The sequence below is a fragment of the Neotamlana sargassicola genome, assembly GCF_020523965.1.
GTDB classification, from domain to species: domain Bacteria; phylum Bacteroidota; class Bacteroidia; order Flavobacteriales; family Flavobacteriaceae; genus Neotamlana; species Neotamlana sargassicola.
The window spans coordinates 1-115343 of sequence record NZ_JAJAPX010000004.1; the positions used below are offsets into that span (position 1 = coordinate 1).

Genomic DNA, 115343 nt, shown 5'->3' on the forward strand with positions numbered 1-115343 from the left:
TGATTTGATCTGGACCATTGTAATCTGCATTTGGCGTGTAATCTATCGTATCATCCGTTGGATCGTTTGGTGTGCCCCCATCGTTTACTGTTGCTGTACCATTGCTTGCACCACTAGTGATAGTGATCGTTCCTGTGCTTGCTCCATCGCCACCAAAACTATCGTCGTCTAATACTACAATGTTTACTGTATCGTCTTCATCTACACTTGCCGTATCGTCTACTGTTGTTGGTACATCATTTACCGAGTTTACTGTAATATCTACCACTGCCGTTTCACAATCGCCATCCGCATCACAGATCTGATACGTGATTTGATCTGGACCATTATAATCTGCATTTGGCGTGTAATCTATCGTATCATCCGTTGGGTCGTTTGGTGTGCCGCCATCGTTTACCGTAGCGGTACCATTGCTTGCACCACTAGTGATAGTGATCGTTCCTGTGCTTGCTCCATCGCCACCAAAACTATCGTCGTCTAATACTACAATGTTTACTGTATCGTCTTCATTTACACTTGCCGTATCGTCTACTGCTGTTGGTACACATGCAGAAACACTAGCATCTGTAGAACTACCAACTCCTTGACCAGCACCACTATTTACTGCAGTAGGTACTCCAGTTCCTGTTACGCCTCCTGTAACTCTTCCGTTTGCATCTACATCTGAAGACATTATATTCTCGGTTCCTTCAACAGCATCTGAACAACCGTCGCCATCACTATCACTATCTAAATAATCTGGTGTATTATCTCCATCTGTATCTAAAGATGGTGTTGAAAAAGTTACCCCATCAATTCCCATATATTCTCCTGCTGCACAAGTTGAAGGAGGTACTTGACTACCACCGCCTGTTTCAACTTCTAAAATTATATTAGTTAATGTAGATAAAACATTTTCTAAATCTGTATCTGTTATAGGACTTCCGTCACTATTATTCACCCAAGAAGAAGCATCTAAGTCTATTTGAATTAATTGCCAACCTGCATTGTAAATACCTGTTGCATCAAAAGTGTGTCTTACACTTAAAGTACTTCCTTGTAAAACAACTTGTTGTATATTTTGAGTACCATCTTGAACTCCAGAACCATCATATGTTCCGTTTATCCAATAATAAGATAAAGACCCGTTTAATAACTCTGTAGAAGAAAATGAAGAGGCGTCACCATTAAAATATGTTGGCCCACCAGCAGGATCTGTTACTAAAATATACTCACCGTCTGGTCCAGATGGAATTGATGAAAAATCACATCCTTGATTTGTTGAAGCATCTGTAGAATGATTAACATCTCCTTGATTATCTCCATCTGAATTCGTTCCATATGTCCATGATCCGGAAGCAGGCACTGTTTCAAATTCTTCTGAAACTGAAGTTGAAGCCCCTTCATCGGTATCTAAAATTCCATCATTATCATTATCTAAATCACACCCATCAGGAACACCATCTGAATCATTATCGGCAGTATCATCAAAACCGTTACAAACATCATTAGCATCTAAAACGCCATCATTATCTTGGTCGCATTGGCCAAAACTATCATATTGGGTGTTATCTGCCGATGTTCCAACAGATTGCCCGTTATTTACATCAACATCGTTTGGTACTCCTGTTGTACCGTTAACTGTTCCGGTTAACATACCGCTGCCATCTACAGAGCTTACTGGTATATTATCCCCTCCTTCTAATGCATCGTAACATCCATCGTTATCGCTGTCTGTATCAAATTGATCTGGAATTGTATCTCCATCGGTATCGCAAATTACATTTGGAGGGTATGAATTAGCAAAAGGAACATCCTGCCAACTACTTCCTCCATCTAAACTCCATTGCAATACAGTTCCTGACATTGCTCGACCATCCTGGTTTGTTAATAAAACTTTAATGTAACTATTTGTTGATGAAGGAATAAAAATAGGTGTTGCAGTTCCATTTCCTACAGCTTGACCTACAAATCTATAATCTGATGCATTTAAAGTTGGATTATTTGAACCATCATGAGCTACATAAAGCTGTTGAAGCGTGAAACGACTACCTAAAACCCTAAGTTGCGGTAAGGAACTTGGACCTGTTGTTGAAGGCACCTTAATTAATGCCTCTGTTATAATATAGTTTCCTGTAGGGTATGATGTACTAACAGATCTATAATCTGGATCTGAAGATTCATCATCTACACTTAAGCCTTGATCGAAACTTAAAACCGTACCCCCATCTGTAGAATTTACTTGAGTTGCTAAATTTGTAACTACAAAATCATCATCAGGTGCATAATCTGGCTGTAAAACAACATTATTAAAACCTCCATAAGGTTCTGTTATTTCTACTCTCCAATCTGGCCCTACTGACCCTCCTGAAGCAGCAACCCAAGGATTTTCTGCAGTTTCGCTATAACTATATAGAGACCAATGTTTAACTGCAAAACCATTTGTTGTTAAACAAGATAAATTTTCTTCCGTATCTAAAATACCATCGTTATCATCATCTAAATCACATCCGTCTGGTATACCATCAGAGTCATTATCGGCAGTATCATCAAAACCAGGACATATATCTGAAGCGTCCGGTACTCCATCACCATCGGTATCTGGTGGTGTTACTGATAAAGTTGCACTATTTTGAATGTTAATACAAACATTATCTGGATGTGTAACAACTAAATTATATACTTTACCGTCTAGACCTGTTACATCTGATATTGTTAATTCGTCGGTATTTACTCCACTGTAAACACCTGTATTACTTAAATCTATGCCATCTTCTTGCCATTGATAAATTAAAGCACTAGTTACATCGGTTTGACCCGAAGAATAATTGGGAGATCCTGAGGCAAATGTTTCGGTACTTGTAGCAGAGCTACTAGTTATGGTAAATGTTGTACTATTACCCTGAAAAACAGATTGATTTTGTAAAGCCGTAGCGTCTACTACTACTCTAGTTGCAATTTGAAAAGCATCTCCTGGCGGATTTGTTAATGTTGCCGGAGATGTATTGTAAGTATTACCAGTAACACCTGCGGCTGTCACTAAACCATTAGCATCAACATCTGTACTAGTTATCACTCCTCCGTAGGTTCCGTCGCTATTACTATCCGTGCCTGAAACCCCGTAGGCTTCATCTGCATCGTAGCAACCATCATTATCACTATCTATATCTAAATGATCTGGAGTTCCATCATCATCTGTGTCTATAGAAGTAAAAGTAGCACCTGTAGCTACTAAAGTAAAATTATCGATTAAAACTCCTTCATGAGAACCAGACGTAGGTGTTAATAAAATTCTATCTATGTTAGAAGATGCTGTAAAAGTAAAAGTTGCTGAACTCCAACCAACAACGTCGTAAAGACCTGCTGAACCCATTTTAGCTTGATAAATGATTCCTGGGTTTCCGGTAGCTAAATCACCTTCTATATTTCCATCTTGATAAAGATCGGTTAGGTCAATATAGTCAATATCGGAATAATTCGGAGTACCATCACTATCATGATCACCTTCCGTTGCTATATCGTCGTTAACTGTATAAAACTCAATCTCAACTGGAGGTGTGTTGTTTAAGTTATTATCAAAATCGTAAGCTGCCAAATCGAAAGAAAGCGTATACTGAACTCCGGCTTGTAAAGGATTTGCTAAATTCTGTATTAAAACTTCCCGTGTGTTCGCACTATCTTGATCGTAAGATGCGTCATTATTTCCATCACCGGAATGAAAACCAACATAATAACTCCCATCCGAAGCATTAAAATCGCTTCTTGTAGCGTTTTCATATAAATCTCCTGTTCCCCATACAAGATCCCAACTATCTACGGCAATACCTACATTTCCAGTTCCTGGCCCTAAATAAGAGCCGCCACGTTGATTACCTATATTAGGATTATTACTTTCGAAACTAGCGTTCGACAGATAATTTGTTACTGTTGCTGAATATCCTTCATCTGTATCTAATATACCATCATTGTCATCGTCTAAATCTATCGAATCTGCTACATTATCACCATCGGTATCTTGAGCTAGTGTTATTTGAGGTACGAAAGTTAGAAACACAAGTATTAAAAAAATCTTAATACTTGAAGCCATACTAAATTGATTAAAGATTGTTTCAAATCTCTTTAAATTATATGTTAAGAAAGGTTTCATTGGGGTAGTTGTTTTATTCATATTGCTAACAATTAATTTGAAGGAAAAAACTTTTTGTAAATGTACTATTTTACATCTATTCCTAAGTATTTATTAATTAAATTTTAGAAACATTATTGAGTTAGAAACTTTTTTTTCAAATAAGTCACAAAAAATAAAGGAAGTATTAAATTCTTTAAAAAATACTTCATACTTTAATTGTAATGCCTTGGGAGTAATTTTTTTTGTCATAAAGCTGGTATATTGCAAATTGATTGAAATCACATTAAATAAAATCTACTTCCGGTTTTAATCAGGTTATTTCATTCTAAAACTCTTATTATTGAAACAACTTGAACTTGAATTACAGAAATACATGCTTATACTTTAGGAATTAAAATTATTTCATTAAACACAATTTAAAACCTAAAATACCACGAGAAGAAAACATGTATCGATAAACGACACGCATGTATCGATAAAGTGTTTTTATTTATTAAAAAAACTCTTTTAATATTCTAAGCTACTAGTTTATTTCTGCAAGAGTTCTCTTAATTGATATTGTATAAAACTGTTAGAAAACTTAGGTAAACCCCTTTATAAATAGTTAACTCGTTTCATAAAAAATGCAAATGAATTCGTTTAAAACTAATTGTAATTTCTATTTTTGTACTCTTAAATAAAATAATGAGTTTTTTAAAAGAAATACAGCGCAGACGAACCTTTGGTATCATTTCGCATCCCGATGCAGGTAAAACTACTTTAACCGAAAAGTTATTACTTTTTGGAGGTGCCATACAAGAAGCAGGAGCCGTTAAAAGCAATAAGATAAAAAAAGGAGCCACCAGTGATTTTATGGAAATTGAACGCCAGCGTGGTATATCGGTTGCAACATCGGTTTTGGCATTCGAATATAATGGCACAAAAATTAACATTCTCGATACTCCAGGTCATAAAGATTTTGCAGAAGATACATTTAGAACTCTTACCGCAGTTGATAGTGTAATAGTTGTTATTGATGTTGCCAAAGGTGTAGAGGAGCAAACAGAAAAACTAGTTGAAGTTTGTCGCATGAGAAACATCCCTATGATTGTTTTTATAAACAAATTAGACCGTGAAGGTAAAGATGCTTTTGATTTGTTAGATGAAGTTGAGCAAAAACTAGGTTTAAAAGTATCTCCGTTAAGTTTCCCTATTGGCATGGGTTACGAATTTAAAGGTATTTACAACATTTGGGAGAAAAATGTAAATTTATTTAGTGGAGATAGCCGTAAAAATATTGAAGAAACTATTGAAATTTCAGATCTATCTTCACCTGAATTAGATAAACTTATTGGCGAAAATTCGGCAAATACATTAAGAGAAGAAATAGAGTTAGTTGAAGGCATATACCCAGAATTTAATAAAACGGATTACTTAGAAGGCAAACAACAACCCGTATTTTTTGGTTCGGCCTTAAATAATTTTGGAGTTCGTGAATTGCTCGATTGTTTTGTTGAAATAGCACCTAAACCACGTGCTAAACAAAGTGAAGAACGTTTGGTTAAACCTGATGAAAATAAGTTTAGTGGTTTTGTTTTTAAAATTCATGCCAACATGGATCCCAACCATCGTAACCGTTTGGCATTTGTTAAAATTGTTTCTGGAGAGTTTAAGCGAAACACGCCTTACCTTCATGTAAGAAATAATAAAAAATTAAAATTCTCGAGTCCGAATGCCTTTTTTGCAGAGAAAAAAGAAATTGTAGACATCTCGTACCCTGGAGATATTGTTGGTTTACAAGATACTGGAAGTTTTAAAATTGGTGACACTTTAACCGAAGGAGAAATATTAAACTATAAAGGTATTCCAAGCTTTTCACCAGAGCATTTTCGCTACATTAACAATGCCGACCCAATGAAGTCTAAACAGCTTTTTAAAGGGATAGATCAATTAATGGACGAAGGTGTAGCGCAACTTTTTACGCTGGAACTTAATGGAAGAAAAGTTATTGGTACGGTTGGTGCTTTACAATACGAGGTTATTCAATATAGATTAGAACATGAATATGGTGCAAAATGTACTTACGAAAATCTTAACGTACATAAAGCCTGCTGGGTAGATCCAGATGATCCAAAATCTGATGAATATAAAGAGTTTTTAAGAGTTAAACAGCGCTTTTTAGCAAAAGATAAGCAAGGGCAATTGGTATTTTTATCAGACTCTCCCTTTTCATTGCAAATGACACAGCAAAAATACCCGAGTGTAAAATTACATTTTACATCGGAGTTTGAATAAACTTAATTTCAATAAAAAAGCCTTTAAAAAATTAATTTTAAAGGCTTCTTTTTATGCTTGACCTGTTGGACCAAAGTTTAATGGAATTGGTGGTTGCTCTCCATAAAAATTTCGAGTAACAACAAATACTATTAGCTTATGCTTGTCCTGTAGGCCCAAAATTTAAGGGCATTGGTGGTTGCTCGTAATCTTTAATTTCACCATGTGCTTGCTCAAAGCGTAGCACATTGTCGTTTAACGCTTTTAATAATCGTTTAGCGTGTTGCGGTGTTAATATAATTCTCGATTTTACCTTACTTTTAGGGACACCAGGCATTATATTTACAAAATCTACTACAAATTCGGATACCGAATGGTTTATTATAGCTAAGTTAGAATATGTACCTTCCGCTACTTTTTCATCTAACTCTATATTTATTTGCCCTTGTTTTGGTTTACTTTTCTCGTCTGCCATTTTATATTTTTTTACACTTTCATAAAACGAAAGTTAAATTTTCTATGTATTTATTAAAAAAGCCTTCACGTGTTTACATGAAGGCTTTTGTTTTATAGATTCCCACATTCCTGTCTGCCGACGAGGCAGGCGCGGGATAAACAAAAATTATTAATTATAATTTAATTCTTGTTTTACTTGCATCATTTGGTCGAATTCTTCTTTCGAGCCTACAATAATATCGTTATACTTACGCATACCTGTACCTGCTGGAATTCTATGTCCAACAATTACATTTTCCTTTAAGCCTTCTAAAGTATCAACTTTACCAGCTACAGCTGCTTCGTTAAGTACTTTTGTAGTTTCCTGGAAGGATGCTGCAGAAATAAACGATTTAGTTTGAAGCGATGCTCTTGTAATACCTTGAAGAATTGGTGTTGCTGTTGCCGGTTGTGCATCACGAGCTACAACAAGATTCTTATCTTCACGACGTAAAATTGAGTTTTCATCACGTAATTGACGAGGCGTTACAATTTGACCTTCCTTAAGGTTAGCCGAATCTCCAGCATCTTCAATAACCTTCATACCGAAAATATCATCGTTTTCCTTAATAAAGTCTGCTTTATGAGCTAATTGATCTTCTAAGAATAAAGTATCTCCCGAATCAATAATTCTAACTTTACGCATCATTTGTCTTACAACAACTTCAAAATGCTTATCGTTAATTTTCACACCTTGTAAACGGTAAACTTCCTGTACTTCATTTACTAAGTATTGTTGTACCGCTGAAGGCCCTTTAATGTTTAATATGTCGTTTGGCGTAACAGAACCATCAGAAAGTGGCATACCAGCTTTTACAAAATCGTTTTCTTGTACAAGAATTTGATTCGATAACTTTACTAAGTATTTTTTAACCTCACCTAATTTAGATTCTACGATAATTTCACGGTTACCACGTTTAATTTTACCAAAAGATACCACACCATCAATCTCTGAAACAACAGCTGGGTTAGATGGGTTACGTGCCTCGAATAATTCGGTTACACGAGGTAAACCTCCCGTAATATCTCCCGCTTTTGCAGATTTACGTGGTATTTTAACTAAAATTTTACCAACGCTAATCTTCTCTCCATCATCAATCATTAAATGCGCCCCAACAGGTAAGTTGTACGAACGTATGGTTTCACCACTACTATCTTCAATGTGAAGTGTAGGAATTAGCTTTTTATTTCTAGATTCTGAAATTACTTTTTCTTGGAAACCGGTTTGTTCATCAATCTCAACTTGGTAAGTTATACCTTGTTCAATGTTTTCATATTTTACTTTACCAGCAAACTCAGAAATAATTACACCGTTATATGGATCCCAACTACAAACCACATCACCTTTAGTTAAGTTCGCTCCATTTTTAATATTAAGCGTAGAACCATAAGGAATGTTATTGGTACTTAAAACAATACCTGTTTTCTTATCGATAAGTTTAAGTTCAGATGTTCTAGAAATAACAATATCAATATCGTTACCTTCGTTATCTTGACCTTTAACTGTTTTTAAATCTTCTATTTCAGCTACACCATCAAACTTAACAATAAGTTTATTTTCTTCCGAGATGTTACCAGCAATACCTCCCACGTGGAATGTACGAAGTGTTAACTGCGTACCTGGTTCACCAATAGATTGTGCTGCTACAACACCAACGGCTTCACCTTGCTGAACCATTTTACCTGTTGCTAAGTTACGTCCGTAACATTTAGCACAAATACCGCGAGTGGCTTCACAAGATAAAGGAGAACGAACTTCAACTGTTTCAACTGGCGAATCTCCAATAGTTTTTGCTATTTGGTCGTCTATTAACTGTCCAGAAGATACTAATAACTCATCTGTTAATGGGTTATATATATCGTTTAATGAAACTCTACCTACTATTCTAGCAGCTAATGTTTCAACGATTTCATCATTTTTCTTAAGTGCTTCAACTTCTACACCTCTTAATGTTCCACAATCTACAGAGTTAATAATAACATCTTGAGAAACATCTACTAAACGACGTGTTAAGTAACCTGCATCAGCTGTTTTTAATGCGGTATCTGCAAGACCTTTACGAGCACCGTGAGTAGAGATAAAGTATTCTAAAATTGAAAGACCTTCTTTAAAGTTAGAAAGAATTGGGTTTTCAATAATTTCACCACCACCGGCATTCGATTTTTTAGGTTTTGCCATTAAACCACGCATACCTGTTAACTGACGAATCTGTTCTTTAGAACCACGAGCCCCAGAATCAAGCATCATAAACACAGAGTTAAACCCTTGTTGATCTTCGCGAATACGCTTCATAGATAACTCGGTTAATTCGGCGTTAGTTGATGTCCAAATATCAATAACTTGGTTATAACGTTCGTTATTGGTAATAAGACCCATATTATAGTTCCCCATAATACCATCAACTTGTTTATTGGCAGCATCAATCATACCTTGCTTTTCAGCAGGAATAATAATATCACCTAAACTAAATGATAAACCTCCTTTAAATGCGAAATTGAAACCTAATGTTCTAATCGCATCTAAGAAATCTGCCGTTTCAGGAACCGAAGTTGCTTTTAAAATATCACCAATAATATCTCTTAACGACTTTTTAGTAAGTACTTTGTTTATGAAACCAGCTGCTTGTGGTACGTGTTGATTAAATAACACACGCCCAACAGTTGTTTCAATAATCATTCTGTCTAACTTACCTTCTTCATTAATATCAATTGTACGAACTTTTATTGATGCATTTAAATCAACACGTTTTTCGTTAAAAGCGATTTCTACTTCTTCTGGAGAATAGAATGTTAATCCTTCACCTTTAATTGCTAAATCTGGTGTAGATTTGCGCTCTTTGGTCATATAATATAAACCAAGTACCATATCTTGAGATGGTACTGCTACTGGCGAACCATTTGCAGGGTTTAAAATATTATGTGATGCCAACATTAATAATTGACACTCTAAGATTGCCTCTGGTCCTAAAGGTAAATGCACCGCCATTTGGTCACCATCGAAATCGGCGTTAAATGCCGTACAAACTAATGGGTGTAATTGTATTGCTTTACCTTCAATTAACTTAGGTTGGAAAGCTTGAATACCCAAACGGTGTAATGTAGGAGCACGGTTTAGTAATACTGGGTGTCCTTTAAGAACATTTTCCAAGATATCCCAAACCACAGGCTCTCTTTTATCTATAATTTTCTTTGCAGATTTTACAGTTTTAACAATACCTCTTTCAATTAACTTTCTAATTACAAAAGGCTTGTAAAGTTCTGCCGCCATATTTTTTGGCAATCCACATTCAAATAATTTTAATTCTGGACCTACAACAATTACTGAACGCGCCGAGTAATCTACACGTTTACCAAGTAAGTTTTGACGGAAACGCCCTTGCTTACCTTTTAAACTATCTGACAAAGATTTTAACGGACGGTTAGAATCGGTTTTTACTGCTGAAGATTTACGTGTGTTATCAAATAATGAATCTACAGATTCTTGTAACATACGCTTTTCGTTACGTAAAATTACTTCAGGTGCTTTAATTTCAACTAAACGCTTTAAACGGTTGTTACGGATAATAACACGACGGTATAAATCATTTAAATCTGAAGTTGCGAAACGACCACCATCTAACGGTACTAACGGACGTAATTCTGGCGGAATGATTGGAATAACCTTCATAATCATCCACTCTGGTCTGTTTTCGCGGTTATTGTTAGATTCACGTAAAGCTTCAACCACTTGTAAACGTTTTAAAGCTTCTGTTTTACGTTGTTTAGACGTTTCAGTGTTTGCTTTATGACGTAATTCGTATGATAAAGTCTCTAAATCTATTCTAGCTAATAACTCGATTAAGCACTCTGCCCCCATTTTAGCGATAAACTTATTAGGGTCGGTGTCATCTAAATATTGATTGTCTTGTGGAAGTGTATCTAATATGTTTAAATATTCTTCTTCCGTAAGGAAATCTAATTTTTGTAAAGGTTCGCCTTCTTCATTTTTAGCATTACCTGGTTGAATTACTACGTAACGTTCGTAGTAAATAATCATATCTAATTTCTTAGATGGTAAACCAAGTAAATAACCAATTTTGTTAGGTAAAGAACGGAAATACCAAATATGTGCTACTGGCACCACTAAATTAATATGCCCTACTCTATCACGACGTACTTTCTTCTCTGTTACTTCAACACCACAACGGTCGCAAACAATACCTTTATAACGGATTCTTTTATATTTACCACAAGCACACTCGTAATCCTTTACAGGACCAAAAATACGCTCACAGAACAAACCATCTCTTTCTGGTTTGTGAGTTCGATAATTGATAGTTTCTGGTTTTAAAACCTCGCCACGAGATTCTGCTAAAATAGACTCTGGTGATGCTAAACCAATTGAGATTTTATTAAATCTCTTTACTGTATTCTTATCTTGTTTTCTTGCCATTTCTTTTGAATTAGTTGTAGGCTGTTGGTTGTTGGTTGCTGGTTCTAACAACTACCAACAAACAACTAACAACCGTTAAAAATTTTACTCCTCTAATCTGATATCTAATCCTAAACCTTTCAATTCATGCATTAATACATTGAATGATTCTGGTAAACCAGGATCTGGCATTGGCTCTCCTTTAACTATACTTTCGTAAGTTTTTGCTCTACCAATTACGTCATCAGATTTTACAGTTAATATTTCTCGTAAAGTACTTGATGCTCCATATGCTTCAAGTGCCCAAACTTCCATCTCACCAAAACGCTGACCACCAAATTGTGCTTTACCACCAAGAGGTTGTTGCGTAATTAATGAGTAAGGTCCTATAGAACGTGCGTGCATTTTATCATCTACCATGTGTCCTAACTTTAACATGTAAATTACACCTACCGTTGCTGGCTGATCGAAGCGCTCTCCTGTACCACCATCGTACAAATACGTATGACCGTAACGTGGAATTCCAGCCTCGTCTGTTAATGCATTAATCTGATCGATAGTTGCTCCATCAAAAATTGGTGTAGCATATTTTCTATCTAATTTTTGTCCAGCCCATCCAAGAACAGTTTCATAAATCTGACCAATGTTCATACGAGATGGTACACCTAGTGGGTTAAGTACGATATCAACAGGAGTTCCGTCTTCTAAGAATGGCATATCTTCTTGACGAACAATACGTGCTACGATACCTTTGTTACCGTGACGACCTGCCATTTTATCACCAACTTTAAGTTTACGTTTTTTAGCAATGTAAACTTTAGCAAGTTTAATAATTCCTGATGGTAACTCGTCTCCTACAGAAATAGTAAACTTTTCACGACGTAACGCACCTTGTAAATCGTTTTCTTTGATTTTGTAATTGTGAATTAAATCAGCAACTAATTGGTTTGTATGCTCATCGGTAGTCCATTTACCTGAAACTAAATGTGCATAATCATCAACAGCATTTAACATTTTTAAAGTGAATTTTTTACCTTTTGGTAATACTTCTTCACCTAAATCATTAAAAATTCCTTGAGCTGTTTTACCGTTTACAATTGCAAAAAGTTTTTCAACTAAAATCTCTTTTAAATCGTCGAACTTTCTATCGTATTGCGCTTCAAGAGCTAAAATATCATCTTTATCTTGAGCTCTCTTACGCTTATCTTTTACTGCTCTAGCAAATAATTTCTTCTCGATTACTACACCATTTAATGATGGAGAAGCTTTTAAAGATGCATCTTTAACATCACCTGCTTTATCACCAAAAATAGCACGTAATAATTTTTCTTCTGGAGTAGGATCGCTTTCACCTTTTGGAGTAATTTTTCCAATTAAGATGTCGCCAGGTTTAACCTCGGCACCTACGCGAATCATACCGTTTTCATCTAGATCTTTAGTAGCTTCTTCTGAAACGTTAGGGATATCATTAGTTAACTCTTCGTTACCTAATTTAGTATCTCTAACCTCTAAAGAGTACTCATCAATGTGAATAGATGTAAATATATCTTCACGAACAACTTTTTCTGAAATTACAATCGCATCCTCAAAATTATAACCTTTCCAAGGCATAAAGGCTACTTTCATGTTTCTTCCTAAGGCTAATTCACCTTGTTGAGTCGCATAACCTTCACATAAAACTTGACCTTTGGTTACAGTATCACCTTTAACAACAATTGGCTTAAGGTTGATTGACGTACCTTGGTTCGTTTTTCTAAACTTAATTAATGGATACGTTTTAATATCAGAATCGAAGCTTACTTTAGCCTCATCTTCTGTTCGGTCGTATCTAATTTTAATTTCGTTAGCATCAACATATAAAACTTCACCTGTTCCTTCTGCATTTATTAATACTCTAGAATCTTTAGCAACTTGACGCTCAAGACCAGTTCCAACAATTGGAGAATCTACTCTTAATAATGGTACTGCTTGACGCATCATGTTTGATCCCATTAATGCACGGTTTGCATCATCATGTTCTAAGAATGGAATTAATGAAGCCGAGATAGACGAAATTTGGTTTGGTGCTACATCGGTATAATGTAAATCAGTTGGTTCAATTACAGGGAAATCACCTTCCATACGTGCGATTACCTTATCATGTAATATCTTACCATCCTCATCAACATTTACAGTTGCTTGAGCGATTAACTTTTCTTCTTCCTCTTCTGCACTTAAATATGTTGGTGCATTTTTAATATCGACTACACCGTTTTCAACTGGACGATAAGGTGTTTCAATGAATCCCATTGAGTTAACTTTCGCATAAACTGAAAGTGAAGAAATAAGACCAATGTTTGGTCCTTCTGGTGTTTCAATAGGACAAAGTCTTCCGTAATGCGTATAGTGAACATCACGAACCTCGAAACCGGCTCTTTCACGAGAAAGACCACCAGGACCTAATGCTGACAAACGACGTTTGTGAGTGATCTCTGCTAATGGATTCGTTTGGTCCATGAACTGAGATAACTGGTTTGTACCAAAGAATGAATTAATTACAGAAGATAATGTCTTTGCATTAATTAAATCAATTGGAGTAAACACCTCGTTATCACGTACATTCATACGCTCACGAATAGTACGCGCCATACGTGCTAAACCAACTCCAAATTGTTGAGATAATTGCTCACCCACTGTACGTACACGACGGTTAGATAAGTGATCGATATCATCAATCTCTGCTTTAGAGTTAATAAGCTCAATTAAATATTTTATAATAGTTATAATATCTTCTTTGGTAAGTACTTGCTTATCCATTCCAATATCTAACTGTAATTTTTTGTTCATTCTATAACGACCAACTTCTCCAAGTGAATAACGTTGATCTGAGAAGAATAACTTGTCAATTATACCACGAGCCGTTTCCTCATCTGGCGGTTCTGCATTACGTAATTGACGGTATATATGTTCTACAGCCTCTTTTTCGGAGTTTGTAGGATCTTTTTGAAGCGTGTTATGAATAATGGCATAATCACCTTGTTCATTAGATTCTTTATGAAGTAGAATCGTTTTAACATCAGCTTCAATAATTTCTTCAATATTATCTTTATCTAAAATAGTATCACGATCAAGTACAATTTCGTTACGCTCGATTGATACTACTTCACCTGTATCTTCATCTACAAAATCTTCATGCCATGTATTAAGTACACGTGCAGCTAATTTGCGACCTAAATATTTTTTAAGACCTGTTTTAGATACTTTAGCTTCTTCAGCTAAATCAAAAATTTCCAAAATATCTTTATCACGCTCAAAACCAATAGCACGGAAAAGCGTAGTAACAGGTAATTTTTTCTTTCTATCGATATAAGCATACATTACTTGGTTTATATCGGTAGCGAATTCTATCCATGATCCTTTAAAAGGAATAACTCTAGCTGAATATAATTTAGTACCATTAGCATGGAATGACTGCCCGAAGAATACCCCTGGCGAACGGTGTAATTGCGATACAACAACACGCTCTGCACCATTAATAACAAAGGTACCACTAGGTGTCATGTAAGGAATGGTTCCTAAATAAACATCTTGAACAATGGTTTCGAAATCTTCATGTTCCGGATCGGTACAGTATAATTTTAACCTAGCTTTTAGCGGCACGCTATAAGTAAGTCCTCTTTCTATACACTCTTCGATAGTATACCTGGGCGGATCTACGAAGTAATCTAAAAACTCTAATACAAATTGATTACGCGAATCTGTAATTGGAAAGTTTTCCATGAAGGTATTATAAAGACCTTCATCTCCTCGCTCCTCAGACTTAGTTTCTAGTTGGAAAAAATCTTGAAACGACTTAATTTGAATATCCAAAAAATCTGGATATTCCGTTCTATTAACAATAGAGGAGAAATTTAATCTTTCAGCTTGTGTTGACAACATCAATGGACGGAATTTTGATTAAAAAAATAATTAAAGTGTTCTTTAAACACTTGAAAAAACGGCACATTACAGTACCAAAAAATATATTTTATTTGCTATACTTTTATATACGCAAAATGGTCTAGGTGATATCCCGCCCTTCAGCGGGATAAACCTAAACCTTTGTTTTTAAGAGTAGTTAAGCTTATTTAAGCTCAACCTCTGCTCCTGCTTCTTCTAAAGAAGATTTTAAAGCTTCTGCTTCATCCTTAGCAACACCTTCTTTTATTGGAGATGGAGCATCGTCAACTAATCCTTTAGCTTCTTTTAATCCTAAACCAGTTAATTCCTTAACTAATTTTACAACAGCTAATTTAGAACCACCTGCCGCTTTTAAGATTACATCAAATTCAGTTTTTTCTTCAGCAGCGTCACCACCACCTGCAGCAGGACCAGCAACAGCAACTGCAGCAGCAGCAGCAGGCTCAATACCATACTCATCTTTTAATATAGTAGCTAACTCGTTTACTTCTTTAACTGTTAAGTTAACTAATTGTTCTGCGAAATCTTTTAAATCTGCCATTTTTCTATCGTTTTAATAGTGTTTTTAATAATATAATTGTAATAAAGTGCGTACTCGCTAATACTATCCTTCTTTCTCAGATAGTGTTTTAATAATACCTGCAATTTTCCCGCCGCTTGACTTAAGTGCTGAAACAACGTTTTTAGCAGGCGATTGTAATAATCCTACAATCTCTCCTAATAATTCGTCTTTAGACTTAATATCAACTAATGCGTCTAACTGCTCATCGCCAATATAAATTGCTTCTTCAATAAAAGCTCCTTTTAATAAAGGTTTCTCTGCTTTCTTACGGAAGTTTTTAATTAATTTTGCTGGCGCGTTACCTGCTTCGGCATACATCACAGATGTATTTCCTTTTAATACTGATGGTAAGTCTCCAAATTCTTTATCTGAAGCCTCCATTGCTTTAGCAAGTAAGGTATTTTTAACAACTGCCATTTTTACGTTTGCCTTAAAAGCCGCACGACGTAAATCTGATGTTGCTCCTGCGTTTAACCCAGAAATATCAGCTAAATAGATATTTGCATTATTGGCTAATTCTGCAGTTAACTCCTCAATAACTTGTGATTTTTCTTCTCTTGTCATAATAAAAGTTTTAACTTAATTAACCAATTTTAGGATCAACAGCAATACTAGGACTCATTGTAGAAGAAATAAAAATACTCTTTACGTAAGTACCTTTTGCAGTTGTTGGTTTTAATTTTATTAATGTTTGTAATAATTCATTTGCATTTCCTGCAATTTTATCAGCACTAAATGATGCCTTTCCAATAGCCGCGTGTACAATACCCGTTTTATCAACTTTAAAATCGATTTTACCAGCTTTTACTTCGCTTACTGCTTTTGAAATATCCATGGTTACTGTACCTGTTTTAGGGTTAGGCATTAAACCACGAGGACCTAATACACGTCCTAAAGGACCTAATTTACCCATAACACTTGGCATAGTAATAATCACATCTACATCGGTCCAGCCCCCTTTAATTTTATCAAGGTACTCATCTAAACCAACATAATCTGCCCCAGCTTCTTTAGCTTCTGCTTCTTTATCTGGGGTTACTAATGCTAATACTTTCATGTCTTTACCAGTACCGTGAGGTAACGAAACCACACCACGCACCATTTGATTTGCTTTACGCGGATCTACTCCTAAACGCACTGCGATATCTACTGATGCATCAAATTTTGTATTGGTAACTTCTTTAACTAAGGCCGATGCTTCGTTTAACGAATACACTCTACCTTTTTCAATTTTCGCTAAAGCTTCTTTTTGCTTTCTTGTTAATCTTGCCATTTTGTAATGTCTTTAATAGATTAAGATGGAAACTGACCAGTTACAGTTATTCCCATTGATCTTGCTGTACCAGCTACCATACGCATTGCAGATTCAATTTCGAATGCATTTAAATCTTGCATTTTATCTTCTGCAATAGCTTTAACTTGGTCCCAAGATACTTTAGCTACTTTTTTTCGGTTAGGTTCACCAGAACCTTTTTTCACCTTGGCCGCTTCTAATAATTGTACTGCAGCTGGAGGAGTTTTAATAACGAAGTCGAAAGACTTGTCTTTATAAACAGAGATAACAACAGGTAATACTTTACCAGCTTTATCTTGAGTTCTAGCATTAAATTGCTTACAGAACTCCATAATGTTAACTCCAGCAGCACCTAAAGCGGGTCCAACCGGTGGCGACGGATTCGCAGCACCTCCCCGAACTTGTAACTTAACTACTTTACCTAATTCTTTTGCCATTTTTAATAATTTAGTTTGATACGTTTTTAATTGGAAGCAAAAAACGAATCATTTTATATAGTGTAACAATTATTATACTTTTTCTACCTGCATATAACTTAATTCTAACGGTGTTTTTCTTCCAAAAATCTTCACCATTACTTCAAGCTTACGCTTTTCTTCGTTAATGTTTTCAATGGTACCATCAAATCCATTAAAAGGACCATCAATAACTTTCACAGTTTCGCCTTTTGTATAAGGAATGGCAACATTAGCTGTTTCCTCTACAGCAAGTTCATCAACCTTACCTAACATCCTATTCACTTCAGATTGTCTTAACGGCACAGGATCTCCTCCTTTTGTCTCACCTAAGAAACCAATTACATTTGTTACCGAACGAATGATGTGTGGTACTTCGCCCGTTAAATTAACTTGTACCATAATATACCCTGGAAAAAATACTTTCTCTTTATGTATTTTTTTTCCATTGCGAATTTGAACAACACGTTCTGTAGGAACCAAAACTTGATCTACATAATCCTGCATTCCTAATCGTGCTATCTCGTTCTCTATGTATGTTTTTATTTTGTTCTCTTGCCCACTAACTGCACGAACTACATACCATTTTTTCTCACTTACTTCAGACATAATCTTTTTCTTTAACTTTTAAATGTTAACCAATCCATTGAAAGTAAGCCGTAATAACTTTACTAAAAACTGTATCGACACCCCAAATAGCAAGTGAAAATATAATAGAAAACACAGCCACTAAAACCGTTAAACTTTGTGCTTCTGCCCAACTTGGCCACGTCACATTATTTTTAAGTTCTGCAAATGATTCCTTTATATAATTTACAATTCCCATATTGTTATTTTTTTAATAAAACAAGACGAATTAAAAACCCACTTGTTAAACCCATTTTTATTGCACGGGAGGAGAGACTCGAACTCCCGACACCTGGTTTTGGAGACCAGTGCTCTACCAACTGAGCTACACCCGTATTTATACTTAAAGGTATTCCGACGAACGGAACACCCTTAGTATAAAATTTATATTATTCTAATTAATCTAGAATTTCAGTTACCTGACCAGCACCTACTGTTCTACCACCTTCACGAATTGCGAAACGTAAACCAACGTTCATTGCAATTGGTTGAATTAATTCAACAGTAATAGTTAAGTTATCACCAGGCATTACCATTTCAACTCCATCAGGTAAAGCAATATTACCAGTTACGTCAGTTGTACGTACGTAGAACTGTGGACGGTAGTTGTTATGGAATGGAGTGTGACGTCCACCTTCTTCTTTTTTAAGGATATAAACCTCAGCTTTAAAGTTTTTGTGTGGAGTTACAGATCCAGGCTTAGTAATTACCATACCTCTAGAGATTTGAGTTTTCTCAATACCTCTTAATAAGATACCAGCATTATCACCAGCTTCACCTCTATCTAATATTTGACGGAACATTTCGATACCTGTGATAGTAGAAGTTAATTTCTCTGCACCCATACCAATAATTTCTACAGGATCACCTGTGTTAGCTACACCAGTTTCAATACGACCAGTTGCAACAGTACCACGACCAGTAATAGAGAATACGTCTTCGATAGGCATTAAGAAAGGCTTATCCATATCACGTACTGGCTCTTCGATCCAATCGTCACAAGCTTGCATTAATTCTAATACTGTATCAACCCACTTTTGCTCTCCGTTAAGCGCACCTAAAGCAGAACCAGAAATTACAGGTCCGTTATCACCGTCGTACTCATAGAAGTTTAATAAATCTCTAACTTCCATATCTACTAACTCTAATAACTCCTCATCATCAACCATATCTACTTTGTTTAAGAAAACAACGATACGAGGAATACCTACTTGACGACCTAATAAGATGTGCTCGCGAGTTTGTGGCATAGGACCATCAGTAGCAGCAACAACTAAAATAGCTCCATCCATCTGAGCAGCACCAGTTACCATGTTTTTTACGTAATCGGCGTGACCAGGACAATCTACGTGCGCGTAGTGACGATTTGCTGTTTGATACTCAACGTGAGACGTATTAATTGTAATACCTCTTTCTTTTTCTTCTGGAGCGTTATCAATTTGATCGAAATCTCTCGCTTCTGATAAACCTGCATCAGCTAATACTTTAGTAATAGCAGCAGTTAAAGTTGTTTTACCGTGATCTACGTGTCCAATTGTACCAATATTTAAGTGTGGTTTTGAACGATCGAAAGTTGCCTTTGCCATGTTTTTAAATAAATTTAATCTTAGTTATATAATAATATTAGTGTAATCTAATAATTTTTTATTCTATTTTTTAGAGCCAATGACGGGATTTGAACCCGTGACCTCTTCCTTACCAAGGAAACGCTCTACCCCTGAGCTACACCGGCAATTTTTGTTTAAAGTTTCTAGTTTAAAGTTTAAAGTTTTTCAAACATTACACTTTACCCAAAACCGATAACTCTTTTGAGCGGGAGACCGGGTTCGAACCGGCGACATTCAGCTTGGAAGGCTGACGCTCTACCAACTGAGCTACTCCCGCGTTTTGCAAACTTCAAAAACCAACTATTAAAAACAACAATTGACCTTTATTTGAAATTTAATACGCTTAATGCATTTGTGGGGAGAGCAGGATTCGAACCTGCGAAGACATAGTCAGCAGATTTACAGTCTGCCCTCGTTGGCCGCTTGAGTATCTCCCCAATGGTATTCAATATTTTAAAGACCTTCCTCGAAAATTCGAGCCTTATTATTTAAGGTTTTTTGAGCCGATGGAGGGACTCGAACCCACGACCTGCTGATTACAAATCAGCTGCTCTAGCCAGCTGAGCTACATCGGCGTTTTTTATACTTTTTCCCATATAAAAAAAGCCCGTTATTTCTAACGGACTGCAAATGTAGAGATTTATTTTTGTATTCAAAACATTTTTTAAAAAATTTTACTATAAATATGCTCTTAATTTTTCTTTTCGCTTTTTTAACTGTCTCTCTAACGACGCAATTGCTGTATCTGCACCTTCTTCGAAGGTTTTACATTGCTTTTTCACCACAAGACTATCACCTGGAACACTTACTCTGGCTTCAAATATTTTATTGGCTTTTTCACTGGTGTTTTCAACTTTTAAAAAAACATCAGACTTAATGACCTTGTCATAAAATAAATCTAATTTATCCATTCGTTTTTGAATAAATTGAATTAATTTTTGATCTGCATTAAAATTTACGGATTGCGTGTTTACTTTCATGTTAAACAAAAGGTTTAGTTAGACAATAATTTAATACTATTTTTTACTTCTAGGATGCGCTTTAACATGCACTTTTTTTAATTCAGCTATACTATTATGGGTATAAACTTGCGTAGCAGCTAAACTGGAATGTCCTAAAAGTTCTTTAACAGCATTTAAGTTCGCACCTTGATTTAATAAATGCGTTGCAAAAGAGTGCCTAAGTATATGCGGACTCTTTTTTACTTTTGTAGATGCTTTACTAAAATAGTCATTTATTATTCTGTAAACAAGTGTTTCGTATATTTTAACTCCTTTCTTTGTTAAAAACAACTTATTTTTATCGACTAAAATTTGTAGCTCGCTTCTTGCTTTAAGGTACTCCTTAGCTGTTTGTATTACTGTATTTAATAACGGAATAATGCGCTCCTTATTTCGTTTACCCAAAACCTTTAACGTTTTATTATGTAAATCGATGCTCGATATGTTTAATTGAACGAGCTCTATACGGCGTATACCTGTTGAATAGAATAATTCAATTATAAATTTGTCGCGCAAACTTTCAAAATCATTTTCTGTATTAAAAAGGTTTAATACTTGGCTTACCTCAATTTCTGAAAATGGAATTTGTACTTTCTTACTTGTTTTTAAAGCTTTATGCTTTGCTAAAGGGTTTATTTGAATGGCTTCGATTTTTAATAGAAACTTATAATACGAATTTAAAGCAGACACTTTGCGATTTACGCTACGATTGCTTAAACCAGCTTCGACCAAGGAAACTATCCAGCTTCTTATTTGCTGATAATTTATTGTGTTAATGGAATCTATTTTGTATTCCAGCTGCACAAATTCCGCGAAAGCGTTAATATCATTTATATATGCTTTTACAGTTAATGCTGAATAATTTTTTTCGAGCAACAAATAATCTGAAAAGGATTTAGTGGACAAATTGGGATCGTTTTAAATTTGAATTTCTTAAAAATACGAATCTTTACATAAATATGGAGCAAAAAAAATCCCACTTGATATAAAGTGAGATTTTAAATTATTTAGAATAAAGTAATTAAACTTCTTCTGCGTCTCTAAGCGTTTGAATGTATTGCGCTTTTTGAACTTGCGCTCTACGGGCTACAGATGGCTTGGTAAACTGCTTACGAGTTTGTAACGCACGTTTAGTTCCTGTTCTATCAAACTTACGCTTGTAACGCTTTAAAGCTCTATCTATATTTTCTCCTTCTTTTATTGGTATAATTAACATAGCTTTTAACCTCCTCTCTTTTTCAGATTTTGTGGGTGCAAATATAAAAACTAATTTAAAATTTACAATTTAATTTACAATTTTTATTAAATAACTGTTTATTAGCCCTTAAACTTTGTTTTTATTGCATTTAAAACAGCATTGTTCCCTTGTGCTATAGCATGATCTAAAGGCGTTTTACCTTCACTGTCTTTAATGGTTATATCTGCATTTGCATTTAAAAGCAAATTAGCTAATTCACCCGAACCAAAAGTAGCTACAAAAGTTAAAGCTGTTGCTTTGTTATAATTTTGCGCATTTACATTAGCACCAGAATCTATTAAAAGTTTTGCTTCTTTTACAAATCCTTTAAATGCAGCTCCCATAAGTGCCGTGTTACCGCTGTTATCTTTAGCATTTACATTTGCTCCTTGCGCTATTAAATATTGAGATACTTTGGTTTGATTATTATATACAGCTATTATTAACGGCGTAAAACCCATGAGGTTTGACTGATTAACAAGACTTTTATCTTTTAACACCATGGTTTTAATAGTAGTCAAATCTCCGTTTCTTACTAGCGAAAAAAAATCGGTTTGTGCGCTTAACGTTTTAAATAGCAAACATGTTATAATTAAAATAATTTTCGTTTTCATAGCAATTCTTATTTTATTAATTTTTGTTTTATGATGCTGAAAGATACTTTTTGGCTTCAATAAATTTATAAGGTTTATCATTTTTCAACCTTCTATTATTATAATTACTAACCCAGGTTGTATAACTTTTCACCTCTTGATTAATAATATTCTTTACAAAAGGAATAGCGTTATTTTGCATACCATTAACCTTATTTACTTCCTTTGAGATATCTTCTATATTATAAATAGGGTTTACAACTCCTAAACTATCACTCACATTAAAAGGCACTGCTAAATCTAAATAAATACGTTTTGTTTGATTCAATTTAGTATTGCACACAATGTCCTTTCTATTACTTACTGCTGAAATTATAGCATTAAAATCTTCTAAATTATTATTTTCAACATCATCCCAGTTAACAATATTTAGTTGATGTTTTTTAGCAATTTCTTGAGCTTTTATATGCGTTCTGTTAGAGATATAAACATTGGAGAACTGTATTTTTTTAAGATATTTTAAAATATCTTGAATCATATCTCCTGCTCCAATTAATAGTACTTTTCCGTTTTCAATATTATTTGCATTAAAATAATCTTTAACCAATTTTAAAGTTACATATGAAGTAGATGTACTTCCTGTAAAATACAGTGTTTCTTTGGTTATACGTTTATGGCTTTTAAATACAGCCTGAAAAGCTCTTTCTAGCAAAGTACCTTGCCTATTTTGTGCTACTGCTTCTTTATATGCAATACGAATTTGAGTAATAATTTGTTTATCACCAATAATTGATGACTTTAAACCACTTGCAACTGTTGCCAAATATTTAACCGTAGCAGCTGTAGTGTGATGAAGTGTAAACAACGACTTGTTTAAAGCTTTATTATGTAATGTTTGGGCAAAATTTACTAAAACATCTTTTATAATTTCTGGAGCTCCATTACTGGTTTCAACATACAACTCCATTCTATTACAAGTACTTAAAATCGCTATGCCTTCCACATTAATTTTTAACCTTAAAGCAGTAATTAGCCTTTCTTTTTCAGAAGATGTAAACGCATAAAACGCTCTTTCTGAAGCTTTACTTGTTTCGTGTGTTATGCCTATGTACAATAATTTTCTCATCATCATTTTAAACCTCATTTAAAAATTCTGCGAAACTATAAGCTTCGCAGAATAATAATCAACTCAACTTTTAGTGTTTACCACCCATAAAATCGCTCCTTGAAAAACCAAGTGCTTTTGCTAAACTCATTCCATAATTTCTATCTGCTTTATAGAAATAAGTAATCATGGTTTTTTGTGTATTTTTATCTTTTACCTTAGCTAAATCTCCAGCCAGATTACTTATTAAGTTTTCTTGCTCTTGCTTTGATAATGATCTGTAAAAATCTCCAGCCTGACTAAAATCGTTAGTCTTTGTAATTTTTTGCTGAGTAATTGTTACATTGTTTAAAGTTTCTTGAACATATTTATATTTCTCGGTATCTGAAACAGCTGTTCTAGAACTTGGTTGATAGTTTACATCTGGGTTATCAAACTCATCGTTTCTTGAGCTTGAAAAACTATCAGAATTATAGTTAACCACTTTTTGTTTTGGCTTATTCACTTCAATTTGCTGAAAGTTTGGACCTAAACGGTGTCTTTGCGTATCGAAATAAGAAAATAATCGCCCCTGTAATAATTTATCTTCTGAAGCTTGTACGCCTGGAATTAATGAACCAGGAGCAAATGCGATAGACTCTACCTCTTGAAAATAATTAACAGGATTTCTATTTAACGTCATCGTTCCAATTTTAATGCGCTCAATTTTATCAGCTGGCCAATCTTTAGTGGCATCTAACGGGAAGAAATCGAAATTATGTAAATCTTCTGGTTTAATTAGTTGCACATACAAATCCCATTGTGGGTAATTTTTACTATCAATAGCATTACGTAAACTAACTGTGGCGTGTTGCCAATCTTTACCTTGTTGTACTTCAGCTTCAGCTGCTGTTAAATTTTTCTCACCTTGTTTAGATTCCCAATGGTATTTCACATAAGTTACCTCACCTTTAGCATTAATCCATTTATAACCATGAACGCTACTACCATTCATGAATTGATAACCTGCTGGAATTCCGTAATCTGAATATAACAATGTTAAAGTATGTGTAGCTTCTGGTAAATGCGAAAAGAAATCGAACACCCTGTTAGGATCCTGCTTGTTAGTAACAGGAGATGGCTTAAAAGCATGAACCATATCTGGAAACTTTATAGCATCGCGAATAAAAAAAGTTGGAAAATTATTACCTACAATATCGTAATTACCTTGCTCTGTGTAAAACTTTACCGCAAAACCTCTTGGATCTCTGGCGGTTTCTGGAGAACCTTTTCCATGTACAACAGTGGAAAATCGTACAACGACTTCCGTTGATTTCCCGATTTGTTGAAAAGGAGCTGCCATTGTATACTTAGACATATCTGCAGAAGCTTCAAAAACTCCAAACGCACCTGCTCCTCTTGCATGCACAACGCGTTCTGGAATACGTTCTCTATCAAATGCTGCTAATTTTTCTATTAGATGAATATCTTCCAATAAAACGGGACCGTACTCACCAACGGTTTTTGAGTTTTGGTTATCGCCAACGGGCGCCCCGAAGTTAGTTGTCATTTCTTGTGCCATAACAATAGATGACATAAGAATTGTTAAAAAGGTAATACTAATGTTTTTCATGTTTAAATTATTTTTTGGCAAATTAAAGCAGAGCTACTATATTTATCAAATAGATATTTAAACAACTAATATTTATAATATAAATAATGACGATTCAGCAATTAAAATATATAGTGGCATTAGATAATTTTAGAAATTTTGTAAAAGCTTCTGAGAGTTGCAACGTAGCACAACCTACATTAACCCTACAAGTAAAAAAATTAGAAGACCAGATAGGATTAATTTTATTTGATAGAACTAGTCAACCTTTAAAACCAACACCTTTAGGTAAAGACTTTATAAAAAAATCTAGAGACATTTTGGTTTTAATTGATGAATTAAAAGGCACTGTTAATGATGAAAAAACAAATATGAACGGCACCTTCAGTATTGGCATAATACCGACACTTGCCCCCTACTTGTTACCCTTATTTATAAAAGAATTTTTAGAAAAACACACACAAACAAAACTCAAAATACTAGAATTACACAGTGAAGACATTATAGAAAAATTAGAAAAACAACAATTAGACATTGGTATATTAGCGACACCTTTAAACGAAAAAAATATTATTGAAACCCCATTATTTTACGAACCCTTTTTAGTTTATACCGATAATATAAAATCTATAACAAAAGGAAAAAACAAAATAAGTAGCGAAGACTTAAAACCAGAAGGTTTATGGCTTTTAGCAAAAGGACATTGTTTTAGAGACCAAATGCTAAAATTATGCGAACTAAAAAGAGTAGAGTTTGAACGCAATATTTTAATGGAAGGCGGCTCTATTGAAACATTAAAACCACTAATAAATAAAATTTCTGGTTATACTCTAATTCCTGAGTTATCTTACAATGAAGCTACTGATAAAAAACATATTGTTAGATTTGAATCTCCAGAACCCGTTCGAGAAATTAGCATTGTAACACACAAAAACTTTACAAAAGAAGCCTTAATTACCGCTTTAAGAAAATCAATTTTAAAACACACACCAGAAGCCTTTAAAAAGAATTCTAGGTTTGTTAAAATAAATTGGCGTTAAAAACAACTTAAATTTAAGTTGCTGGTTTGTATGATTTATTATCTATGATAATTTTTGATAATATTTCTCGAAGTATTTCTGATGTACCACCACCAATTGGACCTAACCTACTATCGCGAAGTAGTCTTGCCATTGGGTATTCTTCCATGTAACCATAACCACCTAAAAACTGTAAACATTCGTACATAACCTCGTCGGCCATTTTTGTAGATTTTAATTTAGACATAGTAGCTTCTTTAACCGCATATTCTCCTTTGTTTAATTGGTTAGCTACAGCATAATTAAAAGTTTTACAGAATTCCATTTCGGTGTACAAATCAGCAATTTTATGTCTTAAGGCTTGAAACTGATTGATTGATTTACCAAATGCCTTACGCTCCTTCATATACTCCAAAGCATATTCAAGTGCAAATTCTGCTCTTGCATGGGCATTAATCCCCATAATTAAACGCTCTGATGCAAAATGTTGCATAATATAAGAGAAGCCTTTGTTTTCTTCTCCCATTAAATTTTCAACAGGTATTTTAACATTATCGAAGGCTATTTCGCCTGTGTCTGATGCTCTCCACCCCAACTTATCTAGCTTTGTTGCAGAAACACCAGGAGTTTCTCTATCTATAAGAAATATACTTATGCCCTTATTTCCTAATTCTGGTGTGGTTTTAGCAGCAACAATTAAGTAATCGCTATAAACACCATTAGTAATAAATGTTTTAGAACCATTAATAACATATACATTACCGTCTTTTACTGCAGTGGTTCGCATTCCTGCCACATCACTTCCACCAAAAGGTTCAGTAATACAAAGACATCCTATTTTTTCACCAGCAATACTTGCCGATAAATATTTTTCTTTAATGGTTTCGCTAGCTTCTGCATTTAAATGCGTCATGGCCAAATACACATGAGCCCAAACTGCTGCTGCAAAACCGCCTGAATTTATTTTTTGAAGTTCTTCAAGTAAAATAACTGTGTAAAAAAAATCTAAACCTAAACCTCCATAAGTTTCTGGGTAATTTATCCCTAAAAAACCCATTTCACCTAACTTGGTCCAGATAGACTTATCTATTACACCTGATTTTTCCCAATTATTAATATTCGGTACAACTTCTTTTTGTAAAAAGTCTTTTAAACTTTGTCTAAAAAGGTTGTGTTCTTCAGTGAAGTATATGTTATTCATTTAAATAATTTTCGGTTTGCAAATATAATTCAATTATCTCAAATTTATTTACAGGAAAACCATTTACTTTTTTTAGATCTTGGATGGATTTAAAACCATTAAGAGCATTTCTATACGCTATTATTTCGTTTGCTAAATCGTAATCGATATGCTGAACGGTTACAAAATCGTTTACGGTAGCGGTATTGACATTTATTTTTTTAACCACTCGAGGTGTTTTAACCGTGAACTTTTTGGTAATATTTTTTATTACTTCAGGCTTCAGCCCATACACATCGCTTAGTTGTATATCTGCAATAAAACCGCCTGGAAATTTATTTCTAAACCTAACTATTCGTTTCGCGTAAACTTCTCCAACACCAAAAACTGTTTGTAATTGTTGTGCTGTTGCTTTATTTAAATCTTGCTTTTCTTCTTTATTTTTGTTGAAGCGTAATTTGCTACTTGGTTGTGTGTCTTTATTTATCCAATCTGGGAATTTAAAATAAGGTGATATTTGGTTTAGAAGAGAATCTGATACTTGTGTTACTTCTTGGAATTGTTTAGCCGTATTAATCCATTTACCTTGTTTTCTAAAAGCCAATAATCTATCAATTTCTTCATTAATCATTCCTAAATTAGAGCCTTTAAAATCTGAAATATAATTAGGATTAAAAGGGTATATTTTAGGTTTACTTAACTCTAATTTTATTTTTTTAATAGAATCGTATTCTTTTTGAAAAGCTAGATACTGCTCTGAATTTATTGGTTCACTTTCGGCAGAAAAATCAATAAAAAAATAAGCACATTGTAATCCTAAAATTAATGCCAATAAAAGCAAAATCCCATTTCGTTGTTGTTTAGTAAACTTGAAATGGGATAGCATTAGAGTTGAGTTAGTTAAAGTTTAATCTTCAATAGCATCTACTTTTAGCTTAATAGCATCAAGATAGCGATTTAATTGTTTTTTAACCACTGGAAATAATAGGAATAAACCAACCATGTTAGGGAAAATCATAGCGAAAATCATCGCATCGGAGAACGACCAAATTGACCCCATACTGGCTGCTGCACCAATTACAACAAAGGTTAAGAATAATATTTTATAAACTAAATCGGCAACTTTACCTCTACCGAATAAAAATTTCCATGATTGTAATCCGTAGTATGACCAAGATATCATTGTTGACACGGCAAATAATACCACGGCAATAGTTAAAAATATATTTGAATAAGGAATATATTGCGCAAATGCTTTAGATGTAATTCCAGCCCCCTCAAAAGCTTCACCGTCAATGTAAACAACTCCAGAACCGTCTCCTCCGTATTCAAAGAAACCTCCAAAGTTAAAAATAACAATAACTAAAGCTGTCATAGTACAAATTACAACAGTATCAATAAATGGCTCTAATAAAGCTACAAGTCCTTCTGAAGCAGAATATTTTGTTCTTACCGCAGAGTGCGCTATTGATGCCGAACCAGCTCCAGCCTCGTTTGAAAATGCGGCACGTTTAAACCCTACTAACAGCACACCTATAATAGAACCTACGCCAAATGCTGTAGGGTTAAATGCTTCTGTTACAATTAATCCTATAGCATCATCAATTAACGAGAAATTACTAAATATTATATATATACACGCCAGTATGTACATTAAAGCCATAAAAGGCACAACCTTTTCTGTTACCGATGCTATACGCTTAATACCTCCAATTATTATAATACCAACTAATATAGCTAATACTAATCCTACAATTGCACCTGCAGCAGTACTTTGCCAGTTAAAAAGCTCTTTAATTACTATAGTTGCTTGGTTAGATTGTGCTGCGTTACCACCACCAAATGAACCTCCAATACAGAATACAGCAAAAACACCTGCTGCAATTTTTCCTAAAGTTTTAAATCCTTTCGATTTTAATCCTTTACTTATGTAATACATTGGACCACCATAAACAGTACCATCTTCCCCTACATCGCGATATTGAACACCTAATGTACATTCTACAAACTTAGTAGACATACCTAAAAGACCACAAATAATCATCCAAAAGGTTGCTCCAGGACCACCTAAAGCAATAGCTAAAGCGACGCCCGCAATGTTACCATTACCAACTGTACCTGAAACCGCCGTTGCTAAAGCTTGAAAATGCGATACTTCCCCTTCGGAACTTTCGTCTCGTATAGTATCAACAATATCGCCATCTACAGCTAAATCGTCTTCTACGCTTACTAAATGTTCTTCTATATCTACATTAGTTAAATCTTGACCTTGGGCAATCCCATCTTCACCATAAAGTTCTTGAGCTCCGTGTTTTTCTATATCTTCATATTTACCTCGAACAGTGTTTATTGCTGTCCAGAAATAACGAATATTTGGGAAACCAAAGTAAATAGTGAAAAACAAAGCACTACCTACTAAAAGTAATAATACAAATGGAATTGTAAATTCTTCTCCTTTATAAACAGGAAAAAACACAACACTGGTAAAAAAATCTGCAACCGGTGCAAAGGCTTGATCTATTTTTTGATCTAGCCCAACCTCTTCTTCTTGTGCAAATGTTAATATTGGTAAAATTATAGAAAGTGTTGTTAGAAGATATTTCTTCATAATATGAGAATAAGTTAGTTATTATTTAGAGAATAATTAGTTATTGCTGGCAAGATGCTAAAAAAAAATGGCATTTTAAAACATTGGTTGTTAAAAATGCAATTTTACTAGTCTATATTAAATTCTGAATTAAGCGCATTTATTTGTTCAGGACGGCCTAAAACTATAATTTTAGAATGCGGTTCTAATTTTAAATCTGCTTCAGGGTTTACAATATATTCACCGCTAGCGTCCTTATAACCAATTACATTACAGCCTGTTTTTTTACGTAAATCTAAATCTTTTAAAGTCTTTGCTAAATTGGTATTATAAAGTTTCTCTACTGCAACTTCTTCTATATTAATATTCGATTTACCTACAATTGATAAATTATCGATAAATTCCATTAAACCTGGAACAACTACCAGAGAAGCCATATGGTCGCCACCTATTTTATCTGGCAAAATTACATTATTGGCTCCTGCAAACTTTAGCTTATCGTACGATGATTCTTGAGATGCTCTACTTATAATATTTATTTTAGAATTTAGCTGTCTTGCCGATAAAACTACAAATAAATTATCGGCGTCGTTTGGCAAAGCCGAAATAAAGCATGATGCTCGATTTACCCCAGATTGTTGTAAAACTTCATCTTCATTTGCATTTCCTATTACATATGGCACACCATCTAACTGTAAACGCTCTTCTAATTCCTTATTTTTTTCAATAACTACAAACTCACGATTGTAAGCCCTCAATTTGTTTGCGGCTTGTTTGCCATTGCGCCCATAACCACAAATAACAACGTGATTTTTAAAACCATCAATCTTTTTTTGCATCTTTTTATGTTTTAATTCTTCAATATCGTTCTTACTTAAAATATATTCAGTAATAATAGATAGTGCATAACCTACAATTATTACGCTAGCCAAAATTAAAAATATGGTAAAAATTTTAGCTTCTTTATCAAGCGGAACAACTTCACCAAAACCCACAGTTGTCATGGTAATTACGGTCATGTAAACCGCATCTACCCAGGAATAACCAGAAATAAAACGATATCCGGCAACACCAATAAGCAAAATAACTACTAGCAAAAGTACTGCAGTGTATATTTTGGTTCTAAAAAACTTTATTAATGGATTCATATAAAACTACAAATCGAAAACCGAAGATCTTTTAGTATAAACTAAATCCTTTATTTTCATCCAAAAGGCTAAAAACAAATATAATGCGAAACCAAAACCAACTGTTACAAAAGTTAAATACATAAAAGTTGTACGCACCACTTTAGCCCGAATACCTAACCTATCGGCAATACGTTGACACACATAATAACCATGCTTTTGAAAAAAATATACTGGTTTGTAAAATACATTCATACCGCAATTTAGTGTTAAGTTTTATTGTTTAAAAGTTTATTGTTTAAAAACACATTTCCAACGGCACATTTTAAGCACAAATTAGTATTACAGTAATTTGTTTTTAAATGAATTAATGCTTGAGAATCTAAAGCTGAATTCGACACCGATTTTAAACTATTAAATTTGGATATAATACTGTTATTTTCGGATTTTATTGAAGTTACCAAACTTAATATTTCATCCTGAATATTAACACCCAAATGTTTTGCGTAACAAAACTTTAATGGAATTATAGTATTGATTAACAATAAATCTATGAACGATTTTGATATGCTTTTGGTTGAAGGTTTTGATTCTTTTTGAAAAGTATAATGAGTCTTCCAGAAACCAGAGGTTTCTACTTTAAACAATTTATAAAACCCATCAATAGATTTAATTTCTATAATTTTTGAAAACAAATTTTGATGTAAAAAACACAAATTCGCAAATTGTGACAACCGAATGGTTGGAAAGTTTGAAGGCCGCAATCTAAAAAACTGAATAGGTAAAACCCCCACATTATTCAGTTTAAATTTGGTTTTAATTAAACTATATTCGTTTACAAGCTTTAAAAAGTAAGGTTCTTGCACATCGGCATCTAACAAACCTGCTTGTCCAAATAACAGAGCTTCTAAAGTTTCTACGTTGTTTTGCAATTTTCTTACAACAGCAAAATCTAAACTGTTTGCTAAACTAAAAAAGGCTTCACCATTCACTTTTAAACCAAAGTTTTTTAGAAGCATTTTAAACAAAACAGCTTCCCAGTCGTTTTTTGATTGAGTTAATAACTCATCAATTACACCTGCCTTTTGTTCTAAACGCTCAAAATACAAACGTTCTTTCCAGTTGGCTAGTACAAACTCGTTTACACTACTAAATTCATTTTCACAATTAATCCATTTATTTTGTCCGTTAAAAAGGGCGCTGTAACTTTTAATTAAAGCATCATCTACAAAATCCTTTATTTGTAAGGTTGCTATCGGCGAATTATCTTCTCTAAACACCTCAGTATCATGCTCCCAAACTACATGCAAAATAACGTTATTGTAAGCATTATCTATTTCATGATTATGCAAAAACCAATCGGAAGATTTTACATGAATTTCCACATTACCTGCCCAAAGTTGGTCGCCAATAATTAATTGGGCATTAAAAAAATCTGGCCCCGAATTAAAATTATGTGTGCCTACATTTTTTATAACAACCGTTTCACCCAGTACCGTTTTTAAATGCGTGATATGTATCTTTTTATGTTTCCATAAATAATGTAGAAAATCTTCTTGCATTCAACTAATTTAATTAATTTGAAGTAAGAAATTTAATAAATTTGAAAAAAATGTCCCCTTTTTAAATCTGGCAAACGTCATTGAGATATAAACTTTTAATAAATTTAATTATGAAACAATTTATGATGATTTTCACTGGAGCCGATTACACCGATTTAGGCTTATCGCCAGAAGAATTACAAACTCGCATGCAAAAATGGTTTGCTTGGGGAAACAAAATGGAGCAAGCTGGTATTTTGCGAGGTGGTGAAGCTTTAACTCCGCAAATTAGACGTGTTTCGGGTAAAAACCGTACGGTAACCGATTTATCGTCGGCCGAAGCTAAAGAAATTGTTGGTGGGTATTACACCGTAGAAGCCGAAAATTTTGATGCAGTTGAAGCCATTGCACAAGATTTTCCCGATTACGACTTAGGTGGCACTGTAGAAATTAGAGAAGTTATGGTGTTCGACAGATAATATGGAAAACCAACTTATAGACCATCTTTTTAGACATCACAGCGGAAAGATGGTCTCTGTTTTAACTCGATTTTTTGGTTTACATCATCTCGATATCATTGAAGATGCCGTACAAGACACCTTTATAAAAGCCAGTTTAAGTTGGCGTACAAAACAACCCGAAAATCCTGAAGCTTGGTTAAATAAAGTGGCGAAAAACCGGGTTTTAGATATTTTTAGAACCCTTAAAGCACAACAAAACAACCTGCCTCAAATAAACCAAGGCATACAAAGTATTGCAATAAATGAATTGTTTCTAGATTCAGAAATTGAAGATGCACAATTACGCATGATTTTTACCGCCTGCCACCCCAAACTCGATGCGCGCGACCAAATTTCGTTTGCCTTAAAAACCGTTTCTGGTTTTAGTACAAAAGAAATTGCATCGGCTTTATTAACCAAAGAAGATACTATTAAAAAACGACTGCATAGAGCCAAAAAAAGTATTAAACAACAACATATTCCTTTTACAATTCCGCAAGGCAATGCGCTACCCCAACGTTTAGATAGTGCGCTAGAAGTTTTATATTTAATTTTTAATGAAGGATTTCACTCAAACAAAACAGACAAGCTCATTCAAAAAGAACTATGTGCAGAAGCGCTACGATTAACTCAAATTCTATTAAAAAAAGATATTACGAGACAACCAAAAGTATATGCACTTTGCGCTTTAATGTGTTTTCATGCGGCACGACTAGACGCAAAAACCAATACCAATAACGAAATTTTAGATTTACAAACTCAAAACCGTAGCCTGTGGCATAAACCACTTATAGAACGCGGAAACCTAATGATGTATAAAGCTGTTGAAACTCTCACATTTTCACATTATCATTATGAAGCCGCCATAATTGCTGAGCACCTAAAAGCTCCAACCTTCGAACAAACAGATTGGAACAAAATTCACCATTGGTATTTATGCCTTCAACAATTACAACCAGCTCCCATTAACTTAATAAACATGGCTGTAGTGTGCTTGCAAAAGCAAGATTTTATTATGGCAAAATCACATTTAAATAAATTAAATGTTGAAGATTTACAACAACGTGCATATTTGTTTTATGCCACTAAAGCCAATTATTATTTGCAAACCAATCAACCTAAAATAGCCGTTTTAAATCTAAACAAAGCCATAGAACAAGTTAGTAATAAACTCGAAAAAAAATATTTAATAAAAAAACGGGACGATTTAATTTTAAAAAACAAAACTTAAATTTCTAAAAAACTATATTATCTTTATGTGAAAAACGGCATATTTTTTGCTCCCTTATTCACAATGAAAAAACTGCTAGCACTTTTACTGTTATTGCCTCTTCTTAATTTTGCTCAGGTTAAGAAGCTTTATAGGCAAGCCTTAAGAACTTCAAATTTAGAAGAACGAATTTCTATTTTAAACGAAATTATAAAACAAGACCCTAAAAATCTCGATGCCATATTTCAACGCGGTATTGCTAAAAACGATTTAGGAAATTACAGAGGTGCCATAGTAGATTACTCCAGAATAATTGTTGAAAACCCAGAAGCAGACACCTTTTTTAATCGTGGAAATGCAAAATACAGCTTGCAAGATTTACCAGGTGCAAAACAAGATTACGCCAAAGCTTATATGCTAGACAATAATTTTATTGATGCCCTTTATAGTTTAGCTTGCGTGAAGTTGGATTTAGGAGAATTTGAAAGTGCTATTACCGATTTTAATACCGTTTTAAAAAATGCACCAAACTTTGCTCGTGCTTATATTTTAAGAGCCCATGCCTATAAAGCTATTAAAAAACTAGATAATGCTTTAGACGATTATTCAACGGCCATCGTTTTAGAACCTTCAATAGACACTTATTACAATCGAGCGCTTTTCTTTATGGCAATTAATTACTTTAAAGAAGCTAAACGCGATTTTTCTATTGTTTTAAGAGCAGATAGAAATAACGCCTACAGCTATTTTTACAGAGGAGCCATAAATTTATTTTTAGGTGAATTTGAAGATTCTGTTGCCGATTTTAGTAAAGCACAACAGTTTGATGCCACAGATTTTGATACTTACCTAGGATTGGCCATGGCGTACAACAAATTAAACAACACCCAACTTTCGCAAGTAAATTTTAAAAAAGCCAATAATATTATTTCTCCAAACGAAATTATAAATAGTATTGATGATTATGAAAACACCTATTGGCACCAACACTATTATTATTTCTTTAATAACAATATTAACGACATCATTAAAAAGCGATAATTTACACTTTATACTTTATTGGTAAATGCACTACTTTTTTGGTTTCAAAAAAATCTTCTTGGTAAAAACTAGTTAAATCATAAATAGTCGCTTTGGTATATGTTTTAAGTTCTTCGCTTAAATCGCCACCTTTTAAATATAAAATACCGTTTTTTAATTCGTTTTGTTGTTTTTTAGCAACTTTTCCTTTTACCCAATGCACAAATGTTGGCATTGCAGCCACCGCCCTACTCACAATAAAATCGTAAGTGTCATTTATTTCTTCAACTCTTGTGTGTGTGGTCTTAACATTTGTAAGTTCTAAACCTTCAACCACCTCATTTACTACCTTAAGCTTTTTTGCAATACTATCGACCAAATGGAACGAACACTCCGGAAACATAATAGCCAATGGAATTCCAGGAAAACCACCACCAGTTCCCACATCCATAATTTTACTACCACTTGCAAATGGCATTACTTTAGCAATACCCAAAGAATGTAAAACATGACGTAAATACAGCTCATCTATATCTTTTCTTGACACAACGTTTATCTTTAAATTCCAATCTTGGTACAGATTTTCCAATAATTTAAACTGTTGTATTTGTGTTTCAGTTAAATCAGGAAAGTATTTTAAAATAAGCTCCATTCTTGTTAAATTTTCAACAAAAATATACTTTTTAAATACATTATTTTACTAAAAAACGTTATTAGTTCAGTTCGTTTATAACTATATTTGCACGAAATATAGTTTTTCGACAATTTAGGAAGACTATATTAAATAAATTATCATGACTAAACAGACATTATCGTTCTCAAGAACCGATTCAGCAAAATTTTTTAGAACATTAAATAAAAGAGTAAATAATTACTTTAAGGAAAACAACATAAAACGTACCGGAAATTGGAAAATTTGGGTTAAAACTATTGTTATGTTTTCTATATTTTTAGCGCCTTACTTTTTAATATTAACGCTAAATATTCCTGGTTGGGCGCAATTATTACTTACGGTTGTAATGGGTATTGGTATGGCAGGTGTTGGCATGAATGTAATGCACGATGGTAACCACGGTTCGTTTTCTAATAAAGAATGGGTTAACCGTTTAATGGGAAGTAGTATTTACATACTTGCTGGCAATGTTTACAATTGGCAAGTACAACACAATGTATTACACCATACATACACCAACATTCATGGACATGATGAAGATTTAGATGCAGGACGTATTTTGCGCTTCACGAAACATTCTGAATGGAAATGGTATCATAAATTTCAACACTACTATTCTATATTGTTATACGGTTTATTAACTATTAATTGGGCAATTACAACCGACTGGCAACAAATGCGTCGCTATATGAAACGCAAACTATCTTATGGAAAATTACCAAACCCAGTTTGGAACTGGAGTAAATTAGTTATTTCTAAATTAATATACGTAAGTATCTGGATTGTTTTACCAATGCTTATTTTAGATATTGCTTGGTGGAAAGTTTTATTAGGCTTTTTTGTGATGCATTATACTGCTGGCCTTATTTTAAGTGTAGTTTTTCAATTAGCTCATGTTATGGAAGAAGCCGAAATGCCTTTACCAGAAAAAAATGGCACCATGAAAAATACTTGGGCTATACACCAATTAAAAACAACAATTAATTTTAGCACCAAAAACCGCATTGTAAATTGGTTTACTGGCGGATTAAACCACCAAGTTGAGCATCATATTTTTCCGCACATTAGCCATGTGCACTACACAAAAATTTCTAAAATCGTAAAAGAAACTGCGAAAGAATTTAACTTACCATATAACGAATATAAAACCACCCGTAAAGCGGTTATTTCTCATTTTAAATATTTAAAAGAAATGGGTATGAAGCCTGCTTTACAAGTTTAATCAACATTTTACAAACAAAATGCAACTACTATCTGATAGAATTTTAAACATGGCAACGTCTGCAACGTTAGCTATGGCGGCAAAAGCACGCGAATTAAGAGGCGAAGGCAAAGACATTATTGGGTTAAGCTTAGGCGAACCAGACTTTAATACGCCAGATTTTATAAAAGAAGCTGCGATTAAAGCTATTAACGACAACTATAACTCGTATACTCCTGTTGATGGTTATGGAGAACTTAAAGACGCTATTATCACAAAATTTAAGCGCGATAATAATTTAACTTATGGGCCTTCTCAAATTGTAGTTTCAACTGGTGCTAAACAAGCTTTGTTTAACATTGCAGGAGTTATGCTTAATGATGGAGATGAAGTTATTTTACCATGTCCGTACTGGGTAAGTTACTCTGATATTGTAAAGCTTTTTGGTGGTGTTCCTGTTGAAGTAAAAACATCGATTGAAACCGATTTTAAAATGACTGCAGAGCAACTTGAAGCTGCTATTACTCCAAAAACCAAAATGATGTGGTTTAGTTCTCCTTGTAACCCAAGCGGATCGGTGTACAGCAAAGAAGAACTTCAGGAGTTAGTTGAAGTATTTAAAAAATACCCTGACATCTATGTAGTTTCCGATGAAATTTACGAGCACATAAACTATGGTAAAGGCCATACAAGTATTGCCGAGTTTGAGGAAATGTACGACAGAACTATTACTGTAAATGGTGTATCTAAAGCATTCGCAATGACCGGATGGCGTATTGGATATATTGGTGGTCCAGAAAAAATTGCTCGAGCTTGTAATAAACTTCAAGGGCAAGCAACAAGTGGCGCAAACTGTATTGCGCAACGCGCAGTAATTACAGCATGTACAGAGTCTCCAGAAAAAGTATCGTACATGATTGAAGAATTTAAAGAGCGTCGCGATTTAATTCTTGGATTGTTAAACGATATTGAAGGCTTTAACTGCAATGTTCCTGATGGTGCTTTTTATGTGTTCCCAAACATTTCTCACTACTTTGGAAAGACTTTACGTGGAAAAACAATAAACAATGCAACAGATTTTTCATTGTACTTGCTTGAAGAAGCTTTAGTAGCCACGGTAACTGGTGAAGCTTTTGGAAACCCAGACTGTATTCGTATTTCTTACGCAGCTTCACAAGAGCAAATTATTGAAGCTATAAAACGTATTAAAGAAGCTGTAAGCTAAAAGTATAGTTTAATTTATTATATTATGACCTGTCAAGTTTTTAAAACTTGACAGGTCTTTTTTTTATACCAAAACATAATAAACAAATAAAGCTAAAAGCGATAATAAAACAAGGGTTAGATAAGTAACTTTGCGTTTATAACTTTTATTCTCCTTTAAAGTTTGTTGTTTTATTTTCTTTAGCAACTCTGGTGTAGACTTTGGGAAATTTTTCATCTCTACACCGCAATAACTTCCAGACAACGCTTTTTTATCCTTTCGTTTGGCTAATAAATTTCTATTATTTTTTAATGAATTGTTGGCTGCCGCCATTGATCCTTCTCCACCCATAATCTACTTTTTAAAAGTTTAAATAGCATACACTATAATATATTAGTAAGGAATTTTTACTAAATGTTACGGAAAGGCTCTAAACTAAATTCAAGTTAAACACTAACAGCCAACACTATTCAACAAAAAAGCCGCTAAAACTAGCGGCTTTTTTATTAAATATTTTTTTAAGCTTAATTAAGCTCGTAAAGGCTGATTCATTATTAAATCGATATAGTGATTCACCTTATTTTTAAGCTCACTTCTAACAGCAATAAAATCTAGAAAACCATGCTCTAACAAAAACTCTGCAGATTGAAACCCCTCTGGTAAATCTTTACCTGTTGTATCTTTTACAACACGAGGACCTGCAAAACCAATTAAAGCTCCAGGTTCGCTAATGTTTATATCTCCTAACATAGCAAACGATGCTGTTGTACCACCAGTTGTTGGGTCTGTACACAATGAAATATAAGGCAATTTAGCTTCGGCTAACTGTGCTAATTTTACAGATGTTTTAGCCAACTGCATTAAAGATAATGCGGCCTCCATCATACGGGCTCCACCAGACTTTGAAATAACCATTAATGGTAGTTTTTTCTTTAAAGCATAATCTGCAGCACGTGCAATTTTTTCACCTACAACGCTTCCCATAGAACCTCCAATAAAAGCAAAATCCATACAGGCAACAACTAAATCTTTTCCTTTAGATTTTCCAACTCCTACTCTAACGGCATCTTTTAGCTTAGTTTTTTCTTGAGCTGCTTTTAAACGGTCTGGATATTTTTTAGTATCAATAAACTTTAAAGGATCTTTAGATTCTAAGTTTGCATCTAATTCTTTAAACTTATTATCATCAAAAAGAATTTCAAAATACTCTTTACTTCCAATTCGAACATGGTAACCGTCTTCTGGACTTACATAAAAATTTTTCTCTAATTCTTCTGTATCAATAATTTTTCCTGTTGGCGATTTATACCAAAGCCCTCTGGGAGTGTCTTTTTTTTCTTCTGTAGTCGTTGTTATTCCTTTTGTTTTTCTTTTAAACCAAGACATAGAATTAATATTTTTAATAGATTATAAAAAATCTATTCGTTTCAAATTTATTGGTTAGCTTGCTTTAATTAAAAAGCGTGACTACAAAATTAAGTCTTTTTTTGATTTTGAAGTAAGACTACTGAAGTTTTTATGAAGCAGTTATACAAAAAAGAACTTAATTATCTCTTTTAAAATGTTTTAACCAAAAAAAAGATTCTGTAAAACAGAATCTTTTTCATCGAAAATATTTAATTTCTTACAAGGTATTAACGTTATTTAAATCTTCAAACGCTTTCTTTAAACGTGTTACGAAAGTTTTTTCTCCTTCACGTAACCAAACGCGCGGATCATAGAATTTTTTATTTGGCACATCGTCTCCGTCAGGGTTACCAATTTGTGCTTTTAAATATTCAGCTTTTCCGTCCATGTAATCGCGAATACCTGTCATGAATGCATATTGTAAATCGGTATCGATATTCATTTTAATTACACCATAGCTAATACCTTCGCGAATTTCTTCTACTGAAGAACCAGAACCACCGTGGAATACAAAATCTATATGGTTATGACCTACTCCATATTTTTCAGAAATATATTCTTGTGAATTTTTTAAAATTTTTGGAGTTAATTTTACGTTACCTGGTTTGTAAACACCGTGTACATTACCAAAAGCTGCTGCAATGGTAAAACGAGGACTTACTTTACTTAACTCTTCGTAAGCGTAAGCTACTTCTTCGGGTTGTGTGTATAGTTTAGAGTCGTCTACATCACTGTTATCTACTCCATCTTCTTCTCCTCCTGTTATACCTAATTCTATTTCTAGAGTCATTCCCATTTTGCTCATTCTTTCTAAATAGGTTTTACATATTTCTATGTTTTCCTCTATTGGTTCTTCAGAAAGATCAATCATGTGTGAACTGAATAATGGTTTTCCAGTTTCTTCAAAATGCTTTTCGCTAGCTTCTAACATACCATCAATCCATGGTAATAATTTTTTTGCACAGTGGTCTGTATGTAAAATTACTGGCACGCCATAAGCTTCGGAAAGTGTATGAACATGTTTTGCCCCGGCTACTGCACCTGCTATTGCTGCTTTTTGGTCTTCGTTGCTTAATCCTTTTCCGGCATTAAATTGAGCGCCACCATTTGAAAATTGAATAATTACTGGAGCATTTAAATCTCTAGCTGTTTCTAATACACCATTAATAGTGTCTGATCCAATAACATTTACAGCTGGCAAAGCATAATTATTCGCTTTTGCGTGTTTAAATATTTCTTGAACTTCATCGCCTGTAGCAACTCCTGGTTTAATGTTGTGTGCCATGTTTATTTTGATTTTATTTTTTAAAATAGTCTTACTTCAAAAGTAATCAATTTTTAACAAATTAATTATCGGTAACACCATATTTAACCCTAAAATTACCCTAAAACGTTATAGTAGAAACTGTTTTTAGAACGGGTAGTTTATACCTATGTTATAAACAGCATTTGCAAAATTATAATCGTTAAACCAACGATTTTCATCTTGGTATGAAGGATCGTAGGTTTTAAAGCCTATATCAAATCGAAATACAAAGAAACTAAAATCGTAACGAAGCCCCAGACCCGAACCAATAGCGATGTCTTCGAGCGAATTAAAACCCGTAAATGTAGCCCGAGCATCATCGACATTATCGAGCACATTCCAAATATTACCAGCATCAACAAATAGCGCACCGTTTAAACTACCTGCAATATTAAATCGTTGCTCTGCGCTTAAAGCAATTTTAAGGTTTGCCTCGTTAAATTCGTTTGTAGTTTCTAAACTACCCGGACCTAATCCATAGGCTGTCCATGCTCTGTTATCGTTTGGACCACCTGCAAAGAAACTTTTTGAAAACGGAATACTATTGGAATTTCCATATGGAATAGCGATACCAAAAAAACTACGGATAGCTAGCACATTATTTCTTCCTAAATCCCAGTGTTTTATATAATCGAGTTCCGCTTTGGTGTATTGTGAAAAGGCAACATTTAGTATTTCGAAGCGGTCGTCGCTATTACGCTCTAAGCCCATTAAATTTGCGGCCGTGGCAAATAAGTTACCTGCAACTTCAAGTTTGGCTCGAAAAATAGAGAAATCATTATCGAATAAATTGGTTCGCTCGTCGTTAACAAAGCTAAAGCTAGATGCCAGAATAAGGTTGTTTTCTGTTAACCTTAATTTGCGTTCGTTAATATTTGAGACGGTTATATAATCACTATCATCCGAAGTTAATTCTGTGTTATTATTTAATACATCTGAAATAAACGCATCTGCATCCTCCGGAATTGATAAATCTTCATCCTCGCCAACATAGCCAATGTCTTGAGCAATACTATTTAAATTACTATATGAAGTTGTGTAAACCGAAAAATAGTTATCGATATTTAAATTTTTAACATACTGGATATTAAATAAGTCTAATCGATTTGAAACTTTAGAATTTGGATACCAATTATAATTAAACACCCCGCTAAAGCTTTGTTTATCTAATCCAATATTAGTTTGACTCGTGGCCGACAGACTAATTTGTGTACTTGGCGACATGTATTTTGGAATAAAAGGCTCGGTATAAAAAGGAGAAAATAACCTTGGAATGGTTAATTTAAAATCGACTCCATACTCGTTAATATCGAAAAATGGATCTTCGTCACTATTTCTATTTGCATCGGTTGAAGCTCCAATGGAAGCTAAACCAGATATTTCTAGAGTTTCTGCACCTCTAAAAATATTTCGAATTAACAAGCTAGGATTAACAGAAAAGCCAACACGCTGAATGTTGCTCTGCGAACCATCGGTACTAAAGCTAAAATTAAACTTCTTTAAAGGCGTAAGCCTAATGGTGTCGGTAAGTGTATTATCTCTGTTTTCAATATCTTCAATATTGGGATATTTAAATGTTCGTAATTCATTTAAATGCCTATACGTTCTAGTTTTATCAATTTCTCTAAAAATACCTCCAGGGTTAATAAATACAGCATCTGTTAATGCCTTTGGGCGATACTTAATTTTATCGTAACTATAAATTTTGTAACTGTTATATTTTATAGAGTCTTTAAAAGGCTTTCCACGATTTTCGAATGTATAATCGGTAATAATATTTACATCTCTAATTTTAAAAATATCAAAAGGCTCTCGCCTAACAGAGTCTTGATTTCGAATAACGCGATCTTGAATATTTATACCAACATTTACCTTATTATTTGTACCAATAGTATCCATAGTGTACGTTATATAATCGGTTTTAAAGTGATAAATCCCCGAATTTCGTAATACACTAGCAATACGTTCGCGTTCTTTATTAAAGTTTTCGGTTTTGTATTGGTCGTACCGTTTTATAAGCGTTTCTTTTTTATTTTTTTTATAAATCGTATCAACAATTGCCGATTTAATATCGGTGGTAATCGTATCTAAAATAAATGCGTTTCCTGTACTTATGTTATAAGTAACTTCGGCTTTTTTATTCTCGTTTTTTTCAACATTATAATCGGCTTCAACATTAAACCAACCATTATTAATATAATAGTCTTTATATCTATTTACGGTTCGTTTTGCTTTGTCTTCATTAAAAATAACTGGTGCTTCTCCTGTGTTTTTAATCCAACTATTAAAATCTTTTTTAGATTGAATGTATTTATTGAATTGCTTTGTAGACAAAAAGCTTTCTAAACGTTGCTTTTTAGCAGGTTTACTAAAAATATTCCTATCTATAATTGAGTCTATATTAGGGCGTGCTAAATTGTAAACATGTAACCGCAATGGTAAATTTATTAACGGAATTTTTACGTTAGATTGCTGATAAAGTAAATCGTTTAAAACTTCGGTATTAACCTTTTCACCATTTACCTGAATAGTGTTTTTTGTTAATAAATGCTCGTTTTCGGCTACTCTTTTAACACTATCGCAGGCCGAAAAAAAGTATAAACATAAGCTAGTAAATAATATTTTTAAAAGAGGCCTTTTCAAATGAAGATATTACGATTTGTGTTTTATTAAAATTAATTATCCCTAATTTAGCATTCAAAAATACAGCTTTTAATTAGAAAAATGCACTTAATTGTTGCTGCATCTAGTTAACGCATTAATAATTTGTTTTCTTTATAAAAAATAACAAAAACATGCTTTCTAAAAGTCAGATAAAATTAATAACTAGTTTAAAACAAAAAAAGTATAGACTTCAGCATGGATTATTTGTGGTTGAAGGTGTAAAAACAATAACCGAGTTGCTTCAGTCGTCGTTTAAACTTCAAAAATTATATACTACTCAGTCGTTCAAAATTGATGCCAATAATGATACCATTGACGAACTTTTAATTTCTGAATCTGACTTAAAACGAATTAGTTTTTTAACAACTCCAAATACAGCCTTAGCTGTTTTTAAAATTCCTAAGCCGTCAATAATTGAAGAAACAGGCTTAACTCTTGCTCTTGATGCTATTAGAGATCCTGGAAATTTAGGAACAATTATTCGTTTATGCGACTGGTTTGGAATTAAAAATTTAGTTTGTAGCAACCAAACGGTCGATTGTTTTAATCCTAAAGTAATACAAGCTACCATGGGATCAATTACTCGAGTAAATATTAGTTATGTTAATCTTGACTCGTACTTACAAAAAACTAAACGCCCTATTTATGGGGCTTTTATGGACGGTAATAACGTTTATAAAAAACAAAACTTAACCGACGGCATTTTAGTAATGGGCAATGAAGCCAATGGCATTAGTGAAACTATTGAAGCCTTAATAACCGAAAAAATATCTATTCCAAGGTTTGGAGATGTTCAAGCTACCGAAAGCTTAAATGTTGCCACCGCTACCGCTATTTTATTAAGTGAGTTTAAAAGAAGAAGTTAATGCGCAAACCAAAAACTATAACTACTTTCTAAATACTGCGACTAATAATATTTATAAAGAGAATTTCTACTGGAATGTAAAATTAATAAACAAGCCGCGAGTTTTCATACTAGCCACATTACTAGTCCAAGGGCTGTTTGGATCTTCATCTCTAACCAACTCGTCATTAATACCAAACACACCGCGAACGGAAGGTGTAAACTTAAAATTGTACAAATAAAAATCGATACCAAAACCAAGCTCGTAAAACAAGGCGTTTTTAGTAGTTCTAAATTGCCCCGTTCGGTTGTCTTCAGGATTATTTTCGTTACTCGATAGGTTTAAAGCTGTAGAAAAGCCACCCACTATAAAAGGTTTAAAATTATTAATTCGTTTGGTTGAAACCTTAAGCAATAATGGTACATGTATGTAAGTTGATTTTACTTCCCTTACCAAATACGAACTTCGTAAATCTGGTTCGTTTACAAAATAACTTTCGTCATAATTTAATTCCCTAGTGGTAATAATTAAACCAGGCTCTAAACGTAAATCTAAAAATTTATTAATTCGCAAATTACCAATTAAACCCACGTTAAATCCGGGACTTCTAGCAACATAAATATCATGTAAATCTTCATGATAGTCGAAATTAAAGTCGTACGAACTTAAACCTAAATAGTAACCCCAACGCAATAAATTATTATCGGTTGTACCACGTCCTTGGTTGGCATCGTATGTTACTTTTTCTCGTTTAAAAAGTTGTGCTTGAGATGTTTTAACTACAAATAATAATGAAAGAATTGCAAAAAAATGCTTCATATTTTTACTTCGATGATTTATAAATTGTTGCCACGCCCAAAGTTTGTGGAAAATCTTCAACATTAATAAACCCAATTTTACGCAAAATATTGTTTAATGCTTCTCCATAAGGAAAAACCGACGCCGATTCGCTTAAATATTTATAAGCGCTTCTATCTTTTGAAAATAACTTACCAATAAATGGCATAATATTTTTAGTGTATAAATTATAACCTTGTTTAAAAGGTGTTTTTGTAGGCACCGAAGTTTCTAAAATCACAAAAGTACCTCCTGGTTTTAATACTCTAAAAATTTCTTTTAGCCCGTTTTCTAAAGTTTCAAAATTACGAACACCAAAAGCCACCGTAATAGCATCAAAGGAATTATCTGAAAAAGGCAAGTTCTCACTATCGCCTAAAACCATTTCAATTTTAGAATTTAAACCCCTCTTTTTAATTTTTTCTTTACCTACTTCAAGCATACCATTACTAATGTCTAACCCCACTATTTGCGAAGCAGTGGTTTGTGCTAAATTAATGGCCAAATCACCAGTTCCTGTGGCAATATCTAAAATAGTGTCTGGATTGCTTGCCCCTACCATTTGCACTACTTTTTTACGCCATTTCACATCAATTCCAAACGAAATTACACGGTTTAAGCCATCGTAATCTTCAGAAATAGTATCGAACATTTTAGCTACCTGTTCTTTTTTTCCTAGGTCGCTGTCTTTATATGGTTTTACTTTTAACAAACTCAAGAATTTTTTAGCAAAGATAATCTTTTAAACATTTATTAGTAAACGCTTCAACGTAATTATATCGAATAATTTTACACCAAAAATGTAATTATAGTATATTTGCACTACTTTTTATTACCTTAAGAAATGAAAATTATAATTGCTGGTGCTGGTGAAGTAGGATTTCATTTGGCGAAACTTTTGTCTTACGAGTCGCAAGAAATTACCTTAATTGATATTGATAAAGATAGTTTGGCTTACGCCGATACACATTTAGATATTAAAGTAATTCGAGGAGATGCAACCTCCAGAGCTATTTTAAAAGATGCGCGAATTGAAGATTCCGAATTATTTATTGCCGTTACTGCCAGCGAAACTACAAATATAACAGCCTGTGTTTTGGCAAAACAATTAGGGTCGGACAAAACTATTGCTAGAATTACAAACCCCGAGTTTATAAGACATAAAGATGAATTAGGTTTTACTAAACTTGGTATAGACGAACTTATTTCTCCAGAATCCTTGGCGGCTTCAGAAATTGAGGTATCACTTAAACAATCGTCGTTTAAAGATGCTTACGAGTTTGAAGATGGCGCTTTAAAAATGGCTGGTTTAGTATTATCTAGTCAAGCTCTTTTTGTTGGCAAAACAGTAAAAGAAGCTGCTAAAATTTTCCCAGAAATTCATTTCGTGCCCATTGCAATTCAACGTTTTGGTGCACAAAATACTATTATTCCGCGTGGAGACACCGTTTTTCAAAAAGGAGATACCGTGGTTTTTATTACCACCGAAGACGGTGGTGAAGAATTGTGCCGATTAACAGGAAAAGCCAATCGAGATATAAAAAATGTAATGGTTTTAGGTGGTAGTAAAATTGGTTATAAGACCTCTAGAGAGCTAGCCGAAAAAGGTATTAACGTTAAATTATTTGTCGAAAATAAAGAGCGTGCTTTCGATTTTGCCGATGATTTACCTAAGGTATTAGTTTTACATGGCGATGGTAAAAATGTAGATTTACTAGAAGAAGAAAACATTAGCGATATGGATGCATTTATCGCTGTTGGTGAAAATTCTGAAACCAATATAATGTCCTGTTTAGTTGCTAAATCGAAAAATGTGAAGAAAACAGTAGCTCTTGTAGAAAACATGGATTATTTCGAGCTGTCTCAATCGGTTGGTATTAGTACGTTAATTAATAAAAAACTTTTAGCAGCAAACACTATTTTTAGATACATTCGTAAAGGTGAAGTGGTTGCAATGACTAAACTTAACAACATGAATGCCGAACTATTAGAGTTTGAAGTTAAAGCATCTTCTGCCATTTGTAATAAATATATTAAGAAATTAGATTTCCCACGTTCGGCCATAATTGGAGGTGTTATTCGAGATGGTGTAGGTCAAATAGCCTTAGGCGATTTTAAAATTCGTAAAGGCGACCTTGTAGTAGTATGCAGTTTACTACAATCTATTAAAGGTGTTGAAAAATTATTCCGCTAAAACTTTAAAATGAAACTTAACTACAAAATCATTTTTTATTTTTTAGGATCGCTGTTATTATTTAATGGTGGGTTTATGTTAATTTCAACATTAATAAGCCTAATTTATAAAGATGGTGTAACCTTAGAGCTCGCAATTTCTAGTCTTGCAAACCTAATTTTAGGAGTAATTGTTATGTTTTTTACCAGTAAGCATACCAAGGAAATTAATAAACGGGAAGGTTATATTGTGGTAACTTTTGGCTGGATTATTATGTCGCTCTCTGGCGCTATTCCCTATGTTATAACTGGAAGTATCCCCAATTTTAGCAATGCCTTTTTCGAAACTATGTCGGGTTATACCACTACTGGTGCGTCAATTTTAAACGATATTGAAGCCGTTCCAAAAGGAGTATTGTTTTGGCGTAGTTTAACACATTGGATAGGTGGTATGGGAATTATCGTTCTAGCCATTGCAATTTTACCACTTTTAGGAATTGGTGGCATGCAGCTTTTTGCAGCTGAAGCACCTGGACCAAGTGCCGATAAATTGCACCCAAGAATTACCGATACGGCCAAACGACTTTGGTTAATTTATTTTGGTTATACGGCAGCAGAGACCTTATTTTTAAGTTTAGCGGGCATGTCGTTTTTCGATGCGATAAATCATGCGCTTTGTACACTGTCAACTGGTGGGTTTTCAACAAAAAATGCGAGTGTGGCTTACTGGAACGACCAACCTATTATACAATACATAATAATTTTATTTATGTTTTTGGCAGGCACAAATTTTGTATTAAGCTATTTCGCCTTTAAAGGAAAAGTACAAAAAGCAATACGCGATGAAGAATTTAAACTCTACTCTAAATTTGTTTTAATTTTTACAGTAATCGCTTCAATCATAATATACTTTAATGCCGATTTAACAGAATCGTCTATAAACCACCCAATGGTTTGGGGAAAAGCTGAAAGTGTTTTTAGGCATGCTTTATTTCAAGTGCTTAGTGTTATTACAACTACAGGTTTTGTTTCGGCCGATTATACTTTATGGACGCCCTTTTTAGTGGTTTTCTTTTTTGGCATCATGTTTCTTGGTGGTTCTGCAGGAAGTACTTCTGGAGGTGTAAAAGTAGTGCGCCATTTAATTTTAATTAAAAATGGATTTTTAGAGTTTAAAAGAGCTCTTCATCCAAATGCCATTATTCCTGTACGTTATAACAAAAAGGCTATTGAAGGTGGTATTGTATTTAATATTTTAGGCTTTTTCATCTTGTACATGCTGTCCTTTATTATAGGTGCATTAGTGTTTTCCATGTTTGGAATCGACTATAAATCAGCGATTGGTTTAGCTGCATCTACTTTAGGAAATGTAGGTCCGGCATTAGGAGATTTTGGTCCCGTAAACAACTATGCGGCACTACCCGATTTAGCACAATGGTGGGCTTCGTTTTTAATGCTTATTGGGCGACTGGAATTATTTACAGTACTTATATTGTTAACTCCTTTTTTCTGGAGAAATAGATAACATATTTCAATTAAAACCTTTTTCTGCGTTTTTAAAAAAAACACTAAAAGTAGTACCTACATTTATAGCACTATTTACAGATATTTTACCTCCCATTGATTCTATTTGATTTCTGGTAATAAATAATCCTAAACCAATAGCATCTTTATTTCGGTGAAAAGTTTTATACATTTGAAACATATTAGCACCGTGCTTATCTAAATCTATACCAACACCATTATCCTTAATTGTAAAAACTACAAAACCATTATCCAAATAACTAGATAGCACTACCTGTCCTAACCGCTCACTACTCCTATATTTAATAGCATTAGTTAATAGGTTTAAAATTATACTATCTAAATAAGCTGGAATTGCTTTAATACAATGATCGGGGTTAATATTATTTACCACATCAAAATTATGCTTTTTAAGTAAAGCACTAACATTGTATATTGCATTTTTAACATATGTGTACAAGCTTAACGACTTTAGCTTAGATACCGAAACTGCCCTAATCTTGGCTATCTCAGATAAATGAGCAACGGTTTCATTTAAATTAGTTATAGACTCTTTTAAATACTTGAAATTGTCGTTTTTTAAAGTAATTTCAGGATCTTCCTCTTCAATAAAACCAAAAAGAACATCTAAATTAGCTGCATGTGTTCTTAAATTATGCGTAATAATATTGGCAAAATTAGACAATCTTACATTTTGCTCTTGGGCAACATCTAGCATTATTTCAAAATCTTTCGTTGCAGATTTTTGGCTAGAAATGTCATGAATTTGAGATATAAAATATAACGGGCTACCTACCTCGTCTTTCACTAAAGACACCGATAAAAGTGCCCAAACTATATGTCCTGCTTTATGAAAATAACGCTTCTCCATTTGGTAGCTTTCAATTTCATTATTTAATAAAGCATACATTTTATTTAAATCTGTATCTAAATCATCTTTATGCGTAATATCTTGAAATGTTAAGCCATATAGCTCTTCTTTTGGGTAGCCAAGTGTTTTTTCAATACTATCATTAACTTTTATCCAATCTCCATTTAAGCTAACAATGGCAATACCGCCATTAGCGAAATTAAATATACTTTCAAAAATCTTGTATGTATCGAGCTTTATACCTCTTTCTTTACCACTCATTCTAAATCAAATGTAAAAAAAATTAACATATAAAAAGTACCGTTTATCGATTTTTAATAAGATTTATACTACTTTTAAAAAACACTTAAAATTATCGCTTAAAAAGCAATTAATTATTTATATTTGCCGCTTGAAAGAAAATCTTTCATATACATAAAAATCATTTAAATAATATTAGCATGTATTTAACTAAAGAAAAGAAAGAAGATATCTTCGCAAAACACGGTAAAGGAAAAAACGATACTGGTTCTGTAGAGGGTCAAATTGCGTTATTCACGCACAGAATTAACCACTTAACAGAGCATTTAAAACAAAATCGTAAAGATTTTAATACTGAGCGTTCGTTAGTAAAATTAGTAGGTAAGCGTCGCGCATTACTAGATTATTTAACTAAGAAAGATATTTTAAGATATCGTGCTATAGTTAAAGAATTAGGATTAAGAAAATAATTAAAAAGAGGCTTTTTAGCCTCTTTTTTGTTTTAAAATATAGGTTTCACAAGTCATTACAAAAAGTGAAACAAGTGGTTAAAATATTTACCATATCACAATACATGTGATTTGTAATGACAAATTTTGAAGAAGCTTTTACGGTTTTTCATTGGTCACAACAACAACTACACAACAACACAACGACCATTGTTTAACATTTAGTTTAAGTTAAAATACTTCGACTACGTTCAGTATAACATAACTTAAACAAGAATTAAAATTTTATGATTCCACAAACATTTAAGGAGGTTATAGACCTTGGTGACGGTAGAGAAATTTCTATTGAAACCGGAAAACTAGCAAAACAGGCTCATGGCTCTGTTGTTGTAAAATCGGGTGACACTATGTTGCTTTGTACCGTAGTATCAAACTACAATGCTGCCGATGTAGATTTTTTACCTTTAACGGTAGATTATCGCGAAAAATTCGCTGCTGCTGGTCGTTACCCAGGCGGATTTTTTAAACGCGAAGCACGCCCTAGTACCGAAGAAATTTTAGTAATGCGTATTGTAGATCGCGTATTACGTCCATTATTCCCTAAAGATTACCACGCTGAAACTCAAGTTATGATTCAGTTAATGTCTTTAGACAAAGATGTAATGCCAGATGCCCTAGCTGGTTTAGCTGCTTCTGCGGCTATTCAATTGAGCGATATTCCTTTTGAAACACCTATTTCTGAAGTTCGCGTTGCTAGAATCGATGGCGAATTCATCATCAACCCTAGCTTATCACAATTAGAACAATCGGACATTGATATGGTTATTGGTGCTTCTGAAGATTCTGTGATGATGGTTGAAGGTGAAATGAGTGAAATCTCTGAAGAAGAAATGGTAGAAGCTATAAAAGTTGCTCACGAAGCCATTAAAGTTCAAATTGAAGCTCAAAAACGTTTAGTTGCTCAAGTTGGAGCAAAAGAAACACGTGAATATGAGCCTGAAGCTGAAGATGAAGCCGTTCTTGAAAAGGTAAAAGCTTTTGCTTACGATAAGTGTTACGATATTGCTAAAAGTTCATCATCAAAACACGATAGAGGTTTAGCTTTCTCCGAATTAAAGGAAGCATTAAAAGCAGAATATACTGAAGAAGAACTTGAAGAAGTTGGAGGTTTAGTGTCAAAATACTTCAGTAAAATTCAAAAAGAAGCAGTTAGAAACTTAGTTTTAGAAGAAGGTATTCGTTTAGACGGTCGTAAAACTACCGAAGTACGCCCAATTTGGTGTGAGGTAGATTATTTACCATCTACACACGGTTCTTCAATATTTACTCGTGGGGAAACTCAAGCTTTAGCAACGGTTACTTTAGGTACATCGCGTGAAGCCAACATGATTGATAACCCATCGTTAGAAGGTGAAGAACGCTTCTATTTACATTATAATTTCCCTCCATTTTCAACGGGTGAAGCTCGACCTTTAAGAGGAACTTCACGTCGTGAAATTGGTCATGGTAACTTAGCACAACGTGCATTAAAACGTATGGTTCCTGCCGACTGTCCGTACACTGTACGTGTGGTGTCTGAAGTATTAGAATCTAACGGTTCGTCGTCAATGGCAACAGTTTGTGCTGGTACTATGGCTTTAATGGATGCCGGTGTACAAATGATAAAACCTGTATCGGGTATTGCTATGGGATTAATTTCTGATGGTGAACGTTACGCTGTTTTATCTGATATTTTAGGTGATGAAGACCATTTAGGTGATATGGACTTTAAAGTTACTGGAACCGAAGATGGTATTACAGCGTGCCAAATGGATATTAAAATTAAAGGCTTAAGCTACGAGATTTTAGTAAATGCATTAAACCAAGCTAAAGAAGGTAGAATGCACATTCTTGGTAAATTAACCGATACTATTGCAACTCCAAACAATGCTGTTAAAGCTCACGCTCCTAAAATGGTTACAGCAACGTTACCAAACGATTTAATTGGTGCCTTTATAGGACCTGGTGGAAAAGTAATTCAAGAATTACAAAAAGAAACAGGTACAACCATTGTTATTAACGAAGATCCTGTTACCGAAGAAGGTATAGTTGAAATTTTAGGAACAGACCAAGCTGGTATTGATGCTGTTTTAGCTAAAATTGACTCTTTAACTTTTAAGCCAGAAGTTGGTAGCATTTACGAAGTTAAAGTAATTAAAATGCTAGATTTTGGTGCGGTAGTAGAATATACTGAAGCGCCAGGAAACGAAGTATTATTACACGTAAGTGAATTAGCTTGGGAACGCACTGAAAACGTTTCTGATGTGGTAAACATGGGCGATGTTTTTGACGTCAAGTACTTTGGAGTAGATTCAAGAACGCGTAAAGAAAAGGTATCTCGTAAAGCTATTTTACCTAAACCAGAAGGTTGGGAAGATAGACCAAAACGCGACAACAACCGTAACAGAGATAATAATCGTGGACGCGATAACCGAAATAAAGGTAACAGAAGAGACGATAGAAAACCTAGAGAAAATAGAAACGACGATTAATTTGTTATAATATTTTTAAAACTGAACCTCGATATTTTTGTAATATCGAGGTTTTTTATTTGAATATATTCAACTTTTTTTATGCCTTTAATTTTTCAACAGATTCTAAAACACTTTTTTGCGTTTGTTGTTTTAAAGCTTCAAAATCGTTAAACTGATAATGTTTAGAAAGTTTTATATCATTAATATACAATTCTAAATGTGACAAACAGTGTAGCATTTTAAGCTTATTGTCTAACTGTAGTCTGTACATTTCGGATGTATTTACGTCAAATTCATTTACTTCAAACAATGGTTTGCTATTAATTCGTTTCGATTTTATTATAAAAAACCTTGAATAATTAATAGCTAAATAAACTAATATCTGTACTGTAATATAACTTAAAAAATAAATAAACATAATGGATTTGGTTATTGTTTTATAGTAGTAAAACACCCAATAACCAATTTACCCTACTAAAAAACATAAAAAAACCTCCTAAACTTAGGAGGTTTTAAAAATGCTAACGCCTTTTAATTATTTTTTTTCTGTTACTGGTGCATTAAGTTTTTCACTCATTTCCATTGAAATAGCCGATCTATCAAACTTTAATTTACCTGCCAAAGTTTCAATAACACAAGAGTTATCCTTATCGTTTAACTCGGCAATTTTACCGTGTAATCCGCTTTTGGTTATTACTTTATCGCCTCGTTTTAACTCGGCTGCAAATTTCTTTTCTTTTTTTGCGCGTTTCATTTGCGGTGCAATCATAAAAAAATACACCACTACAAACATTAATGCAAAAGGTAGTAAACTACTTAAACCTTCTCCCATTTTTTATATTTAATTAGTGTGCTGCTGGAGCGTTAGTTACTTTATTAGGATCTGGTTTTACAAAAGCCATAATTTTTACAGTTTCTTTACCTTTTTCGGTATTTGCTGTAACAGTAATAGTTTTTGTTACTTTGTTTGATCCGCTACCATTAAATTTAACAGTAAATTCGCCAGATTCGCCCGGAGCTAAAGGTTCTCTACTCCAGTTTTGAGGGACTGTACAACCGCAAGAACTTTTAATATCGGTAATAACTAAAGGTGCATCACCTGAATTTTTATATTTAAAAACCGTTTCAACCGCTGTTCTAGATTCTATTTCACCAAAATCGTGTTCTGTTTTTTCAAATTCGATAACTGGAAATTTTGATGCTACCGCATCTCTTTCAGCCGCAGCTGCAATATTGCTTTCGTCAATTTTTTTTGCTGCGTTGTCCTTACAAGATGTAAAAGCTAACATGGCAAACGCCGCTAGGCCTAAGATGATTTTTTTCATAATAAAAATTAAATTTTAAAAATTTGGTTCGTAAAAATACTAATTATTTAAGCTACTAAAAACTTTTTGTAAAGTTCTTAACACTCTTTAAAGTAAGCCTCGGCCTACTTTTTGCAATTTTCCAGAAGCTTCATATTCTTTTACCAACTTATCTAAAATACCATTAATAAAAACACTACTTTTTGGTGTGCTATATTCTTTTGATATTTCCAGATATTCATTTATAGTAACTTTTACTGGTATTGACGAAAATTGATTAATCTCACAAATAGCCATTTGTAACAATACATAATCTACATTAGCAATTCTATCGGCGTCCCAGTTTTTGGTTTTACCTTCAATTTCTGTATTTAAACTAGTTCGATTTAATAATGTTTTTCTAAACAATTCGATTGCAAATTGCTTATCGTCTATATCTTTATATAATTTCGGAGTAAAGTGTTGCCCAGAACCATTAGGTTTTACTTTTCTTAAAAGCTTTAAAATGGTAGTATTTACAATTGGCAAATCGTCTAACCAAGTCAGGTTTTTATCTTCGATATAATCGTATAACTTTTCGTTAGGAGCTACAATTTCTTTATAAACATCAACAATAAAATCTTTATCCTCTTTAAAATCGGAGGTTCTAGTTTTCATATAATCTTTATACAAATTACTCGATGTAATGGCTTTAAAAATAACATCAACGTATTCGCTATCTAACTCCCAATTATCAATTTTTCTGCTTTCTAAAGCATCGCGTAACGCTTCACTTTCGCATAAAGCGCTTAACACTTGGTTGTTTACAAATTTTCTATTGGGATCTTTGTCTTCTTTAGTTGCAAGATGTTTTTGTTGCTTTTTTACAATATCGCTAGCTGCTCTTTTTTGTACTTCAATTAGTAACGACAGCATTAAAAGGTATAAATTTTGGATATTTTCTATGCTAAATAGCAGAAATTTTTGGTCTTTACTAAAATCGTCACTTTCAGAGCCTTTAAAAGCATATAGGCCTTGCATGACTTTAATGCGGATGTGTCTTCTATTAAGCATAATTACAAAGAACTTTTATAAAACAAATATGTCGTTTAAAAAATTTTACGCTGCAAAAGTAATACTATATTTAATAATTTCTCATGTTTATTTTTAAATAATTATTACAAATTAATTAAGCAATGTTTAACAATTGAATTACGCCAGTATTCGATGTAATTATCATTAATAAACTATATTTGTGTTTCTACTTTTTATAATTACATGAAAGCATTACTGCATTTAAATAAATACTTTTATAAATACCGAAGCCATTTAATAATTGGTATTATTATAACCATAATTGCGCGTCTGTTTTTACTTTATACACCACGTTATGTTAAACAAATTTTTACAGTAATTGAAAATTATTTTTCGGGTAGCATAACTGTAGACGTTTTTAAAAATGATTTATTAGAAGCTATTTTATATATAATTGGAGCCGCTATTATTGGTGCTATTTTAACTTTTTTTATGCGCCAAACTATAATAAATGTTTCGCGATATATTGAATTCGATTTAAAAAATGAAATTTACGCCCAGTACCAAAAGCTTTCGTTAAACTTTTATAAGAAAAATAGAACAGGTGATTTAATGAACCGAATTACCGAAGATGTTACACGTGTACGCATGTATGCTGGTCCTGCAATAATGTATAGCATAAATACCATTACTTTAATTGTTATGGTTATATTTTATATGTACAATGCGTCGCCAAAACTTACATTATACACCTTAGTTCCGCTTCCTATTTTATCGGTTATAATTTATAAATTAAGTAAAGAAATACATAATAGAAGTACTGTTGTACAAGAATATTTATCGAAACTGTCCACTTTTACGCAAGAATCGTTTAGTGGTATTTCTGTAATAAAAGCCTATGGTATTGAAGCCCAAACATCGAAAAACTTTAACCAGTTAGCTATTGAAAGTAAAACTAAACAAGTAAGTTTGGCCAAAGTACAAGCTTGGTTTTTTCCAATGATGATTTTATTAATCGGTACAAGTAACCTCTTGGTTATTTACATTGGAGGCATGCAATATATAAATGGTGAAATTGAAAGTATTGGTACTATTGCCGAATTTTTAATGTACGTAAACCTTTTAACTTGGCCAGTGGCAACGGTTGGTTGGGTTACCTCTATTGTGCAACAAGCCGAAGCATCGCAAAAACGTATTAACGAGTTTTTAAAAATTGAACCCGAAATTAAAAACGAAAATAATACCATTACCACTATTGAAGGCGACATTGTATTTAATAATGTTTCTTTTACTTACGACGACACCAACATTAACGCCTTAAAACAAATAAGTTTTAGTGTGAAATCGGGTGAAACCCTTTCTATTTTAGGAAAAACTGGATCTGGAAAATCCACTATTTTAGATTTAATTAGTCGTTTGTATGATGTAAATAGTGGTAGTATAACCATAAACAACAAACCATTAAAAGATTTAAATCTCTATAATTTACGAAATAGTATTGGCTATGTTCCGCAAGATGCTTTTTTGTTTTCAGACACAATAAAAAACAACATTAGCTTTGGTAAAGTTGATGCCACAGATAACGACGTTATTGAAGCAGCCAAAAATGCTCAAGTACACAAAAACATTATAAAATTTAAAAACGGATACGACACCGTTTTAGGAGAACGTGGCATTACACTTAGTGGCGGGCAAAAACAACGTGTTTCTATTGCTAGAGCTATAATTAAATCGCCTAAAATTTTATTGTTCGACGATTGCCTCTCGGCCGTAGACACAGAGACCGAAGAAAAAATTCTTAAAAATCTTAATAAAATCTCTAAAGATAAAACTTCAATTATTGTTAGTCACCGCGTGTCTTCAGCCAAAAGTGCAGATAAAATTATTGTACTAGACGAGGGCAAAATTATACAAGAAGGTAATCATGAAAGTTTAATAAATGTTGATGGCTATTATAAAGAACTTTATTTAAAACAATTAAGTGAAACGGCGCAAACCTAAAATGATTCTGCTAATTTTTTAGTGCAATAACCCCAATAAATGTCTATTTTACCAAAAGAAAACTTACAATTTGTTGGTTAATAAGAGTTTTTTTTAGATTTTTGATATTTACAAAACAATTAAATCAACACTTATTTCAATTCAAAATGAATGCTATGATGGAGAAAGAGGAAATTTTTTCAAAAGTATTAAGAGCAGGACGACGAACTTATTTTTTTGATGTTAGAGCAACCAAAGCAGAAGACTATTACCTAACAATTACGGAAAGTAAAAAGTTTACAAATGATGATGGATCTTTTCATTATAAAAAGCATAAAATTTACATTTATAAAGAAGATTTCGCCGAGTTTAAAGATATTTTATCTGAAATGACCGACTATATTATTAGTGAAAAAGGTGATGAAGTTATTAGCGAAAGACACCAAAAAGACTTTAAAAAAGAATACGATACACCGCGAGTTACCGAAGCAGAACTTAAAACTCCTGGTAACTTTACCGATTTAGACTTCGACGATATTTAATACTATTAAAAACCATCAATAATTTGATGGTTTTTTTATGGTTTATATTTTACTTGATAGTAAAGCCAAACTAATAACCAGTATTAGATAACTTGCACCAATAAGTATATTAAAAACAAAGGCTAACACGCATATCATTAAAATCGCCCAAAGAGGAACCAAAGTAATGGCCACCGCAAAACGAAATGTTGCTATAAACTCTGCTTCTTTAATTTTAGGTTGAACCACAAACTTCCAAATAAAATAAGGCACAATTAATAGTATAATTAATAGACTTTTAAACACTTTATGCAGCCCTATCATTTTTGCTTTTGAAGCTGTAACTTCTCCTAAAAAATTGTTTTTAATTAAGCTATTTACTGTTTTAGGCTTTAAAAAATCGACATTTAAATCGTTTAATTTTGCAAGCGATTCTGCATAATTCTCTTTAGGAATATGTGTTGTTAATTCTATAAGGCGATTCTGTAAAACAGTTTTTAATTTTAGAACGCCATCGCGCCTGTCTTCCAATAAAAATTGTTTTGCCGAAATAGGTTTACCAAAAAATAAACTCACCGAATCTGGATAGTTTTCAGCATTTTTATAATTTAACCCCAACGGTACTATTTGTAAATCGGTTTCAGGGTAAGACTCTAAAGTTTCAAAAACTATTCTTGTAAACCCTTTACTAAGTGGTCTTACCGTTCTATTTAAACTATGATTACCTTCTGGGAAAAGCGACACCGCTTCATTGTTATTTAATAACCTGCTACAACTTGCAAAAACCTTAGTATTATTCGAAATAGTACTCCAACCATCACGAACGCGATAAACAGGTATCATTTGTAATGATTTTAAAAGTTTTGCTATCCTAGGGTTATTAAAAACACTTGCTCTTGTTAAAAAATAAAAGAAACGCCCGTTACCATAAACTGCAATAAGTAACGCATCAATTAAAGCATTTTGATGATTAGATAACAATAAAACGGGCTTATTTTTTGGAATATGTTTCGCATTAACAACCTGTATTTTCTTATAATAAAAAAATAACGCTAACCTTAAATAGGCACGAACCCCGTATAACCAAATATTTTTCAATCCGTAACTTTTTTAGCAGCCTTGTAAGACCAAAAGAAAGCAATACCTAAACCGGAAATAATATGCCAAATACCCCAAAAAGCAGCCAAAATAGCCATACCGCCTAAACCATTAAAAAATGTAAAAATGAGCAGCAAGCCTAATCCTGAATTTTGTATTCCAGTTTCAATTGCTATGGTTTTCTGATTGATGAACGATAGCTTAAAAAGCTTAGCTACAACAAAGCCTAACATAATGGCCAAAAAATTATGAAACACACCAATTAACAGTACATAATGAATGTAATTATTAAAAACATCGATATTTTTAGAGAAGGCTAAAACCACAATTAACCCAAAAATTACAATAGATAATGGCTTTAAAATTTTAGATAGCTTTAAAGAAATTACAGGAAATTTATATCGAAAAGCCATTCCTAAAACTAAAGGAATCCCTAAAATTAAAACTACAAGTTTTATTAAATCACCAGGGTTTAAAGCCACTTGTTTTAATATTTGTGCTGTTGGCGAATATAAACTTCCATAAAACTGAAAGTTAAAAGGCGTCATAAATATGGCTATAAAAGTCGCAAATGCTGTTAAACTAACCGATAAAGCCGTGTTTCCTTTAGCTAAATGCGTCATAAAATTAGATATATTACCTCCTGGACAAGCGGCAACCATTAACATACCTAGGGCAATACTTGGCTGTGGTTTTATTAGCCAAACCACCAAAAATGTTAATAAAGGCAAAAGTAAAAACTGGCATAAAACACCAACAAATATTAACTTTGGAGTTTTAAATAATTGCCTAAAATCGCTTGCCGTAATTCCTAAAGCAACACCAAACATGATAACAGCTAATGCGATGTTTAAAACCCACAACCCGCTACTATCAAAATTAATAACTACCTCATCTATTTCTTGCATATTAAGACACTACACTTCCGTTTTTAACCTTATTTTCGGGATTTAGCAACATCACATCTTTACCATTTACTGCGCCAACCACCAAACACTCACTCATAAAATTAGCGATTTGCTTTTTCGGAAAATTAACCACAGCAACAATTTGTTTCTGCAATAAATCTTCCTTTGTGTATAATGTTGTTATTTGAGCTGAAGATTTTTTTATACCCAAATCACCAAAATCAATATGCAATTGATAGGCTGGATTTCGAGCCTCAGGGAAGTCGTTTACTTCAATTATAGTTCCTACTCGTAAATCTACTTTAGTAAAATCTTCAAAAGTTATTGTCTCATTCATTTTTTAAAAATACAAATAATCACGAAATTTGAATTAAAATAAGTAAAAATGGCGAACACACCTTCAAATATGCTTCCGTTAGGCACAACAGCTCCAGATTTTAAATTAATAGATACTGTTTCGCACAATAACGTATCACTATCAAATTTAAAAGGAAGCAAGGGTACTGTAATTATGTTTATTTGTAACCATTGCCCTTTTGTTATTCATGTTAATAAAACTATTGTAAATTTGGCTAACGCTTACGCGGAAAGAGGCATTGCTTTTATTGCTATTTCTAGTAACGATGTTGTTAATTACCCACAAGATGCCCCAGATAAAATGACCATTCATGCTGAAGTAAACAATTACCCTTTTCCTTATTTATACGATGAAACCCAGGAAGTTGCTAAAGCATATGATGCTGCTTGTACGCCAGATTTTTATTTGTTCGATCATGATTTAAAACTTGTATATCGCGGTCAATTAGACGATTCTAGACCAGGAAATGGTTTAGCCGTAACCGGCAATGATTTAAAACATGCAATAGCTTGTTTACTCACAGACAAGAAAAACCAATCGATACAAAAACCAAGTATTGGCTGTAATATTAAATGGAAAAACTAATAAATAACTTACTACTTTAGTTTAAGTTGCCAAAAGCCAACATCCTGCCATTGCCCAAATTTAAAACCAACTTCTTTTAAATCTGCGACCTGATTGAAACCGAATTTTTCGTGCAATTTAATGCTAGCTTCATTTGGAATAGTTAAAACACCTAAAATTGTATGAAATTGTAATTTTTTAAGATCTGCTATAAGTTGAGCGTATAATTGTGAACCAATTTGTTTGCCATGAACATTATGCTTTACATAAACCGTAGATTCTACCGTGCCATTATAAGCTGGACGTTCTCTAAATTTACTAGCATAAGCATAGCCAAGAATTTCTTTATCTACTTCAAAAACAAAAACTGGAAAATTTTCTTGAATGCTTAAAAGTTTATTTTTTAACGGTTTTAATTTAGATACTTCTAAATCGAAAGTAGCAGTAGTATTTAGAACGTAGTAATTATAAATTTCTAGAATTTGCTCGGTATCTTCAGCTCGAAACGGTCGTATCATCATTTACAAAGTTAAACCCAGTTTTCACGTTTTAACAAACTTTCAATATGTGCAAAATGATGATTTCCGTGCCACACATATTTACCTACATTAAATGCTAAAGTGTACTCTAAATTATCTTCTGGATGGATAAATGATCGTTGCAAATCAACCATATTAAGTCCTTTTAACAAATAAACCAACTTTACATGAATAGCATTTAAATGGTTTAAAGACATTTTTATCGGAGCTGTTTTTGTATCGAAAAGTTCAGCCCATCTATCTTCATAATAGGCTTTTATTAAAGGCTTATCCTCGGTTAAAGCCCACTTAAAACGCAAATAGCTATTGTGATGACTATCGGAAACATGGTGTACAACTTGCCTCACCGTCCATCCGCCCGGTCTATAAACTGTATCTAATTGTTCGTCGCTCAGGTTTTTTACTAAATTTTCAAATTTATTCGGAAATTGTTCCAACTCTAACGTCCAACTTTCAATGTGACTTGAAGTAATTTCTTTTGGACAATTAAATTTTCCGATAGGGTATTTTAAAAGTTCTAAGTCTTCCATTTAATAATTTTGTTTTTTAGCAATATACAGCGAACTATTACTTATTTTAATAACGATTTTGCCTCTGTAATTGCTTGTTCTAAACTTTGAAAATGATGAATTTTATTTTTAAAAAATAAATTTTCTATGGTTGAATTTAAAGTGCCTATTTTGTTACTAGAAACTACAAAATAAGACTTTAAAGTATAATTATGTTTAAAAAACTTTAACCAATCTGAAGGTTTAACAGAGTAGGAATTAATTCTATTAGATATATAAATTAAATCTTCTCCATGCGTGTTTAGTAAGCTTACAACATCGTTTAACATGATCTCTGCATAATCCCAATCGAAAGTTATACCTTCAGATATTTCTGAAACTACAAAGCCATTAAAAACAAATAATTCTCCATACGGATATGTAAATGTTTTAATAACCTCATTAAAATATTGAGAATTTTTTACACTCTTCATTAAATAATAACTTCTTAGAAAACCAAATTAAAAAGAAAAAGCACCTAAAATAAAAATTTAGGTACTTTTTATATCAAATTTATAACAGTTCTATTTTACAGCCATAAGTTCTACATCGAAAACAAGTGCAGCGTTTGGAGGAATAACACCTCCTGCACCACGAGAGCCATAACCTAAATGACTAGGAATTACTAATCGCGCTTTGTCACCTACTTTTAAAAGCTGAATACCTTCGTCCCAACCAGAAATTACTTGCCCCATTCCTAATGGAAAATCTATTGGTGCATTTCTTTTGTATGAAGAATCGAACACGGTACCATCGGCTAATTGTCCTTTATAATGTACAGAAACGGTTTTACCTTTTTCGGCTTTTTCACCATTACCTTCTTGAAGTATTTGGTAACGTAAACCGCTTTCAGTTTTATTAAAACCGGCAGCAAGCTTATCTAATTCTGCTTCGGCCGCTTTCTTTTCTGCTTCAATTCGTTTTTCTCTTGCACCTTCAAAAGTTCTAAACGCTTCTACAGCGTTAAAAGCCTCTGCTTCTGCTCCTACTTTTACAATTTCTAAAGTATCAATTACATCGCCTTGTGCGATAGCATCAACAATCTCTTGACCTTCTACAACTTTACCAAAAACCGTATGATTATTATCTAACCAAGGCGTTTCTACATGCGTTATAAAAAACTGACTTCCATTTGTTCCAGGGCCAGCATTTGCCATAGATAATACGCCAGGGCCATCATGTTTTAAATCTGGATGAAACTCATCATCAAACTGGTAACCAGGGTTTCCAGAACCTGTACCTTGCGGACAACCACCTTGAATCATAAAATCTGGAATTACTCGGTGAAATTTTAACCCGTTGTAATATGGCGTTCCTTGAGGTTTTACTTTATTTTCTAGGTTACCTTCGGCTAAAGCCACAAAGTTACCAACGGTTCCTGGTGTTTTTTTATATTCTAAAGCTACTAGAATTTCGCCTTTAGTTGTATTGAATTTTGCGTATAATCCGTCTTTCATTTCTTAAATTTTAGGCTGCAAAGATATGAAATGAAGTTTGAAGACAGAAACTAGAAGCTAGAAGATTTTATAAGTTAAAAACCAAGCTATAAATCCATTTTTATTTAGCAAACAAAACCGCCTAAATTATACTATTAAAACTCAATAACTCTTAGAAAAACAATATTTAATTCGCTACCTCGCTAATAAACTTAATACGATATAAACGCAATTCCTCGTCGTCGTAATCGCCATCAAATTCGTCGATGGCAAGGTTTATATTATCTGACTCCGACTCCATAAAATATTCATGAATTTCTTCTTGTTGGTCTTCATCTAAAATATCGTCTATCCAATAATCTATATTAAGTTTAGTGCCAGAATAAACAATGGCTTCCATTTGTTTTATAAAATCGGCCATAGTTAACCCCTTCGCCGAAGCAATATCTTCGAGCGGTAACTTTCTATCGATATTCTGAATAATATATAACTTATTCGCAGAATTAGTTCCAGTAGATTTTACAACCAAATCGTCTGGTCTTACGATATCGTTGTCTTCAACATATTTTGCAATAAGCGCTACAAAATCTTTACCATATTTTTTTGCTTTACCATCGCCAACTCCATGAACATTACCTAGTTCGGATAACGAAATTGGGTATTTAAGTGCCATATCTTCCAGAGAAGGATCTTGAAAAATAACAAAAGGCGGAACACCAAGTTTCTTGGCATTTTTCTTTCTTAAATCCTTAAGCATCGACATTAAAACCTCATCGGCTACAGCACCTCCACTTTTTGTATTGGTTACAATGGCATCGTCTTGATTTTCTGTAAATTCATGGTCTTCGGTCATCATGAAAGACTTCGGGTTACTTATAAAAGCTTTACCTAAATCGGTTAATTTAATAACGCCATAGGTTTCAATATCTTTTCTTAAATGTCCCGAAACAAGTACTTGTCGCAGCAACGCCATCCAATACTTTTTTTCTTGATTTTTACCGGCACCAAAAAATGGTTGCTCATTGGTTTTGTGTGAGTTAATTAGTGCATTTTCGCTTCCTACTAATACGTTAACCAAATCTTTCGATTTGTATTTTTCGTTAGTATTGAAAACAGTTTCTATAAGCAGTTTAACTTCGTCTTTAGCTTCATGCTGCTTTTTAGGGTTTCTAACATTATCATCCATGTCGCCACCTTCGCCCGTTTCATTATCGAATTCTTCACCAAAATAATGCAAAATAAACTTTCTGCGTGAAACCGAAGTTTCTGCAAAAGCTACCATTTCCTGTAAAAGCGCTTGCCCAATCTCTTGCTCGGCAACAGGTTTACCCGACATAAATTTTTCGAGTTTTTCAATATCTTTATACGAATAATAAGCTAAACAATGGCCTTCGCCACCATCACGTCCTGCCCTACCCGTTTCTTGGTAATAACTTTCTATACTTTTGGGAATATCGTGATGAATTACAAAACGCACATCGGGCTTATCTATTCCCATACCAAAGGCTATAGTTGCTACAACAACATCTACATCTTCCATTAAAAATTTATCTTGATGACTAGATCTCGTTTTGGCATCTAAACCAGCATGATAAGGAACAGCGTTAATACCATTAACTTGAAGTACTTGTGCAAGTTCTTCAACACGTTTACGGCTCAAACAATATACAATGCCCGATTTACCTTCGTTTTGCTTTATAAAACGAATAATGTCGGCATCAACCGTTTTAGTTTTAGGTCTTACTTCATAAAATAAATTAGGTCTGTTAAAAGACGCTTTAAACGTATTTGCTCCAGAAATTCCTAAATTTTTTATAATATCTTCTTGAACTTTTGGCGTAGCCGTAGCAGTTAAACCAATAATAGGAATGTTATCACCAATACGTGCAATTATACTTCTTAAATTTCGATATTCTGGCCTAAAATCGTGCCCCCACTCACTTATACAATGGGCTTCGTCAATGGCCAAAAACGAAATTTTAACCGACCTTAAAAAATCGACATTTTCATCTTTAGTAAGCGACTCTGGAGCCACATAAAGCAATTTAGTTACTCCGTTTACAATATCTTCTTTAACACGTTTAACTTCTGTTTTATTGAGAGATGAGTTTAAAACATGTGCTATACCTTCTTGGTTAGAAACACCTCGAATGGCATCAACTTGGTTTTTCATTAAAGCAATTAAAGGAGATACAACAATAGCCGTACCTTCCTGCATTAACGCCGGAAGCTGGTAACACAAGGATTTACCACCACCAGTAGGCATTATTACAAACGTATGCTTTCCTGATAATATACTTTCTACAACATTTTCTTGAAGACCTTTAAATTTACTAAACCCAAAATATTTTTTAAGTGAAGCTTGTAAGTCAGTTTTGTCTACAGACATGAATTGTTTAAATTAATTTAACGTTTAATTACAAAATGTACTATGAAATTAAATAATACATTTGAAGAACCCTCATAGTTTTTTTCGTTAGTTTTGTATCGAAAATCTAATTTACATAAAAATTAAATTTGTGCATCTATAAAGATAACAAAATCTTTAAAAACGCAATAAAATATTAAACTTTGAACGATAAAACATCAATTGTTGATATAGCCAAACGCACTATTGAAGCCGAAGCAAATGCTATTTTAAATCTTTCGAAATTAGTTACTAAAGACTTTGAAGCGGCTGTAAAACTTATATACAACTCTAAAGGTCGCGTGATTATAACCGGAGTAGGTAAAAGTGCCATTATTGCTAGTAAAATTGTAGCTACGCTAAACTCTACTGGCACTCCTGCCGTTTACATGCACGCGGCCGATGCTATACATGGCGATTTAGGACTTATTTTAAAAGACGACGTTGTTATTTGCATTTCTAAAAGTGGTAATACACCAGAAATTAAGGTTCTAGTTCCGTTAATAAAACGTGGTGAAAATAGCATGATTGCCATGACGGGAAATAAAAACTCCTTTCTGGCAAAACAAGCACAATATGTTTTAGACACTTTTGTTGAAAAGGAAGCCTGCCCAAATAATTTAGCGCCAACCACAAGTACTACGGCACAATTAGTTATGGGTGATGCTCTAGCTATTTCGTTATTAAATTTACGCGGCTTTTCAAGCGAAGATTTTGCAAAATACCATCCAGGTGGCGCTTTAGGCAAAAAACTATATTTACGAGTAAAAGATATTTCGACTGAAAACCAAAAACCTCAAGTAAGTGGAGATACAAACATAAAAAATGTTATTGTAGAAATTTCGGCTAAAATGTTAGGTGTTACTGCTGTTGTTGAAAATGATAAAATTATTGGCATTATTACCGATGGCGATTTACGTAGAATGCTTAGTAAAACCGATGATTTTTCCATGCTTACGGCAAAAGATATTATGGGTAAAAACCCAAAAACCATAAATATTGATGCTATGGCAGTTGATGCTTTAGAAACCATGGAAATTCACGACATTACCCAATTATTAGTAGAAGATAATGGTAAATATGCCGGTATTGTACATTTACACGATTTAATAAAAGAAGGAATAATTTAATGGCTCAAAAAAACATAAACGAGATGTCGTTTCTCGATCATCTTGAAGATTTACGCTGGCACTTAATTCGTATTTGCATTGCAGTTATTATTGTGGCAACTTTAGCCTTTATTTTTAGTCGATTTATTTTCGACGATATCATTTTTGCTCCGTTAAAAATGACATTTCCAACATATCACTTTTTATGTGAGATGGCCACTTTTATTAATATCGATACCACATTTTGCGCCGAAGAAATACCAATGATTATTCAAAACCGTACTATGGCAGGACAATTTTCGGCCGATATATGGACGGCTATTTTGGGTGGTTTTATTATTTCGTTTCCATATGTAATTTATCAGCTTTGGCATTTTATTAGCCCTGGATTACACGAAAACGAACGTAAACATTCACGCGGTTTTATTATTATTTCTTCGCTTCTATTTTTTATTGGTGTGTTGTTTGGGTATTATATTGTAACACCGCTATCTATTAACTTTTTAGCGAATTATAGTGTTTCAGAAGTCGTAGATAACCAAATAGATATTAGTTCTTATATTGCTTTGGTAAGATCATCGGCATTAGCATCTGGTTTAATTTTCGAGTTACCAATCATCATTTATTTTTTAACCAAAGTTGGCTTGGTAACCCCAGAAATCTTAAAAACCTACCGAAAATATGCTTTGGTTATTGTTTTAATTCTTTCTGCAATTATAACACCACCAGATATTGCAAGCCAAGTAATTGTTGCTATTCCTATTTTAATATTATATCAGGTTAGTATTTACATTTCTAAAATAGTTGTTAGAAATCAGCGTAAAGCAGAAAAAAGCCTCAAATAATTAATTAATTTTTACGTTATTGTAATTATGATTTTAAGAGCCGATAATTTAATGAAGTCCTACAACGGACGAAAAGTTGTAAAAGATGTTTCACTTAAAGTAGAACAAGGTGAAATTGTTGGACTATTAGGACCTAATGGAGCTGGAAAAACAACATCGTTTTACATGATTGTTGGACTTATTAAACCTAATGGTGGCCATATTTTTCTAGATAACACAGAAATTACAAAATACCCCATGTACAAGCGTGCACAAAATGGTATTGGCTACTTAGCTCAAGAAGCTTCAGTTTTTAGAAAATTAAGTATTGAAGATAATATTTTAAGCGTTTTACAACTTACAAAACTTAGCAAGAAGGAGCAATTGCATAAAATGGAATCGTTAATTGAAGAGTTTAGTCTTGGCCATATTAGAAAAAACCGAGGCGATTTACTTTCTGGTGGCGAACGTAGACGTACAGAAATTGCTCGTGCTTTGGCGACCGACCCTAGTTTTATTTTATTAGATGAACCTTTTGCCGGTGTAGACCCAGTTGCTGTTGAAGACATTCAACGTATTGTTGCACAACTTACTAAAAAGAATATTGGTATTTTAATTACAGACCATAACGTACAGGAAACTCTAGCAATTACCGACAGAACATATTTAATGTTTGAGGGTAGTATTCTTAAAGCTGGTGAACCGGAAGAATTAGCCAACGACGAAATGGTTAGAAAAGTTTATTTAGGTCAAAACTTCGAGCTTCGTAAAAAGAAAATTAGAGACTAAATTCATTACTTTATTATGAAATTAAACGAAATCTATTTTTACATGATTTTGTTTCTATTTCAAATTTTTAGCCTAGTCATTCTAACTTGCAGCGAAGATTTAAAAGAGAAAAAACATCTGTTTAATTACACAAAAGTTGCTCTTTTTATGTTTTCCATTGGCTGTATTATGGAAATCTTCAACTGGAACTATTTACAAAATTTTGAATGCATTTTTTTCACGGCGCTTCCTCTGGTACTTATTATTATTTTGAAATTCATTTCAATTTCATTTGAAAAAATATTTAAAAAAGAACCTTTTCAACTTTACAAAAACGTATTATCCGATGGTATTTGGGTGAAAAACAGAGGTAACTTTAAAAAGCATCATTTTTATTATTCCTTTTATTCTTTAACCATTTTATTAGTACCAATTTGCTTTTTAACTTTATTATATACTGTTTTATTCAAATAAAAAAGCGTTTATCTGCAATAAGGTTTAACTTCTATATAAATTCAATTAAATTTGTTTACCAAAAGCAAAAAAGCTCACCATTTACTGTGAGCTTTTTTTTAAAATATGATATCTAATTTTTACTTACCTTTTTGCTGTTCTGCCAACAGTTTCTTTTGGTATCGGCCTTGAACCACATCTACAACAATAAGTACAAATAATACAAAATAAAAGGTTGTTTTACTCATTGGCACTATGTGGTTTCCAAATAATTCTAAATGCGCTAAGTGTCCGCCCTCGGTAACTAGCATTATTCCAACTATAAATAAAATGAATAAACCAAGAACTTCGTACATGCGATTTTTAGCTAAAAATACCGAAATTTTATCGGCAAGAAGTAACATTAATAATCCACTACAAACAATAGCTATTGCCATAATTATAAACGCGGTTGTGTTATTTTCAATATCGCTAGTTAACCCGATAGCTGCTAAAATAGAATCGAACGAAAACACTAAATTCATAATAACAATACTAGTAATAACGGCATTCGCTGATTTTTTGCTTTTTGAATCACCATCTTCAACATGATTATCAAAATCTTTTATAGAAATCATATGCCAAATTTCTTTAATGGCTGTGTAAATTATAAATCCGCCACCAGCTAAAACAATTAAGCTGTGCCCATTGAACGCAAATTTTGCAATGTCTTTTATTTCGGCTGTTAAAAAAGAAAAAGGCTCTTGAAAAAAATCGATTACAGAAACTAATACAAAAAGCAAAACAATACGCAATGCAATGGCTATTAAAATCCCCTTTTTTCTAACAGATTTTTGTTGGTCTTCGGGAGCTTTTTTACTTTCTAAAGAAATATACAACAGGTTATCGAACCCTAATACTGCTTGCAACATAACAAGCATTAAAAGTGTAAAAATGTTTTCTAACATAAATGGCTTTTATTTTGATGAAAAATTATTTAAAACTGAAAGACTAATATATAGTAAAATGATTAATGGAATGGCTGCAAATTGTAAAACAATTATTAAAACTACACTAAGCAAAAGAAACACGTATCGTGTTACATTATTTGTAAAACTGTAATCCTTAAATTTTAAAGCAAACAATTTAATATTTGAATTTAGCAAATAACAGCTCAGTATAGTTATTCCAAAAAGAAACCATTTATTTAGAATTATAGCATTCATGGCGTCGCTATTTTGATATTCTAAAATTAAAGGCAGCGATACAATTAATAGAGCATTTGCAGGGGTTGGCAACCCTTTAAAATAGCTCTGCTGCTCATCGTCAATATTAAATTTTGCTAAGCGGTACGCCGAAGCTAAGGTAATTGCTAAACCAAAATAAGGTACTAAATGGTACTCGTCCCAACTTAATTCGGCAATTTGCAACAATTTATAAACTACCAAACCGGGAACTAAACCACTTGTAACAACATCGGCAAGAGAATCTAACTGAAGCCCTAATGCGCTCTGTGCGTTAAGTATTCTTGCTGCAAAGCCATCAAAAAAATCGAAAAATATACCTAAAAACACAAAAAGTGCAGCCGTAACAAAGTGATTATTAATTACAAAAATTACCGCAATGCATCCACAAAATAAATTTAATAAAGTTATGGCGTTTGGTATGGCTTTTTTCATCTAAGTAATTTTTAGGATTGTAAAAATAGTAAACAAATTTCGTCTAAAACAATAACTAGAAAAAATTCAAGTTTATAGGTTTAAATATTATGTGCATCTTTGTAAAAAATTAGCATTGAAAACTAACATAACCGTATTTTTAATAGTAATATCTACACTAGTTTATAGCCAAACAACTAGAAAATATTCAAACGAGTTTATGAATATTGGTGTTGATGCTGCTGCATTGGGAATGAGTAACGCTGTTACTTCTCACTCTGCCGATGTAAATTCTGGTTATTGGAATCCGGCAGGATTATTAAAACTTGAAGACAACCAATTAGCTTTAATGCATTCCAGTTACTTCGCTAATATTGCCAACTACGATTATATTGCTTATGCTATGCCTTTAGACAGACAAAGTGCTGTTGGAATTTCGTTAATTCGTTTTGCTGTAGATGACATTTTAAACACTACACAACTTATTGATGATGAAGGCAATATAAATTACGATAGAATTAGCCTTTTTTCTACTGCCGATTACGGATTCACCATTTCGTACGCCAGAGCTTTACCGCTTAACGGATTAAATTACGGCGTAAATGCAAAAATTATAAGACGTATTATTGGCGATTTTGCATCGTCATGGGGATTTGGTTTAGATGCCGGTATTCAATTTGAATCCAACAATAATTGGAAATTTGGTATTATGGCTCGTGATATTACAACCACTTTTAATGCTTGGGCTATTGACGAAGAAGAATTTGCTACAGTGCAAGATGCGGTTGAAGGCCAAAACCAAGAATTACCAGAAACTACCGAAATTACAATTCCTAAATTACAAATTGGTGTATCTAAATTAGTTGATTTTAATTATGACTATACGCTGTTAACAGCATTTAACCTTAATGTTAGATTTGAAGAAAACAACGATATAATTTCAACTTCGGTTGCGAGTATAAATCCGGCTTTAGGATTCGAGTTTGGTTATATCGATATGGTTTACCTACGCGCAGGAATGGGCAATTTTCAAAATGAATTACAAATCGATAATACCCAACAATTAAGCTTTCAGCCAACATTTGGACTAGGTTTTAAATACAGTGGCATACAAATAGATTATGCCTTTACCGATATTGGGGACCAAAGTGTGGCGTTATACTCTAACGTGTTTTCCCTAAAGCTCGATTTTAGTATGTTTAGATAAACGAAAATTAATTTTAATGAAGAAAACTCTACTGCTTTTATTTACTTTTTACCTGTTTAATGCCAGTTTTGGGCAAAATTTAACTTTAACAAATCAAGCAGAAATTAGCGTTTTAACGGTTGGTCCTGGTAGTAATTTAAGCGATGCCTTTGGCCATAGCGCTTTTAGAATTAAAGATCCAGCATTACAACTAGATGTAACATATGGTTATGGTGAATACGATTTTGATGCCCCAAACTTTTATTTAAAATTTGCTCAAGGAAAACTTAATTACCTTATTAGTAAAACTAACTTTAATAGGTTTTATTTAATTTATCGAGATTATTACAACCGGTCGTTAAAAGAACAAGTTTTAAACCTAAAACAACATCAAAAACAAGCGCTTTATAATTATTTAGTAAACAATTATAAACCAGAAAACAGGGCTTATTTATACGATTTCTTTTTCGATAATTGTGCGACTAAAATTAAAGATGTTGCACAAACAAACACAAACAATAGCATCGTTTTTAACCTTCCTGAAAACTATACTGAAGCCACTTTTAGAAGCCTCATTCAAGAAAATTTAAACCGAAACACTTGGGGAAGTTTAGGAATAGATATCGCCTTAGGAAGCGTAATCGATCAAACCGCTACTCCAGAAGAACACATGTTTCTTCCAAAAAACATACATCTATTTTTTGAAAATGCCACCATCAATAATGGAATGCCTTTAGTAAAAGAAAGTCATTTACTTTTCGAACAAAAACCTACAAAAGGCACCGATTCATTAATTACAAGCCCTTTGTTTGTTCTGGGAATTATTAGTTTGTTTATAATTATAATTACTTATAAAGACTTTAAAAATAATAGACAAAGCAAATGGTTAGACATTAGTTTGTTTATTATTACAGGGTTGGTTGGCGTGCTAATTTTACTTCTTTGGTTTGCGACAAACCACCAAAGTACTCAAAACAATTATAATTTATTGTGGGCATTTGCTTTAAACCTTTTTGTTGTTGGGCAGTTTTTTAAAAAGAAAATAAGCTCTTGGTTTAAAAGCTATATTAAGTTTTTAATTATTATGTTATGCCTTTTAACCTTACATTGGGTTATTGGAGTTCAAGTATTTGCTATTGCTCTGCTTCCTGTACTAATTGCTTTAGCTATTCGATATTTATTTCTATCGCAACATTATTCTAGACTGTAGACTGTTGTCTGTTGTCTGTTGTTTGCTTTATGTTGATTGTTGACAATACTAACAACTAACAACTAACAACTAACAACTAACAACTAACAACTAACAACTAACAACTAACAAAACTACCTTATTGCCCCCGAAAGTAAATAACAGTACTAAAGGTTTTAATTAAGATGATAAAATCCAACAAAAAGCTTCTGTGCTTTATATAATACAAATCGTATTGCAGTTTTAATAAACTATCATCTACACTAGAGCCATAGCGAGTCATTACCTGTGCCCAACCTGTTAAACCTGGTTTTACAATGTGTCTTGTTTCGTAAAATGGTAACATTTGAGACAGCTCTTTAACAAAAAATGGACGTTCAGGTCTGGGGCCTATAAAACTCATATCACCACGTAAAATATTTAAAAATTGAGGCATTTCGTCTAAACGAGAATATCTTAAAAATTTTCCGAAAGGCGTAATTCTTGTATCGCCTTTTTGTGCCCAAACCGCGCCTTTAGTTTCGGCATTTTCAATCATGGTTCGGTATTTAATTATTTTAAACATTTTACCATTTTTACCCACACGCTCTTGCGTATAAAACAATCTTCCACGATTGCCAAAAGTATTTCCTATTAAAATAAGTGGTAAAAAAAGTAAGGCTACACCAACACCAATAAAAGAAACTACCAAATCGAACATACGATGAAAAAACAAGTACAACTTATTTTGATTGCTCCTGCTAAACGGGAAATACTTATAAAAATCTTTCCCAACAAATTGCACTGGTACACGTTGCGTTAATTCTTCGTAAACCTGGGTATATTCTTTTATTGGAAACCCCGACTCTAACAACCTAATTAATGTATAATAAATATCGGATGTTATATTTTCAGAATTATAACTTGCAATAACAATTTCTCCAACATTTTCCCTAGTTATTACGTCATGAATTTGATCTGGATTATATTCTTTTATCCCTTTAAATTTAATCGATTCTTGGTTATCCATTTCACAATTAATAAAGCCCACAATTTTATAATTAGGATCAGACTTTTTAAAAGCTTCAATAATGGTTTGAATATTCGAAATTTCACCTATAACAAGTACCCTTTTAAAAAATCGTTGTGATTCTATAAAATTGCTGTAAATAAATCGCCATGCAAATAAGGCCAACAGCATGGAAAAAAAGAAGAACACAATTTGCAGTCGGTTATCTGGTAATTCCGGCGTAAAAAACGGTGTTAAAAGATAAAACAATACGGTAATGGAAACCGTAAAGAAAATACTTGATGATATTTTTTCAATTTTACTTGATTTTTGTAAATCGTACATCTCGAAAATGCTTCCAAATACCGAAACATAAATAATTAAAACCACTACCCATGCCCATTTATCTTGGGTTATTGTAAAATAATCAAAAGCAAAAGTATTACTCACAAAAAATAAGAAAAACAGTATAAATAACACATCGAAAACGCGTAATAAAATTTTACGCTCAGAAAGATTAAAATGTATACTGCTTTTCGCCATTAATTAGAGTTGGTTTTAATAAGTAAAGATAAATAAGTTATATAATAGTTTAAAATTATTCAAGAAGATTAGCCCATTGTTTTTTAATCTTTTCCCAGTTAAAACCTTCAACATAACTCCTGGCATTAACACCCAACTGGCAAGCGTAACTTGAATTTAAACGAAACAAATTAATATAATTTACAAACGGTTCAACGTTGTTTGGTTCAACTAAAACTCCTGTTTTTTCATGCTGAATTAAATAAGGCAAACCACCAACATTAGTAGATATAACAGGTAAACCGAGCGCCATAGCTTCAATAACACTCACAGGCATATTATCGAAATTTGTAGTATTTATAAAGATGTTATATTCCTTTGAAAGGGCAATCCATTCCTTCTTGGTTAACTTTCCTGTAAACGTTACGTTTAATTTTTGGCTTTTAGCGAACTGCCGCGCATCATTTAAACTACCATCAACATCTGGTCCAACCATACAAAGCGATGCGTCTATACCTTCAAGCTTTAACGATTTTAAAATTTTTATAGCTAATAACGGATTGTAAATTTTAGAAAACGCTCGTACCCAAAGCAATTTCACCTCCTTAAATTGCCTTTTTTTAAAAGGATAATTATCAATTTCGATAGCATTTGGAATATTCGTGACATTGTTAAAACCAAAAGTTTTAAACTGACTTCCCAAATAAGCTGAAGGAGCCACATTTACATAGGCATTATTAAAAATGAATTTTGATAATTTAGGTGATGTTTTTAAACGATTTGGCAATTTACCACCATGTAAAATAGGAATATATTTAAGTTTAAAAATTCTACAAAGGGCACTCACTAAAAAGGCATAGTAAAAATTTAGAGTGCTGTAAGTATCGATAAGAACATAATTGGCCGATTTTCGATTTTTGAAACATACATAAAGCATGTGAAATAATCGTAAGATTATATTTTTTTTGTGTGACGCAGATGTTACCTTAAATCCTTCGTCAAATAAGCGTTTTGACAATACATCGATTGAAGACAAATTAGCCTTAGAAGCTTTACTCACTTTATTTCCTATGTAAACAATATGCCTCACGAATTCCCAGTATTTTTCACCAGCTTGGTTGCAGGTGATTTATTTACACGTTTCGATTTAAACCTAACATCAAGCAAACATAGCCCATACACAAAAGCCGGAGCTGCAATACGCATTGCCGAGTGATTTACTGTTAAAAACCAAAATAAGTAAAAGGAATAAAAGAATACGTTATTCTTATTTTTAAATCGAAAAAGCATCGGAGCTAATAACAAAATTGAAAAAGCAAAAACACCAAATAAACCATGTTCTGCTAAAATTCTACTTACCTCGTTATGGGAAGCTGCTAGAAGTCCTTCTTTCTGTTCGCGCAAAATCTTTATTTTTCCAACTCCAACCCCAAAAACAGGATTGTTTAAAAACTCATTAAACTCAAACGATATTAAATCACTCCGTCCTGTTGTAACATCTTCTTTTTCTCTACCTAAAGCGTCTCGGTTTGCGTATCTATTTTCAATTAAACCTCCTGTTTGTAAAGACGAAATTAACCAAACCGATAAAGCCAAGGCTGTAAAAATAACAACTAACCTTGTAATTCTAAATTTAGCTTTTATGTTAACTTTTCTGAAATAGAAAAATAAATAAGCCGCAATCATAAACAACGCTGTTAAAATACCACCACGGCTAAAGGTAACAACACCTCTAAAACTCATGGCCGCCAAAAGTACACCCGAAATAATTTTAAGAAATAGGTTGGGAGATAACATAAAAAAACGAGCCGTAAGCACAAACATTCCTAAACCCAAAACAGTTGATACTTGATTGGGGCCAAAACCACCAGAAGCAGCAAAATTCGATCCGGTACCAGTAACAGTTGCTCTTACATCTGGTGTGTAAAAAAACAAATAAATAGTCATAGACACTAACGGTAATGCCATATATAACAAGACTTTATTTAAATTTTGAAAGCTAATTTTTCGCTTATAACAAAATAAAGCAACAATACCTAAACAAACGGGGCCACTAAGGTTAAAGGCTATGTCGGTTCTTAAATTAGACCCTGGACTAGAGTTAAGTCCGGCTACAATAATACCAGGTAGCAGCAAAAACAAATACATGATATACCCAATAGGCTGACTTGGCAATCTGGTAGTAAAAAGTCCCATAAACACAAACAAAATAACCAAATATTTAGACGCTTCGTACAAGAAATTTCCACCAGTCATTCTAATAAAAACTTCTGAACCTACAACATATGCGCATGCCAACAAAACTTGCACTGGTTTTTGAGAAGGTTTTGCTGTTAAAATTTGATTTGCAAAATACACGCAAATTGCAAACAAATACACTTTAGATAAAAAGGAAACTGCATAAATAGCTAAACCCAATAACACATGAAACCCTATTTTTTTTATGTAACTAAAATTGTTCAATAAAGAATTTGTTTATACGTGTTTATTATTGTTTTAATTTGAAAATTCTCAGAATAATTTGCTTCAACATGTTTTGAAAATGCAGCGCTATGTTCTAATCGCAAAGCTTTATTTTCTATGTACAGCAAAATTGCTTTTGATAGCTCTTCAACTGAATTAGGATAAACTAAACTACCGTTTATTTTATTTGAAACCACATTTCCTATTTCACCAACATGGGTTGCCACAACAGCTAAGTTAGCAATACCATACTCTAAAAGTGCAATGGGTAACCCTTCAGATACTGAAGACAGCACTCCTATTTCACACTGTTTTAAAATATTATAAACGTCCGGTTTTTGTTTATATAAAAACACATTATTCTCAATATCTTGCTTTTGCATCTCAGATTTAACCGTATTGAAATAATCGTTGTTAAAACTTTTACCGATACAATGTAATGTCCAATTTTTATGTGTTTCTGAAACTTTTTTAAATGCTTTAATAAGCGTAATATGATCTTTTTGTTCTCTAAAATTAGCTAAACACACCACTCGTTTTCCCGTTTCTCCTTTTAATTCGGTTATTTTTAACGTCGTATTCAAAGTTCCGAAATTAGGCAAATATGATACTTTTTTATGTTTTAAATTCGTTTTTATCCAAATTTCTAAAGTGGTATTTACTGCAAAAATATGAGAAAACAATTTTGAACATACTTTTAAAACATTATGTTTTCGTTCGCTTAAAAACTCGGCATTTCCATAATGATCATGCCATACTATTTTTAAACTTTTATTAAACATCCTTATTATGCTAGCTAAGAAAAAAGAGGAAGAATGCGCATGAATAATTTGAATTTGATTCGTTTTTATATACGAAATCATTTTTTTTATAGCAGTAATATCTATCGCTTTTGTTTTGCCAAGAAAAAGATAATGAACATCTGGGTTAATTTCATTTTTTAATAAACCTTCTTTTCGTGTTGCACAAATGGCAGAAAATTTAGTTTCTTTAGCTAATGCATTGGCTAAATTAACAGCAACACGTTCTGCTCCACCAGTATCTAAAGAATCTATTAATTGTAAAACCCGCATTTATACTTGTAATAATTTAACAATTTCGGCTTCAAAGGTATTTAAAGTATAGTTTTGCGACCATTTATATGCTAATTTAGACATTTCTTGAAGTTCTGTGGGTGTATTTAAAAGCGATTCAATTTTATTGGCTGCAGATTTTTCATCGGGACTAATTAAAATACCACGATTACCTTCGTCTAACATATAAGGCACACAAGAAATTGTGGTTGAAATAGGAATCGCTCCAAAAAACATAGCTTCAGCCAAAGCTTTTGGCCATCCTTCAGATTTTGAAGGTAATAGTAAAAAATGAGCTTCCTTTAAAGCTTCCTTTACAACATTTTTATCTCGATTTCCTAATAGTTTGATATGATCTGATAAACCTTGTGCTTGAATATAAAGTTGTAATTCTTCTTTTAAAATGCCTTCGCCATACAAATCGAAAGACACATTGAATCCTTTTTTAATTAACAATGCAACAATTTTTATCGCTAATAACGGACGTTTCCCGGACACTAAACTGCCTAAAAAGACAAATTTTAAACCGTAAGTATATTGGCGAATTAATGGTGCTTCAATTTCATTTTCTTTAAAAGTCGCCGTGAAAAAAGGTTTAATATTTTTAGTTTGCTTCGGCCATTTTCCATACACCAAAACCTGTATATTTTTGGTTAAAAAAGTATTACTTAAAATACGCTTTTGAAGTCTATAACTTAATGGTTGTTTGGACTTTGGATCCCAATTCCCCGCATATTTTGCTGTTTTAGGTATTTTAGGAAAAACCATTTGTACCAAACAGCCAAACAACCCAATATTTCCAGGGCATCGCAAATGTAAATGATTGGCTTTTTTACTTGCTTTAAAAATGGCCCATACAATTTTAGGCATTTTAAATATTGCAAAAAAGGCATGCTTTAAACTTGTAAACTGAATGGCAGGAATTTCTACAAACTTTATATTTTTATGCTGATATGCTATATCAATATCAGAAATAGCTTCAGACGTTTTTGGTGCAACAATAATAACTTCATCTACATGTTTTAACCAAATATTCATCTCTCGCACATACGGAGCATAGCCCAAAATGACTTGACCTTGAAATTTGTGTTTAACATGTGTGATGATTACGAAAGTCATTGTTATTATTCAGATAATTCGGTAACTTTTAAAATACGCGCCAAATAGTTTTTAGGATGGATATAATTTTTACTCCAAATAAAATTAGCTTCACACATTTTTAAATAGTTTTTATTTTGCAACAAATACTCAATTTTATCGGGAATTTCGTTGTAAGCCGAACGAGAAGATACTTTTGAATAATTTACACCTTCATAAAAATCATCAATACAAACGTTTAAAGGTGTTGTTACAACTGCTTTACCAAATAGTAAATACTCTCCAATTTTCCAACCTGGAGTATTTTTTAAACCATCGTCCGCAATACCTATATTAAATTTCGACAATTTTTTTAAATAACTCTTTTTATCCGATTTTGAAGGTGGCAATACTAAATCTGAGGCTAATTTATTTGATAAATCATCTGCATACAAACCAACCTCCACGTTGTTAAATTCCTTTTTTAATATTCTACACGCATTAATTCTAAATTCATTTTGTAACATTCTCCGCTCTTTTTCATCAGGGTTAGGATTATTATCTGGGTTCCATAATCGGGTATAATAAATGATGTTTCCACCAAAATCGGAAACTGTTTTAGGATAATTTTTAATATCAAGAGTTCCATGCCCTGAGTTTGTAAACCAACCAAAAATATCTAAAACTCTACCGATCTCTGTTCTATTAAATTTATGAAACACCAAATCTTTATTTAATTTTAACAAAAGCTGATAGCTTTTATAAGCGAGAGGAACATTAAAATTTAATGGATGTACATTTAAGGACTGATCCCTTTTTAACAACGAACGCTTAAAATAATAGTCGAAATTATCTGAAGCATCAATAAACTTTGTATCATCAGAATAATCGAAAAGAATAGTGTTATTATGTACCGTTAATTTAGCCGAATTGTATTTAATTTTAGGGTTATACGAAATATTAACCCCTATTTTGTTCGCTCTACAATAGTAAAAATAAGAATATACTAAATGCGTTAAATGGTGTGTCCAAACGGATAGTTCTAATTTCATAAATAATTAATAACCATTATTTTTGAGCAACAAAAAATATTGTTGATCCTTGATAAGCATTAAAAATTGACTTGCAAACATTTTTATAAAACTGCAATGATTTTAAATTCAAATACGGAAACCGTTTTATTTTCACCTTACAATTTTTAAAATTATAAGATTCAAAAATGGTAATAATATTACTTTTCGTAAAAAAATTTAAATGAATTGGCGGCGCGTCTTGATATAAATTATCTTTAGCACGTTCAGGATAATTTAATATTTTATTATAATTAGGAGTCGACAAAATTATCTTTCCGTTTTTATTTAACTTTTTGTAAGCCAAATCCATAAATAATTTTAAATCTTGTAAATGTTCAATAACTTCCCATAACAAAATAACATCAAAAGAGTCTTCAATATCATTCATTATCTTAAAATCGGAATTAATAGTATTTAAATTTAAACTCCTAGATTTTTTATAAGCCTCCTTATCTATTTCAATCCCTAAATAGTCTATATCAGCATTTTCACTTCTAATATAAGCGCCCATTAAGCCAATACCGCTTCCAATTTCTAATACCGACTTGTAATTTGAATTAAATACATGTTTTTGTAATACTCTAGACCTATTATGTCCAATTTTAATTTTTTTACCTTTCAAAAGCATATTATACTCATTCACAGAATAACTTTCGTACTTTGCTGAGTTATTATTATACAACTTATCGTAAAGTGTAACTAACTCTTCTTGAGAATATTTATCAAGGCAAAAAATCAACTTACAGTGACCGCATTTTCCTAAGTTAAATTTTTCATTTATTAAATTCACTTCATTATGACATAATTTACAATTCTTAAACATTATTTCATTATTTTAAAATTACTGGCTTATTAAAAATCAAACTAAACCATCCCATTATTCTACCAAATGATTCTGTTAAAGCCTGTTTTTTATCTTTAGTGGTTATTACATTTAGCAGTCTAATTACTATTAACAACCACGCGGTAGCATGCCATTTTAGTCTAGCTGTAAATTTAGGTTTATTATATTTTACACGCCAAATGTACCAACCATTTCTAAGCACCATTTTACCATATTTATACTTATTTGGTCGTCCTGAAACATCGTGATAATGACTTAATTGCGCTTGTGTATTTACATATAATTTGCCAAGTTTAGCTAAACGCAAACTAAAATCGGCATCTTCATAAAGACCATAACCTTCAAAATAAGTAGAAAAGCCCAACTTACTAAAAACTTCTTTTTTATAAGATGACACACCACCCATAATTAATTCAACCTCATAAATATTACCAGATGGCGGTAAAAATCCAATAGATCTGCCGTGTGCAAAAGTTGGTAAAAATCCTGGTTTTCTGTCTGGCAACAATCCAAATTTTCGACGCAATCTAAATCGCGCTGGTTCACTCCTGCTCCAACCTTCAAAATAAAACAAATCAGGATTATTTGCGGTGTTGGCTTTTTCCCAAACCACTTCATTTTTAATATAACCTCCAACCGCTAAAGCATTTGGTTTTAGTTTATAGGTATCAATTAAAGCTTCAAAATAATTAAACTCTAAAACAATATCATCGTCTAAAAAACAAATAATATCTATCTCCCTTGCTACTTTAGCTACTCCAAAATTACGTTGCTTGGTTAAACCGCGATGCCTATCACCTACAAGAAAATAACTAAGGTTATTAAACTCATTTTCTTTTAAAATTTGCTCCGTTTCTTTATTTATAGAACCATCAACAATAATAATTTCATCAGGATAAAACGTTTGCTTTTTTACCGATTCCAGTAACGTTAACAAAGCCTTCGGCCGCATATATGTACAAACAATTAAGGAGAATTTCATTGCTTAATTTGTTTTAGTTTGTTCGCCCATAATACACTTTCCCGCCATTGTTTTTTAAACGTTTTAAAATAGGTTATCGGGTTTTTAATGGATTGACTTTTATAATACTTTAAAAATAACACTAATTTATAACCTAAAAGTTGCTCTAATGTGTTATGTTTTAATTTATAGTACATAATTGTTGGAGACGGTTTTGGGCTATAACCCTGTTTTGTCCAAATATTTATGTGCTTTTTTCTAAAACCGCCAATTGGAGCTTTTAGGTGAACAATTTCTGGTTCAGGAAAATAAATAACATCAACACCATTGTTTCTTAATTGCATGCCATAATCGGCATCTTCACCAAAATTAAACTCGTAAACCATATTAAAATACAACTCTTTTAAAGCTGTACTTTTTACCATACTACAGCCAGAACCAAAAGTACTCCATTGTTTATCATTAAAATTTTGTTTTTTATCGTTGGTTCTTAAACAAGTAAAGGTCACCGCTTTAACATTAGCTGCTTGCATTTTTTTGAGTGCCAAATTGGTAAAATTGGGTTGAATTCTAATATCGTCGTCGGCAAAAAACACATAATTTGAAACTACTTCTTTCAACCCTAAATTTCTAGCATTGCATGCCCCAGTTTTATTAATAAATTTATGACAAATTATAAAAGGCCAATTTTGATTGCTTAAATAATCGAGTTCGGAAGCACTATTTTCGTCTGGGTTTTGTTCAATGATAATTACTTTTTTAGGCAAAATAGATTGCTGTTTTAAATCATTTAAAAAATCCAACAAATAAGTTTTCCTTCCTAAAGTTGGAATAATAACATCGATACTTGATGCAGATACACTATTACTTTTTAAGACTTCTAAATCTATTTTAATCGAACCTTTTAATTGACTAACAAACAAACTTTTAAAAAAGGAATAAAGCAGAAATTGCTTATTAAAAAAAGTAATATTAAACATTAAAAAGAAACTCCAAACCCATTTATAATGCTGTTTCACAAACTTAAAAAGCATGGTTTTTGATGCCTTTTTTCGCTCTTTAACTAAACCTAAATTCAATAATAATTTTGGCTCTGAATAACAAAACAAACCGTTACTCATCCCTAATTTAGCCATGGAATTTAATGCATAACTAAACGGTAAATCTAATTTAATTATAGTTTTAAATTTTAAAACTTGCGATGCATAAATTGCTCCAACGTCACTACTCATTAACCAGGTTGGATACTTTACATTTTTATTCACTTTTAAAAACGGAGAATCTTCAACAAAACCAATTGCTTGAGGTAAATATTGAGATTTACCATAAGATAACATCATATTTTTTAAGGTGAATATATCTTGAAAATCAGTAATATTTAAATTTTCTTTTTGGTCGATATGGCACCAAACTATAACTCGATCTGGGAAAATTTCGGCTAATTTAAATAATGCATTTGTTGGTTTATCCGAAGGTATATCCATTGTGTTCTTCGACGACAAATCGACGACCTCAACAACATGATTTTCATTATGGAATAAACCTATCATAATTATAAAAGCGATTTATAGTAGTTCAAATTAATATCGGCAATTTTATCGATATCAAATGTTTCGACAACCTTAACTCTTGACTTCGCACCTATACTTCTACATAAATCTTCATTATGAAGTAATTCTAGTATTTTTTCGGCATACAAATTGGTTTCTGTTGGATGAATTAGAAATCCATTTTTACCATCATCAATTAATTCTTGCGCCCAACCAATGCTTGTATTTACCACAGGTTTTTGTAATGCCATTGCCTCGATAGTTACCATACCTAAGGTTTCGGCAAAACTTGGAAACACACAAACGTGAGCCTGTTTAATTTGTTGTTGCACGTCGTTGTATGGCAGTTTCCCTAAATATTTAACGCGATTTTTAGCTTCTGCAGAAAACAATTTATCTATTAAATTATAAGTAGATTTTTGCCCTGTTTTAATATCTGCACTATCGCTTCCAATTAAAACTAATTGAGCTTCTGGGTTTTGTTCTGCAACCTTATTAAAAATTTTAGCCAACTCGAAAACGCCTTTTTTCCTAATAATGGTTCCTACATATAAAATAGTGTTTTTAATGTAAATTTCGGGCGATTCATTTGTAAAATCACTCAATAAAACACCGTTAGAAACCGTATTTATTTTAGATGATTTTATTCCGAAAATTTCACGAGTTTCTTCACCTGCAAAATTAGTTGGCGCTAGGTATGCATCAGCATTTCGTAAGGCTTGTTTTTCGAAAACAAAATTTTTAAACTTTTGTTGTCTGCCTTCTAATTTACAGAAGTAGGCATCGCTTCCGTGAAAACGAATAACTAATGGTACTTTAAAACGCATAAAAGCGGTAATTCCTGTCCAATCTGGCGCTTCTAAAATAGCTATCTGTTTTTCTGAAACTATTTTATTAATTTGATTTTGAACGTATTTACGACTAAAATACCATCCTAAATAAGAAAATTTCTTTTTTGCGATGCTATGAATTTCAACACCTTTATCGTTAAAAACTTCTGAAGCTTTTTGATTGTAAACAAATACATATACAGCAACACCTTTTTTAACCAATGCCATAGCAAGGTTTTTTATGCTTGTGCCAATTCCTGCAGCATGGGCAATTTTTTCGTGCGGATATTCGGGTGTTATAAAACCTATTTTCATTTTAATATCGCTTCAAGTGTGTTCCAAATAGTTTCTGAAGCTTTTGTAGGTTGTTTTCCTGCTACAATTTTAAACCACTCTGTTCCTTCTTCTACATTCGATAATTCACCATCTAAAATCTGCTTTACTATACCTTCTAAATCTTTTTTATCGGTACAAAAAACAGCTGCCTTATCGCTTGGCATACTTCTAAAATGAACATATTTGTAATTCTGACCAATATCGCGAATGCCTTTTTTTAACTGCGGTTGCTCATAATTATAATAAATACAAGGTTTATTATGAGCCACAAAATCGAATACTGTAGACGAGCATACATTGGTTACAAACTCACTATGTTCGCAAACATTGTAAAGCATTTTAAAATCTTCGGGCGTTGGTAAAATTTGGTTCCATTGGCTACCAACTTGCTGCCAAATGGGGTCGATTACCGTTATAATATCTTTATTCGCGTTAATTACAGCATCGTATCGCGGTGTAAAATCTACAGGACATTTCCTGTAAATTACCCCTAAATTATACCCTTTGTTATTTAAACTTCTACATGCATTTGCTAAATCTTCAAGATAATATTGATCGAGCGGCGATGTGGTTTCATCGTCTCCAGAATAGCAAATATATTTTTTATTGATATCAAGATTATGCTCAGCAAAAAAAGCCTCTTTAGTTTGTTTTAACGACGCATCGAAATGTGGTTCGAACTGTGGCGTACCCGTTACAAACACTTGCTCTTCTTTTACAAACGGATAATATTTAAGCTGTTCGTTTTTCATTAAATCGCTCCAAACACAGTAATAATCGGTTTCAACCACTTGCATCGCTTTTGGTACGTTATCCCAAGAGTATACAAAAGCAACCGTAGGAATTCCTAAATCTTTAGCAGCTAGAAGCGCACTAATAGATTGTGTGGCGCGTTGGGTTGTACAAAACACCAAATCTGGTTTATGCTCTTGTAACTGTTTTTTACAATAGGCATATTTTGATGTTGAACGCTCTAACTTATTTATTTTTTCGCGTAGTTGAGTGATACCTTTTGGAGATGAATATTTCCCAACCAACCATTTTGTAAACAAACTACGGAATATATTTTTCGCTCCTTTATAGTTAAAAGGAAATTTATAAGTTGGGTAAACATTGTCATTAAATTTATCTCTCGACACATTTAATTCGGCACGTTTTCTTGCTCTGGAATATATGGAAAGTAGTTTGTGTGCACTTTTATCTTCAATCTTAACTTCGTTAAAGCCTAAATTGTCTTTTAATGAAAATATGGTGTTATTCCAGTACGTAATATCGAAACCCTTTTGCTCGCCTATTTTCTTAAAATCGGTGAATGCAAAATTTCGTAAGCCTACGCCATCTGGAAAAAAAATGAATACTTTTTTAGACATTTACTTCTTTTTTAAACGGGCAAACAGCCATTAATTTATTACACAAATCATCAATTAATTCTGCATTTGGAAGCACTTGTTTAGTAGTAAACAAACTTTCTAAATCTGGAATGTTCAATTTAGTATTTACAATTTCTGGTTTATACGATTCGATTAAAACCGACTCGAAATAATCTTGATATTTTATATCGTCGCCAAAAACATCATCAGAAAATTTTTGCCATACTGCAGGAATACCGTAAGCATGTGCTACAATAATGCCGTGTAAAGATGACGATACAATTTTGTCGCAAGCTAAAAATTTGTTTGTGGTTTCTTCAATATTGTTAGTCATTAAATCAATTAACAACACTTCCGATGCATCGGAATAAAAATCCTTTACTTTTTTAAAATCGTTGTAATGAGGAATAATACCAAATTTGTATTTCTTTTCGATTTTCGGATTATAATATTTTGGCAACAATAAAGCCGGATCTCCATAAACTTCTGGAACATGGTAACCTTTTTCTATTAAAAAACGTCTGGTTTGCGGGCCTCGAACGGCTAAGAATTCAGCATTTTCAACAGGATATGCTTTCGATACTATGCCACTTCCCCAAACAATACAATTACTAGTTACGTTGGTTAAAATACTACCAATTGTAACGTAAATGGGCTTAAAAAAATTCACAAAAGAAAATGCTTTAGGCTTAACCCAAACCGCTTGTTTTCCAGATATTTTTTCAACTAAATATTTACCTAGCAAATCACCATAATTTTCTTTGGCTTTGCCTTGTATTTTAATTTCGTTCCACCAAAACAATCGTATGTTTTTAGATGAACTCATGTTAACCTTTTTGATTTTTTAATTTTTCGCGTTGCACCTGTTCAATAGGCAAAATATCTGCATTTTTAAAACTTAAAGCTTTGTAAACTGCCTTTAAATCGCGAGATAGTTTTCGCATGCCCATAGGTTCTAACGACGCTGCATGATCGGTTCCTTTCCAGGTTCTATCGAGCGTGTAATGGCGCTCAATAATGTTGGCTCCAAGCGTGTAAGCCGCAACATCAACAGCAATTCCTAAATGATGCCCAGAAAACCCAATGTGTTTAACTTGGTCTCCATATTTTTCTATAAGCAGATTAATATCTAACAGACAAACATCATCAAAAGGCACCGGATAACCCGATGTGCAATTGTAAAGTACTAAATCTTTATTACGATTTTGTGTTTTAAACAGATTAACCAAATCATCAATTTCGGTTTTGGTGGTCATTCCTGTTGAAATATGTAACTCACCTTTATAATTTTCGCATAACCATGTAAGCATCGTGGTGTTGTTATTACACGCCGATGGAATTTTAATAAATTCTGGATTTAATGAGGCTATTTCTTTTGCCGAGGTTAAATCCCACACTGAAGTTGAATACGTTATACCAACTTCTTCGCAAAATGCTTTTAATTCTTGATGCTGATTTACATCGAACTCCAAAAACTCACGGTGTTCTCCATAAGTTGAACCGTATGAATTTACCGGATTTGGATGCGGTGTATTGTATTGGTCTTCGGTTAATAATTCCTTATTATTTCGCTTTTGAAACTTAACGGCATCAACATCACAAAATATTTTCGCGACTTTTATAAGTTCCTTCGCTATTTCCATATCGCCTTTATGGTTGCAACCAATTTCGGCAATTACATATGGTTTTTTGTAGGTATTCATTTTGTTTTTGGTTTAAAACCTTTATATCAATTTATTACTAGATGATTCCTTGATTAGGCTTCGACTGCGCTCAGCCTGACATATTGAAATAACTATTGTATAAAAATTAAAATCGTTTGTTATAATTCATTATAAATCCGCAAGCTTCACGAATGGCTCCAGCTCCCGAATTATTAGATAAAACCACATCGGCATGTTGTTTTACAACTGTTGTAGCGTTATTAGGTGTTAGCGACCAACCGACACTGCAAATATTGGTTAAATCGTTAACGTCATCGCCTACATAGGCTACATTACTTATACTAATTCCTAAATCTTTAGTGATATTTTTAAGTAAAGTATATTTGTCTTTTACTCCTAAAAACACATGTTTTAACTTTAGCTTTTCCATGCGTTTTGCAACTAGTTCCGAGTTTTCTGAAGTCATGATCATTACGGTAACATCGTATTGTCGTAAAATTTCAAGTCCCATTCCATCACGCATATCGAACCCTTTAGTGTGTTCGCCATCTTTGGTATATGTTATTGTGCCATCGGTAAAAACGCCATCAACATCTAACACTAAATGCGTTATTTTTTTCGATTCTTTTTCATGTTTTTGGCGTTCCATAAGCAATTGTTCTACCACAATCCAATCGGTTTCAGAATCTATTTCTTGTAAACTATCTTCTGGCATTTCTACCACAGCAACGTTGTCTCCTATTCTATTTTTACGTTTTTTTAAAGCTTCTTTTGTTACCGTATAAACAGCACCGTTTTCTATTAACAATCCTTCAAAATCTTGCCTACGCGGACGATTTAACGGATCGTAATTTAATGGTTTTCCGTTTTTATCCCACAAGAATCGATGTGTATTTACAACGGTTAATGCAGAATCGAAACCTTCATTTAATTTATTTAAGCAAGTATCAATATCATCGGATTTTGTAAAAGGCGATGTTGCTTGTAATAAACAAAAAGCATCAAAATTGAAGTTAATAGCTTCAGCATATTCTAACATGGCAAATTCTGTACTTGCACTGTCACTTGCACTATCTTCGCTTCTCAATAAGGCTTTAACTTTATTGGTCCAAGTGTATTCCTTTTCAATAAAAGAAATAATATCCTCATCGTCGGTGTAAACAACAACCTCATCTAAATTAGAAAAAATGGCCTCGCCTAAAACCCATGTAAACAAGGGGCGACCAACCATTTTTCGCTTATTTTTATTTGGAATACCTTTAGAACCTTTACGTAAAGGGATAAAACCAATGCTTTTCATAAAATTCGATTTTCACTATTATGCTAAAATACTGTTTGTTTTTAAAAGTATAAACAATTAGGGTGCTATTGAGGCGTATTTTTGTAAAACCGACCGCCCAATGGTTTCTCTATCTAATTTTTGCTTTAATTCTTCTTGATTAAATGTATAAGCAGTATTTATTAACTCTGGATTTATTAAAGCGTTTGCAAGTAGTTTTTCAATTTCTGAAGCATTTTCACAATCCTTAATGAGCAGTCCGTTTTTATTAGGTGTTATAATTTCGGAAGTGGCATTTCCAGGATTAGATTGTATTGGAAAAGCTCCCATAATTATACCTTCTAGCAAGGTATTTGGCATGCCATCGGAATTACTGTTTCCAATATAAATTAAGGCTTTCCCCATAAGTTCAAGTACATTCTCATGATTTATACGGCCTAAAACTTGTAAATTCTCCCAGTTTTTTAAATTGGAATTCTCTACAAACTGAAACACCTCGTTAGGCGCACCAAACACAATAATTTTATAGTGTTTTAATTGTTCTTGCAGATTTATTATGGCTTTTAAAACCGTAATTGCGCGACCAGAACGCCCTTGAAAACCTTTTATTAAAATGGTTTTTCGCTCATTAATAGGTAAATGGAATTTTTGTACATGCTGTAAATTAAAACCACCACCACCTGGAAAAACGCCTAAAAATTCACCATTAAATCCGTAATGTTTTGCAATTTCATAATCGCGATTACAATCGGTAAACAAATAATTTACGCGTGGCAACACTTGTTTTATATTTTTTAAATAAGATGGGGTATTTTGAAAATAGTACAAATCGCTTCCCCAAGATGAATAAATCCATTTTTGGTTTTCATGCTTCATCATCACTTCGTAAATAGGCGCACATGCCAAGTAAATTGCAAAACTATGCACCACATCGGGTTTTACTTCATTTAAATACTTTTCAAATTCTGAAGCTGTGTTTTTCTCATTAAACCTTTGAATAACATTATAAATTTTGGGAAATCGTTTTTTTAAAAATATACGCCCAGGATACCTGTATTTTTGTTTCCAATTGACACGTTGTTGCACCCAATCCAGTTTTTCTACAGGAGCACTCATACCAGTAATATCGAACCAAAACACCTCATGACCAGTATTTTTTAACTGGTCTGTCCACCTAAAAAAGTGCAAGGTTGGTATAGAAACCATTACTATTTTCATGCTTCGCAATACATGGTTAACTCAATTTGATTTTCTGTTCTATCAAATTGATATTTATACGGGTTATTTCTAAACTTAATAATTATTTCTTCTAAAATGATATTATTTATGGTTTCCATGGCTAATACGGGAATGCTTTTTTTACGCAAAAGTTTCTTCATATTATTTTTTAGCTTTTCACTGGAAGAAAAATCGGTTATTTTAAGCTGAATAACTTCATCTTTAATATTATGTATCTGCGCTAAAAAGGCTTTTAATTCAAGGTTTGATGCTTTTAAATGAAATGTTTTTTCGCATGCATTATTCAATTGGTTGTAATGCTTAGTAACGGGAAGTTTTCCCCATTCTAAATCCTGATTCACTTGGGTTCTTTTTGAAGCTTCAGTAAAATTCATATAAACATGATTAATGCGCTCTAACTGCGAATGAAACGGATGTTTACTTAATTTACTTCTGTAGGCTTTTGGATGCCACTGATGCTTCACTAAAATCTCTTTATCATAAAAATTAACCGACAAACCTTGATTTTTCATGCGAATATGAATATCGGTATCTTCGGCGCCCCAACCATGATAAAACTCATCATAACCATTAAGTTTTTTTAATACTTCGGTTGGAAACATAGTATTTCCTGTAACCTCATTATTACCAGGAAAATCAACGTTATAGTCAATAAACTCTTTATTTAATTTAGATTCTGCTTCCGATAAAAAACCATATAAAAAATAATGAACTTCACTAGGTTTGGCAAGTGTATTTGCCGTTTTAATAAAATCTGGATGAAACATTAAATCGATATCTCCAACCATAAAATATGGTGTTTCGCAAGCTTTTAAAGCAATATTTATAGCGCGACACTTGTTCCATAATTGCCCTGAAACTTCGCAGGACACAAAATTAATTTTAGGAAAATCTTGCAGTAATTTTTTTAAATCATTTAAATAATTGGCATCCGAACCATAATCGACCAAAGTACACACAAAGCTTTGTTCGCTTTGTTTTTTTAAAGATGTTAAACATTGTTTTACAATGCGTAAATCTCTATTTCTGTTGGTTAATACCATGGATATGTTTTCGGTTACTGTATGCTTCATTTAAATTAACTTTACCGATTTTAAAACGGAATAAACATAAAATTTAACAAACCCAAGTTTGTTTTCTTGTTTAAATATGGTTTTCAAAAATAGCGCAAAGGCTTTAAAATATTTTTTTTCGCGATTGTATAAACTTACCAATTGTTTCTTTTTATCGTTTATACTTTTGCTAATAATAGCGTTTTTATGCGAAAAAGCATCATCTGAAGCTATATCTTTTAAAATATTAAGGTTAACGGTTTCAATATCGCTTAGTGTTTTTCTAAGTTTTGCGGACACCCCAATTTCCATTCTGTACACTGCAGTAAAATCATTTAAAAAATGAATTTTTCCACCATTTTTTAAAACCCACAAATAGGTTGGCCAATCGCCATAAGGATATTTTAAAATCCAATTTGGTAAAGGTTCTTGCTTTGGTATATTCCTAAAAAGGGTTGTTACCGACGGTAATACATTTTTAAAAATTAAATCGCTAAACTCGTAATAAGGCTTGCTATGTTCTTTTTTTTCTTCAACTAAGCTATTGTCCTTAAATAATTTGTGATAATTAGTACCAACAATTGCAAAATCTGGATTGGCTTCAAGAAAATCGACTTGTTTTTGTAGTTTAAATTCGTCAATCCAATAATCGTCACCATCGCATATGGCAATATACTTACCCTCACAAGCATTTATTGTTCGAAAATAATTATTTATTAAGCCAATATTTTTCCCAATCGAAGGCAACAATTTAATTTTATCTGGATATTTGTTTTGATAGTTTTCGCAAATACTTCTAGTGCTATCTGTACTGCAATCTTCACCTATAACCAATTGAAACTTGAAGCTTGTTTTTTGTGCCAAAATACTATCTATAGCCTGTGCAATACAATGTTCTTGATTGTAGGTAAGCATAAAAATGCTAACTGTAATTTGCGATGCAGCTGTCATATTTTTTTAAAATAGTTTTTCAGTTTAAAAAATGCATCTTGTTGGTTATTAAAAGTGTAACCTAACTGCTCGATATCATCTTGATATAAATCTGCAAACTCTAATTTTATATCATCAAAAAAGTAATTGGAATAATGTTTTTTCTTTGTTTTAGCTTTATTTATGTGTAAATTCTGCTGTACTGGTAATTTTAAAACCTCGCAGAGGTGTTTTAAATTATTGTTATAATTTTCAAATTTCCCGATATAATCTGGTTTAAAATCGCTCTCTAAATCGAAAAATTCGGTTTGTTGTTTGGTATGGTCGCCTCGATAATACAATTCGTTCTCGTGGGTTAAAACCGCTTTAAATTTCCCTTGTTTAAAGATGTAATTTTTAAAAGAATCTTTTATTTTCTGGTCTTTCAATAACCAAAAATAATCGGACACGGCTCTATCCCAAGGATTTCTAACAAACGTAAATTTATAATAAGTTTTCCAAACGTCTTCAGAAATAAGCTCTGTTTCTAAAAGCTGTTTGGCCGTAGCATGCTGCAGAAAAAATTTGCGCTTTGGGCACCAACCATAGAGTTTGTTATAATCTACTTTATTCCAGCTAACATCCTCATTTGGAAACAACAAATATTTTATTGTTGTTCCGCCACATTTTGGAATGTGTATAAAAATACATTTATGTTTATGGCTAATCATGTGGTTTTAACTGCTTGTTTTTAGTTTTATAAGTTATTTCCTTTTTATTAAAATACGAATTGTAACAATAATTTATCCAGTGTTTAGAATCTGGTTTTATATCCTCGAAAAAAATAGTTTCGGGAAACACCGTTAGCTTTGGTATAACAACCGTTTCTTCTTTTGATTGATTTATAATTTTGTATCGCTCGTTTAATGCCTTGTTGTAAGCATAAGCTTTCCCGCTAATTAAATCGGAATACGCAACTCTAACATTATTATCGCCTCCTAAACGAAAAATAACCAACGCAAAAAGCCCAATTTTGGTCCATTTTGATAATTTAATAAATGGTTTTTCTTTCTCTTTTAATTTAAAAAATAAGATAAACGACACATAAAACACACCTAGTAAAAAGAAAAAGTAAACCACATTAACCACACGAAACGGCACCCATTTTAAACTATAGTAAACCGGAAAAATGCCAAGAATAAGAAAACTAAATACAATTAAAACAGGAAAAAACAAGTTTACTTTAAAAATATCTGGTGTTTTAATTTTAGAAGCGGTTTTGGCAAAAGAATTAAAGAATAATAGCAAAACAACTATTATACTTGGTAGCCAATCGCCTAAATGCCTTTTGGTTGCTTTTAAGGTTTTTAATACCGAATACATGAATTGCTGATTCCCCGGATATGTTGTTGCTCTCGACGCTGACCCCGGAGACAATAACACAAATGCCGAACAAGCCAACATAACTATAAAAAGCAACCATAAACCTTTGTTTAATTTTCGGTTTTTAAATAGTAAATAGGCACATGTAAAGCCATAAATTAAATTTATAAAGACTAAAGTAACTTCGTTTGTTCCTATTACCAAAACGGCCAATAATATTGCAGCAATAATGAAGTTTTTATTTTTTGTGGTTAAATACCTTAATACATAAGAAAACATAAATAAGGCCAAAATTATTGATAATTGATAGGTAACAGAACCGGCTAACCAATAAAACCCCTGCGTGGGTGAAGGCATTTGTACTAAATATAAGGCAACCAAAATAATTGCAAGAAAGCTTTTGTTTTTTATTGATAAGGTTACAAAAATTGAAGACACTAAATGGTAAACGGCTATAAACAATGCAATTAACAGCAAAATAGGCACCAATTTATACACTACAAACGAACCAGAAACCAAATTAGGAATACCAAGAATTATAGTTGGCAAATAACGTCCGGACCAGCCCAAATAAGCTTCTTTTTGTAAGCCAAAATACCCTGAATCTCTGGCGTAATTACTATAACAAAAATCGTCGGCAGATGGGTTATTAAATACCGATATTAACAAAAATGGAAGTACTACTACGCTACTTAAAATTAAGATAACATTTGTGCTTTGAAGATATTTTTTTAAAATGGGTTTCATATGTTATTTCAATATAGTCTACAAATCTTCAATATATAACCAGTCGTTATCTAATAACACACAATTACCATTAACATTTCCAAACGCTTTTAAAACGTTATACTTATACGGAAAAAATTGTAGGTGTAAATCGAATGTGTAACGATAAGGCCTCTGTTTAGGCAAAACAACAATTAAACGTTTTGCTGCAACCCGTTTTAGTTCAGCAATACACTTTTCTAAATCTAAAACATGCTCTAATGTATGTGTAGAAATTACGGTGTCGAAATAATTGTTTGGGTATTTAATATCTTCAATAATACCTTCTTCAAAAGTTATATTTTTTGAGCTTTTTAATTCATCTGGTATTACAAAATCTATTCCTACAACCTCACAACCTTCTTTTTGATGTATTTTTTTTGCGAGGTAACCTCTTCCGCAGGCAATATCTAAAACTTTATCTCCTTTAATTTTATTTAAAATATACTTTTCACAACTTAAATTGAGATCTGTTTCTCTTTTTATGTGAACGCTTGCCAACTCCTTATAATAATTAGCCATTTCTTTAGAATTAAATTTCCAGGCGTTTTCTTTAAAATTTAAAAATAGTTTCCCTTTTTTACCAAACAAAAGCAAAAACAGCGGACTCATAAAAAACCTAGAATCTCTCACAAATGGTGGTAACAAATTGTCTAAAAACCAATTTATTTTATTAGTAAAATCTCTTGACAACTTCATTTTTATCTACTTGTATTTTTTAGTAAAATGATATCTAAAAGGAATCAGCATAACATCTTTTAGCATCATAATTGAGTCTTTAAGTAAGCTTATAGTTGAATTTTCGTTCCCTTCGAAAGTTACTGGAATGCGTTTTATGTCGTATTCTTTTTTATACGATAGGTAAAGTATTTCTATATCGAAGCCAAAACCGCTTACTGCCAATTTTGGAAATATTTCGTTTGCCACCTTTTCTGTAAAGCCTTTAATACCGCATTGGGTATCATTAATTCCTGTTACTACAAACCGAGAAACAAAGCCTGTAAAAATAAAACTAGACAATTTTCTTGCAAAAGTTATGCTCGTATAATATTGCGAGTGTATGGATCGGCGATTGCCTATACATACATCGAACTCTTTAAAATCGAGATAATGTAAAATGCGCTCAATAATTTCGAACCCATAAGGTATATCGGCATCGGTAAATACTCTAAAAGCTCCTGTTGCATGCAACATACCTTGTTTTACAGCATAACCTTTACCTTTATTTTTTGAGTAAGACACTAATTTTATTGGTGAATTATTCTGTACTATAAAATTTTCGATTATTGTTTTTGAATTATCGGGGCTACCGTCGTTAACCATAATAATCTCAACCGAATAATCGATTGATTTTTGCCAATTAGAAACCTCTTTAATCGTTTTTAGCACAAAAGTGCTGGCATTATAAACCGGAATTATGAGGCTAAGTTTAGGTTTCATTCAATAATTTATAAGTAAAGCTTAAAATTTTGGAGGCTTGTTAAACATAAATTTTATCAAAAAAAGAGTTTTTTTAAGGATGTACCAAAAATCGACTAAAAAGTTTTTGAATAATTTAAAACTTCCAACCACAAAACCGTTAAAAATATTTTTCCAAGTTACATTATCATGCCACAATTGGTAATTCCCAACCACATCGTTTTTAAACCTAAAATATAATTGTGCTTTGGTTCTAGTTATTTGATAGCTAAATATTGATGCTACAAAATCGATATCGAAACCTGCTTCTAGCACACGTACTGTCCATTCTTTATCTTCGAAAGTGGCAACATCTTCTCGAAAAGACATTTTTTCCCAAACCGATTTCCGGAATGCCGAACCAGAAAATATCAAACCCGATTTATTAGGATCGTCCTTTGCTGAAACCTGATTTATATAATTTCTGTAATCGTTTGGATGATGCAAACAGCGTAAGCCTGCCAAATTGGTATTGGCTTCAAATTTCTGTTTAATTAATTTAAAAAAATCGTGACTTACAGGATAAGCATGTGCGCTAAACATAACAACAATATCATAATTTGCTCTTTCGGTTACAAAATTGGCGCTTCCGCCGTAGCTAAAGTTTTCAATCGTTATAAAACGTGCACCAAATTGTTTAGTTACTGCCTCGCTAGCATCCGTTGAGAGATTATCTAAAACAATAATTTCACCAATATCGTCGCAATAGCGCTCGGTTAGATTTTTTAAGGCAAACTTTAAAGCTTCCTCTTGATTTTTTGCTCGAATTACAACCGATATCATTTATAATGTTTTTATTTTTTAAACCATTTTAACGGTTTTGCCAAAACTTTCGCAATTTTAAATTCTAATGAAAGCTTTATTTTTTGCTCGCTTGTACTGTGTTTATTTATAAGGTAAAATAAATATTTTAATGTGGTTTCGTATTTGTCTACATAAATTTCTTTGTGCTTGTTGTACACATATTCCATATTTGCTAACCTATGGTTTTGCAAAGTATCGATAAGCATAGACTGTTTTTGCTTGCGGTAGTAAAACAGAAATTCTTCAACTATTTTAAACTCCCAACCTGTTTTGGTAATTGCTATCCAAAACTCCCAATCTTCAAAACCTTTTTTCATGGTTTCATCATAACCTCCAACGGCTTCCCAACATTGTTTTCTATACAGAGAGGTTGCGATTAAAATATTTTCGTAAAGTAAAGCATGATAATTAGTCCCTTTAGGCTTTAACTCGTGAATAATATTATTCCTGCTACCAAAAAAGAACTTACTATAACACGACGCTATAGCTAAATTTTGATTATTCTCAAGCACAGGCACTAAGGTCGTTAAAAAGTTTTCATGTATTAAATCGTCGGCATCTAAAGGTAAAATAAACTCTCCTTTGCCTATTTTAATACCAGCATTTCGGGCACTTGATAAGCCTCCATTTTCTTTTTCTAAATATTGAAATCGACTATCTTTTGCAGCCCACTGTTCAGCTATTTGAGCTGCGTTATCTGGACTGCCATCGTTAACAATAATACATTCCCAATTGGTGTACGTTTGGTTTAAAACCGATTGCAGCGCTTCACCCAAAAAATTTGCATGATTATAACAAGGTACAATTATGGAAACCAATGTATTCATTAAAATTTATTTAAAAAACCTAGTTTAATAAGCAAGTTAATAATTCTTGACTGTCTTAAGTTGTTTAGTATATTTCTGAAAGCAACTACATCGTCTAAATCTTGCATAAATGCGGAATAGTTAACATTTAAAACGGTATTTCGCTCTTTAAACTTTATTTCCCTATACGCTGCATTAGAACTTATACCTCCAATATAAAAAGTTGAAAGTACATTATGTACATATTTATAAGATATATTGTTCTTGCAAATGGCATCAATAAAGAATTTCCAATCGGAAACCACTTTAAAATCTTCTTTAAAAGAATTGGTTTTAGTAAACACTTCCTTTTTAATAAAAGTGGCTGGATGTGGCAAGGTATCATTTAAAAAATATGAAAATGATAATGTTTCTGGATAGGTTTTTATGAATTGCTTTTCCCTTTCAATAACTTGAAGGTTAAAATAGATAATGCCTTCACCTGTAAGGTTACTAATGTTTTCTTTTAAAACCCCGTCACTATAAAAATGATCTCCAGAATTTAAAAACAGTAAATAATCTCCGTTAGATTTGACAATACCTTTGTTCATGGCATGATACACGCCTTTATCTTTTTCGCTTACCCAATAATTAAATTTTTGAGCATTTGCTTCAAGATACGTTTTACTGCCATCGGTCGAACCTCCATCAATAACAACATACTCAAATTCTTGAAACGTTTGATTTGTAATACTCTCAACAGTTTTTTTTAAACCGTCGAGGTTATTGTAGTTTATGGTTATTATGGTTAGTTTCACTATAGTTTTAATTTAGCAAACTCTTATAGAGATTAATGTAATTTTGGGCTTGTATATTTAAATCGTATTTATCAATAGCGTTTTTCCGAATTTCGTTAGCCATAAACCGATTGGAATTATCAAGAAATTTTTCAATTTCGCATTTTAAGGCATTCGCCGAAATTTGGTTAGCAATATAACCGTTTTCCTCGTGTTTTACCATATCTAAAATACCGCCCACAGGAAAACCTATAACAGGTGTACCGCACATTAACGACTCTAAAACAGTATTTGGTAAGTTATCCATTAACGAAGGGATAACAAAAACATCGGCTGCCGAATAGGCAACACTCATAAGTAATTCATCGTTAATAGCGCCCAGTTCTATTACATTATTTGTAAAATTAAGTTTTACTTTTTTATGGCCTATTGCGCACAAAACAACATTGTTGTTTTTTAAGAGCTTAAAAGCTTTAACTAAAAAATCGAATCCTTTTCGGTTTGTATTATTTAACGACTCTGCCACAAAAAGAATTACTTTTTTATCCTGAGGTAACTTTAAAAGGTTACGAGAATAAACCTTGTCTCTAATATTAAAGATTTCTTTATTTAATCCGTAAGCAATATGTTTTACAGTTTTACCGTGAAGTACAGTGCTATTTAAGGCTTCATTTTGTAACCATTTAGAAGGCGCAACTAGAGTAAGGTTATTTACCGAATTAAATATTTTAGTTTTATAATTACTGTAATATGCATTGGTTTGATTTTCTAACTCTGAATAATCTCTATAAATAGGATTACCCTTGTTATTAGCTCCAATAATAGTTTCGGTATAATGCTCACCCCCTGTAAAGGTATTCATGTCGTGCATGGTCCAAACCACAGGTTTAGTGTTTTTACCAAAAAATGATTTTAAATCCAAAAATCCTGAAACCCAATGTAAATTAACAACATCTGCTTCTTGATACCATTTATTTTTTGTTATATCGAATTCTGAAAACGGAAAACTAAACAATTCTAAGCGCGACGAACGTTGCTTAAGAAATACTACTTCATTCGATTTTTTCTTGAGATTGTAATTTTCTAGTAATTTAAAAAGCTTCTTTTTTAACCGATTGTAAATACTTATTTTTTCAGGTAAAACTTTAAATGTTTGAGGAAGATTTTTATGCTTTTTAATTAAAATTACTTTAGAATCTATACCATTATTTAACAATCCTTCATGCAACCTTAAACATGCGTTTGCAGCCCCACCAATATCGCTAGTATTTACAATTAAAACTTTCAAAAAAACTATTGTTTTATTCCGTAAATATTTAATTGCATATCCATATTTGCATATGTTCTTATATTAAAAAACGGAGATTTACTGGCTAACCCAGCAGAAATATACAACCTAAATCCATTATTTTTTAAAGTATTAATAATTTCGTTTAGCGTTTGTTCTTGATTTACATAAGAATGATATTCTACAAAAATACGTTCAACAAAGTGTAATTTATTTGATATTGCATGAAGCACCTCTGTCTCTGCTCCTTCTATATCAATTTTTAAAAAATCGACAGGTTTATAAATGTATTGCCCTAAATTAACCACGGCCACTTGATTAATATTATTTTTTAAGTTTTTTTTATTTGAGAAATTTAGAGTTCCTGCATCGGCACCTTCCGAAAAGAATGACAACGTTGTATCCTCTTTCCAAACACCTTTATTAATTAATTCTACTTTTGAAAACTCAAACGATTCTATATTCTTCTTTAAAATTTTATAAATTTCTGGGTCGGGCTCGAAGGCTAGAATTTGTGCTTGAGGAAACTGTTTTTTTAAGTAAATTGTAGCAAGGCCTATATTTGCTCCCGCATCTATTATGTATTGCTCCGGTTTTTTTGAGGTATACTTATAAATTTGTTCTATAAAAATTTCATTGTACATAAAAACAAAAGAAGCTCCATCTGGCACGACAACAGTTTTCCCTAAAATATTTGTTTTTGTTTTAGTAAACCGCGACAGTTTTAACAATCTTGATATTTCTTTTCCACGTTTTTTGTTAAACTTCCGCCTAACCAAATCAATTAACTCGGGAGCTATAAGCTTTTTTGTTAACTTTTTAATTTTGGGCATTAAGGCATTTTTATTTATTTCATTTTCATTTTTAACCACTCTTATAATTTTTGGTTTTAATACCACATCTTCCTTTACCAAGTCTATTTTGTTTGTTGGTAAAAAACCTGTTTTTGTAAAACTATGAGGGTTAGCAAGACAATGAATGCCACTTCCATCTAAACCAATATTACTTAACAGGGGAATTTTAGGATATAAAAATACACCTTTATTTAAGAACATTGACACATAAAAACGTACTGCCCAAGAATCATTTACACCAGCAACCTGATTTTTTAACATGTTATAATACTGCAACTCCCCAAAATTTATTTCATCAGCTAATTGCCTGTTATCTATTTCTTTTAATAATTCGTATCCATTAAAGTTTATTTTATCCCATCTATCAAGCCAGGTTGCATAACCCCAAGAACTCATAATGGGAAGAAAGTAAGTGTTATTTGTAATTGATTTATTGGTAGAAAAACAATGACCTGTTACCCCAAATACTTTCTTGTCGTTTTTATAAACCTCGAGACCTTTATTTATAAAACCTAAAAAATACTTACTTACTACAATATCGTCTTCTAAAACAATTACACGTTTGTATTTTTTAATAACTTCTGAAACTCCAGTTATAACAGATTTAGACAAGCCATAGTTACACGTTCTTTTTATAACAGAAACTGTTTTAAACCTATTTTCATTCTTGGCAATAATTTGAACAGATTCAATTTTTTTCAAATCTAATTCTTGCATATTAGGTTTAGCTCCATCGCAAAATATATACAAATTGCTATGTTTAGCTTCTGAATTTGAGGACAAGGCATCAAGAGTTTGCTGCAAATGCAAAGGCCTGTTATAAGCAAAAATTAATATTGGGGCAAGGTTCATTTTACGTTGCTTTACATTATTTTAACCAACCTTTAATTCTTTTTTTAATAGGCTTGGGAATAGGGCTTAAAATACAAGTTCTTAAACTATTTGCTTTATAAATATTCAACAAAATATAGGTATTTGCATTATACTTATGCTTTTTTAAAAAATATTTTTTAAACGTATTACAAACTAACTTAAACAGTTTTGTTGGCACCCAACTTAAGTTTAAGCTCATCATTTTAATATAGGATGAACTTTCTTTATGATAACAAAAAAACTCACCTTGTTTGTTAAAATATATTTTTTTTAAAAATTGATTTTTTAAAGGCTCATTATAAGTATCATAACCATGATTCATGCAAATACAGTCGTCGAAAGACTCATTATTTTTAATAGTATTCAATCTGATGCTATTTACATTTTCTTGGTTTTTATATGCCGTATAAGCTCGCATTTCTGTAAATGCATAATTAGGATGCTTTTTAAAATCCTTTCGTTGGATGTTTAAGTAATTTTCATCTTGAAACAGTTCGTTTATTTTCTTAACATAACCATCTATTACTTTAAAAGAAGACACAAAACCATTTATACATTTGCCATTACATTGCTCGGTACAATCGTAACCAACAAATTTAAATTCTTGATTTTTTAGATTAGTTAAGATTAAATTATCTGAATCGAAATGCCAAAATGAGTTTATATTTTTTTCTTTCACAAAACCATGAATGTAAAACCAACGCTTAAAAACAAAGTTGGTCCAAAATTCTTTTCCATGTTTAACTCCTGCAACATGTTTATAAACCTTATCGAAAGTTTTTATTTCGTTTGTTGTATAAAAATCCTTAAAATGGTAATGCTCTACTTTGGCTTTTTTGGCAATATGCTCGTTTTCATTATCACCTAAAAGCACAACATGACTTCCAGGATTGGTAAGTTTGGCTTGCTTTAAGGTATAGTACAAATAATCTGAATTACCATAATGACAAAACAAAATATAACAGGGGTTTAATTCGTTATCTATCATTTTTTAATCAGATTTACAATTGGAAAATATTTAAGATTTAAATTAGAAAAAAACAGTCTAAAAGACGACATAAAAATTTTAACCCAACTTAATAATTGGTTTAAAAACTTATTTTTTTCGCCGCTATAAAAAAACCACAAATAACTTAATTGTTTATCAATTCGAGTAAGCGACACGTTGTTTTTTGCACTCCAAACAATAAGCGATTCGTATGTTTTGCCATGATATTTAGAATATACTTTTCTATTACTAAAAACATTATTTTCATGCACCCCTCGTACGGCTACGGCTTGGGTTACACCACCAGCAAACAATTTACATTTTAAGGCAACCTTGTAAATAAAATCGGTGTCTTCGCCTACGGTTAATTTACTATTAAACAAACCAGACAACCTAATAGCTTCCTTTTTTAAAGTTAATCCGTTTAAATGCAAATGGCCTTTTCCCAACATAAATGCTTCAAATACTTCATTAGGGCAAATGCCTGGGCTAAGGGTACATAAATTAGTTCTATTGGCATCATTTTCACTAACATTACGATAATAATGAAACCCAACAGCATTATAAACACCGTCTGCTTCGTTTTGAGTTAAAAATACTTTTGCATCCGTTTTAAATCTGTTTTCTAAATAAAAATCGTCTGCATCTAGAAACGCGATATAATTTGATGATGCTTTTTTAATTCCAAGGTTTCTACTAGTAGCGCGTCCTTTATTTTTTTTATTTTTATGATGATGAATTTTTACTCTTTCATCTTCGATTTGTAGGTTTTTTAGCAATTTCAATGAGTTATCGGTACTACCATCGTTTACCACAACAACTTCGGCAACTTCCGGTTGTTTTAATGCCGATTTTACAGCTTTTTCGATAAAGCGCTCGCAGTTATATACTGGAATAATTACAGAAACTTTAAAACCTAACTTCATTAAAACTTATTAATTAATCCTAGTTTTATTAACCAGTTAATTTTTCTTGACTTTCGTAAAGTTCTTAAAGTACGTTCTAACTTAAATTTATACTTTAAATCGTTTAAAAGAAGCGGGAAATCTTGTTTTAAAACAAGCTGTCTTTCTTTTTCCATAGCTTCAAAACTACCTTTTGATGAACTTACGCCACCTTCATAAAAATTTGAAAACACCTCATTAACATGCTTATAACTTGCATTATATTTTATAAGTGCTGTGATAATAAATTTCCAATCGGATACTAATTTTAAATGTTCATCATACGCCCCCACTGTATAAAACAATTCTTTTTTTATAAATATAGATTGGTGCGGAATAGTATCGTTATGTAAATAAAAGAAACTCATTTCGTTAGGCACTTCTCTTACCCATTTTTTATTGTTTTTTATTCTATTGATATTAAAATATACAAAATCTTCACCAGATAAATGTTTTGCAACTTTTGCTAAAGCACTTTCATTAACCAAATTGTCGCCACTATTTAAAAAAAACAAATAATCGCCTTGAGCTTGTTTTATGCCTTTATTCATGGCATTGTAGATACCAGTATCTGGTTCGCTAACATAATAATTTAAGCCTGTTTTATACTGCTCAATTATATGTTTACTACCATCTGTTGAATTGCCATCAATAACAATTAACTCATAATCATTAAAGGTTTGGGCTTGTACACTTTTAAGCGTACGCTCTAAACCTTGTTTATTGTTGTAGTTAATTGTAATTATTGATATTAGCATAATGCAATTTCCTTATTTATTATTTCTTAAAAGGAACCTAAATTTCTTTTTTAACCAAGTTGTAAATAAGAAATTTTTATGATATTTTTTTAATTCATTTAATTCATGAATTTCAGGTAAATGGGTATTTATAGCTTCTTTAATTCCCTTGTTTACAATTGATTCGTACTTATAATTGGTAAATTGATTAAAACTTTGATAAATAAAAATCATACCATACACTTTAAAATATCCTTTATGTTTAGTTGAAGCTCCGGTATTGTGCAACCTATAACAGCCCATGGTGATAGGCAGATATTTAAATTTCCCTCTTAAAGATAAAAGTAATAAAAAAGGAAAATCACCACTTATGCACCGAAAAAACCAATTTGGCAGCTCAAAATCATCAAGGTTTCTAAACATTATAGAGCAGGTAGGAACAAACCATTTCTCGATAATATCTTCGGTTTTAAACACTTCCTTTTGATTGTTTTTTATCATTGAAGTTTCCGTTGTTTTTTTTCCTCGCGAATTTAAAATAGTTACGTTATGAAAACAGAGTACAAAATCTGAGTTATTATTAAAAAAATCAACCTGTTTTTGCAGTTTTAGTGGGTCTGTCCAATAATCGTCGCCTTCACAAACAGCAATAAATTCGCCTTTTGCCCGAGGAAAGTTAAACCTTGGATTCATTCCAGATTTAAATTTTGATTTTTGATTTTCGGTTTGATAAATTGGCTTAAAAATTTCAGGATGTTTTGCTTCGTAAGACCTAATAATATCTGCACTAGAATCGGTTGAAGCGTCGTCGTGAATTACAACTTCAAACGGAAAACTGGTTTGTTGCATTAAAAAGCTATCGAGAGTTTGTTTTAAGAATTTCTCATGGTTATAAACCAAACAACAAATACTTACCAATGGTTTTTCAACATCAACGCTTTTTAAGTCTTGGTTCATATTTTATTAAACGTTTTGAATTTCTAAATACTTACTATACCAAGCCTCTCGCTTTAGCTTTTCTTCCTCTGGAATTAAGTTATAAGCAGGTTTTTCATGGCGTTCTTGTTTTACGAAAACATCATGCAAGCTGTTAAATGCTTTTTCACTTAATAGCTCGAAATCTTTTTCATAGCCTAAAAAACTCATCTCTTCATTACAAACAAACTCAATGTATTGTATTTGTTCTTTAGTTAATTTGGCTTTATATTTTTTCGAATTATTTTTTAGTATTGCTTTGTTTAAATTTTTCCAGTTATCGGTTTTCGAAGCGTTTTTAACCGACATATTATTTTTATGAAAACTTAGCATTTCAGCTTCAAAATTAATACTTAAAAAATCGCAAATATTTAAAATACTTTGTTCTTGATCTTCAGTTAACGCTTCATATTTTACAAGTATAATTTTATTAGTTTTAGTTAATTGTTTAAAAAGTGAAATAGTATGTTCTTGATTTTTTTTCCAAATATTTGCAGCTCTTACTACATCGCCTCGATGAATAGGTGAGTTAACCCAGGATAAAGCCATATCGCGTGGGTCTCGAACTAACCAAATATATTTTGCATTTTCAAAATTCTCGTTAATATACGGAGCCAAATTAAAGGTATTAACCTCTTTAATAAATGCATGCGTTTTTAAGTGATGTTTGGCTTCTTTGTTATAAATATATTTAACTACCGAAGCCAAACTTCTATTTGTAATATTTAGTAGTTCGGTTTTATTAAAATTAACCTCCCATACGCCAATTTTTAAATTAAACATTTCTAAAATGTCACTTATAAATCTATTCCAATTAGCGTCTTCTTGCAAATTGCCATACTTACTCATTACAGGATAAAAAATTCGTAATAAATGTGGCGAAGTTGGGCCACAATATTGCGAATGGGCATCAATTATTTTGGTTATTAAATTGCTTCCTGAACGCTCTGAACTGATTAAAAAATCGCACCTCATAAAATAAATTTTTTCAATTCTGTATTTTCTAAATCGCGTTCTATAAAACTAATAATTTCAGGAGGTAATTGCCTCCATTTTTTATCGTCTTTTTTGGTTTTAAAAACACTGTACGCGTCTGTATTGTTTACTTCATTTTTACTTAAAATAAAATTTTGAGTTGATTTTGAATAGCTTAAATTACAAAAATCGAATAAAGCTTTTACTTCAAACTCTGTTTGGTTTAATAGGTTTTCATATTGTATGAGCTTAAATCGATTTTTAAATTGTTTTTCTAACCTTAAGAACATTAATGAGACTTCTTTCCATTTTTCGTAACCATTAAATTCTTCAATTTTATTTAAATTTTTTTTCTTGGCATAGCGCCATTCTTCCAAAACCTGCCAACCTAAATCTTTTCTAAATTCTCTTGGAGCATTTAACCAAGAATAAACCACAGCTAACGGATTACGAACAAGACCTATTACTTTTAACTCCTTGTCTTGTTTTAAAATATGCTCTAAAATATGATGATATCTTACTTCTTTATAAACAATTGCTTTAAATGAGGCTTCTTTGTTAAAAATAGGAAGCTTACCATCTTTCCTAGCTTCAACCTGATTTATAAAATCATCACTTGATTTCGATATATCTGTAAAAAAATCTTGAATATTTTGATTAGTTGAACTTGTTGAAAGCCTGCCTTTAAAGGCATAAGAAAATAATGGTTGATATTTATAAACAACATCTGGGTGACTATTAAAAATCTCACCAAGCCAGGTTGAACCAGAACGAGGCACACTATGCACGGCTATTTTTATCACACTAAAGTATATTTTGTTAGCATGTCTCGTATTTCATCAGGACTATTAAACATCATTACATCTATAATTGAAAGTCCTTTTATAAATTCACTATTAGAAAATTGATTGTATTCTGGTAATTCTGGCTTCAAGAATTTTAGAACAATCTCGTCTTTACTAAACATTTCTTTAGAATAAATAGCTTTTCCCCCTATTGCATTTATATAAACGTTACATTTTTCTATTTTACAAATATTAATCAACCTATCTTCTTTGCTGAACACTTCCAATCCAGTGTAGGCTTTTGATGATATTTTTAAATTAACATCTAAATCTAAATAATTTAACACCTCTTTAATGCTTAAAATACTAAGTTCTGAAATTGTTTTGCAATTTGATTCTAAAGCTTTATTAAACAAATGGAATACATCTGAAAAATAAGGTGCTTTTGTATAAGCATGTTTAATTGTCTCTTTTAAATTTAAATATGCCTTACTGTCTTTATGTAAATAAACGTCTTTTATTAACTTATTTTGACTTATATTTTTACAAGGAAATGTTATTATTTTGCCCTTTTCTTGAACTAATATTTTATTTCTATTAACCCAACCTTTTTTTATGAAGTTAACATCATCATATAAAATAAATTCATCTACTGCATTAATTAATTGAAAATACCCTAAATAAGGAAAAACATACGGTTGCATGATTGCTATTTTATGCTCCATAGTTATTTAAACAAGAATTTATAATTGAAGTAATTTGAACTAAATCATTTTCTTGTAAACCAACATATACTGGCAAACATAAAACAGACGTTGAAATATGCTCAGCAATTGGACACAAGCTTGTTTTTATATAAGGTAATTTCTCTAAACTAGGAAAAAAATAACGTCTTGCGAAAATATTGTTTTCCTCCATCTTCTGCTTTACCTCAATTAAAGTGCTTTCATTTTTAAAAATTATTGGGTAATAAGCATAATTCCATTTAAGTCCTTCTCTTATTTTTTGACGCCTCAAAACATTAAAATTCAAACTTACATCATAAAAATCACATACTTTTTTTCGTTCTTCTATAATGAAATTGACATAAGGCAATACAGATAAACCCATTGCGGCTTGCAACTCACTCATTTTGGCATTAATACCTAAACCATGAAATTTTTCTGGGCCATTATGACCAAAATTGTGCCTAAACCAAAGCTCTTTTTCTATTTCTTTATTTTTACAAAATAAGGCACCGCCTTCACCCGAATGAAATAGTTTTGTTGCATGAAAACTACAAGTGCTAACGTCGCCATAATTAAAAATAGAATTGCCTTTATAAGTAACCCCAAAACAATGGGCTGCATCATAAATTAACTTTAAACTATGCTTTTTCGCTATTTTTTCTAACACTTCTAAATTACAGGCATTACCATAAACATGTGTGGCCAAAATAGCAGTAGTTTTTGGGGTTATAGCGGCTTCTATTTTTGTTTCATCAATAGTTAAATAGTCTTTATGAATATCGACAAAAACAGGCGTACATTTTTCCCATACTATACTACTTGTGGTCGCCACATAACTAAAAGGTGTTGTAATTACTTCACCGCAATTTCCAAAAGCATTTAAGGCTATTTGCAGTGGTAATGTGCCATTTGTCGTTGGTATAACAAAATCTACATTTAAAAAGCTCTGTAATTTTTTTCTAAACTCTTTATATAATTCGCCATTGTTTGTTAACCATTGGTTTTTCCAGATACGCGATATCAGCTCTTGAAATTCTTCTTGTGGAGGTAAAAAAGTTTTAGTTACAGGTATCATTTATATTAACTAATAAAATCATAGGTTGCTCTTAATAAAAAAGGTTGCCAAACTTCTTTTTCATGAATAACTTGAAATTCTCCAATGTTATTAATTCTAAGCCTTGGTTCATTCGTCATTCCACTTTTCATAACCAAATTAAAATTATATAGCCCTTTAGATAATTGCAAATCACTTACATCAACAAGAACTCTCATACTTTTGTTTTCAATTGAATTAAATTGACTTTCTTGTAACATTGCTATTGGGCGTTGCTCCTTATCAGATATAATTATAACAATGCAAAATGTTTCCTTTTTAATTTTAGTTGTAAAATTAATATCCAATTTTAAGTTTCCTCCCCAATTAATAACTGGAAAGCCATTTATTACAGACTCTGTTTTAATTTTAAAGCTATCTAAGGTTAAACTATTATCATCAAAAACTACATTACTATTGTTATTTGTAAACCTGCTATAATATTTATCAATCCCTTCGCCAATATCCTCTCCTACATATTTTGGCTCACCGTTTTCCATTAATATTATTTTGTTGCAAATTCGTGAAACCATGGGCATGCTATGGCTTACAAAAACGACCGCTGTATTAGGTAAAATAGTATCAATAGTCTTAAAGCATTTTAATGTAAACCCCAAATCTCCCACCGCTAAAACCTCATCAATAATTAGTACATCGGGTTCCATTTGTGCTGCTACGGCAAATCCTAAGCGCACTTTCATGCCAGAACTATAATTTTGCACAGGCATATCAATAAACTCACGTATTTCGGCAAAATCGATTATATCTTCTAGTTTATCATCAATTTCCTTACGTGTAAATCCTAATATTGCTCCGTTATTATAAATATTTTCACGACCACTTAAAATCGGGTTAAAACCTGCGCCTAGTTCGATTAATGCACCAACGCGTCCCTTAATGGTTACTTGACCAGAATCGGGTTTTATCAGTCCGTTTAAAATTTTCAACAGGGTCGATTTACCAGCGCCATTATGTCCTATTAAACCTAAACATTCGCCACGTTTAAGCTCAAAATTAATATCTTTAACTGCCCAAAATTCTTTAGGTCGTAAAATTCTTTCTTTATTACTACTACTTACACCGCTTATTAAATCTTTTATTCCGTACCACAGGCTTGTTTTTAAGTCTTTACAAAACTTTTTACTAACATTTTCAACCTTTAACAACAACTCTCCTTCTGTCATACTAAGCACTTAAACGTTCTACAATTACAGGAATAGATAAGCGGTACCAAACTAACCCCAACATAAGTACTGGCAAACATAACATTACAATTAAAATATAAATGTTTAAATAAGCAAAAGTTCCGTTAAAAAGCATATCTCTAGTAATACCAATAACATAGGTTAGTGGATTTAACTCCATAAAAGTTTTCATGAGCCCATTACTAGGTACAGCGTAAACCACCGGAGTTACATACATAAAAAACGACATTACTAAATTTATTACTTTACCTATATCTTTATATAACATACTAAATGGCGTTAAAATTAAACCCACTGCCACACCTAGTAAAATAAGAACAAGCAAGCCCACTGGAAACAATAACATAGTTAAGCTAAAACTAACTTTGTAAATAAGCATTAAAATAAAAAGCAACCCTATTTTAAATACACTGTTAAATAACATTTTGTATATGCCCGATAAAATTAGAGCTTCTTTAGGAAAGTTAATTTTACTTAAAAGGCCACGAGCACCATTAGTACTTGCGGTTGGCATAGTTAATGCTTCTTTAAAAATAGACCAAATTAGTGTACCAGAAAACACATAAACCGGGTAACTTATTCCAGTATCGGATAATTGAACCGTACCTGAACTACTTAAGAAAATCCATACTATAGCTGTGGTAATTGGCATAATAAAAGCCCATATTACACCTAAATACGACTGTCTGTATTGCGCTTTTATGTCACGCTCGGCCAACTGTCGGGCCAAAAACCTCGATCCAACAACATCGTTAAGACTTTCCTTTAAAATTTTAAAAAAACTAAGGCTATTTTCTTTTTTATAAATTCTCGTTTCCATTAAAAAGATTATTTTTTAAATAGCTTTTTTAACTTTTCAAGAAAACCTTTTTTCTTATCGTTTTCATGATAACCATTAGCATAAGCTCCATAACCATAACCGTAACCATAGCCGTAACCATAGCCATAGCCATATTTTCCTTTTTGGTTGAACCCGTTATATACAAAGCTTAGGTTTTTAATTTCGCCTTTGTTGTATTTATCGTTTACCAAGTTAATCATACCTTTTTGAGTATAATCTTGCCTAACTACATATATTGATGCATCAACATACTCGGTAAGTTCTAAAGCATCGGCCACAAGACCAACTGGAGGTGTATCTAAAACTATATAATCGTACTTTTCTTTTAATGTTGCCATTAAATCGTCCATACGTTCACTCATAAGTAATTCTGAAGGATTTGGAGGAATTGGACCAGATGTAATTACATCTAAATTTTCAACCAACGTTTTTTGTACAACCTCATCATATTTTTTTTGCCCAATTAAATAATTTACAACGCCTAATTCATTTTCAATTTCAAAATCTCCAAATATTTTAGGCTTCCGTAAATCTAACCCAACTAAAACTGTTTTTTTTCCACTCATGGCAAAAACGGTAGCAATATTTATAGAACAAAAGGTTTTACCTTCACCACTTACAGATGATGTTACCATAACCGATTTTGTTCCTAGCAAACTTTTAGTTTTATAAAAATACTGCAAACTAGACCGCAACGCTCTAAAAGCTTCGGCCATAGTTGATTTTGGTTTGCGTTGCACGGCCAAGTTATTATCTAAAGTATTTTTACCAACAACACCAAGCAATGGAATATTTGATAGATTTTCGAGCACCTGAGGGTTATGAATTTTAGTATCGAAAAACGTAATTAAAAAAGCAATTAAAAGTAAGGGTAAAATTCCTCCAATAACTGCAAATAAATAACGAGAGCTCAATTTTAAATCAATGGGAACAGCGCCAGTATCCTTAGCCGTATCTATTACCAATACATCTGATACACTTGCCGATTTAATAATATCGGCTTCCCCACGCTTAGACAAAAACATGTTATATGTTCTTTCGCTTAACGAATATTGTCTTTGTATATCGAATAATTGTTGTTGGGCCTTAGGTAGTTTTCGAATTTTAGCTTCTTCTATGGCAATTTTAGAATCTATAATTCCTATTTCTCGATTTGTTTCTTTGGTAACCGAACTTATATTTTCGAAAATTACATTTTTTAAACCATCTATTTGTCTGTTTAAATCTTCAAAAATTGTAGCATCGCTTCTCACTGTAGAGCTGTACTTCGATTTTTGCACAGACAGTTTATTAATTTCACCTATATTTCCTAGTATGTGCCCATCATCAATACCGGCCACTGCTGGCGCAGGAATTTCAGTAAACGAATCGCTAGTTTCTAAATAGGTTTTTAGGCTGGCATAATAGGCTAGTTTTTCCTTTTGCTCCTCACGAGATTCTTCTAAATTATTAATTTTAGAGTTTATTATTGCTCCTTCTTCGGTTAAATTAAATATTTTGTTTTGTTCTTTATACCTATTTAAAGAATCTGCATTTAAGGTTAATTGGTTTTTTACACGATCTAACTGTGCATCAATAAAATTAATGGTATTGGTTACAAATTGGTTCTTTCTATCTAATTGCTCTTCACTTAAAACCTGAACAGTCTCGTTTAAATAATCTACAATTTTCGCCTTATTTACATCTACCATATTTAAATTTAAAATGGCTGAATTTTTAGGATTGTTTATATTTAGCTTATTTCTGTACTTGCTTACAACACCATCAAAATTATGAAACTGTATATAAAATTTATCACCAGAAGTTACCTTCCGTTTCTCTCTAAGAGAAACAACACCATTTAAAAAAGGCAAGTCTATAACATCATTTAAACGATATTGCCTTTTAAACTCACCTAAGTTTACGCTTATAGTTTCTTTTGTTTTATCGGTATAATTTTGGGTTTGTGCTGAATTTGATTCAAAATTAACATAAACCTCAACCATTTCATTTTCTAAAAAAGTAATACGAATAGGTATATTTAAAAGTTGATAGGTATTTGGAGTTACATCAAATTTAAAAGGCGCATAGCTATAAACATCATCCTTTCTAAACCTCGATTGCTTTAAATAAGATAGATAAAACTCCAAATTATCAACAACCTTTTCGTGTAGAGACCTTGATTTTAAAGAGTTTAATATAGTTTGTACTTTTCCTGAAACACCACCCCAATTAAAGGTTAAACTAGTATTTGATGTAAATAAAGGGTTAGACTCATCTTCGACCGATATTTGGGTGCTTAAACGGTAAGACTGCTGTGTTCTAATATTTTGTTGATACACAATAAAAATGCCAACACCTATAAAAAGAACAAATAATTTCCAGTAACTTAAAACCCGACTTATAAAAGCCTTTACATCGAACGACAAGCCACCTCCAGACGATTCCGATCCTTCAAACTCTTCTTCCATACTCTAACTATTAAAGGTTTCTTGTTAAAAAATAAGTCGATACTAATAACGATACCAAGGACGATATAGTAGCCAAGTTTTGCATTGCCGTTTGTCCTGCGCCCAAGGCTTTTCTTTTTAACGGCTTTACTAAAATAATATCGTTTGGCTCTATGTAGTAATAAGGCGATTTCATGGCTTTAACATCGGTTAAATCTATATGATGAATGCGTTGCCCTTCTGGGTACTGCCTTATTATTAAAATATCTTTTCTATCTCCTGTTTCACTTATATCACCTGCATTTGCTAAGGCTTCAACTATATTCACTCTATCTTGTAACAAAGTATGAACTCCAGAACCAATCTCTCCAATGGTTGTATATTTTAAACCGGCTAGTTTAACAGTAACAAAAATTTCGGCGGTTTCTTTAAAATATTGTTTAAGTAATTCGGCTTCTACTTTTTCTTTTATTTCTGCAATAGTAAAACCTAAAACATTCATTTTACCTAATACAGGAAACTCAATATTTCCGTGCATATCTACAGTAAAACCATTAAAGTACAACCCGCCAGATTGATTACCCGATTCCGATTCTCCAACCGGATTAAACATACTTACCAATTCTTGGTCTAACGCTTTTACCCTTATGCTCAGCATATCATTTACTTGCACACGATAAGGTTTTGGCTGTTCAATTAACCCCAAATCTTCGGCAGTTATTCCATCTCTTTCCTGTAAATAAACGAGATCTCTGTTAGTTAGGCAAGATGAAAATAAAACACAAAAAATTAAGTAAACAAATACAAAATATTTATTCATTTTGGTAGATGGATTTATGACAAATATAAGTTTTAGGCATGAACAATAAAACATATAACTACTTTTTTGGTTTTTTATGCGTTATTTGTAAAAAATTTACACCTTGAATTACTTAACAGTAGAAAATATTGGAAAATCCTACGGCGAGTTAACCTTGTTCGAAGATATTTCGTTTAGCATACATAAAGATCAAAAAATTGCCTTTGTAGCCAAAAATGGCACAGGAAAAACATCCATATTAAAAATTCTTTCTGGTGAAGACATACCCGACTCAGGAAATGTTATTTACCGTAAAGACATTAAGGTCTCCTTTTTATCACAAGACCCAAAATTCGATAAAAATTTAACTATTGAAGAAACTATTTTTGTAAGCGATAACCCCATATTAAAAGTTATTGCCAATTACGAAAAAGCCCTATTAAACCCAGAAGAAACCGAAGCTTACCAAAGCGCCTTTGAAGCTATGGAACGTTACCAAGCTTGGGATTTCGAAACGCTTTACAAACAAATTCTTTTTAAACTTAAACTTGATAATTTAGAACAAAAAATAAGCACGCTTTCTGGAGGACAAAAAAAACGGCTTGCTCTAGCCAATGCTTTAATTAACAAACCCGACTTACTTATTCTAGACGAGCCAACCAACCATTTAGATTTAGAAATGATTGAATGGCTCGAAAGCTTTTTTGCCAAAGAAAATATCACCCTTTTTATGGTAACGCACGACCGTTACTTTTTAGAGCGCGTTTGCAATGAAATTATTGAGCTAGACGAAGGCCAATTATACACCTACAAAGGCAATTACTCATATTACTTAGAGAAACGAGACGAACGCATTGAACGCGAAGCCGTAGAAACGGGAAAAGCCAAACAACTCTTTAAAAAAGAACTTGAATGGATGCGCCGCCAACCTAAGGCACGAACTACAAAATCGAAATCTAGAATTGATGATTTTACCGATATAAAACACCGTGCACACCAGCGCCGTAACGATCATCAAATTCAGTTAGAATTAAACATGGAGCGTTTAGGGAGTAAAATTCTAGAATTCCATAATGTATCCAAAGCATTTAAAGATAAACGCATTCTTGATAAATTTGAATATACCTTTAAAAAAGGCGAACGTGTTGGTATAATTGGTAAAAATGGTACAGGAAAAACCACGTTCTTAAACATTTTAACCCAAACAACACAACCCGATTCTGGTAAAGTAGTAAAAGGCGAAACTGTAAAATTTGGCTATTACACCCAAAATGGCATTACTATAAAACCAGAACAAAAAGTTATTGATATAATAAAAGAATTCGGCGATTTTATCCCTTTAAAAAAAGGCAGACAAATTAGCGCACAACAACTTTTAGAACGCTTTTTATTCAGC

104 protein-coding genes and 5 tRNA genes (1 of these 109 running past the window's edge) are annotated in these 115343 nt (G+C 32.5%); 21 read left to right on the plus strand and 88 right to left on the minus strand.

Features of this window, described 5'->3' with window-relative positions; genetic code table 11:
• Positions 1–4033, minus strand: a 4033-nt coding sequence (locus tag LG651_RS10280; protein WP_226696048.1) for an Ig-like domain-containing protein, incomplete at its 3' end; no start/stop codon positions are given.
• Positions 4034–4792: 759 nt separating this feature from the next.
• Between LG651_RS10280 and LG651_RS10285 the strand changes: the two genes are divergently transcribed.
• Positions 4793–6382, plus strand: coding sequence for a peptide chain release factor 3 (locus LG651_RS10285; RefSeq protein ID WP_226696049.1), 1590 nt, complete (start codon positions 4793–4795; stop codon positions 6380–6382).
• A 136-nt stretch (positions 6383–6518) separates the two neighbouring features.
• Here the strand turns inward: LG651_RS10285 and LG651_RS10290 are convergent, their stop codons facing one another.
• From LG651_RS10290 to LG651_RS10390, 21 genes are all read right to left on the minus strand, one after another.
• Entirely contained in the window at positions 6519–6836 is a 318-nt protein-coding gene (locus tag LG651_RS10290; RefSeq protein WP_226696050.1) for a DUF3467 domain-containing protein, read from the minus strand.
• Between the two features lie 150 nt (positions 6837–6986).
• Positions 6987–11288: a DNA-directed RNA polymerase subunit beta' gene (gene rpoC / locus LG651_RS10295; RefSeq protein ID WP_226696051.1), complete on the minus strand. Its 4302-nt coding sequence runs from the start codon at positions 11286–11288 to the stop codon at positions 6987–6989.
• 84 nt (positions 11289–11372) lie between these two features.
• Positions 11373–15185: a DNA-directed RNA polymerase subunit beta gene (gene rpoB, locus LG651_RS10300; RefSeq protein ID WP_226696052.1), complete on the minus strand. Its 3813-nt coding sequence runs from the start codon at positions 15183–15185 to the stop codon at positions 11373–11375.
• Positions 15186–15369: 184 nt separating this feature from the next.
• On the minus strand, positions 15370–15747 hold the full coding sequence (rplL, locus tag LG651_RS10305; protein WP_226696053.1) for a 50S ribosomal protein L7/L12: 378 nt from the start codon (positions 15745–15747) through the stop codon (positions 15370–15372).
• Positions 15748–15810: 63 nt separating this feature from the next.
• Positions 15811–16332, minus strand: a complete 522-nt coding sequence (gene rplJ, locus LG651_RS10310) for a 50S ribosomal protein L10 (protein WP_226696054.1) — start codon at positions 16330–16332, stop codon at positions 15811–15813.
• Between the two features lie 19 nt (positions 16333–16351).
• Entirely contained in the window at positions 16352–17041 is a 690-nt protein-coding gene (gene rplA / locus LG651_RS10315; protein ID WP_226696055.1) for a 50S ribosomal protein L1, read from the minus strand.
• Positions 17042–17061: 20 nt separating this feature from the next.
• Complete coding sequence (gene rplK, locus LG651_RS10320) at positions 17062–17499, minus strand: 50S ribosomal protein L11 (protein WP_226544077.1); 438 nt, start codon at positions 17497–17499, stop codon at positions 17062–17064.
• A gap of 72 nt (positions 17500–17571) precedes the next feature.
• Positions 17572–18126, minus strand: a complete 555-nt coding sequence (gene nusG / locus LG651_RS10325; protein ID WP_226696056.1) for a transcription termination/antitermination protein NusG — start codon at positions 18124–18126, stop codon at positions 17572–17574.
• 25 nt (positions 18127–18151) lie between these two features.
• Positions 18152–18343 (minus strand): preprotein translocase subunit SecE, encoded by a 192-nt coding sequence (gene secE / locus LG651_RS10330; RefSeq protein WP_044626064.1) that lies wholly within the window; start codon positions 18341–18343, stop codon positions 18152–18154.
• Positions 18344–18406: 63 nt separating this feature from the next.
• A tRNA-Trp gene (locus LG651_RS10335) sits at positions 18407–18479 on the minus strand.
• 63 nt (positions 18480–18542) lie between these two features.
• On the minus strand, positions 18543–19730 hold the full coding sequence (gene tuf, locus LG651_RS10340) for an elongation factor Tu (protein WP_226696057.1): 1188 nt from the start codon (positions 19728–19730) through the stop codon (positions 18543–18545).
• A gap of 74 nt (positions 19731–19804) precedes the next feature.
• Positions 19805–19876: transfer RNA gene (locus tag LG651_RS10345), tRNA-Thr, on the minus strand.
• 79 nt (positions 19877–19955) lie between these two features.
• Positions 19956–20028, minus strand: a tRNA-Gly gene (locus tag LG651_RS10350).
• A gap of 78 nt (positions 20029–20106) precedes the next feature.
• Positions 20107–20188, minus strand: a tRNA-Tyr gene (locus LG651_RS10355).
• Positions 20189–20252: 64 nt separating this feature from the next.
• A tRNA-Thr gene (locus LG651_RS10360) sits at positions 20253–20326 on the minus strand.
• A gap of 102 nt (positions 20327–20428) precedes the next feature.
• Positions 20429–20731 carry a ribosome hibernation-promoting factor, HPF/YfiA family gene (gene hpf, locus LG651_RS10365; protein WP_226696058.1) on the minus strand — a complete coding sequence of 101 codons (303 nt, stop codon included), beginning with the start codon at positions 20729–20731 and terminating at the stop codon, positions 20429–20431.
• Between the two features lie 36 nt (positions 20732–20767).
• The gene (locus LG651_RS10370; RefSeq protein WP_226696059.1) at positions 20768–21658 is read right to left on the minus strand and encodes a tyrosine-type recombinase/integrase; all 891 of its coding nucleotides are present in this window, start codon (positions 21656–21658) and stop codon (positions 20768–20770) included.
• A 115-nt stretch (positions 21659–21773) separates the two neighbouring features.
• Positions 21774–21968: a 30S ribosomal protein S21 gene (gene rpsU / locus LG651_RS10375; protein ID WP_044632593.1), complete on the minus strand. Its 195-nt coding sequence runs from the start codon at positions 21966–21968 to the stop codon at positions 21774–21776.
• A 101-nt stretch (positions 21969–22069) separates the two neighbouring features.
• Complete coding sequence (locus tag LG651_RS10380) at positions 22070–22603, minus strand: ankyrin repeat domain-containing protein (RefSeq protein WP_226696060.1); 534 nt, start codon at positions 22601–22603, stop codon at positions 22070–22072.
• A 28-nt stretch (positions 22604–22631) separates the two neighbouring features.
• Positions 22632–23714: a glutamyl-tRNA reductase gene (locus LG651_RS10385; protein WP_226696061.1), complete on the minus strand. Its 1083-nt coding sequence runs from the start codon at positions 23712–23714 to the stop codon at positions 22632–22634.
• Between the two features lie 64 nt (positions 23715–23778).
• Positions 23779–25299, minus strand: a complete 1521-nt coding sequence (locus tag LG651_RS10390) for a catalase (protein ID WP_317197716.1) — start codon at positions 25297–25299, stop codon at positions 23779–23781.
• Positions 25300–25385: 86 nt separating this feature from the next.
• On the opposite strand from LG651_RS10390, the gene LG651_RS10395 reads away from it, so the two are divergent.
• Positions 25386–26318, plus strand: a complete 933-nt coding sequence (locus tag LG651_RS10395; RefSeq protein ID WP_226696062.1) for a hydrogen peroxide-inducible genes activator — start codon at positions 25386–25388, stop codon at positions 26316–26318.
• Between the two features lie 13 nt (positions 26319–26331).
• On the opposite strand, the gene LG651_RS10400 is transcribed toward LG651_RS10395, so the two are convergent.
• The 6 genes from LG651_RS10400 to LG651_RS10425 all read right to left on the minus strand — a co-directional run bounded on the left by LG651_RS10400 (position 26332) and on the right by LG651_RS10425 (position 32753).
• Positions 26332–27498: an acyl-CoA dehydrogenase family protein gene (locus LG651_RS10400; RefSeq protein WP_226696063.1), complete on the minus strand. Its 1167-nt coding sequence runs from the start codon at positions 27496–27498 to the stop codon at positions 26332–26334.
• Positions 27491–28363, minus strand: a complete 873-nt coding sequence (locus tag LG651_RS10405) for a ComEA family DNA-binding protein (protein WP_226696064.1) — start codon at positions 28361–28363, stop codon at positions 27491–27493. The genes LG651_RS10400 and LG651_RS10405 overlap by 8 nt, the downstream gene beginning before the upstream one ends.
• Before the next feature lie 21 nt (positions 28364–28384).
• Positions 28385–30085 carry an alanine/glycine:cation symporter family protein gene (locus LG651_RS10410; protein ID WP_226696065.1) on the minus strand — a complete coding sequence of 567 codons (1701 nt, stop codon included), beginning with the start codon at positions 30083–30085 and terminating at the stop codon, positions 28385–28387.
• Positions 30086–30192: 107 nt separating this feature from the next.
• The gene (locus tag LG651_RS10415) at positions 30193–31212 is read right to left on the minus strand and encodes a potassium channel family protein (protein WP_226696066.1); all 1020 of its coding nucleotides are present in this window, start codon (positions 31210–31212) and stop codon (positions 30193–30195) included.
• 6 nt (positions 31213–31218) lie between these two features.
• Positions 31219–31446, minus strand: coding sequence for a PspC domain-containing protein (locus LG651_RS10420; protein ID WP_226544064.1), 228 nt, complete (start codon positions 31444–31446; stop codon positions 31219–31221).
• A gap of 14 nt (positions 31447–31460) precedes the next feature.
• Positions 31461–32753 (minus strand): DUF2851 family protein, encoded by a 1293-nt coding sequence (locus LG651_RS10425; RefSeq protein ID WP_226696067.1) that lies wholly within the window; start codon positions 32751–32753, stop codon positions 31461–31463.
• A gap of 110 nt (positions 32754–32863) precedes the next feature.
• Between LG651_RS10425 and LG651_RS10430 the strand changes: the two genes are divergently transcribed.
• The 3 genes from LG651_RS10430 (at position 32864) to LG651_RS10440 (ending at position 35483) form a co-directional block, all read left to right on the plus strand.
• Positions 32864–33211 (plus strand): YciI family protein, encoded by a 348-nt coding sequence (locus LG651_RS10430; protein ID WP_226696068.1) that lies wholly within the window; start codon positions 32864–32866, stop codon positions 33209–33211.
• 1 nt (position 33212) lies between these two features.
• Entirely contained in the window at positions 33213–34463 is a 1251-nt protein-coding gene (locus LG651_RS10435) for an RNA polymerase sigma factor (protein WP_226696069.1), read from the plus strand.
• A gap of 63 nt (positions 34464–34526) precedes the next feature.
• Positions 34527–35483: a tetratricopeptide repeat protein gene (locus LG651_RS10440; RefSeq protein WP_226696070.1), complete on the plus strand. Its 957-nt coding sequence runs from the start codon at positions 34527–34529 to the stop codon at positions 35481–35483.
• Between the two features lies 1 nt (position 35484).
• Here the strand turns inward: LG651_RS10440 and rsmG are convergent, their stop codons facing one another.
• Positions 35485–36114 (minus strand): 16S rRNA (guanine(527)-N(7))-methyltransferase RsmG, encoded by a 630-nt coding sequence (gene rsmG, locus LG651_RS10445; protein ID WP_226696071.1) that lies wholly within the window; start codon positions 36112–36114, stop codon positions 35485–35487.
• Between the two features lie 142 nt (positions 36115–36256).
• On the opposite strand from rsmG, the gene LG651_RS10450 reads away from it, so the two are divergent.
• Positions 36257–37357, plus strand: a complete 1101-nt coding sequence (locus LG651_RS10450; protein WP_226696072.1) for a fatty acid desaturase family protein — start codon at positions 36257–36259, stop codon at positions 37355–37357.
• 19 nt (positions 37358–37376) lie between these two features.
• Positions 37377–38561: a pyridoxal phosphate-dependent aminotransferase gene (locus tag LG651_RS10455; RefSeq protein ID WP_226696073.1), complete on the plus strand. Its 1185-nt coding sequence runs from the start codon at positions 37377–37379 to the stop codon at positions 38559–38561.
• Positions 38562–38624: 63 nt separating this feature from the next.
• Here LG651_RS10455 and LG651_RS10460 read toward each other — a convergent pair whose 3' ends face one another.
• The 4 genes from LG651_RS10460 to tamL all read right to left on the minus strand — a co-directional run bounded on the left by LG651_RS10460 (position 38625) and on the right by tamL (position 43896).
• Positions 38625–38891 (minus strand): hypothetical protein, encoded by a 267-nt coding sequence (locus LG651_RS10460; protein WP_226696074.1) that lies wholly within the window; start codon positions 38889–38891, stop codon positions 38625–38627.
• Positions 38892–39068: 177 nt separating this feature from the next.
• Positions 39069–39926 (minus strand): acetyl-CoA carboxylase, carboxyltransferase subunit beta, encoded by an 858-nt coding sequence (gene accD / locus LG651_RS10465; RefSeq protein ID WP_226696075.1) that lies wholly within the window; start codon positions 39924–39926, stop codon positions 39069–39071.
• Between the two features lie 238 nt (positions 39927–40164).
• Positions 40165–41232, minus strand: a complete 1068-nt coding sequence (fbaA, locus tag LG651_RS10470) for a class II fructose-bisphosphate aldolase (RefSeq protein ID WP_226696076.1) — start codon at positions 41230–41232, stop codon at positions 40165–40167.
• A 126-nt stretch (positions 41233–41358) separates the two neighbouring features.
• Positions 41359–43896, minus strand: coding sequence for a translocation and assembly module lipoprotein TamL (gene tamL, locus LG651_RS10475; protein ID WP_226696077.1), 2538 nt, complete (start codon positions 43894–43896; stop codon positions 41359–41361).
• A 152-nt stretch (positions 43897–44048) separates the two neighbouring features.
• On the opposite strand from tamL, the gene LG651_RS10480 reads away from it, so the two are divergent.
• The gene (locus LG651_RS10480; RefSeq protein WP_226696078.1) at positions 44049–44783 is read left to right on the plus strand and encodes a TrmH family RNA methyltransferase; all 735 of its coding nucleotides are present in this window, start codon (positions 44049–44051) and stop codon (positions 44781–44783) included.
• A 66-nt stretch (positions 44784–44849) separates the two neighbouring features.
• Here the strand turns inward: LG651_RS10480 and porT are convergent, their stop codons facing one another.
• Positions 44850–45581: a type IX secretion/gliding motility protein PorT/SprT gene (gene porT / locus LG651_RS10485; protein WP_226696079.1), complete on the minus strand. Its 732-nt coding sequence runs from the start codon at positions 45579–45581 to the stop codon at positions 44850–44852.
• A 4-nt stretch (positions 45582–45585) separates the two neighbouring features.
• On the minus strand, positions 45586–46311 hold the full coding sequence (gene ubiE, locus LG651_RS10490) for a bifunctional demethylmenaquinone methyltransferase/2-methoxy-6-polyprenyl-1,4-benzoquinol methylase UbiE (protein ID WP_226696080.1): 726 nt from the start codon (positions 46309–46311) through the stop codon (positions 45586–45588).
• Between the two features lie 132 nt (positions 46312–46443).
• On the opposite strand from ubiE, the gene trkA reads away from it, so the two are divergent.
• A complete protein-coding gene (gene trkA / locus LG651_RS10495) occupies positions 46444–47793 on the plus strand; it encodes a Trk system potassium transporter TrkA (protein ID WP_226696081.1) in 1350 nt (449 codons plus the stop codon).
• A 9-nt stretch (positions 47794–47802) separates the two neighbouring features.
• On the plus strand, positions 47803–49296 hold the full coding sequence (locus LG651_RS10500) for a TrkH family potassium uptake protein (protein WP_226696082.1): 1494 nt from the start codon (positions 47803–47805) through the stop codon (positions 49294–49296).
• A gap of 6 nt (positions 49297–49302) precedes the next feature.
• Here the strand turns inward: LG651_RS10500 and LG651_RS10505 are convergent, their stop codons facing one another.
• The gene (locus LG651_RS10505) at positions 49303–50427 is read right to left on the minus strand and encodes a sensor histidine kinase (protein ID WP_226696083.1); all 1125 of its coding nucleotides are present in this window, start codon (positions 50425–50427) and stop codon (positions 49303–49305) included.
• A gap of 179 nt (positions 50428–50606) precedes the next feature.
• On the opposite strand from LG651_RS10505, the gene rpsO reads away from it, so the two are divergent.
• Together rpsO and LG651_RS10515 are read left to right on the plus strand one after the other, a co-directional pair.
• Complete coding sequence (gene rpsO, locus LG651_RS10510) at positions 50607–50876, plus strand: 30S ribosomal protein S15 (RefSeq protein ID WP_226696084.1); 270 nt, start codon at positions 50607–50609, stop codon at positions 50874–50876.
• 266 nt (positions 50877–51142) lie between these two features.
• The gene (locus LG651_RS10515; protein WP_226696085.1) at positions 51143–53386 is read left to right on the plus strand and encodes a polyribonucleotide nucleotidyltransferase; all 2244 of its coding nucleotides are present in this window, start codon (positions 51143–51145) and stop codon (positions 53384–53386) included.
• Between the two features lie 79 nt (positions 53387–53465).
• On the opposite strand, the gene LG651_RS10520 is transcribed toward LG651_RS10515, so the two are convergent.
• From LG651_RS10520 to nusB, 4 genes are all read right to left on the minus strand, one after another.
• Entirely contained in the window at positions 53466–53786 is a 321-nt protein-coding gene (locus LG651_RS10520; protein ID WP_226696086.1) for a hypothetical protein, read from the minus strand.
• A 117-nt stretch (positions 53787–53903) separates the two neighbouring features.
• Positions 53904–54200, minus strand: coding sequence for a preprotein translocase subunit YajC (gene yajC, locus LG651_RS10525; protein ID WP_226696087.1), 297 nt, complete (start codon positions 54198–54200; stop codon positions 53904–53906).
• Positions 54201–54213: 13 nt separating this feature from the next.
• Positions 54214–54693 (minus strand): DUF1573 domain-containing protein, encoded by a 480-nt coding sequence (locus tag LG651_RS10530; RefSeq protein ID WP_226696088.1) that lies wholly within the window; start codon positions 54691–54693, stop codon positions 54214–54216.
• Positions 54694–54780: 87 nt separating this feature from the next.
• Positions 54781–55725 carry a transcription antitermination factor NusB gene (gene nusB / locus LG651_RS10535; RefSeq protein WP_226696089.1) on the minus strand — a complete coding sequence of 315 codons (945 nt, stop codon included), beginning with the start codon at positions 55723–55725 and terminating at the stop codon, positions 54781–54783.
• A 204-nt stretch (positions 55726–55929) separates the two neighbouring features.
• Between nusB and LG651_RS10540 the strand changes: the two genes are divergently transcribed.
• Together LG651_RS10540 and LG651_RS10545 are read left to right on the plus strand one after the other, a co-directional pair.
• Entirely contained in the window at positions 55930–57687 is a 1758-nt protein-coding gene (locus tag LG651_RS10540) for an ABC transporter ATP-binding protein (protein ID WP_226696090.1), read from the plus strand.
• Positions 57688–57842: 155 nt separating this feature from the next.
• On the plus strand, positions 57843–58208 hold the full coding sequence (locus tag LG651_RS10545) for a PUR family DNA/RNA-binding protein (RefSeq protein ID WP_226696091.1): 366 nt from the start codon (positions 57843–57845) through the stop codon (positions 58206–58208).
• Between the two features lie 42 nt (positions 58209–58250).
• Here LG651_RS10545 and LG651_RS10550 read toward each other — a convergent pair whose 3' ends face one another.
• From LG651_RS10550 to LG651_RS10560, 3 genes are read right to left on the minus strand one after another with little or no spacing between them, the layout of a single operon-like run.
• On the minus strand, positions 58251–59285 hold the full coding sequence (locus tag LG651_RS10550; protein ID WP_226696092.1) for a lysophospholipid acyltransferase family protein: 1035 nt from the start codon (positions 59283–59285) through the stop codon (positions 58251–58253).
• A complete protein-coding gene (locus LG651_RS10555; protein ID WP_226696093.1) occupies positions 59282–60193 on the minus strand; it encodes a bile acid:sodium symporter family protein in 912 nt (303 codons plus the stop codon). Before LG651_RS10555 ends, LG651_RS10550 begins: the two co-directional genes overlap by 4 nt.
• Before the next feature lies 1 nt (position 60194).
• The gene (locus LG651_RS10560) at positions 60195–60530 is read right to left on the minus strand and encodes a tRNA-binding protein (protein WP_226696094.1); all 336 of its coding nucleotides are present in this window, start codon (positions 60528–60530) and stop codon (positions 60195–60197) included.
• A 48-nt stretch (positions 60531–60578) separates the two neighbouring features.
• Between LG651_RS10560 and LG651_RS10565 the strand changes: the two genes are divergently transcribed.
• Positions 60579–61136: a thioredoxin family protein gene (locus LG651_RS10565; RefSeq protein ID WP_226696095.1), complete on the plus strand. Its 558-nt coding sequence runs from the start codon at positions 60579–60581 to the stop codon at positions 61134–61136.
• Between the two features lie 11 nt (positions 61137–61147).
• Here LG651_RS10565 and LG651_RS10570 read toward each other — a convergent pair whose 3' ends face one another.
• From LG651_RS10570 to recQ, 5 genes are all read right to left on the minus strand, one after another.
• A complete protein-coding gene (locus tag LG651_RS10570; protein ID WP_226696096.1) occupies positions 61148–61636 on the minus strand; it encodes a GNAT family N-acetyltransferase in 489 nt (162 codons plus the stop codon).
• A gap of 8 nt (positions 61637–61644) precedes the next feature.
• The gene (locus LG651_RS10575) at positions 61645–62184 is read right to left on the minus strand and encodes a YfiT family bacillithiol transferase (protein ID WP_226696097.1); all 540 of its coding nucleotides are present in this window, start codon (positions 62182–62184) and stop codon (positions 61645–61647) included.
• A 41-nt stretch (positions 62185–62225) separates the two neighbouring features.
• The gene (locus LG651_RS10580) at positions 62226–62636 is read right to left on the minus strand and encodes a hypothetical protein (protein ID WP_226696098.1); all 411 of its coding nucleotides are present in this window, start codon (positions 62634–62636) and stop codon (positions 62226–62228) included.
• A 90-nt stretch (positions 62637–62726) separates the two neighbouring features.
• A complete protein-coding gene (locus LG651_RS10585) occupies positions 62727–63659 on the minus strand; it encodes a peptidylprolyl isomerase (protein ID WP_226696099.1) in 933 nt (310 codons plus the stop codon).
• Between the two features lie 166 nt (positions 63660–63825).
• Complete coding sequence (gene recQ / locus LG651_RS10590; RefSeq protein WP_226696100.1) at positions 63826–66027, minus strand: DNA helicase RecQ; 2202 nt, start codon at positions 66025–66027, stop codon at positions 63826–63828.
• 182 nt (positions 66028–66209) lie between these two features.
• On the opposite strand from recQ, the gene LG651_RS10595 reads away from it, so the two are divergent.
• Genes LG651_RS10595 through lptB form a run of 3 tightly spaced genes read left to right on the plus strand, consistent with a single transcriptional unit; the run spans position 66210 to position 68767 of the window.
• Positions 66210–67175 carry a KpsF/GutQ family sugar-phosphate isomerase gene (locus LG651_RS10595; protein WP_226696101.1) on the plus strand — a complete coding sequence of 322 codons (966 nt, stop codon included), beginning with the start codon at positions 66210–66212 and terminating at the stop codon, positions 67173–67175.
• A complete protein-coding gene (gene tatC, locus LG651_RS10600) occupies positions 67175–67999 on the plus strand; it encodes a twin-arginine translocase subunit TatC (RefSeq protein ID WP_226696102.1) in 825 nt (274 codons plus the stop codon). The genes LG651_RS10595 and tatC overlap by 1 nt, the downstream gene beginning before the upstream one ends.
• A gap of 27 nt (positions 68000–68026) precedes the next feature.
• Positions 68027–68767, plus strand: coding sequence for an LPS export ABC transporter ATP-binding protein (gene lptB, locus LG651_RS10605; RefSeq protein ID WP_226696103.1), 741 nt, complete (start codon positions 68027–68029; stop codon positions 68765–68767).
• Positions 68768–69339: 572 nt separating this feature from the next.
• Here lptB and LG651_RS10610 read toward each other — a convergent pair.
• Both LG651_RS10610 and LG651_RS10615 read right to left on the minus strand, forming a co-directional pair.
• A complete protein-coding gene (locus LG651_RS10610; RefSeq protein ID WP_226696104.1) occupies positions 69340–70146 on the minus strand; it encodes a TerC family protein in 807 nt (268 codons plus the stop codon).
• A 9-nt stretch (positions 70147–70155) separates the two neighbouring features.
• Positions 70156–70857 carry a CDP-alcohol phosphatidyltransferase family protein gene (locus LG651_RS10615; RefSeq protein WP_226696105.1) on the minus strand — a complete coding sequence of 234 codons (702 nt, stop codon included), beginning with the start codon at positions 70855–70857 and terminating at the stop codon, positions 70156–70158.
• A gap of 115 nt (positions 70858–70972) precedes the next feature.
• Between LG651_RS10615 and LG651_RS10620 the strand changes: the two genes are divergently transcribed.
• Together LG651_RS10620 and LG651_RS10625 are read left to right on the plus strand one after the other, a co-directional pair.
• Positions 70973–72043, plus strand: a complete 1071-nt coding sequence (locus tag LG651_RS10620; RefSeq protein ID WP_226696106.1) for a putative type IX sorting system protein PorV2 — start codon at positions 70973–70975, stop codon at positions 72041–72043.
• Positions 72044–72059: 16 nt separating this feature from the next.
• Positions 72060–73232 carry a lipoprotein N-acyltransferase Lnb domain-containing protein gene (locus LG651_RS10625; protein ID WP_226696107.1) on the plus strand — a complete coding sequence of 391 codons (1173 nt, stop codon included), beginning with the start codon at positions 72060–72062 and terminating at the stop codon, positions 73230–73232.
• A 118-nt stretch (positions 73233–73350) separates the two neighbouring features.
• On the opposite strand, the gene LG651_RS10630 is transcribed toward LG651_RS10625, so the two are convergent.
• From LG651_RS10630 to LG651_RS10815, 38 genes are all read right to left on the minus strand, one after another.
• Positions 73351–74742, minus strand: a complete 1392-nt coding sequence (locus LG651_RS10630; protein ID WP_226696108.1) for an exopolysaccharide biosynthesis polyprenyl glycosylphosphotransferase — start codon at positions 74740–74742, stop codon at positions 73351–73353.
• A 55-nt stretch (positions 74743–74797) separates the two neighbouring features.
• Positions 74798–75811 (minus strand): glycosyltransferase family 4 protein, encoded by a 1014-nt coding sequence (locus tag LG651_RS10635; RefSeq protein WP_226696109.1) that lies wholly within the window; start codon positions 75809–75811, stop codon positions 74798–74800.
• Positions 75808–77184: an O-antigen ligase family protein gene (locus LG651_RS10640; protein ID WP_226696110.1), complete on the minus strand. Its 1377-nt coding sequence runs from the start codon at positions 77182–77184 to the stop codon at positions 75808–75810. Before LG651_RS10640 ends, LG651_RS10635 begins: the two co-directional genes overlap by 4 nt.
• A complete protein-coding gene (locus LG651_RS10645; RefSeq protein WP_226696111.1) occupies positions 77181–78257 on the minus strand; it encodes a glycosyltransferase in 1077 nt (358 codons plus the stop codon). Before LG651_RS10645 ends, LG651_RS10640 begins: the two co-directional genes overlap by 4 nt.
• Positions 78258–79376 carry a glycosyltransferase family 4 protein gene (locus LG651_RS10650; RefSeq protein ID WP_226696112.1) on the minus strand — a complete coding sequence of 373 codons (1119 nt, stop codon included), beginning with the start codon at positions 79374–79376 and terminating at the stop codon, positions 78258–78260.
• Positions 79377–79381: 5 nt separating this feature from the next.
• Positions 79382–80386, minus strand: coding sequence for a hypothetical protein (locus tag LG651_RS10655; RefSeq protein ID WP_226696113.1), 1005 nt, complete (start codon positions 80384–80386; stop codon positions 79382–79384).
• A 16-nt stretch (positions 80387–80402) separates the two neighbouring features.
• Complete coding sequence (locus tag LG651_RS10660) at positions 80403–81146, minus strand: class I SAM-dependent methyltransferase (protein ID WP_226696114.1); 744 nt, start codon at positions 81144–81146, stop codon at positions 80403–80405.
• 91 nt (positions 81147–81237) lie between these two features.
• On the minus strand, positions 81238–82233 hold the full coding sequence (locus LG651_RS10665; protein ID WP_226696115.1) for a glycosyltransferase family 2 protein: 996 nt from the start codon (positions 82231–82233) through the stop codon (positions 81238–81240).
• Positions 82230–83762, minus strand: coding sequence for a glycosyltransferase family 2 protein (locus LG651_RS10670; RefSeq protein ID WP_226696116.1), 1533 nt, complete (start codon positions 83760–83762; stop codon positions 82230–82232). The genes LG651_RS10665 and LG651_RS10670 overlap by 4 nt, the downstream gene beginning before the upstream one ends.
• 2 nt (positions 83763–83764) lie before the next feature.
• Entirely contained in the window at positions 83765–84907 is a 1143-nt protein-coding gene (locus tag LG651_RS10675) for a glycosyltransferase family 4 protein (RefSeq protein WP_226696117.1), read from the minus strand.
• Positions 84904–86298 (minus strand): glycosyltransferase family 28 protein, encoded by a 1395-nt coding sequence (locus LG651_RS10680; protein ID WP_226696118.1) that lies wholly within the window; start codon positions 86296–86298, stop codon positions 84904–84906. Before LG651_RS10680 ends, LG651_RS10675 begins: the two co-directional genes overlap by 4 nt.
• Positions 86291–87124, minus strand: a complete 834-nt coding sequence (locus LG651_RS10685) for a polysaccharide pyruvyl transferase family protein (protein WP_226696119.1) — start codon at positions 87122–87124, stop codon at positions 86291–86293. Before LG651_RS10685 ends, LG651_RS10680 begins: the two co-directional genes overlap by 8 nt.
• Before the next feature lies 1 nt (position 87125).
• A complete protein-coding gene (locus tag LG651_RS10690) occupies positions 87126–88001 on the minus strand; it encodes an N-acetylneuraminate synthase family protein (protein ID WP_226696120.1) in 876 nt (291 codons plus the stop codon).
• Positions 88002–88107: 106 nt separating this feature from the next.
• Entirely contained in the window at positions 88108–89262 is a 1155-nt protein-coding gene (locus LG651_RS10695; RefSeq protein ID WP_226696121.1) for an acylneuraminate cytidylyltransferase, read from the minus strand.
• A 57-nt stretch (positions 89263–89319) separates the two neighbouring features.
• A complete protein-coding gene (locus LG651_RS10700) occupies positions 89320–90459 on the minus strand; it encodes a glycosyltransferase (RefSeq protein WP_226696122.1) in 1140 nt (379 codons plus the stop codon).
• Positions 90456–91553, minus strand: a complete 1098-nt coding sequence (locus LG651_RS10705) for a glycosyltransferase family 2 protein (RefSeq protein ID WP_226696123.1) — start codon at positions 91551–91553, stop codon at positions 90456–90458. The genes LG651_RS10700 and LG651_RS10705 overlap by 4 nt, the downstream gene beginning before the upstream one ends.
• On the minus strand, positions 91554–92483 hold the full coding sequence (locus LG651_RS10710; protein ID WP_226696124.1) for a glycosyltransferase: 930 nt from the start codon (positions 92481–92483) through the stop codon (positions 91554–91556).
• The gene (locus LG651_RS10715; protein ID WP_226696125.1) at positions 92480–93172 is read right to left on the minus strand and encodes a sulfotransferase family 2 domain-containing protein; all 693 of its coding nucleotides are present in this window, start codon (positions 93170–93172) and stop codon (positions 92480–92482) included. Before LG651_RS10715 ends, LG651_RS10710 begins: the two co-directional genes overlap by 4 nt.
• Entirely contained in the window at positions 93165–94571 is a 1407-nt protein-coding gene (locus tag LG651_RS10720; RefSeq protein WP_226696126.1) for a DUF6056 family protein, read from the minus strand. Before LG651_RS10720 ends, LG651_RS10715 begins: the two co-directional genes overlap by 8 nt.
• 18 nt (positions 94572–94589) lie before the next feature.
• A complete protein-coding gene (locus tag LG651_RS10725) occupies positions 94590–95288 on the minus strand; it encodes a class I SAM-dependent methyltransferase (RefSeq protein WP_226696127.1) in 699 nt (232 codons plus the stop codon).
• 6 nt (positions 95289–95294) lie between these two features.
• Complete coding sequence (locus tag LG651_RS10730) at positions 95295–96029, minus strand: glycosyltransferase (protein ID WP_226696128.1); 735 nt, start codon at positions 96027–96029, stop codon at positions 95295–95297.
• 21 nt (positions 96030–96050) lie between these two features.
• Entirely contained in the window at positions 96051–96830 is a 780-nt protein-coding gene (locus tag LG651_RS10735; RefSeq protein ID WP_226696129.1) for a glycosyltransferase, read from the minus strand.
• Positions 96831–96841: 11 nt separating this feature from the next.
• Entirely contained in the window at positions 96842–97678 is an 837-nt protein-coding gene (locus LG651_RS10740; RefSeq protein ID WP_226696130.1) for a glycosyltransferase family 2 protein, read from the minus strand.
• On the minus strand, positions 97678–98454 hold the full coding sequence (locus LG651_RS10745; protein ID WP_226696131.1) for a glycosyltransferase family 2 protein: 777 nt from the start codon (positions 98452–98454) through the stop codon (positions 97678–97680). The genes LG651_RS10740 and LG651_RS10745 overlap by 1 nt, the downstream gene beginning before the upstream one ends.
• Before the next feature lie 7 nt (positions 98455–98461).
• The gene (locus LG651_RS10750; protein ID WP_226696132.1) at positions 98462–99721 is read right to left on the minus strand and encodes a glycosyltransferase; all 1260 of its coding nucleotides are present in this window, start codon (positions 99719–99721) and stop codon (positions 98462–98464) included.
• 5 nt (positions 99722–99726) lie between these two features.
• Positions 99727–101427 (minus strand): FkbM family methyltransferase, encoded by a 1701-nt coding sequence (locus tag LG651_RS10755; protein WP_226696133.1) that lies wholly within the window; start codon positions 101425–101427, stop codon positions 99727–99729.
• Between the two features lie 16 nt (positions 101428–101443).
• Positions 101444–102436: a hypothetical protein gene (locus LG651_RS10760; RefSeq protein WP_226696134.1), complete on the minus strand. Its 993-nt coding sequence runs from the start codon at positions 102434–102436 to the stop codon at positions 101444–101446.
• Positions 102433–103362, minus strand: coding sequence for a glycosyltransferase family 2 protein (locus tag LG651_RS10765; protein WP_226696135.1), 930 nt, complete (start codon positions 103360–103362; stop codon positions 102433–102435). The genes LG651_RS10760 and LG651_RS10765 overlap by 4 nt, the downstream gene beginning before the upstream one ends.
• A complete protein-coding gene (locus tag LG651_RS10770) occupies positions 103362–104138 on the minus strand; it encodes a glycosyltransferase family 2 protein (RefSeq protein WP_226696136.1) in 777 nt (258 codons plus the stop codon). Before LG651_RS10770 ends, LG651_RS10765 begins: the two co-directional genes overlap by 1 nt.
• Positions 104139–104150: 12 nt before the next feature.
• Positions 104151–105074 (minus strand): glycosyltransferase family 2 protein, encoded by a 924-nt coding sequence (locus LG651_RS10775; RefSeq protein WP_226696137.1) that lies wholly within the window; start codon positions 105072–105074, stop codon positions 104151–104153.
• 6 nt (positions 105075–105080) lie between these two features.
• Positions 105081–106067, minus strand: coding sequence for a sulfotransferase family protein (locus tag LG651_RS10780; protein ID WP_226696138.1), 987 nt, complete (start codon positions 106065–106067; stop codon positions 105081–105083).
• Complete coding sequence (locus LG651_RS10785) at positions 106064–106870, minus strand: sulfotransferase domain-containing protein (RefSeq protein ID WP_226696139.1); 807 nt, start codon at positions 106868–106870, stop codon at positions 106064–106066. The genes LG651_RS10780 and LG651_RS10785 overlap by 4 nt, the downstream gene beginning before the upstream one ends.
• Entirely contained in the window at positions 106867–107577 is a 711-nt protein-coding gene (locus LG651_RS10790; protein ID WP_226696140.1) for a WbqC family protein, read from the minus strand. The genes LG651_RS10785 and LG651_RS10790 overlap by 4 nt, the downstream gene beginning before the upstream one ends.
• The gene (locus LG651_RS10795) at positions 107567–108655 is read right to left on the minus strand and encodes a DegT/DnrJ/EryC1/StrS family aminotransferase (RefSeq protein WP_226696141.1); all 1089 of its coding nucleotides are present in this window, start codon (positions 108653–108655) and stop codon (positions 107567–107569) included. Before LG651_RS10795 ends, LG651_RS10790 begins: the two co-directional genes overlap by 11 nt.
• A 5-nt stretch (positions 108656–108660) precedes the next feature.
• Positions 108661–109857, minus strand: a complete 1197-nt coding sequence (locus LG651_RS10800) for an ABC transporter ATP-binding protein (RefSeq protein WP_226696142.1) — start codon at positions 109855–109857, stop codon at positions 108661–108663.
• Between the two features lies 1 nt (position 109858).
• Positions 109859–110698 carry an ABC transporter permease gene (locus LG651_RS10805; RefSeq protein ID WP_226696143.1) on the minus strand — a complete coding sequence of 280 codons (840 nt, stop codon included), beginning with the start codon at positions 110696–110698 and terminating at the stop codon, positions 109859–109861.
• An 8-nt stretch (positions 110699–110706) separates the two neighbouring features.
• A complete protein-coding gene (locus LG651_RS10810; RefSeq protein ID WP_226696144.1) occupies positions 110707–113169 on the minus strand; it encodes a polysaccharide biosynthesis tyrosine autokinase in 2463 nt (820 codons plus the stop codon).
• A 10-nt stretch (positions 113170–113179) separates the two neighbouring features.
• The gene (locus LG651_RS10815; RefSeq protein ID WP_226696145.1) at positions 113180–113968 is read right to left on the minus strand and encodes a polysaccharide biosynthesis/export family protein; all 789 of its coding nucleotides are present in this window, start codon (positions 113966–113968) and stop codon (positions 113180–113182) included.
• 103 nt (positions 113969–114071) lie between these two features.
• On the opposite strand from LG651_RS10815, the gene LG651_RS10820 reads away from it, so the two are divergent.
• A protein-coding gene (locus LG651_RS10820) for an ABC-F family ATP-binding cassette domain-containing protein (protein WP_226696146.1) crosses the window boundary here: on the plus strand, positions 114072–115343 show its 5' portion. It continues 591 nt past the right edge of the window; only the first 1272 of its 1863 coding nucleotides appear in the window; its start codon is at positions 114072–114074; the stop codon falls past the right edge of the window.

Coding starts and splice junctions, on each gene's coding strand:
- fbaA (WP_226696076.1), bottom strand. CDS start 41,232: ATGGCACACAACATTAAACCAGGAGTTGCTACAGGCGATGAAGTTCAA.
- LG651_RS10450 (WP_226696072.1), top strand. CDS start 36,257: ATGACTAAACAGACATTATCGTTCTCAAGAACCGATTCAGCAAAATTT.
- LG651_RS10675 (WP_226696117.1), bottom strand. CDS start 84,907: ATGAAAATAGGTTTTATAACACCCGAATATCCGCACGAAAAAATTGCC.
- LG651_RS10570 (WP_226696096.1), bottom strand. CDS start 61,636: ATGATGATACGACCGTTTCGAGCTGAAGATACCGAGCAAATTCTAGAA.
- LG651_RS10385 (WP_226696061.1), bottom strand. CDS start 23,714: ATGATGATGAGAAAATTATTGTACATAGGCATAACACACGAAACAAGT.
- LG651_RS10725 (WP_226696127.1), bottom strand. CDS start 95,288: ATGAAGTTGTCAAGAGATTTTACTAATAAAATAAATTGGTTTTTAGAC.
- tatC (WP_226696102.1), top strand. CDS start 67,175: ATGGCTCAAAAAAACATAAACGAGATGTCGTTTCTCGATCATCTTGAA.
- LG651_RS10405 (WP_226696064.1), bottom strand. CDS start 28,363: ATGCTATCCCATTTCAAGTTTACTAAACAACAACGAAATGGGATTTTG.
- LG651_RS10515 (WP_226696085.1), top strand. CDS start 51,143: ATGATTCCACAAACATTTAAGGAGGTTATAGACCTTGGTGACGGTAGA.
- LG651_RS10420 (WP_226544064.1), bottom strand. CDS start 31,446: ATGAATGTATTTTACAAACCAGTATATTTTTTTCAAAAGCATGGTTAT.
- LG651_RS10430 (WP_226696068.1), top strand. CDS start 32,864: ATGAAACAATTTATGATGATTTTCACTGGAGCCGATTACACCGATTTA.
- LG651_RS10790 (WP_226696140.1), bottom strand. CDS start 107,577: ATGGAGCATAAAATAGCAATCATGCAACCGTATGTTTTTCCTTATTTA.
- nusG (WP_226696056.1), bottom strand. CDS start 18,126: ATGTCTGAAGTAAGTGAGAAAAAATGGTATGTAGTTCGTGCAGTTAGT.
- LG651_RS10755 (WP_226696133.1), bottom strand. CDS start 101,427: ATGAACCTTGCCCCAATATTAATTTTTGCTTATAACAGGCCTTTGCAT.
- LG651_RS10645 (WP_226696111.1), bottom strand. CDS start 78,257: ATGCGGGTTTTACAATTAATAGATTCTTTAGATACTGGTGGAGCAGAA.
- LG651_RS10400 (WP_226696063.1), bottom strand. CDS start 27,498: ATGAATAACATATACTTCACTGAAGAACACAACCTTTTTAGACAAAGT.
- LG651_RS10815 (WP_226696145.1), bottom strand. CDS start 113,968: ATGAATAAATATTTTGTATTTGTTTACTTAATTTTTTGTGTTTTATTT.
- rplJ (WP_226696054.1), bottom strand. CDS start 16,332: ATGACAAGAGAAGAAAAATCACAAGTTATTGAGGAGTTAACTGCAGAA.
- LG651_RS10625 (WP_226696107.1), top strand. CDS start 72,060: ATGAAGAAAACTCTACTGCTTTTATTTACTTTTTACCTGTTTAATGCC.
- LG651_RS10440 (WP_226696070.1), top strand. CDS start 34,527: ATGAAAAAACTGCTAGCACTTTTACTGTTATTGCCTCTTCTTAATTTT.
- LG651_RS10285 (WP_226696049.1), top strand. CDS start 4,793: ATGAGTTTTTTAAAAGAAATACAGCGCAGACGAACCTTTGGTATCATT.
- LG651_RS10585 (WP_226696099.1), bottom strand. CDS start 63,659: ATGAAAGACGGATTATACGCAAAATTCAATACAACTAAAGGCGAAATT.
- LG651_RS10500 (WP_226696082.1), top strand. CDS start 47,803: ATGAAACTTAACTACAAAATCATTTTTTATTTTTTAGGATCGCTGTTA.
- rsmG (WP_226696071.1), bottom strand. CDS start 36,114: ATGGAGCTTATTTTAAAATACTTTCCTGATTTAACTGAAACACAAATA.
- LG651_RS10415 (WP_226696066.1), bottom strand. CDS start 31,212: ATGAATCCATTAATAAAGTTTTTTAGAACCAAAATATACACTGCAGTA.
- trkA (WP_226696081.1), top strand. CDS start 46,444: ATGAAAATTATAATTGCTGGTGCTGGTGAAGTAGGATTTCATTTGGCG.
- LG651_RS10555 (WP_226696093.1), bottom strand. CDS start 60,193: ATGCAAGAAATAGATGAGGTAGTTATTAATTTTGATAGTAGCGGGTTG.
- rpoB (WP_226696052.1), bottom strand. CDS start 15,185: ATGTTGTCAACACAAGCTGAAAGATTAAATTTCTCCTCTATTGTTAAT.
- LG651_RS10665 (WP_226696115.1), bottom strand. CDS start 82,233: ATGAAATTCTCCTTAATTGTTTGTACATATATGCGGCCGAAGGCTTTG.
- LG651_RS10730 (WP_226696128.1), bottom strand. CDS start 96,029: ATGAAACCTAAACTTAGCCTCATAATTCCGGTTTATAATGCCAGCACT.
- LG651_RS10410 (WP_226696065.1), bottom strand. CDS start 30,085: ATGAAGAAATATCTTCTAACAACACTTTCTATAATTTTACCAATATTA.
- LG651_RS10520 (WP_226696086.1), bottom strand. CDS start 53,786: ATGTTTATTTATTTTTTAAGTTATATTACAGTACAGATATTAGTTTAT.
- LG651_RS10460 (WP_226696074.1), bottom strand. CDS start 38,891: ATGGGTGGAGAAGGATCAATGGCGGCAGCCAACAATTCATTAAAAAAT.
- nusB (WP_226696089.1), bottom strand. CDS start 55,725: ATGCTTAATAGAAGACACATCCGCATTAAAGTCATGCAAGGCCTATAT.
- LG651_RS10540 (WP_226696090.1), top strand. CDS start 55,930: ATGAAAGCATTACTGCATTTAAATAAATACTTTTATAAATACCGAAGC.
- LG651_RS10680 (WP_226696118.1), bottom strand. CDS start 86,298: ATGTCTAAAAAAGTATTCATTTTTTTTCCAGATGGCGTAGGCTTACGA.
- LG651_RS10505 (WP_226696083.1), bottom strand. CDS start 50,427: ATGAGTGGTAAAGAAAGAGGTATAAAGCTCGATACATACAAGATTTTT.
- LG651_RS10575 (WP_226696097.1), bottom strand. CDS start 62,184: ATGGAAGACTTAGAACTTTTAAAATACCCTATCGGAAAATTTAATTGT.
- LG651_RS10615 (WP_226696105.1), bottom strand. CDS start 70,857: ATGAAAAAAGCCATACCAAACGCCATAACTTTATTAAATTTATTTTGT.
- LG651_RS10775 (WP_226696137.1), bottom strand. CDS start 105,074: ATGAACCAAGACTTAAAAAGCGTTGATGTTGAAAAACCATTGGTAAGT.
- LG651_RS10565 (WP_226696095.1), top strand. CDS start 60,579: ATGGCGAACACACCTTCAAATATGCTTCCGTTAGGCACAACAGCTCCA.
- LG651_RS10390 (WP_317197716.1), bottom strand. CDS start 25,299: ATGAAAAACATTAGTATTACCTTTTTAACAATTCTTATGTCATCTATT.
- rplL (WP_226696053.1), bottom strand. CDS start 15,747: ATGGCAGATTTAAAAGATTTCGCAGAACAATTAGTTAACTTAACAGTT.
- rpsU (WP_044632593.1), bottom strand. CDS start 21,968: ATGTTAATTATACCAATAAAAGAAGGAGAAAATATAGATAGAGCTTTA.
- yajC (WP_226696087.1), bottom strand. CDS start 54,200: ATGGGAGAAGGTTTAAGTAGTTTACTACCTTTTGCATTAATGTTTGTA.
- LG651_RS10425 (WP_226696067.1), bottom strand. CDS start 32,753: ATGCAAGAAGATTTTCTACATTATTTATGGAAACATAAAAAGATACAT.
- LG651_RS10760 (WP_226696134.1), bottom strand. CDS start 102,436: ATGATAGATAACGAATTAAACCCCTGTTATATTTTGTTTTGTCATTAT.
- LG651_RS10630 (WP_226696108.1), bottom strand. CDS start 74,742: ATGGCGAAAAGCAGTATACATTTTAATCTTTCTGAGCGTAAAATTTTA.
- LG651_RS10705 (WP_226696123.1), bottom strand. CDS start 91,553: ATGAAGCATACAGTAACCGAAAACATATCCATGGTATTAACCAACAGA.
- rplA (WP_226696055.1), bottom strand. CDS start 17,041: ATGGCAAGATTAACAAGAAAGCAAAAAGAAGCTTTAGCGAAAATTGAA.
- tuf (WP_226696057.1), bottom strand. CDS start 19,730: ATGGCAAAGGCAACTTTCGATCGTTCAAAACCACACTTAAATATTGGT.
- LG651_RS10435 (WP_226696069.1), top strand. CDS start 33,213: ATGGAAAACCAACTTATAGACCATCTTTTTAGACATCACAGCGGAAAG.
- LG651_RS10580 (WP_226696098.1), bottom strand. CDS start 62,636: ATGAAGAGTGTAAAAAATTCTCAATATTTTAATGAGGTTATTAAAACA.
- LG651_RS10685 (WP_226696119.1), bottom strand. CDS start 87,124: ATGAGTTCATCTAAAAACATACGATTGTTTTGGTGGAACGAAATTAAA.
- LG651_RS10800 (WP_226696142.1), bottom strand. CDS start 109,857: ATGACAGAAGGAGAGTTGTTGTTAAAGGTTGAAAATGTTAGTAAAAAG.
- LG651_RS10810 (WP_226696144.1), bottom strand. CDS start 113,169: ATGGAAGAAGAGTTTGAAGGATCGGAATCGTCTGGAGGTGGCTTGTCG.
- LG651_RS10805 (WP_226696143.1), bottom strand. CDS start 110,698: ATGGAAACGAGAATTTATAAAAAAGAAAATAGCCTTAGTTTTTTTAAA.
- LG651_RS10710 (WP_226696124.1), bottom strand. CDS start 92,483: ATGACAGCTGCATCGCAAATTACAGTTAGCATTTTTATGCTTACCTAC.
- LG651_RS10655 (WP_226696113.1), bottom strand. CDS start 80,386: ATGAAATTAGAACTATCCGTTTGGACACACCATTTAACGCATTTAGTA.
- LG651_RS10690 (WP_226696120.1), bottom strand. CDS start 88,001: ATGAATACCTACAAAAAACCATATGTAATTGCCGAAATTGGTTGCAAC.
- LG651_RS10610 (WP_226696104.1), bottom strand. CDS start 70,146: ATGTTAGAAAACATTTTTACACTTTTAATGCTTGTTATGTTGCAAGCA.
- LG651_RS10455 (WP_226696073.1), top strand. CDS start 37,377: ATGCAACTACTATCTGATAGAATTTTAAACATGGCAACGTCTGCAACG.
- LG651_RS10740 (WP_226696130.1), bottom strand. CDS start 97,678: ATGAATACATTGGTTTCCATAATTGTACCTTGTTATAATCATGCAAAT.
- LG651_RS10720 (WP_226696126.1), bottom strand. CDS start 94,571: ATGAAACCCATTTTAAAAAAATATCTTCAAAGCACAAATGTTATCTTA.
- LG651_RS10480 (WP_226696078.1), top strand. CDS start 44,049: ATGCTTTCTAAAAGTCAGATAAAATTAATAACTAGTTTAAAACAAAAA.
- LG651_RS10670 (WP_226696116.1), bottom strand. CDS start 83,762: ATGATAGGTTTATTCCATAATGAAAATCATGTTGTTGAGGTCGTCGAT.
- LG651_RS10290 (WP_226696050.1), bottom strand. CDS start 6,836: ATGGCAGACGAGAAAAGTAAACCAAAACAAGGGCAAATAAATATAGAG.
- hpf (WP_226696058.1), bottom strand. CDS start 20,731: ATGAAAGTAAACACGCAATCCGTAAATTTTAATGCAGATCAAAAATTA.
- LG651_RS10650 (WP_226696112.1), bottom strand. CDS start 79,376: ATGACTTTCGTAATCATCACACATGTTAAACACAAATTTCAAGGTCAA.
- LG651_RS10715 (WP_226696125.1), bottom strand. CDS start 93,172: ATGATTAGCCATAAACATAAATGTATTTTTATACACATTCCAAAATGT.
- LG651_RS10770 (WP_226696136.1), bottom strand. CDS start 104,138: ATGCTAATATCAATAATTACAATTAACTACAACAATAAACAAGGTTTA.
- porT (WP_226696079.1), bottom strand. CDS start 45,581: ATGAAGCATTTTTTTGCAATTCTTTCATTATTATTTGTAGTTAAAACA.
- LG651_RS10395 (WP_226696062.1), top strand. CDS start 25,386: ATGACGATTCAGCAATTAAAATATATAGTGGCATTAGATAATTTTAGA.
- LG651_RS10695 (WP_226696121.1), bottom strand. CDS start 89,262: ATGAAAAGCATTGGTTTTATCCCTTTACGTAAAGGTTCTAAAGGTATT.
- LG651_RS10545 (WP_226696091.1), top strand. CDS start 57,843: ATGATGGAGAAAGAGGAAATTTTTTCAAAAGTATTAAGAGCAGGACGA.
- LG651_RS10735 (WP_226696129.1), bottom strand. CDS start 96,830: ATGATATCGGTTGTAATTCGAGCAAAAAATCAAGAGGAAGCTTTAAAG.
- rpoC (WP_226696051.1), bottom strand. CDS start 11,288: ATGGCAAGAAAACAAGATAAGAATACAGTAAAGAGATTTAATAAAATC.
- LG651_RS10530 (WP_226696088.1), bottom strand. CDS start 54,693: ATGAAAAAAATCATCTTAGGCCTAGCGGCGTTTGCCATGTTAGCTTTT.
- LG651_RS10380 (WP_226696060.1), bottom strand. CDS start 22,603: ATGAAAACGAAAATTATTTTAATTATAACATGTTTGCTATTTAAAACG.
- LG651_RS10560 (WP_226696094.1), bottom strand. CDS start 60,530: ATGAATGAGACAATAACTTTTGAAGATTTTACTAAAGTAGATTTACGA.
- LG651_RS10780 (WP_226696138.1), bottom strand. CDS start 106,067: ATGAGGTGCGATTTTTTAATCAGTTCAGAGCGTTCAGGAAGCAATTTA.
- recQ (WP_226696100.1), bottom strand. CDS start 66,027: ATGTCTGTAGACAAAACTGACTTACAAGCTTCACTTAAAAAATATTTT.
- accD (WP_226696075.1), bottom strand. CDS start 39,926: ATGTCTTGGTTTAAAAGAAAAACAAAAGGAATAACAACGACTACAGAA.
- lptB (WP_226696103.1), top strand. CDS start 68,027: ATGATTTTAAGAGCCGATAATTTAATGAAGTCCTACAACGGACGAAAA.
- LG651_RS10765 (WP_226696135.1), bottom strand. CDS start 103,362: ATGAAGTTAGGTTTTAAAGTTTCTGTAATTATTCCAGTATATAACTGC.
- rpsO (WP_226696084.1), top strand. CDS start 50,607: ATGTATTTAACTAAAGAAAAGAAAGAAGATATCTTCGCAAAACACGGT.
- LG651_RS10795 (WP_226696141.1), bottom strand. CDS start 108,655: ATGATACCTGTAACTAAAACTTTTTTACCTCCACAAGAAGAATTTCAA.
- secE (WP_044626064.1), bottom strand. CDS start 18,343: ATGGGAATTGTAAATTATATAAAGGAATCATTTGCAGAACTTAAAAAT.
- LG651_RS10700 (WP_226696122.1), bottom strand. CDS start 90,459: ATGAAAATAGTAATGGTTTCTATACCAACCTTGCACTTTTTTAGGTGG.
- rplK (WP_226544077.1), bottom strand. CDS start 17,499: ATGGCAAAAGAATTAGGTAAAGTAGTTAAGTTACAAGTTCGGGGAGGT.